General features: G+C 37.4%; 112 protein-coding genes, 1 pseudogene and 1 riboswitch (1 of these 114 running past the window's edge). Of the genes and pseudogenes, 62 read left to right on the top strand and 51 right to left on the bottom strand.

Annotated elements, in window-relative coordinates:
• The 4 genes from BUC06_RS16095 to BUC06_RS16080 form a co-directional block, all read left to right on the top strand.
• Positions 1 to 222 carry the final stretch of an isoaspartyl peptidase/L-asparaginase family protein gene (locus BUC06_RS16095; protein WP_073335036.1) on the top strand. The gene continues 771 nt to the left of window position 1, outside the view, so only the last 222 of its 993 coding nucleotides appear in the window; its start codon lies off the left edge, out of view; the stop codon is at positions 220 to 222.
• 32 nt (positions 223 to 254) lie between these two features.
• Entirely contained in the window at positions 255 to 917 is a 663-nt protein-coding gene (locus BUC06_RS16090; protein WP_073335035.1) for a copper homeostasis protein CutC, read from the top strand.
• Between the two features lie 554 nt (positions 918 to 1471).
• Entirely contained in the window at positions 1472 to 1858 is a 387-nt protein-coding gene (locus tag BUC06_RS16085; protein WP_073335034.1) for a GxxExxY protein, read from the top strand.
• Positions 1851 to 4337: a beta-mannosidase gene (locus BUC06_RS16080; protein ID WP_073335033.1), complete on the top strand. Its 2487-nt coding sequence runs from the start codon at positions 1851 to 1853 to the stop codon at positions 4335 to 4337. The genes BUC06_RS16085 and BUC06_RS16080 overlap by 8 nt, the downstream gene beginning before the upstream one ends.
• A gap of 73 nt (positions 4338 to 4410) precedes the next feature.
• Here BUC06_RS16080 and BUC06_RS16075 read toward each other — a convergent pair whose 3' ends face one another.
• Positions 4411 to 5286 (bottom strand): C1 family peptidase, encoded by an 876-nt coding sequence (locus BUC06_RS16075; protein WP_073335032.1) that lies wholly within the window; start codon positions 5284 to 5286, stop codon positions 4411 to 4413.
• A gap of 254 nt (positions 5287 to 5540) precedes the next feature.
• On the opposite strand from BUC06_RS16075, the gene BUC06_RS16070 reads away from it, so the two are divergent.
• The 5 genes from BUC06_RS16070 to BUC06_RS16050 all read left to right on the top strand — a co-directional run bounded on the left by BUC06_RS16070 (position 5541) and on the right by BUC06_RS16050 (position 15224).
• Complete coding sequence (locus BUC06_RS16070; protein ID WP_073335031.1) at positions 5541 to 6449, top strand: AEC family transporter; 909 nt, start codon at positions 5541 to 5543, stop codon at positions 6447 to 6449.
• A 503-nt stretch (positions 6450 to 6952) separates the two neighbouring features.
• Positions 6953 to 9400: a replication restart helicase PriA gene (priA, locus tag BUC06_RS16065; protein ID WP_073335030.1), complete on the top strand. Its 2448-nt coding sequence runs from the start codon at positions 6953 to 6955 to the stop codon at positions 9398 to 9400.
• A gap of 161 nt (positions 9401 to 9561) precedes the next feature.
• Positions 9562 to 11031, top strand: coding sequence for a D-alanyl-D-alanine carboxypeptidase/D-alanyl-D-alanine endopeptidase (gene dacB, locus BUC06_RS16060; protein ID WP_083564102.1), 1470 nt, complete (start codon positions 9562 to 9564; stop codon positions 11029 to 11031).
• 86 nt (positions 11032 to 11117) lie between these two features.
• Positions 11118 to 13040, top strand: a complete 1923-nt coding sequence (locus BUC06_RS16055; RefSeq protein ID WP_073335029.1) for a M1 family metallopeptidase — start codon at positions 11118 to 11120, stop codon at positions 13038 to 13040.
• 252 nt (positions 13041 to 13292) lie between these two features.
• On the top strand, positions 13293 to 15224 hold the full coding sequence (locus tag BUC06_RS16050; protein WP_073335028.1) for a M1 family metallopeptidase: 1932 nt from the start codon (positions 13293 to 13295) through the stop codon (positions 15222 to 15224).
• A 235-nt stretch (positions 15225 to 15459) separates the two neighbouring features.
• On the opposite strand, the gene BUC06_RS16045 is transcribed toward BUC06_RS16050, so the two are convergent.
• Entirely contained in the window at positions 15460 to 16338 is an 879-nt protein-coding gene (locus BUC06_RS16045; RefSeq protein WP_073335027.1) for a cupin-like domain-containing protein, read from the bottom strand.
• Positions 16339 to 16499: 161 nt separating this feature from the next.
• Between BUC06_RS16045 and kbl the strand changes: the two genes are divergently transcribed.
• The 5 genes from kbl to gldG are packed head-to-tail and all read left to right on the top strand — an operon-like array spanning position 16500 to position 21279.
• The gene (kbl, locus tag BUC06_RS16040; protein WP_073335026.1) at positions 16500 to 17696 is read left to right on the top strand and encodes a glycine C-acetyltransferase; all 1197 of its coding nucleotides are present in this window, start codon (positions 16500 to 16502) and stop codon (positions 17694 to 17696) included.
• A gap of 30 nt (positions 17697 to 17726) precedes the next feature.
• The gene (locus BUC06_RS16035; protein ID WP_073335025.1) at positions 17727 to 18248 is read left to right on the top strand and encodes a hypothetical protein; all 522 of its coding nucleotides are present in this window, start codon (positions 17727 to 17729) and stop codon (positions 18246 to 18248) included.
• A gap of 15 nt (positions 18249 to 18263) precedes the next feature.
• Entirely contained in the window at positions 18264 to 18815 is a 552-nt protein-coding gene (locus BUC06_RS16030; RefSeq protein ID WP_073335024.1) for a CopD family protein, read from the top strand.
• A gap of 60 nt (positions 18816 to 18875) precedes the next feature.
• Positions 18876 to 19604 (top strand): ABC transporter permease, encoded by a 729-nt coding sequence (locus BUC06_RS16025; RefSeq protein WP_073335023.1) that lies wholly within the window; start codon positions 18876 to 18878, stop codon positions 19602 to 19604.
• Between the two features lie 4 nt (positions 19605 to 19608).
• Complete coding sequence (gldG, locus tag BUC06_RS16020) at positions 19609 to 21279, top strand: gliding motility-associated ABC transporter substrate-binding protein GldG (protein WP_073335022.1); 1671 nt, start codon at positions 19609 to 19611, stop codon at positions 21277 to 21279.
• A gap of 83 nt (positions 21280 to 21362) precedes the next feature.
• Here the strand turns inward: gldG and BUC06_RS16015 are convergent, their stop codons facing one another.
• The 8 genes and pseudogenes from BUC06_RS16015 to BUC06_RS15980 form a co-directional block, all read right to left on the bottom strand.
• Positions 21363 to 21806 carry a hypothetical protein gene (locus tag BUC06_RS16015; RefSeq protein ID WP_073335021.1) on the bottom strand — a complete coding sequence of 148 codons (444 nt, stop codon included), beginning with the start codon at positions 21804 to 21806 and terminating at the stop codon, positions 21363 to 21365.
• A 102-nt stretch (positions 21807 to 21908) separates the two neighbouring features.
• A complete protein-coding gene (locus BUC06_RS16010; RefSeq protein ID WP_073335020.1) occupies positions 21909 to 22109 on the bottom strand; it encodes a bacteriocin-like protein in 201 nt (66 codons plus the stop codon).
• 357 nt (positions 22110 to 22466) lie between these two features.
• Entirely contained in the window at positions 22467 to 22829 is a 363-nt protein-coding gene (locus tag BUC06_RS16005; protein ID WP_073335019.1) for a helix-turn-helix domain-containing protein, read from the bottom strand.
• A gap of 98 nt (positions 22830 to 22927) precedes the next feature.
• Positions 22928 to 23062 (bottom strand): annotated as a pseudogene (locus BUC06_RS16000) (helix-turn-helix domain-containing protein); the annotation flags it as partial.
• Between the two features lie 91 nt (positions 23063 to 23153).
• Entirely contained in the window at positions 23154 to 23972 is an 819-nt protein-coding gene (locus tag BUC06_RS15995; protein ID WP_073335018.1) for a DUF2314 domain-containing protein, read from the bottom strand.
• A gap of 160 nt (positions 23973 to 24132) precedes the next feature.
• On the bottom strand, positions 24133 to 24771 hold the full coding sequence (locus BUC06_RS15990) for a hypothetical protein (protein WP_073335017.1): 639 nt from the start codon (positions 24769 to 24771) through the stop codon (positions 24133 to 24135).
• Between the two features lie 430 nt (positions 24772 to 25201).
• Positions 25202 to 26059: a hypothetical protein gene (locus BUC06_RS15985; protein WP_073335016.1), complete on the bottom strand. Its 858-nt coding sequence runs from the start codon at positions 26057 to 26059 to the stop codon at positions 25202 to 25204.
• A 60-nt stretch (positions 26060 to 26119) separates the two neighbouring features.
• On the bottom strand, positions 26120 to 26548 hold the full coding sequence (locus BUC06_RS15980; RefSeq protein ID WP_073335015.1) for a DUF4268 domain-containing protein: 429 nt from the start codon (positions 26546 to 26548) through the stop codon (positions 26120 to 26122).
• Positions 26549 to 26690: 142 nt separating this feature from the next.
• Here BUC06_RS15980 and BUC06_RS15975 point away from each other — a divergent pair, with 142 nt between their 5' ends.
• The 3 genes from BUC06_RS15975 (at position 26691) to BUC06_RS15965 (ending at position 28565) form a co-directional block, all read left to right on the top strand.
• On the top strand, positions 26691 to 27098 hold the full coding sequence (locus BUC06_RS15975) for an RrF2 family transcriptional regulator (protein ID WP_073335014.1): 408 nt from the start codon (positions 26691 to 26693) through the stop codon (positions 27096 to 27098).
• A gap of 201 nt (positions 27099 to 27299) precedes the next feature.
• The gene (locus BUC06_RS15970; RefSeq protein WP_073335013.1) at positions 27300 to 28187 is read left to right on the top strand and encodes a sulfite exporter TauE/SafE family protein; all 888 of its coding nucleotides are present in this window, start codon (positions 27300 to 27302) and stop codon (positions 28185 to 28187) included.
• 87 nt (positions 28188 to 28274) lie between these two features.
• The gene (locus BUC06_RS15965; protein ID WP_073335012.1) at positions 28275 to 28565 is read left to right on the top strand and encodes a putative quinol monooxygenase; all 291 of its coding nucleotides are present in this window, start codon (positions 28275 to 28277) and stop codon (positions 28563 to 28565) included.
• Positions 28566 to 28737: 172 nt separating this feature from the next.
• On the opposite strand, the gene BUC06_RS15960 is transcribed toward BUC06_RS15965, so the two are convergent.
• The gene (locus tag BUC06_RS15960) at positions 28738 to 30027 is read right to left on the bottom strand and encodes a T9SS type A sorting domain-containing protein (RefSeq protein ID WP_073335011.1); all 1290 of its coding nucleotides are present in this window, start codon (positions 30025 to 30027) and stop codon (positions 28738 to 28740) included.
• Positions 30028 to 30220: 193 nt separating this feature from the next.
• A complete protein-coding gene (locus BUC06_RS15955) occupies positions 30221 to 31039 on the bottom strand; it encodes a T9SS type A sorting domain-containing protein (protein ID WP_073335010.1) in 819 nt (272 codons plus the stop codon).
• 93 nt (positions 31040 to 31132) lie between these two features.
• Here BUC06_RS15955 and BUC06_RS15950 point away from each other — a divergent pair, with 93 nt between their 5' ends.
• The 9 genes from BUC06_RS15950 (at position 31133) to def (ending at position 40764) form a co-directional block, all read left to right on the top strand.
• Entirely contained in the window at positions 31133 to 33247 is a 2115-nt protein-coding gene (locus tag BUC06_RS15950; protein WP_073335009.1) for a TonB-dependent receptor plug domain-containing protein, read from the top strand.
• Positions 33248 to 33263: 16 nt separating this feature from the next.
• Positions 33264 to 34370, top strand: coding sequence for an HmuY family protein (locus BUC06_RS15945; protein ID WP_073335008.1), 1107 nt, complete (start codon positions 33264 to 33266; stop codon positions 34368 to 34370).
• A 21-nt stretch (positions 34371 to 34391) separates the two neighbouring features.
• Complete coding sequence (locus BUC06_RS15940) at positions 34392 to 35270, top strand: heme/hemin ABC transporter substrate-binding protein (protein WP_073335007.1); 879 nt, start codon at positions 34392 to 34394, stop codon at positions 35268 to 35270.
• A complete protein-coding gene (locus BUC06_RS15935; protein ID WP_073335006.1) occupies positions 35254 to 36294 on the top strand; it encodes a FecCD family ABC transporter permease in 1041 nt (346 codons plus the stop codon). Before BUC06_RS15940 ends, BUC06_RS15935 begins: the two co-directional genes overlap by 17 nt.
• Positions 36294 to 37067 (top strand): heme ABC transporter ATP-binding protein, encoded by a 774-nt coding sequence (locus BUC06_RS15930; protein WP_073335005.1) that lies wholly within the window; start codon positions 36294 to 36296, stop codon positions 37065 to 37067. The genes BUC06_RS15935 and BUC06_RS15930 overlap by 1 nt, the downstream gene beginning before the upstream one ends.
• A 2-nt stretch (positions 37068 to 37069) precedes the next feature.
• On the top strand, positions 37070 to 37720 hold the full coding sequence (locus BUC06_RS15925) for a class I SAM-dependent methyltransferase (protein ID WP_073335004.1): 651 nt from the start codon (positions 37070 to 37072) through the stop codon (positions 37718 to 37720).
• A gap of 4 nt (positions 37721 to 37724) precedes the next feature.
• Complete coding sequence (locus tag BUC06_RS15920; RefSeq protein WP_073335003.1) at positions 37725 to 38753, top strand: hemin-degrading factor; 1029 nt, start codon at positions 37725 to 37727, stop codon at positions 38751 to 38753.
• 382 nt (positions 38754 to 39135) lie between these two features.
• On the top strand, positions 39136 to 40008 hold the full coding sequence (locus tag BUC06_RS15915) for a ChaN family lipoprotein (RefSeq protein ID WP_073335002.1): 873 nt from the start codon (positions 39136 to 39138) through the stop codon (positions 40006 to 40008).
• A 126-nt stretch (positions 40009 to 40134) separates the two neighbouring features.
• Positions 40135 to 40764: a peptide deformylase gene (gene def / locus BUC06_RS15910; RefSeq protein WP_073335001.1), complete on the top strand. Its 630-nt coding sequence runs from the start codon at positions 40135 to 40137 to the stop codon at positions 40762 to 40764.
• A 66-nt stretch (positions 40765 to 40830) separates the two neighbouring features.
• Here def and BUC06_RS15905 read toward each other — a convergent pair whose 3' ends face one another.
• The 18 genes from BUC06_RS15905 to BUC06_RS15820 form a co-directional block, all read right to left on the bottom strand.
• Positions 40831 to 41562: an NERD domain-containing protein gene (locus BUC06_RS15905; protein WP_228423780.1), complete on the bottom strand. Its 732-nt coding sequence runs from the start codon at positions 41560 to 41562 to the stop codon at positions 40831 to 40833.
• A gap of 208 nt (positions 41563 to 41770) precedes the next feature.
• Complete coding sequence (locus BUC06_RS15900; RefSeq protein WP_073335000.1) at positions 41771 to 42193, bottom strand: organic hydroperoxide resistance protein; 423 nt, start codon at positions 42191 to 42193, stop codon at positions 41771 to 41773.
• Positions 42194 to 42628: a MarR family winged helix-turn-helix transcriptional regulator gene (locus BUC06_RS15895; RefSeq protein ID WP_073334999.1), complete on the bottom strand. Its 435-nt coding sequence runs from the start codon at positions 42626 to 42628 to the stop codon at positions 42194 to 42196.
• Between the two features lie 32 nt (positions 42629 to 42660).
• Complete coding sequence (locus tag BUC06_RS15890; protein ID WP_073334998.1) at positions 42661 to 43293, bottom strand: NAD(P)H-dependent oxidoreductase; 633 nt, start codon at positions 43291 to 43293, stop codon at positions 42661 to 42663.
• Positions 43294 to 43607: 314 nt separating this feature from the next.
• The gene (locus tag BUC06_RS15885; protein ID WP_073334997.1) at positions 43608 to 43892 is read right to left on the bottom strand and encodes a hypothetical protein; all 285 of its coding nucleotides are present in this window, start codon (positions 43890 to 43892) and stop codon (positions 43608 to 43610) included.
• Between the two features lie 106 nt (positions 43893 to 43998).
• Positions 43999 to 44952 carry a protein-glutamine glutaminase gene (locus BUC06_RS15880; protein WP_139263380.1) on the bottom strand — a complete coding sequence of 318 codons (954 nt, stop codon included), beginning with the start codon at positions 44950 to 44952 and terminating at the stop codon, positions 43999 to 44001.
• Between the two features lie 304 nt (positions 44953 to 45256).
• On the bottom strand, positions 45257 to 46306 hold the full coding sequence (locus BUC06_RS15875; RefSeq protein ID WP_073334995.1) for a serine hydrolase domain-containing protein: 1050 nt from the start codon (positions 46304 to 46306) through the stop codon (positions 45257 to 45259).
• Between the two features lie 187 nt (positions 46307 to 46493).
• On the bottom strand, positions 46494 to 47222 hold the full coding sequence (gene lipB, locus BUC06_RS15870) for a lipoyl(octanoyl) transferase LipB (RefSeq protein WP_073334994.1): 729 nt from the start codon (positions 47220 to 47222) through the stop codon (positions 46494 to 46496).
• Between the two features lie 79 nt (positions 47223 to 47301).
• Positions 47302 to 48036, bottom strand: a complete 735-nt coding sequence (gene trpA, locus BUC06_RS15865) for a tryptophan synthase subunit alpha (protein ID WP_073334993.1) — start codon at positions 48034 to 48036, stop codon at positions 47302 to 47304.
• Between the two features lie 92 nt (positions 48037 to 48128).
• Complete coding sequence (trpB, locus tag BUC06_RS15860) at positions 48129 to 49307, bottom strand: tryptophan synthase subunit beta (RefSeq protein WP_073334992.1); 1179 nt, start codon at positions 49305 to 49307, stop codon at positions 48129 to 48131.
• Positions 49308 to 49423: 116 nt separating this feature from the next.
• Positions 49424 to 49948: a hypothetical protein gene (locus tag BUC06_RS15855; RefSeq protein WP_139263379.1), complete on the bottom strand. Its 525-nt coding sequence runs from the start codon at positions 49946 to 49948 to the stop codon at positions 49424 to 49426.
• A gap of 168 nt (positions 49949 to 50116) precedes the next feature.
• Positions 50117 to 50815, bottom strand: coding sequence for a phosphoribosylanthranilate isomerase (locus BUC06_RS15850; RefSeq protein ID WP_073335088.1), 699 nt, complete (start codon positions 50813 to 50815; stop codon positions 50117 to 50119).
• Between the two features lie 73 nt (positions 50816 to 50888).
• Positions 50889 to 51668 (bottom strand): indole-3-glycerol phosphate synthase TrpC, encoded by a 780-nt coding sequence (gene trpC, locus BUC06_RS15845; RefSeq protein WP_073334990.1) that lies wholly within the window; start codon positions 51666 to 51668, stop codon positions 50889 to 50891.
• A gap of 73 nt (positions 51669 to 51741) precedes the next feature.
• Positions 51742 to 52731, bottom strand: a complete 990-nt coding sequence (gene trpD / locus BUC06_RS15840) for an anthranilate phosphoribosyltransferase (protein ID WP_073335087.1) — start codon at positions 52729 to 52731, stop codon at positions 51742 to 51744.
• Between the two features lie 132 nt (positions 52732 to 52863).
• Positions 52864 to 53472 carry an anthranilate synthase component II gene (locus BUC06_RS15835; protein WP_073334989.1) on the bottom strand — a complete coding sequence of 203 codons (609 nt, stop codon included), beginning with the start codon at positions 53470 to 53472 and terminating at the stop codon, positions 52864 to 52866.
• Between the two features lie 53 nt (positions 53473 to 53525).
• The gene (locus BUC06_RS15830) at positions 53526 to 54950 is read right to left on the bottom strand and encodes an anthranilate synthase component I family protein (RefSeq protein WP_073334988.1); all 1425 of its coding nucleotides are present in this window, start codon (positions 54948 to 54950) and stop codon (positions 53526 to 53528) included.
• A gap of 253 nt (positions 54951 to 55203) precedes the next feature.
• Positions 55204 to 55845, bottom strand: a complete 642-nt coding sequence (locus BUC06_RS15825; protein WP_073334987.1) for a hypothetical protein — start codon at positions 55843 to 55845, stop codon at positions 55204 to 55206.
• 74 nt (positions 55846 to 55919) lie between these two features.
• Positions 55920 to 56489 (bottom strand): hypothetical protein, encoded by a 570-nt coding sequence (locus BUC06_RS15820; RefSeq protein WP_139263378.1) that lies wholly within the window; start codon positions 56487 to 56489, stop codon positions 55920 to 55922.
• 350 nt (positions 56490 to 56839) lie between these two features.
• Here BUC06_RS15820 and BUC06_RS15815 point away from each other — a divergent pair, with 350 nt between their 5' ends.
• From BUC06_RS15815 to BUC06_RS15795, 5 genes are all read left to right on the top strand, one after another.
• Positions 56840 to 57064 (top strand): hypothetical protein, encoded by a 225-nt coding sequence (locus BUC06_RS15815; protein WP_073335086.1) that lies wholly within the window; start codon positions 56840 to 56842, stop codon positions 57062 to 57064.
• A complete protein-coding gene (locus BUC06_RS15810) occupies positions 57064 to 57438 on the top strand; it encodes a c-type cytochrome (RefSeq protein WP_073334985.1) in 375 nt (124 codons plus the stop codon). Before BUC06_RS15815 ends, BUC06_RS15810 begins: the two co-directional genes overlap by 1 nt.
• Positions 57439 to 57440: 2 nt before the next feature.
• Positions 57441 to 58367, top strand: a complete 927-nt coding sequence (gene rlmF, locus BUC06_RS15805) for a 23S rRNA (adenine(1618)-N(6))-methyltransferase RlmF (RefSeq protein WP_073334984.1) — start codon at positions 57441 to 57443, stop codon at positions 58365 to 58367.
• Positions 58368 to 58585: 218 nt separating this feature from the next.
• On the top strand, positions 58586 to 60283 hold the full coding sequence (lysS, locus tag BUC06_RS15800) for a lysine--tRNA ligase (protein WP_073334983.1): 1698 nt from the start codon (positions 58586 to 58588) through the stop codon (positions 60281 to 60283).
• A gap of 107 nt (positions 60284 to 60390) precedes the next feature.
• Entirely contained in the window at positions 60391 to 61857 is a 1467-nt protein-coding gene (locus tag BUC06_RS15795; RefSeq protein WP_073334982.1) for a T9SS type A sorting domain-containing protein, read from the top strand.
• A gap of 99 nt (positions 61858 to 61956) precedes the next feature.
• On the opposite strand, the gene BUC06_RS15790 is transcribed toward BUC06_RS15795, so the two are convergent.
• Together BUC06_RS15790 and BUC06_RS15785 are read right to left on the bottom strand one after the other, a co-directional pair.
• The gene (locus BUC06_RS15790; protein WP_073334981.1) at positions 61957 to 62961 is read right to left on the bottom strand and encodes a cytochrome d ubiquinol oxidase subunit II; all 1005 of its coding nucleotides are present in this window, start codon (positions 62959 to 62961) and stop codon (positions 61957 to 61959) included.
• The gene (locus tag BUC06_RS15785; RefSeq protein ID WP_073335085.1) at positions 62958 to 64301 is read right to left on the bottom strand and encodes a cytochrome ubiquinol oxidase subunit I; all 1344 of its coding nucleotides are present in this window, start codon (positions 64299 to 64301) and stop codon (positions 62958 to 62960) included. The genes BUC06_RS15790 and BUC06_RS15785 overlap by 4 nt, the downstream gene beginning before the upstream one ends.
• A 258-nt stretch (positions 64302 to 64559) precedes the next feature.
• On the opposite strand from BUC06_RS15785, the gene BUC06_RS15780 reads away from it, so the two are divergent.
• From BUC06_RS15780 to BUC06_RS15750, 7 genes are all read left to right on the top strand, one after another.
• Complete coding sequence (locus BUC06_RS15780; protein ID WP_073334980.1) at positions 64560 to 64991, top strand: helix-turn-helix transcriptional regulator; 432 nt, start codon at positions 64560 to 64562, stop codon at positions 64989 to 64991.
• Between the two features lie 207 nt (positions 64992 to 65198).
• Positions 65199 to 67133, top strand: coding sequence for a DNA topoisomerase (ATP-hydrolyzing) subunit B (gyrB, locus tag BUC06_RS15775; RefSeq protein WP_073334979.1), 1935 nt, complete (start codon positions 65199 to 65201; stop codon positions 67131 to 67133).
• 113 nt (positions 67134 to 67246) lie between these two features.
• On the top strand, positions 67247 to 67627 hold the full coding sequence (locus tag BUC06_RS15770; protein WP_073334978.1) for a DUF5684 domain-containing protein: 381 nt from the start codon (positions 67247 to 67249) through the stop codon (positions 67625 to 67627).
• Between the two features lie 262 nt (positions 67628 to 67889).
• Complete coding sequence (locus tag BUC06_RS15765; protein ID WP_073334977.1) at positions 67890 to 69782, top strand: DUF3857 domain-containing protein; 1893 nt, start codon at positions 67890 to 67892, stop codon at positions 69780 to 69782.
• A gap of 8 nt (positions 69783 to 69790) precedes the next feature.
• The gene (locus BUC06_RS15760) at positions 69791 to 71728 is read left to right on the top strand and encodes a transglutaminase-like domain-containing protein (RefSeq protein WP_073334976.1); all 1938 of its coding nucleotides are present in this window, start codon (positions 69791 to 69793) and stop codon (positions 71726 to 71728) included.
• A gap of 89 nt (positions 71729 to 71817) precedes the next feature.
• A complete protein-coding gene (locus tag BUC06_RS15755; protein ID WP_073335084.1) occupies positions 71818 to 72642 on the top strand; it encodes an RsiV family protein in 825 nt (274 codons plus the stop codon).
• A gap of 43 nt (positions 72643 to 72685) precedes the next feature.
• Entirely contained in the window at positions 72686 to 73537 is an 852-nt protein-coding gene (locus tag BUC06_RS15750; protein WP_073335083.1) for a diacylglycerol/lipid kinase family protein, read from the top strand.
• Between the two features lie 192 nt (positions 73538 to 73729).
• Here the strand turns inward: BUC06_RS15750 and BUC06_RS15745 are convergent, their stop codons facing one another.
• Together BUC06_RS15745 and ggt are read right to left on the bottom strand one after the other, a co-directional pair.
• The gene (locus BUC06_RS15745; protein WP_073334975.1) at positions 73730 to 75010 is read right to left on the bottom strand and encodes a dicarboxylate/amino acid:cation symporter; all 1281 of its coding nucleotides are present in this window, start codon (positions 75008 to 75010) and stop codon (positions 73730 to 73732) included.
• Between the two features lie 314 nt (positions 75011 to 75324).
• Positions 75325 to 77013 carry a gamma-glutamyltransferase gene (gene ggt / locus BUC06_RS15740; protein WP_073334974.1) on the bottom strand — a complete coding sequence of 563 codons (1689 nt, stop codon included), beginning with the start codon at positions 77011 to 77013 and terminating at the stop codon, positions 75325 to 75327.
• A gap of 275 nt (positions 77014 to 77288) precedes the next feature.
• Between ggt and BUC06_RS15735 the strand changes: the two genes are divergently transcribed.
• Positions 77289 to 78254: an NAD-dependent epimerase/dehydratase family protein gene (locus BUC06_RS15735; RefSeq protein WP_073334973.1), complete on the top strand. Its 966-nt coding sequence runs from the start codon at positions 77289 to 77291 to the stop codon at positions 78252 to 78254.
• An 84-nt stretch (positions 78255 to 78338) separates the two neighbouring features.
• Positions 78339 to 79091, top strand: a complete 753-nt coding sequence (locus BUC06_RS15730; RefSeq protein ID WP_073334972.1) for a polysaccharide deacetylase family protein — start codon at positions 78339 to 78341, stop codon at positions 79089 to 79091.
• Between the two features lie 289 nt (positions 79092 to 79380).
• On the opposite strand, the gene BUC06_RS15725 is transcribed toward BUC06_RS15730, so the two are convergent.
• Together BUC06_RS15725 and BUC06_RS15720 are read right to left on the bottom strand one after the other, a co-directional pair.
• Complete coding sequence (locus BUC06_RS15725) at positions 79381 to 80586, bottom strand: metallophosphoesterase (protein ID WP_073334971.1); 1206 nt, start codon at positions 80584 to 80586, stop codon at positions 79381 to 79383.
• A 67-nt stretch (positions 80587 to 80653) separates the two neighbouring features.
• Complete coding sequence (locus BUC06_RS15720; protein ID WP_073334970.1) at positions 80654 to 81721, bottom strand: 3-oxoacyl-ACP synthase III family protein; 1068 nt, start codon at positions 81719 to 81721, stop codon at positions 80654 to 80656.
• Positions 81722 to 81822: 101 nt separating this feature from the next.
• Here BUC06_RS15720 and BUC06_RS15715 point away from each other — a divergent pair, with 101 nt between their 5' ends.
• The 9 genes from BUC06_RS15715 (at position 81823) to BUC06_RS15675 (ending at position 88610) form a co-directional block, all read left to right on the top strand.
• A complete protein-coding gene (locus BUC06_RS15715) occupies positions 81823 to 82392 on the top strand; it encodes a hypothetical protein (protein ID WP_073334969.1) in 570 nt (189 codons plus the stop codon).
• A 3-nt stretch (positions 82393 to 82395) separates the two neighbouring features.
• Positions 82396 to 83127: a bifunctional demethylmenaquinone methyltransferase/2-methoxy-6-polyprenyl-1,4-benzoquinol methylase UbiE gene (gene ubiE, locus BUC06_RS15710; protein WP_034743381.1), complete on the top strand. Its 732-nt coding sequence runs from the start codon at positions 82396 to 82398 to the stop codon at positions 83125 to 83127.
• 3 nt (positions 83128 to 83130) lie between these two features.
• Positions 83131 to 83913 carry a type IX secretion/gliding motility protein PorT/SprT gene (gene porT / locus BUC06_RS15705; RefSeq protein ID WP_073334968.1) on the top strand — a complete coding sequence of 261 codons (783 nt, stop codon included), beginning with the start codon at positions 83131 to 83133 and terminating at the stop codon, positions 83911 to 83913.
• A 138-nt stretch (positions 83914 to 84051) separates the two neighbouring features.
• On the top strand, positions 84052 to 84354 hold the full coding sequence (locus tag BUC06_RS15700) for a hypothetical protein (RefSeq protein WP_073334967.1): 303 nt from the start codon (positions 84052 to 84054) through the stop codon (positions 84352 to 84354).
• Positions 84354 to 84641, top strand: coding sequence for a cell division protein ZapA (locus BUC06_RS15695; protein WP_034743389.1), 288 nt, complete (start codon positions 84354 to 84356; stop codon positions 84639 to 84641). The genes BUC06_RS15700 and BUC06_RS15695 overlap by 1 nt, the downstream gene beginning before the upstream one ends.
• Before the next feature lie 227 nt (positions 84642 to 84868).
• Complete coding sequence (gene rny, locus BUC06_RS15690) at positions 84869 to 86437, top strand: ribonuclease Y (protein ID WP_073334966.1); 1569 nt, start codon at positions 84869 to 84871, stop codon at positions 86435 to 86437.
• A gap of 73 nt (positions 86438 to 86510) precedes the next feature.
• A complete protein-coding gene (locus BUC06_RS15685; protein ID WP_073334965.1) occupies positions 86511 to 87752 on the top strand; it encodes an MFS transporter in 1242 nt (413 codons plus the stop codon).
• 145 nt (positions 87753 to 87897) lie between these two features.
• Entirely contained in the window at positions 87898 to 88083 is a 186-nt protein-coding gene (locus tag BUC06_RS15680; protein ID WP_073334964.1) for a hypothetical protein, read from the top strand.
• A 320-nt stretch (positions 88084 to 88403) separates the two neighbouring features.
• Positions 88404 to 88610: a hypothetical protein gene (locus tag BUC06_RS15675; RefSeq protein WP_073334963.1), complete on the top strand. Its 207-nt coding sequence runs from the start codon at positions 88404 to 88406 to the stop codon at positions 88608 to 88610.
• Between the two features lie 81 nt (positions 88611 to 88691).
• On the opposite strand, the gene BUC06_RS15670 is transcribed toward BUC06_RS15675, so the two are convergent.
• The 4 genes from BUC06_RS15670 to BUC06_RS15655 all read right to left on the bottom strand — a co-directional run bounded on the left by BUC06_RS15670 (position 88692) and on the right by BUC06_RS15655 (position 92981).
• A complete protein-coding gene (locus BUC06_RS15670; RefSeq protein WP_073334962.1) occupies positions 88692 to 89627 on the bottom strand; it encodes a YeiH family protein in 936 nt (311 codons plus the stop codon).
• A gap of 377 nt (positions 89628 to 90004) precedes the next feature.
• The gene (locus BUC06_RS15665; RefSeq protein WP_073334961.1) at positions 90005 to 90883 is read right to left on the bottom strand and encodes a LysR family transcriptional regulator; all 879 of its coding nucleotides are present in this window, start codon (positions 90881 to 90883) and stop codon (positions 90005 to 90007) included.
• 178 nt (positions 90884 to 91061) lie between these two features.
• Positions 91062 to 92366, bottom strand: coding sequence for a voltage-gated chloride channel family protein (locus BUC06_RS15660; protein WP_185116984.1), 1305 nt, complete (start codon positions 92364 to 92366; stop codon positions 91062 to 91064).
• 31 nt (positions 92367 to 92397) lie between these two features.
• Positions 92398 to 92465: riboswitch (Fluoride riboswitch) on the bottom strand.
• Between the two features lie 48 nt (positions 92466 to 92513).
• A complete protein-coding gene (locus BUC06_RS15655) occupies positions 92514 to 92981 on the bottom strand; it encodes an acyl-CoA thioesterase (RefSeq protein ID WP_073334960.1) in 468 nt (155 codons plus the stop codon).
• 122 nt (positions 92982 to 93103) lie between these two features.
• Between BUC06_RS15655 and BUC06_RS15650 the strand changes: the two genes are divergently transcribed.
• The 3 genes from BUC06_RS15650 (at position 93104) to BUC06_RS15640 (ending at position 94074) form a co-directional block, all read left to right on the top strand.
• Positions 93104 to 93460, top strand: a complete 357-nt coding sequence (locus BUC06_RS15650) for an arsenate reductase family protein (protein ID WP_073334959.1) — start codon at positions 93104 to 93106, stop codon at positions 93458 to 93460.
• A complete protein-coding gene (locus tag BUC06_RS15645; RefSeq protein WP_073334958.1) occupies positions 93457 to 93801 on the top strand; it encodes a hypothetical protein in 345 nt (114 codons plus the stop codon). Before BUC06_RS15650 ends, BUC06_RS15645 begins: the two co-directional genes overlap by 4 nt.
• Before the next feature lie 84 nt (positions 93802 to 93885).
• Complete coding sequence (locus BUC06_RS15640) at positions 93886 to 94074, top strand: hypothetical protein (RefSeq protein ID WP_073334957.1); 189 nt, start codon at positions 93886 to 93888, stop codon at positions 94072 to 94074.
• A 61-nt stretch (positions 94075 to 94135) separates the two neighbouring features.
• Here the strand turns inward: BUC06_RS15640 and gcvT are convergent, their stop codons facing one another.
• The 3 genes from gcvT to idi are packed head-to-tail and all read right to left on the bottom strand — an operon-like array spanning position 94136 to position 96211.
• A complete protein-coding gene (gcvT, locus tag BUC06_RS15635; protein ID WP_073334956.1) occupies positions 94136 to 95212 on the bottom strand; it encodes a glycine cleavage system aminomethyltransferase GcvT in 1077 nt (358 codons plus the stop codon).
• A 9-nt stretch (positions 95213 to 95221) separates the two neighbouring features.
• The gene (locus BUC06_RS15630) at positions 95222 to 95692 is read right to left on the bottom strand and encodes a hypothetical protein (RefSeq protein ID WP_228423778.1); all 471 of its coding nucleotides are present in this window, start codon (positions 95690 to 95692) and stop codon (positions 95222 to 95224) included.
• Positions 95693 to 95695: 3 nt separating this feature from the next.
• The gene (gene idi, locus BUC06_RS15625; RefSeq protein ID WP_073334954.1) at positions 95696 to 96211 is read right to left on the bottom strand and encodes an isopentenyl-diphosphate Delta-isomerase; all 516 of its coding nucleotides are present in this window, start codon (positions 96209 to 96211) and stop codon (positions 95696 to 95698) included.
• A gap of 550 nt (positions 96212 to 96761) precedes the next feature.
• On the opposite strand from idi, the gene BUC06_RS15620 reads away from it, so the two are divergent.
• Positions 96762 to 97166, top strand: a complete 405-nt coding sequence (locus tag BUC06_RS15620) for an LNS2 domain-containing protein (protein ID WP_073335081.1) — start codon at positions 96762 to 96764, stop codon at positions 97164 to 97166.
• A gap of 100 nt (positions 97167 to 97266) precedes the next feature.
• Positions 97267 to 98226 carry a D-2-hydroxyacid dehydrogenase gene (locus tag BUC06_RS15615; protein WP_073334953.1) on the top strand — a complete coding sequence of 320 codons (960 nt, stop codon included), beginning with the start codon at positions 97267 to 97269 and terminating at the stop codon, positions 98224 to 98226.
• A 52-nt stretch (positions 98227 to 98278) separates the two neighbouring features.
• Here the strand turns inward: BUC06_RS15615 and mscL are convergent, their stop codons facing one another.
• Positions 98279 to 98659 (bottom strand): large conductance mechanosensitive channel protein MscL, encoded by a 381-nt coding sequence (mscL, locus tag BUC06_RS15610; protein WP_073334952.1) that lies wholly within the window; start codon positions 98657 to 98659, stop codon positions 98279 to 98281.
• Between the two features lie 246 nt (positions 98660 to 98905).
• On the opposite strand from mscL, the gene BUC06_RS15605 reads away from it, so the two are divergent.
• On the top strand, positions 98906 to 100423 hold the full coding sequence (locus BUC06_RS15605) for a bifunctional ADP-dependent NAD(P)H-hydrate dehydratase/NAD(P)H-hydrate epimerase (RefSeq protein WP_073334951.1): 1518 nt from the start codon (positions 98906 to 98908) through the stop codon (positions 100421 to 100423).
• A 98-nt stretch (positions 100424 to 100521) separates the two neighbouring features.
• Here the strand turns inward: BUC06_RS15605 and lgt are convergent, their stop codons facing one another.
• Together lgt and yidD are read right to left on the bottom strand one after the other, a co-directional pair.
• The gene (lgt, locus tag BUC06_RS15600) at positions 100522 to 101388 is read right to left on the bottom strand and encodes a prolipoprotein diacylglyceryl transferase (protein WP_073335080.1); all 867 of its coding nucleotides are present in this window, start codon (positions 101386 to 101388) and stop codon (positions 100522 to 100524) included.
• A gap of 423 nt (positions 101389 to 101811) precedes the next feature.
• The gene (gene yidD, locus BUC06_RS15595; protein ID WP_394363683.1) at positions 101812 to 102018 is read right to left on the bottom strand and encodes a membrane protein insertion efficiency factor YidD; all 207 of its coding nucleotides are present in this window, start codon (positions 102016 to 102018) and stop codon (positions 101812 to 101814) included.
• Between the two features lie 146 nt (positions 102019 to 102164).
• Between yidD and BUC06_RS15590 the strand changes: the two genes are divergently transcribed.
• Positions 102165 to 103442 carry a replication-associated recombination protein A gene (locus tag BUC06_RS15590; RefSeq protein ID WP_073334949.1) on the top strand — a complete coding sequence of 426 codons (1278 nt, stop codon included), beginning with the start codon at positions 102165 to 102167 and terminating at the stop codon, positions 103440 to 103442.
• Positions 103443 to 103497: 55 nt separating this feature from the next.
• Here the strand turns inward: BUC06_RS15590 and BUC06_RS15585 are convergent, their stop codons facing one another.
• The 5 genes from BUC06_RS15585 to BUC06_RS15565 all read right to left on the bottom strand — a co-directional run bounded on the left by BUC06_RS15585 (position 103498) and on the right by BUC06_RS15565 (position 108939).
• Complete coding sequence (locus BUC06_RS15585; RefSeq protein ID WP_073334948.1) at positions 103498 to 103938, bottom strand: hypothetical protein; 441 nt, start codon at positions 103936 to 103938, stop codon at positions 103498 to 103500.
• 159 nt (positions 103939 to 104097) lie between these two features.
• Positions 104098 to 106317 carry a DUF2339 domain-containing protein gene (locus BUC06_RS15580; RefSeq protein WP_073334947.1) on the bottom strand — a complete coding sequence of 740 codons (2220 nt, stop codon included), beginning with the start codon at positions 106315 to 106317 and terminating at the stop codon, positions 104098 to 104100.
• A 113-nt stretch (positions 106318 to 106430) separates the two neighbouring features.
• Positions 106431 to 107153, bottom strand: coding sequence for a hypothetical protein (locus tag BUC06_RS15575; RefSeq protein ID WP_073334946.1), 723 nt, complete (start codon positions 107151 to 107153; stop codon positions 106431 to 106433).
• A 373-nt stretch (positions 107154 to 107526) separates the two neighbouring features.
• On the bottom strand, positions 107527 to 108375 hold the full coding sequence (gene pheA / locus BUC06_RS15570; RefSeq protein WP_073334945.1) for a prephenate dehydratase: 849 nt from the start codon (positions 108373 to 108375) through the stop codon (positions 107527 to 107529).
• Positions 108376 to 108504: 129 nt separating this feature from the next.
• On the bottom strand, positions 108505 to 108939 hold the full coding sequence (locus tag BUC06_RS15565) for an acyl-CoA thioesterase (RefSeq protein WP_073334944.1): 435 nt from the start codon (positions 108937 to 108939) through the stop codon (positions 108505 to 108507).
• 135 nt (positions 108940 to 109074) lie between these two features.
• Between BUC06_RS15565 and dnaA the strand changes: the two genes are divergently transcribed.
• The 6 genes from dnaA to BUC06_RS15535 all read left to right on the top strand — a co-directional run bounded on the left by dnaA (position 109075) and on the right by BUC06_RS15535 (position 115212).
• Positions 109075 to 110529, top strand: coding sequence for a chromosomal replication initiator protein DnaA (gene dnaA / locus BUC06_RS15560; RefSeq protein WP_073334943.1), 1455 nt, complete (start codon positions 109075 to 109077; stop codon positions 110527 to 110529).
• Positions 110530 to 110665: 136 nt separating this feature from the next.
• Positions 110666 to 111115: a low molecular weight protein-tyrosine-phosphatase gene (locus BUC06_RS15555; protein ID WP_073334942.1), complete on the top strand. Its 450-nt coding sequence runs from the start codon at positions 110666 to 110668 to the stop codon at positions 111113 to 111115.
• The gene (locus tag BUC06_RS15550) at positions 111116 to 111622 is read left to right on the top strand and encodes a hypothetical protein (protein ID WP_073334941.1); all 507 of its coding nucleotides are present in this window, start codon (positions 111116 to 111118) and stop codon (positions 111620 to 111622) included.
• 1 nt (position 111623) lies between these two features.
• Positions 111624 to 112322 carry an SAM-dependent methyltransferase gene (locus tag BUC06_RS15545; protein WP_073334940.1) on the top strand — a complete coding sequence of 233 codons (699 nt, stop codon included), beginning with the start codon at positions 111624 to 111626 and terminating at the stop codon, positions 112320 to 112322.
• Positions 112323 to 112833: 511 nt separating this feature from the next.
• A complete protein-coding gene (locus BUC06_RS15540) occupies positions 112834 to 114639 on the top strand; it encodes a lytic polysaccharide monooxygenase (protein WP_073334939.1) in 1806 nt (601 codons plus the stop codon).
• Between the two features lie 195 nt (positions 114640 to 114834).
• Complete coding sequence (locus tag BUC06_RS15535; RefSeq protein ID WP_073334938.1) at positions 114835 to 115212, top strand: hypothetical protein; 378 nt, start codon at positions 114835 to 114837, stop codon at positions 115210 to 115212.
• Positions 115213 to 115343 lie beyond the last annotated feature (131 nt).

The following is a 115343-nucleotide window of genomic DNA, read 5'->3' as shown; positions in this document are numbered from 1 at the left end:
AGACAGGGTAGAAATCCTCAACAGGCCTGTAAAGAAGCCGTAGAAAGAATTGTCAATATTACTAAGAGAAGAAATAAAAATTTAAAAGATATCCAGGTTGGCTTTATCGCTTTGAATAAAAAAGGGGAGTACGGTTCTTACTGTATTCAGGACGGATTTAATTTTGCCGTTCATGATCAGAAGGGAAACCGTCTTGAAAAGCCGGAATTTGCCTTGAAATAAAAATATTTTTCTTACCATTCAATAAACAATAAATGTCAAAAATAGAAATAGCGTGTTTCAATCCTGAATCTGCAATCATAGCTTTTGAAAACGGAGCAGACCGAATAGAATTATGTGACGGATTAAGCGAAGGCGGAACAACTCCGGATTTTGAAACCTTAAAAGATCTCAGAGCAAAAATTAATATCCCAATTTTTGTAATGATAAGACCCAGAGGCGGTGATTTTACTTATTCAGATGCTGAGTTTGAACAAATGAAAACGGATTTGATCTATTTAAAATCGTTAGGGATTGACGGTTTCGTTTTTGGTATTCTCGACGGAAATGATGAGGTAAACCTTGTGCAGAATAAAACATTAGTAGAATTGGCAAATCCTCTTCCATGTACCTTTCACCGGGCTTTTGACAGAGCTAAGGATCTTGAAAACGCTCTGGAAAAGGTAATCGGATGTGGTTTTAAAACCATTCTTACTTCAGGTCAGAAACCCAATGTTTCAGAAGGTAAAGAAAACCTGAAAAAACTCGTTGAACTTTCTGCGGGAAGGATCGGGATTCTGGTTGGAGGCGGACTTCGTTCATCCAATATTAAAGAGATCCGCGAATTCACCAATGCAGACTATTTTCATTCATCAGCGATTACAGATGGTGGCGCTTTTGCGAGCGCGGATGAGGTGGTTGCCTTGAAAAATAAATAAATTCGTTTTTTAAACGCAAAGTTTTTACGTAGATAACGGTGAGTTTTAAGGAAGACAAAGAATGCGACTTGGTCGCTGATGAAGTTGAATGGAGCGTCCTCTTAATCGAATCAATGCTAATTGATTCTTTCTTGGCAGGCTTAAAGTATGCCGTTTTAAAATTAATCTTTGTTATATTTTAAACGCAAAGTTTTTACGTAGATAACGGTGAATTTTAAGGAAGGCAAAGAATGCGACTTTGTCGCTGATGAAGTTGAATGGAGCGTTCGCTTAATCGAATCAATGCTAATTGATTCTTTCTTTGCAGGTTTAAAGTATGCCGTTTTAAAATTAATCTTTGTTATATTTTAAACGCAAAGTTTTTACGTAGATAACGGTGAATTTTAAGGAAGGCAAAGAATGCGACTCTGTCGCTGATGAAGTTGAATGCATGAGCGTCCGCTTAATCGAATCAATGCTAATTGATTCTTTCTTGGCAGGCTTAAAGTATGCAGTAGTAAAATAAGCCTTTGCGTCAAAAAATAATAAGAAACAAAATATAAAAACACAAATGAATGATAGAAAACGAATTGTCCTACAAGATAATAGGAGCCGCTATAGAAGTCCATAGAAATCTTGGTGTCGGATTATTGGAAAATGCCTATGAAGCAGCTCTTGCGTACGAATTGAAACAACAAGGAATGGATGTACAGCAACAGAAAGCTTTGTCTTTAAAGTATAAAGAAATTACAGTAGAAAATGCCTGTAAAATTGATTTAATCGTGGAAAATAAGGTGATCATTGAAGTAAAAGCTGTTCTTGAACTGAATCCTGTTTTTTACTCACAGGTTTTGACCTATCTTAAACTGACTAATATCAGACTGGGACTTCTTATCAATTTCAACAGTGAACTTATCAAATACGGTATTCACAGAATTGTAAATAAACTTATTAATGAATAAATCGATCCTGCTAGCTTTCCTTTTGATCCAAACCATGATAACTGCACAAATGACAGAAAGAAGTTTGTCTTCAGAGAAATGGCAGTTCAAAAATACAAAAGAGCAGAAATGGTTGCCTGCAAAAATTCCGGGTACCGTTCATCTTGATCTGATGGACAATAAAATCATTCCCGATCCTTTCAAAGATGAAAACGAAAAAAAAGTACAGTGGATAGAAAATGAAGACTGGGAATATCAAACAACCTTTAAAGTTTCAGCAAATGAACTAAAAAATGATCATATTGATTTGATTTTTAATGGTCTCGATACCTTTTCCGAGATCTACCTGAACGGAAAACTGTTGAAGAAAACAGACAATATGTTCAGGAAATGGAATGTTCCTGTGAAAGAATTCCTGAAACAAGGGGACAATGACTTACAGATTAAATTCAAATCGGCCGTGAAACAAGGCAAGGAATTGGCGAAAAAAGTTCCGTTTGCTATACCGGAATCACCCCGCAGCTTTGTAAGAAAGGCCCAATATCAGTTTGGTTGGGATTGGGGACCCAGACTGGTGACCGCAGGAATCTGGAAAGAGATACAATTGGAACTCTGGAATTTCGCGAAAATTGAGAACGTTAAATACCATCAGAACTTTTCAAATGAAGTTTTGGATTTTAATTTTGAAATTGAAATTAATGCCCAGGAAGCCGGGGATTATCGTTTGAATATTAATCAATTGAACAAAACCATTGCTCTCAAAAAAGGAATCAATACAATTCGTGTTCCTTATAATGTGAGCGGTTTCAAACTCTGGCAACCCAACGGATGGGGAGAAGCCAATCTTCATGATTTTAAAATTGAACTTTCCAAAAATAGTAAAGCGTTAGATCAAAAGAATATAAAAGTTGGTCTTAGAACGGTAGAACTCGTTCAGGAAAAGGATGCTGCTGGAAAATCCTTCTACTTTAAAGTCAATGGCCAGCCATTGTATGCTAAAGGAACCAACTGGATTCCTGCTGATAGTTTTTCACCCAGAATAACCAAAGAAAAATACCGGAAGCTCATCAAAGATGCCAAAGACGCCCATATGAATATGATCCGTATCTGGGGCGGTGGAATCTATGAAGATGATGAATTTTATAAAGCCTGTGACGAAAACGGCATTTTAGTCTGGCAGGATTTCATGTTTGCCGGAAGCTTTTATCCGGCTGATGAAGCTTTTTTAAACAACGTAAAAGAAGAAGTAAAAGATCAGGTTAACCGACTGCAGAATCATCCCTCGATTGCTTTGTGGTGTGGAAATAATGAAATTGATGAAGCGATTGTCAACTGGGGATATCAGAAGCAGTTCAAATACTCAAAAGATGACTCCCTTCAGGTCTGGAAAGACTATAAAAAATTGTTCCATGAAGTGATTCCCAATGCATTGAAGGAGAATCTTACTCCCGATAAAAATAGATACTGGCCGAGTTCGCCATCCATTGGATGGGGACATAAAGAAAGCCTTACAGAAGGAGACTCCCATTATTGGGGCGTTTGGTGGGGAGAACAGCCATTTGAGATCTATAACGAAAAGGTGGGCCGCTTCATGTCCGAATATGGTTTTCAGGGGATGCCAGGTCTTGAAGCTGTAAAATCCATGTTTTCGGGAACTCCTGATCTGAATCTTCAAAATCCAACGATTAAAGCTCATGAAAAACATAGCAGAGGCTGGGAGATCATCAATGAATATATCAAAAGAGATTATCCGCTTCCCATAGATTTTGTAAAATACAATTACATTTCCCAATTGCTTCAGGCAAGAGGGATGAGAATCGCTGTAGAGGCCCATCGTCGTGCAAAACCTTATAATATGGGAACTTTATACTGGCAGCTGAACGACTGCTGGCCTGTTGTTTCATGGTCTTCCATTGATTATTCAGGAAACTGGAAGGCGCTTCAATATCAGATGAAGAGAAGTTTTGAACAGCAGGTTATTCTGACGGAAGAAAAAGAAGGAATGTTAAACTTTTATGCGGTTAATGATGGACTGAATGATCTCAGTGGGGTCAGTTTGGAAATCGAAGTTTTAAATTTTGAGGGAAAGGTTTTAAAAGAAATCATAGGCGTTTCAAGAGAGCAAACATTGGGAAGTATTCTGAAATTTGATCCGGTTGAAATTAAAAATTTACTGAATGAATCCGATAGAAATACAATCTTTTTACAACTTACCCTGAAAGATAACGGTGGAAAAGTCATTGCGGCCAATCAGCATTTCTTTGTCAGGCCTAAAGATTTACAACTTTCAAAACCTGCCATTAAGATGAAAAGAGTGGCAGCAGATGAGATTGAAATTTCTACAGATGTTTTGGCAAAAGAGGTCTATCTGATGGGAGATACGCATTATAGTGATAACTTCTTCGACCTCCTTCCCAATACGTCAAAAAAGATCAAACTTTCAAAACCTTTACAAAACATTGAAGTCATGAGTCTTTGGGATACGATGCAACATCAATAATGCGTCTGAAAAAGAAAAGCCTTCCACAACTATGGAAGGCTTCTTTTATATAAAATAATGTGGTGCTGTATGATTATTGAACATAGGCTACATAACTCTCATTAATGGCTCCATTAGAGGTTTTTGCAAAGAATGAATAGTCGATCCAGAAATGTCCGCTGCTTCCCCATGACAGCCCCCATGAATTCTGAACCTTAAACGCCTGCTTGCTGTCGTCATACCCGACAACACAAATGGCATGTCCGCCATAATTCTGTCCCGAATGGGCTTTCCAGATCCATCCTGTACTTCCCATATTGTAAAAACTGTCATCCACGCTTACTGCAATAATGACAGGAAGATTCATGCTTAGTAAATTTTTTACCCCTGTGATATCCGTTTTATTGACGGTTCCCCAGCTCGTAAACTTATGCGTACTTGCTGCAGCCTTCTGTGTTGCATTAGGTTGTGTGGAACATCCGGCATCCGTATAAGGCATTTCATTCCAGCTGCAGACTCCCTGATTTTTTATCAGATTAAGTCCCGCAGTAACATAGGCCCCCTGAGCACATGTTCCCACTTTGATCTGGTTGTAAACATACTCAGGACTTCTGCTTTGAGTAACCCCTTTAAAGTTGCGTTCAATTGAACTTGCCGCCGCGTACGCTGTGGCCCATGCAACGCAAGAACCTTCGGAGCCCTGATTTCCCACTGCTGAACTGGGAATCGTGTAGCTGCCTGGAAGAGCAACTTTAGCAGCATCCAGACTTTTTCCTTTAAATTTCAGTGTCAATGCCTCTATATCTGCTTTTTGATAAGAGTTAAACGTCTGCTCATCTACAAGTTTTGCTCCCAATGCATATTGCTTTTGGGGAGTAGGCTCAGGATTTGAAGTGGTGATGTCCTCATTGGAATTGCAGGAGGACAGGAATAGCACGCTTAGTGCTAAAGACATTAATTTACTTTTCATATTAAATATATTTTGTGGTTAGTAAATGTAATAATTTATTCAATATTTTGTGATTTATTTAGTAAAAAATATTAAAATTTAACATAAGTTCTTTAGTTTATTTCGTGATTAAAGGAGAATTAAATAGTATTAAAGTATTATGTTTATTGAATTATATGGATGATATTCTCTCTGAAATTATTTTAAATAAAAATTGTTTTTTGAGTCTGTAAATAAAAAATCAACCGTAACTTCGTATGATATTTTAAAATAACATGGTCAATTTTGTTCTGATTGCAGTATGCATTATAGCCGGAATGGTATTCAAAGCAACAAAATCTATCCATCCCGATGCTCATAAAGGCATCAATACCTGGATTCTCTATCTTGCGCTGCCCGCAGTGTCATTTAAATACCTGCCCAAAGTAAAATGGACCACAGAAATGCTGTTTCCGATTGCAGCTACCTTCCTGATTTCCGTTTTCTGTTTCTTCTTTATGCTATTTTACAGTAAAAGCAAAGGCTATTCGAGGCGTTCAAGAAGTACATTGGAATTAACAAGTGGTTATAGTAACACTTCCTTTATAGGATTTCCGCTGATCAGTGCTTTTTACGGAGAAAGCCTTTTAAGTATTGCTATTATTTGTGATCAGACCATGTTTTTTGCCCTTTCTACCTTAGGAATCATTGCCGCAGTAAAAGGAGGAAGCAGATCCGGAAAAGTAAGTGCTCTGTTTATTCTTAAAAGACTGATTACCTTTCCGCCACTGGTAGGCTGTATCGCAGCACTGACATTATCTCAGTTTATTGATTTTACAGCGGCTGAACCTTTTTTTGATAAACTGGCTGCCACGGTAAGTCCATTGGCATTATTCTCTGTAGGACTTCAGTTGAAATTCAACGGATGGAAAAAACTGATCCCGCAGATGTCTGCTTCCATGTTGTATAAATTGATCTTAGCTCCGGCAATCGTTTTAGGATTGGCACTGCTTCTCAATATAAAAGGAGATGTAGCGAAAATTACCGTGTTTGAAGCCGCTATGCCTACCGTGGTCACCTCAAGCATTATTGCAGAACAGTTCAGACTCAATACCAAGCTTACCAATCTCATCATTGGTTTCAGCATTATAGTGGGATTCCTCACTTCAGCAGGTTGGTATCACATCACCGAATGGCTTTTCTAAAATCAAAATTTAGCCATATACTTGTCATTCAGAGCAAAGCGAAAGAATCTCAAAAGGAAAATTGCTTTTTCGATGCCAGGATTAATTTTAAGACCTTGTTTTTAGTTAAACAAAGAGTCAAACTAATGAGCCCTGATTTGATTAAGCCAACGTTTTATCAATAAAGCTTCATCAACAGTGCAGCCGGACGCATTGCTTTCCTTAAAATTAAAAGCTTTCAACATCATACTTTGCGTTTGAAAAACTACATCGTATTACATTTTGAAATAACCTCCCGCAGATTGCATAGATCTTGCAGAGATACACATTATTTTTAATCTGCTTAATTTGCTAAATCTGCGAGAAACAGAAAGCCTTCTGGTGCCATTTAAAATACGAGAAAAAGATTTTTTACTTTATTTAAGTTAACCTCACTACACCTCCTTACAATGACAGCATACAATCTCAATAAAAAATTGCAGTTCTCTAAAGAAAAATCTAATTTTACACTTTAAAAATTTCCCTTGCAGTACGCTCAAATCGTTTTACCACTTAATTTAAAAGGATCTTTCACGTATAAAGTTCCGGAAGAACTAATAACTGATATCCAGCCGGGAATGCGGGTATTGGTACCGTTTGGAGGGAAGAAAATCTATACAGGAATTGTTTTTGAACTTCACGACAACACACCTGAGAATTTTGTGGCTAAAGAAGTGATCAGTATTTTGGATGATCAACCCATCGTGCCTGAAGAGCAAATCAATTTCTGGAACTGGCTTTCAGATTACTATCTGTGCAAATTGGGTGAGATCTACCGTTTTGCCTTTCCCTCCTCTTTAAAACTGGAAAGTGAAACCTATCTGAAGTTAAAGCCCGGGATTACGGTTGATTTTGAAAATCTAGATGTCAATGAAATGTATTTGATCCAGGCGTTGGAAGTACGCCAGTTGATCAACCTTACCGATATCGAAGCCTTTGTTCCTAAAAAAGATATTATTAAAACCATCAATTCACTGATCGATTTGCAGTATATTGAAATTGATGAAAAAATTGATGAAAAATATAAAGCAAAAGAAGTAGCCTACGTAAAAATCAAAGATGAGGTTTTAGTCAACCAGAACCTTACTGAAATTCTTCTGAAACTGAACAAGGCACCCAAGCAGAAAGACCTTTTTCTGGCGATTTTGGAAAAGCAGACGGAACATCCTGATATTCCTATAAAAAAGGCTGAACTTTTTGAGGATGGATATTTCGGCAGCTCCCATTTTAAACCGCTTACCGATAAAAATCTTGTCGAGGAATATTACATGCAGAAAGACAGGATCGAAAGTTACGAAGGTGAAATTGAAGCGCTGGAAGAACTTTCCGAACAACAGAAGGAGGCCAAAGTTGAAATCGATGAAGCCTTTGAGGAAGGTAAAAATGTATTGTTGCATGGCGTGACTTCCTCTGGAAAAACCCATATTTATTTAGAAAAAATAGAAGAATGTATTGAAGAAGGGAAAAATGTTCTCTTCCTGCTTCCTGAAATTTCGCTTACCAAACAGATTACCCAAAGATTAGAAAAGAAATATGGAAGACAGCTTGGTTTCTATCACCAGAAACTCACCGATTTTGAACGCGTAGAAGTCTGGAGGAGAATTAAGCAGAATGATATCAAAATCCTTATCGGAACACGGAATGCGTTGTTTCTGCCTTATCACAATCTCGGATTGATCGTGGTGGATGAGGAACATGATTCCGCTTACAGACCCAGAGAAGCTTCACCCAATTTTAGCGCAAAAGATGCAGCCCTGGTTTTGGGAAATCTTTACGGTGCCGGAGTCATTCTGGGATCAGCCACTCCCTCTGTAGAAAGTTATTATAACGCCAGAAAAGACAAAATAAAATATATTTTCCTCAATGAAAGATTCGGGAATGTAGATCTACCTGAATACGAACTGATCAATTTTAAAGAAGCCCAGGAATCTAAAAAAGTTTCCGGTAATTTTTCTTTACAACTTATTGATGAAATCAAAAAAACACTTGATGAAAAAAATCAGGCCATCGTACTTCACAACCGTCGTGGCTATGCCAATGTAATCGAGTGTGAAAGTTGTGGCTACGTTAATTACTGTTCGAACTGCGATGTCGTGATGACCTATCACAAAGCGGCCAATGAAATGAAATGCCACTATTGCGGGCAGAGAGCATCAAAGCCCAAAAGCTGCCCGAAATGTCAGTCGGAAAAGCTGAATGAAAGAGGAGTAGGCGTAGAACAGATTCACGAGGAAGTTTCCAAACTTTTCCCCGACAATGAAGTAGACCGGATGGATGTAGATTCCATGCGTAAGAAGTTTGCCTACGAAAAGCTCTACGAAAAGATAGAAGAAGGCGAAACAGATATTATCGTGGGAACACAGATGATTTCTAAGGGCCTTGATTTTGACCATATCGAACTGGTTACCATTCCCAAAGCTGATTCCTTACTGTACGTACAGGATTTCAGGGCTGAAGAAAGAGCGTACCAGCTCATCACTCAGGTTTCTGGACGAGCGGGAAGGGTTTCGGGAAAAGGGAAAATTTTAATTCAAACCTATAATCCTGAGCATTCTGTTTTTCAGCTGATCAAGATGAATAATCCTGCCAAAATCTATAAATATATTCTTACGGAACGTCAGAAATTCCATTATCCGCCATTCACAAAACTTATCATGATCGAGCTTAAGCACAGAAAAGAGGATAAGGTGAACCGTGCTTCCCAGTTTTTGGGGTCTATTTTAAGAAAATATCTGCCGGAAGAATGTGTTTTGGGACCGGAAAGGGCTCAGATTGCAAGGCTTAATAATCTCTACCAGTTTCAGATTATGCTCAAACTTCCGCGGGGGAAAAACTATGATCCGTTCAAGAAAATGGTTTTGTTAAGTTTGAATGAATTTGATGAAATTACTGCTTATCAAAGTATTAAAAAAGATGTTATTGTAGATTTTTAACAATTTTTAACAAACTTTACGGTCTTTTATAAGACCTCGGTACCCCTTTATATGACAATAATTTCTACTTTTGGTCGTTGATTAAGTGTTTGGCTCTTTAATTGGATGATTTAACTTATCCTTTTTTACGGTGTCAAACTATTGAAACAAAAAAAAGATCGATGGTAAATTACAGAAAATATATTTCAAGTGTAGCGGTATTGGCTTCTGGTTTTTTCCTTGCTCAATCTACCGTTTCTACAGTTCTTTACTCACATGCCTACGACAATCAAAGGAGTACTTTGAATTTGCCTTCTCCCGTTACTTCGGTAGCAGAGAAAACATTTTTGTCGGCCAAAGAGCTTGTAGACATTAATGTAAACACAATGATGACGGATCCTGTGCTGAAAAATGCAACCTGGGGATTCGTAGTGTATGATCCCAAAACGAAGAAGATCATCTCTTCGTACAACGAAAATACTCCTTTAGTTCCGGCTTCTACCACCAAATTATTAACAACAGAAACAGCGATGAACCTTTTAGGGGAGAACTACCGTTGGATGACGCAGCTGGAATATTCAGGGACTATTGATGAAAATGGAGTTTTAAATGGAAATCTGTATCTGATCGGCAGTGGTGATCCTTCCTTAGGAACCAATAAAGCCGGAGCATGGTCTTACAGAGACATTATTTCAGACTTCATGGGCGGACTTTCCCGCGAAGGTATCAAAAAGGTAAATGGTGATATTATCATTCAGACAGCGCTTTTCAAAGGCAATATTGCAATGCTTCCGGAAAATGTTGTATGGCTTGAAAACAATAATTACTATCTGCCCGTAGGAACTACCCGCGAGATCAATCCAGCCAACGAAAAACTGATCGTCAAAAAATCAGGTTTTACTTCTGATAAAAAGTATTTCTATGTTTCTCCTTACGTAAAACAGATGGTATATGCTGAAAAGTATGAAGGAAACGGAACTTTAACAACCAAACTTCCAGATGCTCCGGCATATCTTGCCAATACTTTAAGAACGACACTGGTAAAGAGCGGAATTGGAGTGACAGGAAAAGTAACCCCTAAAATGACGGATGCTACCCCTGAAACCAGAAAACTTGTTTCAGCATATAAATCTCCAACATTAGGTGATATTATATTTTATACCAACCAGCACAGTGACAACTCTTTGGCAGAAGCGCTCCTGAAAACGGTAGGCTTCCAGAAAATGGGAGATCAGACTTCAGAATCAGGAAGAGTAGTGGTAACAGAGCATCTTAAGAATGAAAGTTTCGACATGATCGGGCTGAATTATATGGATGGTAGCGGACTTTCAAGAAGTAATAATGTGACCCCGATTTCTCAAGTGAAGTTTTTGACCTCATTAATGGATGAGAAATATTATAAAACGTATTTAACATCACTTCCTGTAGGAGGGCAATCCGGAACATTGAAAAGAATGTTCATCGGAACCGGAAACGGACAGGTTTTTGCTAAAACAGGAACTTTAAATAAAGTAAAAACATTAGCAGGATATCTGAAAACCAATTCAGGAAAGACACTGGTGTTTTCTTTAATGGTCAACAACTACGCAGGATCTGTAGACATGGTAAAGAAAAGAATGGAAAAAATTCTTGAGCCGGCTCTGGATCTTTAAAAAATAATAATTTCAACAGTATAAAAACCTTTTAATCCATGATTAGAAGGTTTTTTTTATCTTTGATTAAATCTAATATCCTGAATATGAGAAAATTTTATCTTTTAATTCTGGGGCTTTTCCTTTCCCAGCAGTTCTCCGGCCAGATACAGGAAAATATTGAAATGAAAGGACTCATTGCGAAAGAAATGAATACTTTTTCGAAGAAAATGATTGCCTACAACATCAATCCCAACACCTTAAACTATGATCTTCAGTATCAGAGAATGAATCTGAATCTTGATCCTGCAGTATATTATGTTTCAGGTTCAGTGACTTCTCATTTTAAACCCAATCAGAATATGAGCAGCATTTACTTTGATCTGTCCAATGTTCTGGTAGTTTCACAGGTGCAGTATCATGGAGTTGATCTTACATTCCAACAGCTGGCGACCAAAGAAATCAAAATAGATTTTCCGGCCTCGATTCCTGCCAATACACTGGATTCATTAACGATCCATTACTCAGGAGCTCCTGTAACTGGAAATGGCTTCAATACGACCACCCAAAGCGGAATTCCTATCCTCTGTACTTTGAATGAGCCTTACTGGGCACAGGACTGGTTTCCCACCAAACAGAGTATGAATGACAAAATTGAAAGATTTGATTTCAAGATCACCACTCCTTCACAATATAATGTGGCAGCCAACGGAAAGCTGATGTCTGAAACTGCTCTTCCCGGCAGTCAGAAACTTACGTTCTGGAGAACAGCGTATCCTACCACAGCCTATCTGATCGCACTCTCCATTACCAACTTTGTTAAGCTAAATGACACCATAGGCAATCCGCCATTTCCCTTTGTCAATTATGTATATCCCTCCACCAATGCCAATGCAACAAGCATGGCGAATATAGAATGGACCAAACAGGTCATGAATACTTTCGAGACCTATTTTGGTCCGTATCCTTTCCGTAATGAAAAATACGGGCATATGGAATTCAAATTCGGAGGTGGTATGGAGCATCAGACCATGTCGTCCATGGGAAGCTGGAGCAAAGGTCTTATTGCTCATGAGCTGGCCCATCAGTGGTTCGGCGATAAAGTGACATGCGGGGCATGGAATGATATCTGGCTGAATGAGGGGTTTGCCACGTTCGGAGCTACCCTCGCAAATGAAAAATTACTCATGACCAGTGCTGAATTTAAGAATTTTCTGCTGGGAGAGATCAATAATATCACTTCTGCTCCGGATGGACCTACCTACGTTCCGGATACTGAACTTTCCAATGTAAGCAGGATATTCAGCAACAGACTGACGTATGCAAAAGGGGCTTATATTTTAAGGATGATCAAGTGGATTCTTGGTGATACCGCTTTCTACCAGGCTTTAAAAGACTATCATGGCAGACCCGCTTTAGCCTATAACTATGTAAGAACGGTAGATTTCAATGCGTCACTGCTGCAGTCTACAGGAAAAGATTTTACAGGATTTTTTAATGATTGGCTGTATGGAGAAGGTTATCCGACTTATGCGACAAGATGGAGACAGACAGGAAATCAGATCCTTTTTAAGGTTTCACAGACGCAGAGCAGTCCTTCCGTAAGCTTTTTTGAAATGCCATTACCGATCAAGGTGAACGGAACGGGAGGACAGACTGCCAGTTTTGTGTTGAATCATACCGCTAATAATCAGAGTTTCGTGGAAACGGTTTCTTTCCCGGTCGCCAGTATTGAATTCAATGATGAATACCAGATCCTGGAGAAAAACTCTACGGTTGTTCAGGATAATACATTAAGTGTGTCCTCTGTGGAAAAAGAAGGCTTTGCGTTGTATCCGAATCCTGCAAAAAATGAATTATATCTGAAGGGAGTTTTGAAATCTGCTGAGTATTCAATTCATGCTCTGGACGGCCAATTAGTAATGAAAAATAAGTACCAGCCCGGGAAAGCCATAAGCATTTCAGAACTTGTTCCGGGAACTTATATTTTGAGTATTCAAGATCAGCAGATCAAATTTATAAAATATTAAAAAATTACAATAATATAGGAATTATGTTTAATAATATCTAACTTACTGTTATTATTTGTTAATTTAAATGTAGAGTTTCTGTAATTTTTGATTTAAAAAATTATGTATTATTGATAATATGATGAAATAAATATTATTATCATTATAAACTTTCATTGTTTTTTATATAAATATCTATATTTGCGAAAAATTAACCTTTTAATCATTGATTGAAAGGTTTTTATCTATATTTAGCGCATAATTTTATCGGATATGAAAACACTTTATCTTTTGATTCTGAGCCTCTTGCTTCCGCAGTTATTCTACAGCCAGAATAAACATGATCACAATATTGAAAAAAAAGGATTGGTTGCCAGGGAAATGAAATCCTTTTCTCAAAAAATGACGACCTATAATATAAGCCCCAATACTTTAAATTATGATCTTCAGTATCAGAGAATGGATATTGCGTTGGATCCTGCAGTGTATAATATTTCGGGTTCCGTAACCTCTCACTTTAAGCCCAATCAGAATATGAGCAGCATCTATTTTGATCTTACGGATGCTCTTACGGTTTCTCAGGTGAAATACCACGGCGCTAATTTAACGTTTCAGCAGCTTCCAACAGATGAAGTGAAAATAGATTTTCCTGCTTCTATTCCTGCCAATACACTTGATTCTCTGACGATTACTTATGCAGGAGCTCCTCCTACCGGGTACAATGCTTTTTTTAATGGCACTCAGGGCGGATCGGCTGTTCTTTCTACGTTAAGTGAACCTTACGGCGCACAGGACTGGTTTCCTACCAAGCAAAGTCTTAATGATAAAATTGAAAGATTCGATTTTAAAATCACAACACCTTCACAATATAACGTTGCAGCGAATGGTAAACTGATGTCTGAAACGATACTTCCCGGTTCAAAGAAACTTACTTTCTGGAGAACGGCTTATCCTACAGCAGCTTATCTGATTACCCTTTCCGTTACCAATTATACAAAAATCACCAGCACCATCGGAAATCCTCCTTTTCCGTTTGTGAATTATGTATTCCCGTCCACCAATTCCAATACAACAAGAATGGCTAATATTGAATGGACTAAACAAATCATGAATACGTTTGAAACCTATTTTGGACCCTACCCATTCCGTAATGAAAAATACGGACATCTGGAATTTCAGTGGGGTGGTGGCATGGAACACCAGACGATGTCTTCTATGGGGAGCTGGAGTAAGGATATTATTGCTCATGAGCTTGCTCATCAGTGGTTTGGCGACAAAGTTACCTGTGCCACGTGGAATGACATCTGGCTGAATGAAGGTTTTGCGACTTTCGGGGAACATGTAGCCAACGAAAAACTTCTGATGACGAATGCTGACTTTATGAATTATCTTGTGGGTCAGAAAAACTTAATTACAAGCAGTACAGGTGGTAGTACCTATGTTTCAGATGGAGAACTTTCCAATTCCAACCGTATCTTCAGCAGCAGGCTTTCCTATGCGAAGGGTGGATATATCGTAAGAATGATCAAATGGATATTGGGAGACGACGCTTTCTACCAGGCAGTGAAAGACTATCATGCAAGACCGAATTTAGCGTACGGCTATGCCAGTACTGCGGATTTTAAAGCTTCATTTCTTCAGTCTACCGGAAAAGATTTTACAGAGTTTTTTAATGACTGGTTATATGGACAAGGGTATCCTACGTATTCCATTAAATGGAGACAGACCGGAAATCAGATTTTGTTCAAAGCAGGACAGACTCAGAGCAATGCTTCTGTAAGCTTTTTTGAAATGCCGCTTCCGATCAAAGTAAACGGAACAGGAGGACAAACCGCTTATTTTGTTTTAAATCATACTTCTAATAATCAGGGATTCCTGGAAACAGTACCTTTTACGGTTGCCAGCGTTCAGTTTAATTATGAAAATCAGATTCTGGATAAAAACTCTACCGTGGTTCAGGATAATACATTGAGTGTCTCTTCTGTAGAGAAGGAAGACTTTGCCCTCTATCCAAACCCTGCAAAGAATGAAATGTACCTGAAAGGACTTGACAAGCCGGCTGATTATTCCATTCACTCTATCGATGGAAGACTGATCAGAAAAGAGGCATATCAACCTGGAAAAGCAATTGGAATTGCAGAGCTTGTTCCGGGCACTTACATCTTTACCGTTCAGGAGAAAAATATAAAGTTTATCAAACATTAAAAATACTTCCACTTAAACAGCAAAAACGGACCTAAGGACCGTTTTTGCTGTTTTCGGGCAAGAGCCGGATAAAAATTTGATTGGTAAAAACCAAATTGGATGAAGATGCTCACAAGCCAGAACAAGGCAAAAAAATTGGATAACAGAAATAGTGAGAACGTTCAGAGCATGTTATGGCATACAATAATTCCATCGTTAAAATAATTTATTGATTAAACATCTATTGAGGACGCTTTCAGATGATAAAGCTTTTTTGTTTTCTGGTAGCCCGTACAGCTCTTTTTCTGGCGGTTTTTACTTTGTACCTGAACCATTTTTCCTTAAAGATTTTGCGCATGATGTTGTCAAAATTCCTTGTCACCACCATGTTTTTGAAACCACGCCACTTCTCCAGAAGACTGGAAGGAAGAGCTCTTACAGAAACTGAATAGCCTTCGGTTTCGTATTGAATGTAATGCCACCATCCGGAAGGAATATAAAGAGTTTCGCCCGGATTCAGGACTGTTTCATAGCCGTCTAAATAAAGCAGTGCGGGAAATTCTCTGTAATCGGGATCTTTGATATTAGGCAAACTGTGGAAATTATAGGGAAGTTTGTACATCAGATCCGACTGCTCCCATGGGAAAAGCCAGATTCTTTTAATACCGTGAAACTGGGTAATAAACACATGGGACATATCGATATCAATATGATTTCTGGTGATCGAACCTTCACCACCAAAGAACATAAAAGGCAACCATTTGATGAGTTTGCCGTTGGTGACATCGTTGTAGTGAAGATCATCTTTAAGCTCGGGTCTGATATTGAGGAGATTAAATAAAAAAAGCCTGTGTTCTGTAGGGGTCGTACTGATCAGATCAAGATATTCTGAAAATGTCGTCTGTCCGATAGGGCTGCTGGCCACTCTGTCCAGAGATTCCAGTTCACTTCCATAGATATTAACCTTGTGATCACCAGCGATTTCTTTGAAATATTCATAACTCCATTTTTTAAAAGCAGGACTTTCCGGATCGATAAAATCTTCCATGACTACAGGTAAGCGCGGCTTCATGTAATGGGTGTTAAAGTTTCTCGTACTTATTTTGCTTAGTTTTTCTATCGGAGTCAGTCTCATATTCCTGAAATTTAAAGGACAAATATAAATATTATCCTACTAAATTAGTAGACTAATAGTGTTAAAACTGAATTTGTATTCTATTTTTAGAATAAAACTCATAAAAGCTGATATTTTACCGCCTTTTTATTAAATTAGCGCATCTAAAAATTTACTAAAAAATGATCTCTGAAAAATATCTTCAACATTTACAGAACGAACTGCAAAACATTGAAAATGACGGTCTTTATAAAAGAGAAAGAATCATCACTTCCCAGCAGAGTGCGGAAATAGAAGCTAACGGAAAAAAGCTTTTGAACTTTTGTGCCAATAATTATCTGGGGTTGTCCAACAATCCGGAGGTGATGAAGGCTTCTCAGGACATGATAGAATCTCACGGTTACGGAATGTCATCTGTACGTTTCATCTGCGGAACCCAGGATATTCACAAACAACTGGAGAAAAAGATTGCTGATTTCTTAGGTCTTGAAGACACCATTTTATATGCTGCATGTTTTGATGCGAACGGAGGGGTTTTTGAACCTTTGTTTACTGAAGAAGATGCAATTATTTCAGATGAGCTGAATCACGCTTCAATCATTGACGGAGTGCGTCTTTGTAAGTCAGCGAGATACCGATATAAAAACAATAATATGGCTGATCTGGAAGCACAGTTGATCGCTGCTTCTGAAAAAGATCACCGTTTCAAAATCATCGTTACAGACGGCGTTTTCTCTATGGATGGAATTGTAGCTGACCTGAAAGGTGTATGTGACCTTGCGGATAAATACAATGCTTTGGTGATGGTAGATGATTCTCACGCGACAGGTTTTATCGGAAAAACAGGCCGTGGAACCCATGAAGCCAATGAAGTAATGGGCAGAGTAGATATCATCACTTCAACTTTAGGGAAAGCGTTAGGAGGTGCTCTGGGAGGATTTACTTCCGGTAAAAAAGAGATCATCGATATGCTGAGACAGCGTTCACGTCCGTATTTATTCTCCAATTCACTGGCGCCGGGTATCGTAGGAGCTGCCCTTAAAGTTTTGGATATGATCTCCGATGATACTTCACTTCGTGACCAGGTTATGGAAAATGCGGAATATTTCAGAACACAAATGGTGGCGAAAGGATTTGATATTCCTGAAGGCGATGCCGCAATCGTTCCCGTGATGTTATATGACGCTCCTCTTGCTCAGAAAATGGCTGAAAAGCTTATGGATGAAGGGATTTATGTCATCGGATTCTTTTATCCTGTCGTACCTAAAGGAAAAGCGAGAATCAGAGTACAGCTTTCTGCAGCGCACACAAGAGCACACCTTGACAAAGCGATTGTTGCTTTTGAAAAAGTAGGAAAAGAACTTGGTGTTATTTCTTAATTGAATATCTAATCATTTAAAACAGGTTTTATGAAAAAATTACTCTTGATCATCGGTTTTGTATGTTTTCAGAGTTTCTCTGCACAGAGCATTATGGATTTCGATCTTAAAAATGTAGAACTGCAGGGGATGAAACCTGCGAGAATAGATAAAGAAATGAAAGATATCGGGATTACAAAGATTCCTTTTGTGACGAGTGATCCCGATATTATTTCAAAAATAGAAGGCCCTGAAACGGCAGCGACCATCAAAAATTTCTACACTTTCACCTATAATAACCCAAAAGGAGATGACGGTGGCGTGATGGTGTATGAGTTTAAAACAAAACCCGATCTGGAGGTCTTTCTTGCCAAAAATTTTGAACAGTCCAACGCCCGGATTTTAGTGAAAGGATTGTTTTGCATTAACATCTGGAGCGACTACAGCCTGTATGTAAAAGGAAAGGAGAGCAGCGAAGATCATCTGAATAAACTGGAGAAATACTACGTCAATCTGGGCGCGAAAAGAGTAAAACTACAGGAAATGCAGCCCATCGACGCTACAGATCAATAATTTTTATATTCACTCATGCTTTATACCATAATCAAAGCACTGCATATCATCTTCATGGTAAGCTATTTTGCGGGAATTTTTTATCTCGTAAGAATTTTCGTTTACTATAAAGATACGGACGAGTTTGCAGAAGAAAAAAAGAAAATCCTCAGAGAGCAGTATACTTTCATGGCCAGAAGGCTGTGGAATATCATTACAGTTCCTGCAGGGATCATTATGGCAGTCTGCGGAATTGTCATGATTTTTCTGAATACAGGGTTGATGAAAATGCCGTGGTTTCATTTGAAGCTGACTTTCCTGCTTGGTCTGGCTGCCTATCACTACTGGTGCTGGAAAAAAGTGCTTCAACTGAAGGAGCTGAACGGAGCAACAATCGAAACACCCAACATCAAACTTAGGCAGGCGAACGAAATCGCTACTTTCATTCTGTTTCTGGTGGTTTTCACAGTGATCCTGAAATCTTCCGTGATTGAATACTGGTGGCAATTAATTACCGGATTTTTCGTTCTTGTATTTCTGATCATGATGACAGTAAAACTCGTTAATAAAAATAAAAAAAACAAATAACTGTTGAAAGTAGAATGGGTACATGAATGCATTTTACTTTTTACATTGTACAGAAAAACTATGATTGCAATTTTAAAAAAGGAACTCTGGAGTTACTTTGGCAACTGGAGCGCGTGGGTCATTATCGGCGCATTCAGTTTGATAACGGCTCTTTTCCTGTTTTTTTTCGAGAATGATTCTAATATTTTCGATATCGGAATGGCTTCTCTGCAAAGCTATTTCGTACTGGTTCCATGGCTGCTGATGTTTATTATCCCAGCACTATCTATGAAAACTTTTGCGGAAGAGCAGCAGACGGGAACGCTGAACTGGCTTTTTTCACAGCCTTTAAAGGTTTCAGATCTGGTAGCAGGAAAATTTCTTTCGGTGTGGATCGTTGGGTTTTTATGTCTTATTCCCTCACTCATTTATCTTTATACCGTCTATGTTTTAGGGGTTCCGGCCGGAAATATTGACCTTGGAATGACCTTCGGAAGCTATATTGGTCTGATTGTTTTAATTGCTGCTTTTTCAGGAGTCGGGATTTTAGCTTCTTCAATTTCGCAGAACCAGATCATGGCTTACCTTTTAGGCGTTTTCATGTGTTTTATCATGTACTTCGGAATAGAGCAGCTGGCGAGCTATAAATTGTTGGGAGGGGCAGATTTTATTCTTCAGAATGTAGGATTTTATCAGCATTTTCTGGGCTTTACCAGAGGGCTTATCGATCTTACGGATGTGGCTTATTTTATTCTGATCATCGGTGCTACACTCTTATTGTCCAACCATTTTATCACAAAAAAGAAGTAGCATTATGAAGAAGTTCAATATCAAATCTCCATTAGGAATTTTCCTTATTGCAGTGGTTCCTTTGGTTATTCTGCTTGCCTATTCGGGAATCAGATTAGACTTAACAAAAGAAAAAAGATACACGCTTTCGGACAGTACGGTAAAAGTACTGGAGTCGGTGAAAAAGCCGCTTACCGTAGATGTTTATCTTGAAGGTGACTTCCCGGCAAGCTTCAAGCAGCTTCAGAGCGAAACCAGATTTATGCTGGAAGAGTTCAGGAAGATCAATCCGAAGATCGATTTCAAATTCATCGATCCTATAAAAACAAAAATGTCTCAGGATACCCTGATGGCGATGGGGATGCAGCCTTCTGTTCTTCCGGATATCAAAGACGGGAAGATTTCACAGATCACGCTTTTCCCTTATGCCGTTATAAAATATGACAAAAGAGGCGTTTCTATTCCGTTGGTGGTACAGCAGGCAGGAATAGATGCAGATCAGCAGCTGACGAGATCTATAGAAGGTCTGGAGTACAGTCTGGTTTCCAATATCAAAAATATCGCAGCAGATAAAAGAAAGAAAGTAGGAATCCTGGTGAATCAGGATGAGCTTGGTCCTGAAGAGTTCCATGGTTTTATGCAATTGGCAATGGAAAATTATGATGCAGGTCCCGTGGTCCCAAAAAATCAGACAGAACTTACACTGGAGGATCTTCCTTTGCTAAAACAGATGAGCGCTCTGGTGATTGCAAAACCCAGAAAAGCATTTACAGATAATGAAAAGGTTATTCTTGACCAGTTTATTATGAATGGCGGGAAAACGCTTTGGATGATTGATGCAGTGAATGCTGAAATGGATACGCTGACAAGATATCAGAAGGTAATGCCTTTCCCGGTAGATATCAATATGACGGATTTCTTTTTCAATTACGGTATCAGGATCAATCCGGCTTTGGTGAAAGATGTAAAGAAATTTGCACTATTGAAACTGGTTACCGGTGAAGTAGGAGGGAACCCTCAGTATACCAGCCTTCCGTGGCCGTATTTCCCACTGGGAATTGCGGAGAATGATAATCCGATCACGAAAAACATCAATCCTGTAAAATTTGAATTCCCGACTTCTATTGATACTTTGGGAGGAAGAAAAAATATTAAAACAAAGGTTCTTTTTGAATCCAGTGAACGAACGCTTCTTAAGCAGGTTCCCAATTATGTGGATCTTAAAGAAATTGCAAGCGTAGACAGCCTTGGCCAGATGGAAAAACCAAGTACGCCTAAAATTTTCGCTGTTGCGCTGGAAGGAAAATTTACTTCCGCCTATGCATCAAGAATTGAAAGAAAAGGATATCCGGGCTTCAAAAGCCAGAGTCCTGAAAATAAAATGATCGTGATTGCTGACGGAGATGTCGGAAGAAATAAAATGCATAAAGGTGAGCCGCTTCCGATGGGAATTGACCGTCTCACGAATCAGGAGTTCGGAAACGAGCAGTTCCTGAGAAATGCTTTAGATTATCTTCTGGACGACAGTAATCTGATGGCGCTCCGAAACAGAAATATTGAAGAAAGGCTTCTGGACAGAAACCGTATCACGGAAGAAAAAGCAAACTGGCAATGGCTGAATTTACTGCTGCCTTTAGTAGTGATTGGCCTGCTGGGAGGCCTGTTCTTCTGGATGAGGAAGAGAAAGTTTGGATAAAAATAAAAAAAGAGAAGCCGTAAGGTTTCTCTTTTTTGTTTATCGGGGAATATCAAATAAGGGTTGAATTTGATACTGATTTTTTACGTATTTGGATATTTAAACGGAAGATGGACGATGTCAATTACTTTTTCGCCACGGTTATTTTTCCCGGCTTCCCATTTAATATTGTACGTGGCTTTTTCAGCTGCTTTTTTTACTTCTGTATTGAATGCTTCATTCCCTCCGTAGGTGGAAACATTCACTACATTGCCTTCTGAATTTACCTTCAGGATGATTTTTGTTTTTAAATCCTTACCAAGAGTTTTTAGAGCGCTGGCATCCAAATTCTTTTTGACATTGTCAATAAATGCCTTGTTACCTTTAGGATACTGAGCGGGAAAAGCGACCATTGGAGGCGGAGGAACAGACAGGTCCTGAGGCTGCCGCGATTCAAATTTATCTTTTACCTTTTCTTCTTTTTTTACTTTTTGCGCATACCCAATTCCGAAGATCAGCATCAGGATGAGTAAGATAATTTTTTTCATAATAATTGTGATTGTTGTGGAAATGACAGAACTCAATAGGGCATTAAAAATAAGAGAAGAATGAATAGCCTTCTGAAAAACTATTCATTCTCATGCTTTTAATTAGCACCAAAATCCACCTCCGCAGGCGTAATTATGGCAGCTTGTTCCTCCTGTTGACGCAGGACACATTCCCCAGCCATAACTGCCGTCATCGTTGGCATGGCATAATTTCCATCCGTCACAAGGTGCTTCGATTGCTGCTGCTACTGCCCCGGATAATGATCTCATTTGGTCTCTTGAAAGTTTTTTTAAGTTTTTCATGGTATTTAGTTTTTTGGTTTTCCTACTCTTTTAAAGCTTTTCGGATTCCGCTTATCTAAATCCTAAGGTAGTGAATTTATGATTCCCTTTTTATTTTTTTACATAATCCATTAAATAAATTCTTATGTAAGGTGTTGTTGTGTAGTGTTTTATCGTGTTGATGGTGTTTTAGGTAGGTAATGATTAATTTGAAAAAAATAAATGAGGCAGCGGAATTTGCTGCTCGTTTTGTAATGATTTTTTGGCAGGAAAAGGTGCAGTTTTTATTGATGAACAGGAGTTTTGTATAGCCTGTAAAAAGAAAAACCACTGCGAAAAAGCAGTGGTTTATTATATATTCTGGTCAAGAGAATTATTTTACCTTTTAGACTTCAATTTCTTATTTTCTTCCTTTAAAGCTTCTATCTGCGCTTTTAAGACCTTGATATAATCCTGCAGATTTTCTACAATATCACCTGGAATATTATTATAGTGATTAAAGTTTCCGGAGTTATCATTATAAATTGGATTTTCATTATTTACAATGCCGGATTTTCTTTCTTCTTTGATCTCCTGTACCGGAACATCAAGTGCTTTGGCCAGCTTTTCCCATTCGTCATCATATATTCTGACATCACCGCTTTCCTTTCTGCAGTAGTTGGAAACATCGGTTGAGATGATTTTAGACATATAATCCTGAGTATATCCTCTTTGTTTTCTTAGATTTCGTAGCTTTTCCATAATGATATTTTATCTGTGTTTTGTACAAATATAAATAAAATGAGTCGAAATTTTTAAGGTTAGGAAATAATAAATTTAGCTTAGCTGAAATGGTTTTCTCAATTAAATAGCTTCCTGAATTCCACGGGCGACTGATTGGTCTTTTGCTTAAATAACTTACTGAAGGATTGCGGATGCTCAAAACCCAGTTCATAAGCAATTTCACTTACCGAGAGGTGGGTGGTGCTGAGGCGTTATTTGGCTCTTCAGATCGTGGATTGGGCATGAAAAAAGAGAAACCGAAGTTTCCCTTTATATACTATCACGCTCCCAATTAAAGAATGGCTAACCTTCTAAAACAGGAATAATATGTTCCCAATTCAGCTGTTTTGCATAATCCAATGCTGTTTTTCCCATTTGAGATTTTATATTTCTGTCGGCTCCGGCATCCAGTATAAGTTTTACAGAGGTCAGGTTTCCGGCAATGGTTTCTTTGTGAAGGAGAGTAAGGCCCTTTTCATCTGCATGCGTAATTTCATCAGGATAGTCCTTAAGAAATTTAATAAATTCCCCTTCCATATTTTTGCTCATCGGATGTTCCACCAGATTTTCCGGTTTCTCTTCTTGGTCATTCACGACAGGGATCTTATTGAAATCTCCGAAATCAAGATGCCATGCATCATCATGCTCTTTTCTTTCATCCTCAGACATGTCAGCACGCATTTTATGAATGGTAAATCCACCATAAGCTCTTGGTATTACCTGTTCGGGAGATGAAAACAGTTTAGATAATCCTTTCGGTTTCTGTACCGCAGGAGTGATGGCAAAAAGCCAGTCACTGATTTCGTTCAGTGGAATTTCAAAATAATCTCCGGGCTGTATATTGGTGAGATTGTTCGGTTCATTCATCAGGAATCCACTCACGGTATCACCATCAAAATCAATTTCATTGATCCACATGTGCTCTACCGTATTCTCTCCTGTTTCAGGATCTTCCTGACTGAATGAGGCTTTTACACAGGCAAGATCCAGCGCAGGTATAATCCTCCTGTTTTCCCAGGACTGCTCCCGCCAGAAATATTTGAACGTTTCTCTTGCTTTTTCATACGCTTCGATCATTTTAGGGTCTGTCCCATCAGTAAATATAAACGAATTCTCTTCCATTGTGATTGGGTTTGGTAAAGTTAGAATTTGATGTTGATAATGATGCCGGATTTAAAAGTGTTCTGTAACGCTTTTAAACCCGGCATTTTTTTTATTTTGACTAAAATACAAAAAAAATATAAACGGACGTTTGGTTTTTTTGGGAAATTTTCAATGTTTTCTATTCTTTATCGACCGTTTTGGGGAGTAGTGCTGCTGTTTTATAATAGCTTATATCGGTGTCTATATGATTCTGAAGATTCTTAAAAGTAGAATATTCATAATGTTCCCATTCAAGGTCATTACCCGGATTGGGAGTTTTGTCTACAGCAAGTTCAAGCTTTCCGTCTTCCTGATAACTAAATTCAATGGCTGCATATTTTTCTCCGTTTTCATCAAGCGTATACCAGCATTTTGTGGTTCTTTCCGGTATGGGTTGTAATGTTTCATTATCAAGAATTTGCGAGCAGATAAAGTTTTCAGGATCATCGTGATAGAAAACAGTTTTTGAAATCAAAGGCTGCTCATCTACCGATAAAGAGTACATCTTGTTGGTGGCAATAATAAAGTCTCCCGCAGATTCTCTTATTTCAATATCGAAAAGGTCAGATTTTTCTTTAAGATAATTGACGATCTGTTCTTCATCTTCATCCGGGCTCATAAAATAATTAATGCTGTATATCTCATCTTCGGTAAGAAATTCGATTTCTTTAAGTACCTCAGAATCTTTGTCATAATAGTATAAATGATAGTCGTCCAATTTCTCAGCTTTCGCTTTTGAAATCACTTCTCCAAAAATGTTTTTATATACTTTTTTCATGTTTAGTGGTTTAATGTAAGGTTGTGTTATCATAGTGTTTGTACCAAAGTAAACTTGGGATGATCTTACCTATACTGAATTCCGCAGTCTTTAGATAAAATTATCATCCTTTGGTTAAAGTTGACTTCAGAAAAATATGCACAGTTTAATGCAGTATTTTTTCAGGATTATTTTCCTGAAGTTGAAAGCCGTTGATATGTACAGTTGTGAGAGAAATTCTTTGATAGTGGATACAATACCTCTATCTTTAGCGAAATCTTCATCCGCTGAAGGTATGATTAACGTTTTATTCTGGTAGTCTGTATAACATACCATTTGTACTTTTTCCCATAAGTATGGATGCTGTCCATCAGTTTAAAATTTTTACCTCTGTAATCAGTTTTCATGGGGTTGTTTTTTTGTGAGTTCAAATATATTTAAAATCAGAGAATTAAGGAATTATATCTGAATTTTTATAATAAGGATTTTTTGCTAAGAAGCCGGGACATAGTAAATCCATCTCAGAAGCATAAATATAGGGAATCTCCGGGTTACGATTTTCAATAGCGGAAAATTCACCTTTTTCATTATATAAAAGGTCAAAATGGTAGGAGATCTGTTCATCAAAATAATACTTCCGTACCACAACGTCGGATCCTCCTTTAAAGTAATTTTCCTCCTTTTCATAGATCATCATTCCATTTTTGTCATAAAGGCAGGTAATATAGAATTCATCAGACTTTCCCTTTGTGTAGCCTGCACTAAACTCTTTTCTGTATTCTCCGATATTCTCACCTCTGATCAGCGTAAAGTCTATTTCGCTGAATGTTTTTACAAGAGACAAAGCTATTTCCTGTTCAGATTCGTATTCTTTCAGATGATAGCAGAACTCCGCTCGGTCATCTAAAATGGTCCGGTCAAAAGGGGGTGAATGTATAAAATCTTTCCATAGTAAAAGGATTTCTGTGAATTCTGAAAAATGAATTTCCTGAAGATAAGATCTATTCATATCCGTATCTTCAAACACGACAGAAGTATCCGTGTACCTCATGGTAAGAAAATGAAGATAGATTTCTTCGCAGGATCCAGGATCATAGAAACCTTCTGAAATAATACAATCGATCTGGGTAATGATTTCATCGATAGCTTCTTCATCAGGGAAAGAGTTCAGAAAATATCCCAGAAAATCATTTTCAATACGGTGTATCGCTATTTTTTTATTAACCGTTTTGTCACCGGGAAAAGTGAACGGGCGGTTGACAAATAAAAGCTTATATTTCTCTAAAATATTGACATATTGAGTGGTCATACCTTAAAAACATTTAAAATGTATTCTAATTTTCAGTGATCATACAAAGGTAAAAACGGATTAAACGTCCTTGATAAAATCTTCATATTCATAATAAAACCGCTCAAAACCATCCATTTTTTCCCAGAAAAATTCGAAAATTTCCTGCCACGAATTTTTATTGAATATTGAAACATCATGTTTTTCAATCCAGATTTTACTGATTACTTTTCCATTGTCCAGCGTAAAATATTCATCTTTATGAAAATCTCCGATGAAATCCTGAAGAATATCTTCCAGAGACCAGATCTTTTCATAATAAGCATTCCGGAAAATTTCATCCTTCATTTCTATATCCAATGACACTTCCGCCTTTTTATTATCGGCATTAAATTTAAATGAAAAATCCTTGATCTTGGTATCATACAGGAGCCATTTTCTTGGAAAAGACTTTCCAAATGCCGTCCAAAACTCCTTTTTTAACTGCTGTGCTTCTTGTTTACTGAACATATGAACAAACTTAAGGATTTAATGGGAAAAGGGCAAAAAGGCACATACCATACCTGTGAATTTTACTGTTTTTATTTCTTTACCTTCTTTGCCGGTGAAACTACATTGATCTAATTCAAAGTATTTTCTTATTTTTGCTATAATGCTTTCAAAAAAATCTCAATATGCTTTTAAAGCGCTTTCGTACCTTGTAGAGAAAAGGAATGATGGCCCGGTCCTTATTTCCGAAATTGCGGAACATAAGAAGATCCCTTTAAAGTTTTTAGAAAATATTCTGCTGGAATTAAAAAAGGCGGATATCCTTGACAGTAAAAAAGGAAAGGGAGGAGGATACTTTCTTAGGGAAAATCCTGAAAATGTGAAACTTGCAAAAATTATCCGTTTGGTGAACGGGCCTATTGCCATGCTTCCATGCGTAAGCTTAAACTTCTATGAAAAATGCGATGACTGTAATGAAGACCATTGCGGGCTGCATGATGTACTGATAGAAGTCCGGGATGCATCGCTGAATATTCTGGAGAGTAAAACTTTAATGGATCTGGTCGACTGACCTGATCCTTTTTTTTGAATAATTAGTCTACTCATTTGGTAGGATAATATTTTTATTTGATATTTGCAGTGCACCAAATGAAACAATCCCATGAAAAGCTCTTCTCCTGAAGGCTTTTAAAAGGCTCCGACCAACAGATACAGGAAATTATATTATCTGGGAACCGGAATTGTAGCGTAAGGACTGTAATGATATTGTAATATGATAATTTCAAGAAAAATCCAGATAAGACTCAATGTATTCTTTATTACAGCGGCAATACTGCTGATTGCAGTGGTATCCATGTATGAACTAGGTTATATGGATGAGCTGCTGAATATTTTAGCCAAAGACCATTATATTTTTTACTGGATGCTCCTGGTCGGTGTATTTGCAGAAATCGTAGCCGGATCCATGGGAATGGGATATGGGGTGATCTGTACGACCACTCTTTTATTTCTGAATATTCCGCCTCATATCGTCAGTGCCAGTATCCATTCTGCAGAAAGTTTTACCACAGCTGCCGGAAGTTTGAGCCACATCAAACTGAAAAATGTAAGTAAAAGTCTGGTTAAAAAACTGGCCATTCCTGCCGTGATTGGAGCGGTCATCGGGGCATTAAGCCTTACGTATCTGGGAGAGTACTATGCGAAAATCACGAAAACACTTATTGCGTTCTACACTCTTTATCTGGGAATTCAGATCCTTTCCAACGCGTTTAAAAAGAAACAAAACAGGGCCATGAAAAGAAAGACTCATCTGACAAGGCTTGGTTTAATTGGTGGATTTATAGATTCATTTGCCGGAGGAGGCTGGGGACCACTGGTTACCGGAACCCTTATTAAAAATGCATTTACCCCAAGATTTGCAGTCGGCAGTTCTACTGTAGCCAAATTCATACTGACCATAACAGCGGCTGTTACTTTCTTCCTTACTTTGGGAATCCAGCACTGGAACATTATTCTTGGTCTTCTGATAGGCGGGATTATCACCGCTCCATTTTCTGCGATGCTCACGGCAAAGCTTCCTGTGAAGAAAATGTTTCTGGTCATCGGGATCCTTGTTATTGTCATGAGTTCTATAACTATTTATAAATCAGTTTTTAATTAAAACAAATGAAATTCGTGAAAAAATAAAAGCTTCAAAAACATTTTTAGCTTCGAAAATATTTACATTTACATCATTAAATAATAGACAATGAATTTACATGTAATAGCGCTTTTTAAGTTTAACGAAAACTATCTGATGGACGCTGTAGAATTGTTTCAAAATCTTGTAAAAGAGACGAGAAAAGAAGAAGGATGCCTTCAGTACGACCTGATCGAAGACAAAGACAATAAAGGAACTTTTTTTATGGTTGAACTTTGGGAAAGCGTTGAGCATCACAACAGACACAATGGACAGGATCATCTTCTGGATTTCCGTAAAGATGCTTCAAAAATCATGGAAAGTGCTGTAGAAGTGTATAAAGGGTTTAAAATTTATTAATTTTAAAGAGGTAAGCATTTAAAAATTTAAAGAGGCAGGGGTTACAAAAATTGTTATCTTTTAATTCTCTAATCTTTCAATCTTTGAATTAAAAATACCATATAAAAGGCGGTTTCAGAATTCTGAAACCGCCTTTTGATTAGAAAAAATAGAAAGTATTAAAATTTTGAGTTTATTTTACGATAAGTTTCTTTGTTTCCGTACTGCCGCCAAAAGTGATTTTTACCAGATAATTTCCTGCAGTAAGGTGGGATAAGTTAAGATCCTGCTTGTAGAAACCAGCCTGATTGGTCAGTTCTGCAGTATAGACTTTTTTTCCTGTAAGATCATAGACTTCTATGCTTCCTTTGTTGTTGGCTTTTTCTTTAACATCAAAAAGAACAGTTACTTTTTTGTCTGCCGTCGTTGGGTTGGGATAGATCCCGAAAGAAGCTTTTTTGCTTACTTCTGTAATTCCCAAAGTGGCGGTGATCTTTTTGTATTTGAAATACATGTCTCCTGTAGTAGCGCCTCCATTGGTTGTGAAGTACATTCTGTAATAGTCATTCCCTTTTTTCACGTAATACACTACATTGTTGTAAACGTTTCCAATCCCTTTCCATGAATGACCTATCGTGGTAAGATTTGATGAGAAATTGGTGTCAGCAGGAGTCGTAAAAGTCGCTGTTTCCTGGGTTTCAGACTGCACTTTGGCTACTTTTACACTGGGTCCCTGAATAGCCCCGGTAAGAGGGTACATCATCATGTTGTTATAGAAAGTATAATATTTGGTAAACATAAAATCCCAGCCGCTTTTAGAAGGTTCCATGTTAGGAACTTTTGCTCCTGTCGTGAAGGAGAAGTAGTTAAAGTAAGCATCATCCGATCCGTTGGCAAGGGTTCTGGTTTCAGTAGGGCCCCATGCTGTTCCGTTCCATTTTGAATATTTAAAAGTGTATCCTGCAAAAGCATCTTCAATAGCAAATTTTACGTAGGTATTGGAGGTAGTATATTTCAAAACAAAAATTGCTTTCCCTTCAATGTGGTGATTCAAGCTGTTATATACTCCCCAGCCTGTTGATGGAAGAGTAGGATGGGTAACAGGCCCTTGTTCAAAAGCTCCCTGGCTTATATCTGTCGCCTGATCGGGATTGTATAAAGGCTCACCCCAGCTTCCTATATTGCTGATGTTGATATTATCCCAATCTGCCATGTTGGTAGAAGCAGTATATACCTCGATACTCATCGCATCATTCACTCTTGAACCAAATGCAAAGTTGGAATTTCTGTAAAAAGCAACATCCCACGTATTGGCTGGCTGAGAAACCATATTACCGTTGGCAAGGTTAAAAAACACACGATTCTGGTAGGAAGGTCCCATCGTCATATTTGCCTGCGTATATCCTAATGCATCAGTTTGTGCTAAAACAGTCTGTTGAACAGAAAGAGCAAGAACTGAAGCCAATAATAGTTTTGTTTTCATAACTGATTTTTTAAATTCTTATTTAGAATGATTCTACAAAATTATATAATTATTTTTAATCAGTCTAAATAAAAACATGACATTTGTCTTGTTTCATAATAATCGATCGAAAAAATAATTGTGTTCAGTACAAAAAAAGCCGGCTGGAAATCTTCCGGCCGGCTTTGTAAAGGGATATACAGTCTGATAAATCTTATTTTTTAATGAACTTAGATTGAACTGCCGATCCTTCAGCGGTTTCCACAAGCATATAATAAACTCCTTTCTGAAGAGTACTGATGTCAAATTTCTGTCCTTTTAATTTTCCTTCAGCTACTTTTTGTCCTGCTGCAGAGTAAATCTCAATATTTTTAGGTTCTGTTCTGGCGATAAATTCTAAAGCAGTATTGTCAGAATTTACAGCAAATTTAAAGTTCTCTTTTATTTTAGAAGTATCATTGACTGCCAATGAGGTACTTGGCTTATAGGCTACATCATCAATCTGGATAGCGACGTGCGTAGCCGTTGGAGTAAATTTAAAAACAATATAAGAACCTGTAGTCGAAGGAATATTAACACTGATGTTCTGAATAACTCCAATGGTCGTTACATTGATAGGAGTTCCTACCCCCACAAAAGTAGACATATCGCTAGGGCTTGTTGCTAATCCTATCTGAATCGTTCCGGGCCCTGGAGATGGAGATACCAACGTAGCGGTAAATGTCAAAACCTTATTTCCTGTTAGATTTTCAATCAGAGGAGTAACAAGATAAGAAGGAGTGGTCGCGTTATTACCCGCATAAGATTGGATAAATCTCTGTGTATTATCATTTTCCAGAGCAGCTACAATCATTCTTGGGGGTGCCGGTGGAAATGCACCTGTAATAGGAGCTACTACTGCGGACCAGCCTCCCTGAGGAAAAGTAGTCGTTCCGGTAGTAAAGTTGTTGAAATTTTCATTAAGCGTCGCTACTTGTGCATTCGCTGTAAAAGCCGTCAGCATTAATGTTCCTAAAAGTAGTTTTAATTTCATAACGTTATTTTTATTTAGAATTATTCTACAAAAATAAGTATTTATTTTTAACTATTCTAAATAAAGCATTATATTTGCCAAAATTTTTACTCTATGAAGAAGAAGGTGCTTTCCGTTCTGTCACTATCCATTGCCTTTTGGATGAACGCACAAGAAAAAGATTCTCTTACTAAAAATAAAATAGAGGAAGTTGTCATTACCGGGCAGTATACCCAGCAGTCCATCAACAAATCAATATATAAAGTTGATGTCATCGATGCCCAACAGATCAAAAATATGGCGGCAACCAATGTGGCAGATGTTCTTAATCAAAGTCTTAATATCCAGATTACGCCAGACACCCGTTCGGGTAATTCTACAGCCAATATGATGGGACTTGATGGAAATTATGTAAAAATATTAATTGATAATATTCCGGTAGTTGGAGATACAGGACTTGGAAGTAACATCGACCTTACCAAACTCTCTCTGAACAATATAGAAAGGATTGAGATTGTCAAGGGAAGCATGGGAGTGGAGTACGGGAATGGAGCAGTAGCAGGAGTAATCAATATTATTACAAGAAAAACAAGTGCAAAAAAGGTTGCAGTAAAAGCATCTCTTCAGGAAGAAACGGTAAGAAATAACTACGACCTTAAGAAAAAAGGAAACGGTAGACATATTCAGAACTTTAACGTAGATTATAATATAGATTCCAATTGGTTTGCGAATATCAGTTTCAACCATAATCAATTCATGGGATATGAAGGTGAGAGCAGAGGGTATAAATATTTCGGAACAGATCCTGAAATAAAAAGAGGCTATGAATGGAATCCGAAGGATCAATATGATGCTTCAGCATTGGTAAGATACACCAAAAACAAAACTTCATTCTACTATAAGCTTTCTTATCTGAACGAAAAATTTAATTTTTACAATCCGGAAATGAGTAGAATTCCTCTGAACGACGGGCTGGGAGGCGTGGTGTATCAGAGCAGGGATAGAGAATACAATACCAACCGATGGATTCATCAGTTCAACATCCAGGCAAATTTAGGAAACATCCGCTATATGGGAGACTTTTCTTACCAGACGCAGGATAGAAAATACTTTGATTACAACTACGATATTCCTAACAGATCGGTTACAAGTAAGGATGAAAAAAGATCTTATTATCAAACCGATATCGTCTATTCAAGAGGAATGTTCAGTAATTTCCTGAACAATAAAACCTTTGATTTTCAGCTTGGTTATGAATTAGATTATACGAACGGTCAGGCAGCCCTTATTGCAGGACAGTTTTTTGGGGATTCTGTGAAAAGAAATATCTTCACTTACTCCACATTCGTTTCAGGAGAATGGAACATTTCAGATCAATTCTCAGTAAGACCGGGAGCCCGACTTTCGGTCAGTGATAGGTTTGATAATCAATTTAATTACGCTCTTTCTGCAAGACTTAAAACCTCTGAGAATTCAAATCTGAGAGCTGTTGCCGGTACGGCCAACCGTTTTCCTACCTACGACGAGCTGTTTACCTACTTTGTGAATATTAATCATGACCTTCAGGGAAATCCTGATCTGAATCCTGAAAAAGGTTTTTCAGCGGGTCTTTTCTGGGATCAGAATTTTTCGGCGGGTAACGATTGGAAAATAGCGTATGGCGTTAATGCACTTTACCTTGACGTACAGGACAGAATAGAAATGGTGATGGTGAAAAAACCTTCCACCTATAAATATATGAACCTCAATACTTATAGAAACATGCTTCTATCTGCTAACGTAGATTTTAGAAAAGACCAGTTAGCATTTTCTTTAAGAGGTTCGGTTAATGGGACTTCAGTATCAATGAATGAATTGGAGCACACTTCTCCTACAGATTTCCAATATCTTGTACAGGCAGGAGCATCGGCCAACTACAAACTGAAAAATTCAGGGACAGGCTTTTCATTGTATTATAAATATACAGGGCCTGGAAGAAATTATGTGCTGGAAAGTGATTCCGAAGGCTTCAGACTGGGTAAAACAGATGGTTTTCATATGATGGACTTCATTGTCAGTCAGCCTTTCTGGAAAGATCACATGGAAGTTTCGGTGGGGGTTAAAAACATCTTTGATGTTACCAGTCTGAATTCTACAGCCAATGCAGGATCGGCTCACACTGCCGGGGCAGACCGTATTAATTTATATTACGGAAGAAGCTATTTTGCAAGATTAATCTATCAATTTTAAAACATAAGCGATCATTATGAACTATTTAAAAATTCTATCCCTTCTTTCTATTGTTGCTTTGCAGTCATGCCTTGCAGCAGATGAAGATCCGGTGCCGGTGGCTCCCCTTACAGGATCAATAGTAGATGTTGCCGTTGGAGGACCTACAGAACCTAATCAGGTGTGGATTGATTTAAGTGATTACCAGAATGCTGCCACCAATACCAGAACCAGCTGGGATCTTGGGTTTTACACAGGAGATGCATTCCGTGTAGTGATCAATGGATCTATAGCGATGACCGTTGCCAAAATTCCGAATGCTACAGATATCAATCTCGTAAAGGAATCAGACGTTACTGCATTGAAAGCAGAAGCTCAGGTTGGAACATTCAGTGTAGCCAATATGCAGTATGTTGATAATCCAATTGGAAATTTCCTGACCCAAACCACAGGAATTGATGCCATTAAAGAAAATGATACAGAGAACCCAATCTATCTCGTCAACTTAGGAAGAGATATTCCACCTTCAAGTAACATCGGAGCCGGATCTGTCAGTTTATCCGGAGCTTCAAGAGGCTGGAAGAAAATTCAGATTTTACGTGCCCTGAACGGCTATAAAATAAGGTATGCTGATGTATCAGCAACGACTTATCAGGAATATGTTATTCCAAAAGATACCGAATATAATTTTAGCTATTTCAATCTTAAAACAGGTACTCCTGCTAAGGTACAGCCGAAAAAGAAAAAATGGGATCTGGCCTTTACAACGTTTACCAACGAAGTATTCTCTGCCCCCACTACAAGCGCTGGAAGCTATTTCTACGCTGATTTTATTATCACCAATACTTTAGACGGAGTTGGAGTATATCAGATCAATGCAGGAGGTAATCTTGAACAGGCTTATAATGCATTCAAATTAAGCGATGTAGATCAGTCTAAATTTATTTTTAATGATCAGCGTGCGCTTGGAGATAAATGGAGAACCACTACAGGAACGCCCGATATACCACAACCCTTTGTATACTCAGACCGTTTCTTTGTCTTAAAAGATGCAGAAGGATTTTATTTCAAACTGAGATTCAATGCCATGAAAGACAAAAATGGAAACAGAGGTTCTTCCAATTTCGAATTTGACCCTTTATAATCAATCTAATAATAGTATATCATGAAAAAAATTATCCTTGCAGCTTCCATTCTGATGGCAGTCTATTCATGCAAAAAAGAAGAAGGTGCTAAAAAAGAAAATACAACAGAAACATCTGCTAAAGCTCCGAAAAGCAACAACAAGATCGTTACATTGAGCGGTGGAGTTACAGAAATTGTAAGTGCACTGGGCCATGAAAAAGAAATTGTTGGAACAGATGTTACCAGTACGTATCCTGAAACATTAAAAACTACAGCCAAAGATCTTGGTCATGTAAGATCTATGACGATCGAGCCGATCATGGCGGTGAGTCCCACTTTAATTTTAGCCTCAGAAAAAGATATCAATCCTGAATTAATGGCTAAAATCAAGTCTTCAGGGATTAAAACTGAGGTTTTCAAGCAGGAATTTACGGTAGAAGGAACCAAAAAGCTTATTGCCGATGTAGCCAAAGCAGTGGGAAATACAGATTATCAGAAATTGAATGATAAAATCGATGCAGATTTAAAACAGGTTCAGCCCATTGCTAAAAAACCAAAAGTATTGTTCATCTACGCAAGAGGAAACATGCTGATGGTTTCAGGAACAAAAACTCCAATGGACGCTCTCATCACTCTTGCGGGTGGACAAAATGCTGTAACTGATTTCGAAGATTTCAAACCTTTGACACCGGAAGCAGTAGTAAAAGCTAATCCTGATGTTTTATTCTTCTTCTCAACAGGACTTCAGGGTGCCGGTGGAAATGAAGGAGCCCTTAAAATGCCGGGGGTAGCTCAGACGAACGCAGGTAAAAATAAGAAGATCATCGCAATGGACGGAGGATTGGTTTCAGGTTTCGGACCCAGACTAGGAGAAGCAGCAGTAGGATTAAACAAACTTTTAATTGAGAACACAAAGTAAATTATACTTTTATCTGACTATAGGTGCCGTACTGCTTGCGATCATAGCAGTACTGGCACTTAATACGGGAGTCTACGACTTTGGAGGAACATCACCCTTCAAAGTTTTATGGCAATACATAAAAGGTGATCCGGGCTTATCTTTAAGCGATCAATATGTAATTTGGGAGGTAAGAGCATCCAGAATTGTCATGGCTATTTTAATAGGAAGCATGCTCGCAGTTTCAGGGACGAGTCTGCAGGGATTATTTAAAAATCCTTTGGCAACCGGTGAGGCAATAGGTCTAACTTCCGGGGCAACATTACTTGCGGCAATTGCCATTGTTTTAGGAGGACATTTCAAACAATATCTTCCTGAAGTAGTACAGTTTTCACTCGTAGGTATATCTGCTTTTGCAGGCGCCTTACTAGCCATGATGCTGGTATACAGGATTTCTACAAGCGCAGGGAAAACCAATGTTGTCATGATGCTGTTAAGCGGTGTCGCCATCACATCCATCGGCTTTTCGATTACAGGCTTTTTGATTTATATTTCAAAAGATGAACAGTTAAGAGACCTTACGTTCTGGAATATGGGAAGTCTTGCTGCAGCTACCTGGACAAAAAATATAATTTTGGCGGTAGTGATCGTTATTTCTTATGCGATCTTACTTCCGAAAGGAAAGGCACTGAACGCTATGATGTTAGGAGAAAGAGATGCTCAGCATTTAGGAATAAACGTTGAGAAACTGAAAAGGCAGATTGTGATTATCACCTCTTTGATGGTAGGAACCTGTGTGGCATTTTCAGGAACGATTGGTTTTGTTGGTCTTATTGTTCCTTATATTTTAAGGCTTTTATTTAAATCAAATTATGTGTTTATTTTACCATTATCCGCAGTTTTAGGAAGTATTTTACTGTTGATCGCCGATACCTTCAGCCGAAGTATTGTGGCACCATCAGAATTGCCGATCGGTATTTTGACTTCATTAATCGGAGGACCTGTTTTTATTGCTATTTTAATTAAATTTAAAAAATCACTCTAATGATAAAAGCACATCAGATCAATTATCTTCACAAGGATTTCCATATTCTTGAGGGCGTTGATGTCTCTTTATGCTATGGAGAATTTTTAGCGATTGTTGGACCCAACGGAGCCGGAAAGTCAAGTCTGCTCAGTATTTTGGCTAATGAAATAAAACAGGGAAAACAGGAAATTTTATTCAAAGACCAGTTGATTGCAGAATGGGATGTGAAAGAATTATCTAAGCATAAGTCTAAATTTTCCCAGCACAATTCCAACGAGATTCCTCTCGACGTAAAAGACGTAGTCATGATGGGGCGTTATCCGTACTTTGATTCACAGCCCCGTAAAGAAGATTTTGAGGCGATGAATACAATGATGAACGAAACAGATGTTGAGCATCTTAAAAACAGAGAATACAATACACTGTCCGGCGGTGAAAAACAACGGGTTCATCTTTCAAGAGTAATGGCCCAGCTGGAAAATAAAATCGCCCATAAACTGGTATTTCTGGATGAACCTCTGAATAATTTAGATGTAAAACATCAGTATAAAGCTTTGGAGATTATTAAAAACTTCACCAGGAAAGGCAACAGCGCGATCGTTGTGCTTCATGATCTTAATCTTGCAGCGCAGTTTGCAGATAAAATTTTATTAATGAAATCAGGAAAGGTATCTGCTTACGGAACACCGCAGGAAGTCTTTACCGCTGAAACAATCAGTGAGGCGTACAATTTTCCCTGCACCATTTGCGGACACCCTATTACCAATAACCCAATGATCATTTTTGGATAACCATGGAAAAAGATGAATTAAAAATCCTCGCGCAGAATCTCGCCAATCCACAGGGAGAAAAAGGAATAGAGATCGGTGAGATGATGAATGCCACCAACATCAGCATGACCTTAGAAAGCATCAAAACGCTTTTGATAGAAGATGATGAGTACATCCTTGAAATAGGACACGGAAATGTCGGACACCTTAAAAATATTTTAAGCAGAGCTCAAAATCTGAAATATACAGGCGTTGATATTTCTCAAACCATGCATGATGAAGCTAAAAGGCTGAATGAAGATTTTAAAAGCCAAGCTGATTTTGTATTGTATGAAGGAAAAGAACTTCCCTTTGAAGACCAAACTTTTGACAAAATATTTACGGTCAACACAGTCTATTTCTGGGAAAATCCGGTTGAGTTTCTCAATGAAATCCATAGAGTTTTAAAGAAGGACGGCATCTTCGTTCTTACTTTCGGACAGAGACAATTCATGGAAACACTACCGTTTACGGAATACAATTTCACTCTATACAGCAACTCTGAAATGGAAGAGCTGGTTTCTGAAAGCCACTTCAAGAGAATGAAAATTTCCGAGAAAGAAGAAGATATACAAAGCAAGTCAGGAAAAGAAACCATCCATAGAATTTATACAGTTTTAACCATAAAAAAATAAAATAATGAGCACGTTAGTGAATGATCTAAAGGAAAAATGGGAGGCTCTGAAGGCAGAAAATCCACATATCAGAATACGAAATGCAGCAGTACAGTTAGGCGTAAGCGAAGCTGAATTATTAGCCACCAGCATAGGAGAAGGCGTAACCGTTTTAAACCCTGAATTTCCGGCTATCCTTACCGAGGCAGAGAAACTAGGAAAGGTGATGGCGCTTACCCGTAATGACGAATGCGTGCACGAAAGAAAAGGAATTTATCAGAATGGAGACTTCAGCAGCCCGCATGCACAGCTTTTTGTAGGCGAAGATATTGACCTCAGAATATTCCTGAACCACTGGAAATCTGCATTCGCAGTAGTGGAAGGAGACAAAAAAAGCCTTCAGTTTTTCGGAAAAGACGGTCTGGCGCTTCATAAGATCTATCTGACAAAAAACAGTAACGAAGCCGCTTTTGATGCGATTGTAGAACAATTCAAAGCAGAAAATCAAAACGATGCTCTAGCAGTTGAGGTAGTAGCTCCAAAAGCACCGGAAGAGGCAGACTCTGAAATTGATGCTGAAGGATTCAAAAAAGCATGGACAGAATTAAAAGATACCCACGATTTCTTTATGATGACAAGAAAATTCGGGGTGAGCAGAACTCAGGCTTTAAGATTAGCACCGGAAGGATTTGCTCAAAAGATCGACAATGCCAAAGTGGTGAATGTTCTTGAAGATGCTTCAGAAAAGAATATTCCGATCATGGTATTCGTTGGAAACAGAGGAATTATCCAGATTCACACAGGAAACGTAAAAAAAACACTTTGGCACCAGCAGTGGTTCAATGTCATGGATCCTGACTTCAACTTACATTTAGATGTTACCAAAATTGCTGAAGCATGGATCGTAAAGAAACCTACTGAAGACGGAGAAGTTACAGCTATTGAAGTTTTCAACAAAGAAGGAGATTTTATCGTTCAGTTCTTTGGGAAGAGAAAACCGGGAATTCCTGAGCTGCAGGAGTGGAAAGATCTTGTAGCAGAATTAGAAAAGTAATAATTAGATGATTTTGAATGGGCCGTTTTGTTTTTTTTATTCAAGGCGGTCTTTTTGTTTTGATGCAGATCGCTGGATTTGCTGAAGAATAAATCAATTGTAATTTTTTTAAACCACTAAAGTCACAAAAGCTAATTAAACACTTTAGTTATTTTTAAAGGTAATACATTGCGCATACGAAGTACACTTAAGTTCTGTGAAAATCTTTGATTTTCAGCTTATGTGCTCTTATTATTTTCAGGATGGTAAAACTTTTAAAACTAAAGTGTTCTAAAGTGTTCAAATAAAAAAAAATCGTGACTTTTGTGGTTTAGAATCAACATAAAAATTGGTGATATTTGTAAAAAATCATTTGTGTAATTTGTGTTTAAATAAAATAAAAATGAAAAATATTTTCATAGCCGTTTTACTGGCTGGATTCTGTTCATTAAGCGGACAGGATTTTAAAGCTTACCAGTTTTATGACAAAAAAGGAAAAGGAGTAAAAACAGACCAGCTGATTAAAGAACTGGCGGAATACGATGTCGTTTTCTTTGGTGAAAATCACAACAGCTCTATCAATCACTGGCTTCAGCTGAAACTGACAGAAGGTTTGTTTGAAAAGAAAAACGGACAGATCATTCTGGGGGCGGAAATGTTTGAGAGAGACAATCAGGATCAGCTGAATCAATATTTAGAAGGAAAATTGGATGCTAAGACATTCAAAGATTCAGCCCGTTTATGGAATAATTATGCGACGGATTATAAACCATTGGTAGATTTCGCTAAAGACAAAAAAGTGAAATTCATTGCCACCAATATTCCAAGGAGATATGCTTCCCAAACCGCAAAAGAGGGGCTGCAATCTCTGAATGCATTAAGCGATAAAGAGAAAACCTATATTGCTCAGCTTCCTATTAAAGTAACTTTGGAAACTCCGGGTTATCAGGAAATGAAAGCGATGATGGGAGACCATGCGGAAGGAACAAAAGTGATGAATTTCATTTCAGCACAGGCTACAAAAGACGCTACCATGGCCGAATCTATCCTGAAGAGTATACAAACAGGAAAAACATTTATTCACTATAACGGAAACTATCACAGCAAAGAATTTGGTGGAATCTATTGGTATATTAAGCAGCAGAATCCGAATCTGAAAATGGCGGTGATCTCTGTTTTTGAATCTGAAGATCCGGAACTGAAAGTACCGGCTAAAGACTATATCCCTACAGATTTCAATCTAATCATTCCGACTGATATGACGAAAACATTTTAAAATTCAATAGAAACGGGCTTAGGTCCGTTTTTTTGTTTAAAATATCCTGGCGAGTTGTATAAAACTTCTATTCCACTTATCTGTTTAAAGGGACATTATCTATCTTTGTAACTCCAAATAATAAAAATGAAAAAAATACCTTTTCTGTTCATCCTTTTTATCGGTTTTATCAATGCGCAGAAACTGACTTCCCATGAGATTTCTCTGATCAACAACGGAGATGTCAATACGGCACTTCCTATTTATCAGACTACAGACGCCAATCAGCATAACACATTATTAAGCTTATCTTCAGAGATTAATCCTGTTGATCCGAATACCGCAGTTTTAGTGAAAAGAATGAAAGAATCCCTTTTGTCTACAGACGGTGGAGTAGGCATTGCAGCCCCTCAGGTAGGAATCAACCGCAAAATCATCTGGGTACAGCGTTTTGATAAAGAGGGAAATCCTCTGGAATACTTCATCAATCCTGTCATTGTCTGGAGATCAGAATTGCAGAATCTTGGCCCTGAAGGAGACTTATCCATTCCCGAGTTCAGAGATCAGTTTTACAGAAGTAAAGTGATTCAGTTAGAATATGTGGATCTGAAAGGGCAGAAGTACTCCGAGCTTGTAGAAGGCTTTACGGCAGTGATCTTTCAGCATGAGATAGACCATCTTTTCGGAATCTTAATTTCAGATAAAAAGGAAAAAGAGAAAAATGATTCTTATAAAAAAGTGGATGCTTTTAAAAGGAGTGATTCTGCAACGAGATAATGGTTTTGTCTGAATATCACTTCAATCTTTCGTTGCGTTTTTTATCCTGCTTTTTGAGTAGATTGGTTACTTTTTATTTCTTGTATACTTACATCTTGGAAAATTTATACATCCCAAGAAAACGCCATACTGACCTCTTCTCTCCATAAGATGTCCACCACAGTTGGGGCATGAAATATTTTTATTCGTGTTGGAATTAGCTCGTAGTGCTTTATCTTTATTTCGACGGTTTATTTTTGCAGCCAGAATTTTTGCGACAATTTCTTGCTTAGTGTATTCGTTAATGTGATCGTGATCATACTTTTTAATTGTTTTGACCAACTTATTGATATAAACAACATCTGTATAGGTTTTGGTTTTAAGCGTTGCTCTTTTTGTAAAGGTAATGATGGAATAATACCTCAGATATTGATAATTTTTCAATACGTGTTTTAAAGCATAAATATGCCCTTGATTCTGTAAAATAGGGTTATAAAACTTACGTCTGTATTGATAAATAGCCTGAATCCAGGATTTATCTTTTTCATACCCTAAAATCCAACCTTTGTAATTCTTGGTTTCAATAACAAATATTCCATAATTTGAAACAATAATATGATCGATCTGTGAAGAGGAACCTTTAATCTTCAACTCAATATTATTCAGAACAGTATATTTTTCAGTATTCAGCCTTTTGAGAGCCTTTGAAGCTTTATTCTCACCAATATATCCTTTTATTTTTGGACTATAGTATTTAATTGCCAAGAATACAATCACTAAAAGACAAATAAGTAAAAAACTATGATCCATGATATTCATATCCTATTTCTGTTGATGTTTTTTGGTTTTATACTTGGATGAATGGAAAGTTGTTAGATGGATGTCATTAAGTTGATCAGGAAATTTCAGTCCTGTTTGCTCCGGTTATGATTTATAATATAAAATAAGGCCTGTTTTTTTGTTTTCCATAAGTAAAGAAAAAATCTGTCTCCAAAGAAACAGATTTTTTATTAAAAAGCAATTGATCTTAGTTATTCGTTACTGCAAGCTTCACTTCAATATTACCTCTTGTTGCATTAGAATAAGGGCAGATCTGGTGAGCCTGGTCTGTTAATGCCTGCGCTTCTTCAATAGATACGCCCGGAATATTAACATCCAATTCTACGGCTAATCCGAAACCTCCGTTGTCAAGTTGTCCGATGCTTACCTGAGCAATGACCGTTGTTTCTCCTGTTTTTGCTTTAGATAAACTGATTACTCGGTTAAGAGCACTGTCAAAACAAGCTGAATATCCTGCTGCAAAAAGCATTTCAGGATTCGCAAAGTCATCATTACCACCACCAAGGGCTTTAGGCATTCTTACTTCAACATCCAAAACTCCGTTTTCACTTTTTACGTGTCCGTTTCTTCCTCCTTGTGCTGTTACTTTTGTTGTGTATAACGTTTTCATTTATTTTTCTATTTTGTTTAATATTTTTAAGATGGTTTCTTTAAGGTGTAGCAGATCTTCTGTTTCTATACCTATTTTAGTTTGAATTTTTCCCGGAATTTCACAGGCTTTCTGTTGAAGTTGTCTTCCTGACTCCGTTAGAAATACTTCGACCACTCTTTCGTCCTCTTTTTTTCTTTTTCTGTCGATGATTCCTTTAGCCTCAAGCCTTTTCAGAAGAGGCGTTAAAGTTCCACTGTCCAGAAAAAGCTTTTCACCAATATGGTTCACTGCAAGACCGTCATTTTCCCATAACACCATCATCACAAGATATTGTGGATAGGTAATATCAATTTCATCCAGGAACGGACGGTAAAGTCCGGTAATCTCTTTCGCAATCACATAAAGCGGAAAGCAGATCTGGTTTGATAATTGTAACGATTTTGAATTTTCCATAAGATTGAAGATGAAAGAATAGAATGAGTATATTATTTTTTAATGATGAATTCCTCCATAGGAACTCTTACTTTCTTCATGGTAGAAAGCCAGTCATTCGCTGCATCTCTGTAACCAAGATATAACAGGCTTACACTTTTTAATCCTAAGTCTTTAAGATTAAGAATTTCGTCAACTACTGCATTGCTGAAACCTTCTGCCGGTGTACTGTCGATTTTTAATTCTGCAGCCTGAGCCATTGCTAAACCTAATGCGATATAAGTCTGACGGGCCGTGTGAGCAAAATGCTCTTCAGGAGTCTGAGCACCATACATTTCCTTGATCTTATCAGTATAACTGCTGAAACGTCCTCTCGGTAAGTCTCTTACATCGGTATGATGATCATATACTTTATCAATTTTTTCATTAGAATAACTGTCCCATGCAGCAAATACCAAAACATGTGAACTGTCTCTCATCACTTCGGGATTAAGGGCTCCCTGTACCATTTTTTCTTTTAATTCCTGGTTTTCTACCACCACAACTCTGAATGGCTGAAGCCCGGACGAAGTGGGAGCAAGTCTTGCAGCTTCCAGAATAGTGTTAAGATCTTGTTCTGATACTTTTTTTGAAGGATCATATGCTTTTACAGCATGTCTCCATTGTAGGTCTTCTATTAATGACATTTCTTTTATTTTAGATTATATTTATCTGTGTTTATCATTTCCGAAATTAAGTTCGCTCTAAATGACAACACAAATGTAGACTTATTTATATTGTGCACAATTTAATTTTGATAGATTTAATTGATGGCAATAGTAGAGATTAACTAAATAATAAATATATAACTGATAATCAGTGTGTTGTTTACATTTTCTTTTTCTTTTACAGAGCTGAATTAAAAATCCCCATTATAAAAGCATAATGGGGATTTTAATGAGGTTCATCTGATTATTTTAGTCAGTTTTTTTCAGTGCAGTATTTTTGAGCAAAAAAGAAACTATTTAGTTGAAGGAATTTCATTAATTTGCTTAATAATATTGGTGTTTTTTTCAATACCTATATGGTATGCTTTTCCTTTTTTATGGCTCTGACTTGTTTTTTCAAGAAGAGTTTTATAATCATCTGCTTTTTTAGACAGATAAAAAATCTGAGGACTTATGCCAATAGATACCCGAGTGAATTCTTCCGGTTTTTCCGGATCTTCTGCTACATTGGTGATAACTGAATGATTATACCAGGTCAGGTTCTGAGAACTTGAACTGCCGGAACAGGATGTGATCATAAATAAGATTAATAGGAGATAAGTCCAGACTTTCATAGAAAAAATATTTGATAAACAGTCCCTGCAGCTTTTGATGATAAAAAAATACAGGAGCTGTATAAGTTAGTTAGAATCCGCAGCCTCCAACGTTTGGAGCTGGTGAAGGAGAGCATCCTGAAAGTGATGAGAAGATATTCAGTACACAATTGGTGTTCACTAAATTGTTATCATACAGATAAGAGGCAGTAGGGCTTCTGTAATAGACATTTCCTGCTGTATTGGCATAAGAGGATACAGAGGCAGATCCGCAGCTTGTATTGATGCATGCATTTCTCCATGCGGTATCTGTAACAGGTCCGCTAGGGAAGAGTGAAGGATCAATAATTCTTTTTTCAGTAACTCCTGATGCATTTTTGTAGCTTACCAGAATCGCAACGTGATAGCTCCAGGCTACACAGCAAGTTCCTGTGGATGCTTTCAGGTTTCCGTAGACAAACTGTTTCTCACAGTCGTAGCCATTGTTGATCAGGATTTGTCTCATTTTGTGAGCTCTTGCATAGCATCCGTCTACAGGATATCTGAAGGTGATGCATGGTGAAGACGCCGTTGAAGTACCGCAAGCCTGGTTTTTAATCAGCGTAAACATGCTGTTGAGGGTAGCGATGTTAGGAAGAACGCTTGTTAATTTATTGGCTTCATTTTTAGCTTCTTTTGTAAAAGTAGATTTGAAATACCGGATATCATCCTCGCTTCCTTTTTCTACTTTTGCAATTTCATGCGTGTTAGGCTTGATAAAAACCTGGATAGGAGATTCGTTTTTCAGCGCTTCTCTGATCAGGCTGATGTACTTTTCATTCTCTTTGGTAGGGGTAATTGTATAAAACTGTGCAGTAACAATAAATGATACTTTCAAAGTTCCATTTTCATCTTCTATCCCTACCGGAACTGTTTTCCCAAGATCCGTAAGATTTTTGCTGATGGTTTCATTCTGACTCATTTGCTGTTCCGCGTTTGAATCATTACAGGCATTAAATGACAGGGCTGCCACAAATACCATCATTGATAACAGAAATTTTCTCATAATTTTCATAGTTTGGTGGTTAATAATAAAATATATTAAGTTTTTGGTGTGTTTTGCATTATTTTCACTGAAATACAGGGTGAAATAGTTCACTTTAATGTGATATTAAAAGTAAACAAAAATAAAATACCAACAAATTATTTTATGATAAAAAAATAAAAATTTTAACATATACTTAAACAAAACCAATGTTTTAGGGCTTTACAGTATGGGTTCGTTACCGATAGGTTAATAAAATTTCAGTAATGATAAAAAAAAATACCGCCATTTATTTGTGACAGAATATTTTTATAGTAGGAGCAAACTATCGATCAGTCTTTGCCCAATCGCTTCTTAAAATGAATTCTTTGATCAGAGTTTCATAATAATAGAATAGACGGCTGTCTTCACTCATCTGATTTTCAAGAACAATAACACTTACATCCGAACCGGGAATGTACATGTTCAAAGAAGCGAAACCATCACCCAAACCGGTGTGTCCCAGATAAGAAATACCCTGGTCTTTAACGATCCGAATATTGTAACCATATCCCATCTTATCTTTTCCAAATACATCATGTTGTGACAGGATAGAAGAAGTCGTCATGAGCTGGTACGTTGTAGAATTTAAAATTTTTCCTTTATGAAGAAGGGAATTCCATAATGCCATATCTTCAGCGGTCGAAATTACACCGTCAGCAGGCATATTTTCATCATTGATAAATGAATTTTCTACGGGAGTGAAAACATGATCTTTATTCATATGGCCGGAAACCAGGTTTCTCCGTTTATTTTTTGAATAGCAGAAAGTATTGTTCAAATGAAGTTCTTTAAACAGATCGGTTGCCAATTGGATATAAGATTTACCTGAAACCTGTTCAATGATCTTTCCTAAAAGGATATTTGATAAATTACCATACTTAAATTCTGTACCGGGTTTAAAGAGCAATGGTTTTTCTGTATCCACAATTCCGTGGCTATGATTGAGTAGCTGGTGAACCGTGACGGAATCTGCCCATGACTGTGTCAGAGAAGAAAGATATTTTTTGATTGGAGCCTGAAGATTCACATTGCCTTTCTCAAACTGTTTTAGCAATAATACAGAAGTGATCTGTTTGGTATTGGACATGATTTCAAACTGATCCTTCATTTTTAAAGGGACTTTTGTTCTGCTGTCTTCAAAACCATAGGCTTTGGAGTATTTTATTTTTCCGTTTTGGGTAATCAGAACCACTCCGTTGAAAGGTCTTGGAGACGCAGGAGATTCTATTAAACTGTCGATCCGGCTTTTATAATCGTTTTTACTTTGGGCGCATGATTGAGTTGCCGTGAAAAGCATTCCCGCAGTGAAGAGAATTCTGATAAATGATTTCATTTGGTTTTTTAACTTAAAAATTACAGGTGATATAAAAAATTATAGAAGCATCAAAAATAAGTTTTAAAATAATACATTGAATGAAAATTTTGAATTTTAAGCGGTCACTTATAACTCGTCTATTGTTACAAATGAAAAAGACCGGCTGTAGAATCACGGCCGGTCTTTATTTCTATTGTGGAGGTACTTATTTCTGAATAAGCTCAGCTCCGAAAACATCTGCAAAATGCCTTCTGATATTTGCTTTAAGATCTTCCACTTCCCCGGTGGTCAGTTCTCTTTCAAGTTCTCTTTTTACAGAAGTCACCTGTTTGTCTTTGATCCCGCAAGGAATAATGTATTCAAAATATCGCATATCGGTATTCACATTCAAAGCGAAACCGTGAAGAGTTACCCATCGTGAAGCTTTTACCCCCATCGCACAGATTTTTCTGGCGTAAGGTTTTCCCACATCCAGCCATACTCCGGTTTCTCCCGGTGAACGTTCCCCTTTAAGACCAAAATCACCAATCGCTCTGATGATCACTTCTTCCAGATTTCTCATATACAAATGAATATCCGTAAAAAAGTTTTCAAGGTCTAGAATAGGGTAGCCCACAATCTGTCCGAAACCATGATACGTGATATCACCACCACGGTTAACTTTCACGAAAGTAGCATCAATCTCTTTCAGTTTGTCGATCCCGGCAAGCATATTTTCTTCGTGACCGCTTTTTCCTAAGGTATAAACATGAGGATGTTCTACTAATAAAAAATGATTAGGCGTTGTGATATGCTCTTCTGCAGGTAAATCACGGTTTTTTATTTTAGTATCAATGATATTTTTCATCAGACTCTCCTGATAATCCCAGGCGGGCTGATATTCTTTGATACCCAGATCTTCAAATTCTACCGATTTATTTTGATTTGTATTCATACGTTGCTGTCTGTTTTCTTAATGGACCAATGGAATTGCCATTTCCTGCCATTTTTTGGACATACAAATTTAGTGAATTTTAAGCTTTTATAGAATGGATAAAATCTATGGCAGCATTCTTCCAGTCTTTATGGTTTAACAGCGTATGAACGAAGGCTGTTCCTATAATTCCTCCGTCTGCTTTTTCGGTAACATTCTCAAAATCTTCTTTTGATTTAATTCCAAAACCAATCATCACAGGATTCTTAACAGGAAGGGAAGCAAGTCTTGAAAGGTAGTTTTCATTTTTAAGAACGGCATTTTCATTTCCTGTGGTGGATGAAGAACTTACCGCATACAAAAACCCGGAACTTAAAGAATCCAGATACAGAATTCTTTCATCTGAAGTTTCAGGGGTCACCAGAAACGTAAAATTAAGGTTATACTTTTTTAAAATCGGCTGATAATTGCTTTCAAATTCAATTGGAGGAAGATCCGGAATGATCAGTCCTGAAACTCCACTTTCCGAACATTCACGACAAAATTCTTCAAATCCGAAACTGAGCACAGGATTGATATATCCCATCAGAATTATGGGAATCTGTATTTTGTCTTTAACGGTTTTCAGCTGGGAAAAAAGTTTTTCAATCGTCATTCCGTTTTGTAAAGCCTGTTCATGAGCCTGCTGGATCACCGGACCATCTGCTACGGGATCTGAATAAGGCATTCCGATTTCCATCATATCGGCACCGGATTGCTGGATCAGTTGTATAATATCAGCGGTATCTTCCAGTTGCGGAATTCCTGCTGTGAAGTATATGTTGAGTTTTTTCATTTTTTATTGTATTAATGTATAGAGTCAAAAGTACAAAGTATAATGTACAAAGTAATAGGTAGAGATACATGGTACATTTTACATCCGACATTTTACAGATTCTTTAAATACGTTTCCATATCCTTATCTCCACGTCCGCTCAGGCAGATCACGACAATATCATTTTCATTGAATTTCTTTTTATCTAAAACTGCCAGGGCGTGAGAACTTTCCAGCGCTGGAATAATTCCTTCCAGTTTCGTTAATTCAAAAGCAGATTGTAAGGCTTCCTCATCATTAATACTGAAAAATTCAGCTCTTTTTTCCTTAAATAAATGCGCATGAAATGGCCCGATTCCAGGATAATCAAGTCCTGCCGAAATAGAGTGGGGTTCAATCACCTGTCCGTCTCCGGTTTGCATCACAAGACTTTTGCTTCCATGCAGAACGCCTAAAGTACCAAGGAAGGTTGTAGCTGCGGATTTTCCGGAATTAACCCCCAGTCCACCGGCTTCTGCTGCAATTATTTTCACGTCTTTTTCTTCTACGAAATGGTAAAAAGTTCCTGCAGCATTACTTCCTCCTCCCACACAGGCAATAACATAATCAGGATTTTCTCTCCCGATTTTCTCTTTCAATTGTTCTCTGATCTCCTTTGAGATGATGCTTTGAAATCTGGCTACCAAATCAGGAAAAGGATGAGGCCCCACCACACTTCCGATGACGTAATGCGTCGTTACAGGATTATTGATCCAGTCTCTAAGCGCTTCGTTTACTGCATCTTTTAAAGTTTTGGAACCTGAGGTAGCAGGAATCACTTCTGCGCCAAGCATTTTCATTCTTGCTACATTCGGCGCCTGTCGCTGAATGTCTATTTCACCCATGTAAACAATGCATTCCAGCCCCAGTAATGCGCAGGCTGTAGCAGTGGCTACACCATGTTGTCCGGCTCCTGTTTCTGCAATAATTCTTGTCTTGCCGAGGCGTTTGGCCAACAGCACCTGCCCTAAAGCGTTATTGATTTTATGGGCTCCGGTATGGTTGAGGTCTTCTCTTTTTAAATAAATCTGAGTATTGTACTTTTGACTTAAATTCCTTGCAAAGTAAAGCGGGGTAGCACGTCCTACATAGTTTTTAAGCAGGTCCTGATACTCATTCTGAAACTCTTCAGATTCTATGATCTGAAGATAGTTTTTCTGCAGTTCATCTACATTGGGATAAAGCATTTCAGGGATAAAAGCGCCTCCGAATTCACCGTAATATCCGTGTTCATCAGGGTTTTTATAATTCATTTTTTATTCTTTATTAATTAAATAAGCTTTTTTTTCAAAAAATGGGAAGGGTTCTTTGTACTTCCCAAAGGTTTAGAGTATGTTCTGTTTCGTGATCTGTCAGTTCATCTGGTTTTTTAATTTGATATTTCATCGGTCAGACTGCTGATAAATTGAATATTATAATTTCGTTGCTGTCTTGTGATCAGTTTTTTATGATGCATGAATTCAATTTTACTGATCAGATCAATTAATGTCGCCGTATCTATTTTCGAGTCATACATGGTAACAGCAATTTCCAGATTGTCAATTAAAAAATAAGGATCTGAAACTTCATAAAGCAAAAATATCTTAGCATAAATCTTTCCAAGATCATATTTAACATGCTCTCGCACATGACTGTCCAAAAATTTGTCAGAAATAATGACCAGATAATAGCTGTTCCAGAGATTGATCCTTTCAAAGAAATACTGAATATCATTTTCATCAAAGCTTTTGATGATTCTAATGAATTCCTTTAGCGGTCCGTCCAGAGTCCAGTATTCCGTATCACTGTCATTTTGAGAAACAAAATTATACAGCGACTGGATTTTTTTATTTCCAAACTTGGGCGGAAATAAGGTTTTATAAAATGTTTTTTTTAACAGATGGATGTTCATCATCTTTATATGTGTAATTTTTTTTAAGAGAGTCCCAAAGGGACGATCTAACCTTCAGTAAAGGATTTTATCCTTATTCTTATCATTCTGCATCAAATTCAGTCCCAGATCTATTTTTCATTATATTCAACATCATGTTTTTTTGTGTTTTTGTTTTTAATGAGACTTGTTTCAATTTTTTGTTAAATCGTCCCTTTGGGATTCTTTCGAAATGAATTTTTTTATTTTTTCAAGGTCTTTATCTCCTGGTTTCAGTTCAAATTTTGAGTTGATATCGATAGCAAATGGCTGTTGGTTCAAAAGACAGATATTGTCAATGTTTTCCTCTGAAATTCCACCGCTCAGAAAATAGGGAAGTGGGATTTTGAATTCATTCAATAAGGTCCAGTCGAACTGTTTTCCGGTTCCTCCAAATGCTTTTCCGTCTGTGTCGAAGAGGAAATAATTGACCAATGAACGGTAAGAATTGAGCGTGCATTTTATTTTCTCCCGGGTTTCATCGTCATTGTTCCCAATTCTGATCACCTTTATAAGAGTAACGTCCGGCTGCAGTTTTTGTTTTAATTCAATCAGAAAATCTTCACTTTCATCGCCATGTAACTGAATGAATTTCAATCCCGCCTTTTCTGTGATATCCGTAATCTTCTCAATTCCTTCATTGACAAAAACCCCTGTTTTTCCCGGATGACCGATCTTCAAAATTTCCTCTAAACTCAATCTGTCCAGAACGTATCTTGGTGATTTTTCATAGAAGATGAAACCAAGAAAATCTGCTTTCATGGAGATCAGTTCCTGGATTTGGTCTGGTTTTGTCAAACCGCAGACCTTGAGTTTAGGTGGCAGATTGTAGTTTACTGGTTGCAGGTTCATGTTGATAAGGGTATTTACTGATTGGCACTTGTCCATTTACTTTCGTCTTTTTACAAATGATGGCTTCACTATTTCATTTTTGAATTTGTAAAGTAAATTCTTCAAATGCTTTCGTGGGGTTCTGATCTCTCATGAAATATTCTCCCATCAGAAATCCGTCAAATCCTTTTTCCTTTAAATATTTAAAATCATCGATATGATAAATGCCGCTTTCTGCTACAGATAAAACCTCTTTTGGAAGCTGGTCTTTTAAAAGAACCGAATGCTGAAGATCAACTTTGAAATCTTTTAAATTTCTATTATTAATCCCTACAAGGTCAATTCTAGTATTGAAATGCTTCAGTTCTTCTTCTGTATGGATTTCCAGCAGAACCTCCATATCCAAATCATGCGCCAATTCTGTGAATTCCTGAACCTGATCAGGAGAAAGGCAGGCTGCAATCAGTAAAACAGCATCTGCACCTATACTTTTAGCTTCATAAAACTGGTATTCATCTACCATAAAATCTTTTCTAAGAATCGGAATATTGATGTGCTTTCTTACATTCAGAATATCATCAAAACTTCCTCCAAAAAAATCACGGTCGGTAAGGATTGAAATTCCTGATGCCCCAAAATTTTCGTAGGCAGAAGCCACTTCCAAAGGCTGAACCCGATCATTGATAATCCCTTTTGAAGGAGATTGTCTTTTAAACTCAGCAATAATTCCGCTTTTATTTTTTAGAGATTCTTTCAGAGAAAAACTTTTTCTTCCAAAAAACTCAGAATTTTTTAGATTTTCAATTGAAATTTCTGCTTTTGAAATTGCAATCTCTTCTCTTTTTCTTTTAATAATTGTATCAAGTATTGTCATTTTTTTAAACTAGAAGTTAGATTGTAGACGTTAGAAATCAGAGGTGTTGGGAAATAGTTTAAATATCACAATATCAATTGTTTATCAATAATTCAAGGCTTCTTAATGCTTTTCCACTCTCAAGACTTTCTTTGGCTGCTAAAACACAATCTTCGTAGCTTCCGAATTTTTTGGTATGGAACAGAGCTGTTGAGGCATTGGCAAGAACTACAGAATTTTGCTGTAATGAGCCATTTCCTTCGAGAATATTTCTGAATATTTTTGCAGACTCCTGCGGGGTTTCGCCTCCTAGTATACTTTCCGGATTTACCGAGTCAAATCCAAGATCTTCTGCTGAATAAATCTCTTCCCCGATTTTCGTAATGATCTTGCTGTCCTGAGTAAGGCTTATTTCATCATATCCGTCCAAACCATGAACCAGAATAAACTCCCGTTCTTCTTTTTGCAGAAGGTATTGATAGATCCTTGCAATTTCCATGTTATAGACTCCTATGACCGAATATTTTGGTTTGGCAGGATTTACCAATGGGCCCAGAAGATTGAAAAATGTTCTCAACCCCAAAGCCTTCCTTAAGGCACCCACAGACTGAAGGGCAGGATGAAAATAGGGAGCATGCAGAAAACAGATGTTGGCTTTCTCAAGATCCTCATTCAATTGGTCTGAATTATTTTTGAACTGATACCCCAGTTCTTCCATGACATTTGATGATCCTGTAGTAGCAGATGCTCCGTAATTTCCGTGTTTGGCAACTTTCTGACCAGCTCCGGCAACTACAAAGCTTGCCAGTGTTGAGATATTGATGGTGTTTTTCCCATCCCCTCCGGTACCAACAATATCCAAGGTATCTTCAGAGTTAAGATGTACAGGAACCGCCATCTGTAATAGAGCTTCCCTGAAGCCTTCCAATTCTTTTAAAGTAATATTCCGCATCAGAAAGACACTGATGAAAGCAGTAACCTCGGCAGTATTAAATTTATTCTGAGCAATCTCGATCATCGTTGCTTTTGCCTCAGATTTGGACAAAGTGTGGTGATTGAACAGGTATTGTAGTATTTCTTTCATTTGTGGCGTTTTTATGGTTGTCGGGTAATCGTTTTCTATTGGTTTCATAACTGATGGTCAACAAATTGAATTAAAGCTTCGGTGCTCAACTGAAATTGAGTTTCTCTTAATCTTTCGCTTGCCAGCTTTATTTTAATTAAGCAAAAAATTTCTGATAATCACTTCTCCATCAGGAGTTAAAATGCTTTCCGGGTGAAACTGAACTCCGTGTACATCATAAGTTTTGTGTTGCAGGGCCATGATCATTCCGTCCTTATCCACCGCTGTGATTTCAAGCTCTTCCGGGAAACCTTCCGGATTAACTGCCCAGCTGTGATATCTTCCTACTTGCATTCCTGAAGTCAGATTTTTGAAAATTTTAGTGTTTTCTTTAACCAATTCAGCAGAAGTGGCTACACCATGGAAAATTTCTGAAAGATTGATCAGGTTTCCTCCGAAAGCTTCTGCAATAGCCTGTTGTCCGAGACATACGCCCAGAATACTTTTAGTAGGAGCATATTCTTTGATCAGTTCCAGTAATATTCCAGCTTCTTCTGGAATTCCAGGACCTGGAGAAAGGATAATTTTGTCATATTTCCCGATCTCTTCCAACGTGATCTGATCATTTCTTACGACATCTACTTTTTGATTTAAAATTCTTTCAATGATTTGAACCAGATTATATGTAAAGCTGTCGTAGTTATCAAAGACCAGAACTTTAAGTTGAATAGATGTTGATGGTTGGTTTATATTGTTGCTCATTTTTTGTTTTTTTAATTGTTGGATAGTAATTGTTAATTGATCAGTTATTACTTTTAACTCATCACTATTTTGCCTGCTTTGTCTACCGCTTTTTTCAGTGCATTCAATTTGTTATTCACTTCCTGTAATTCATTTTCAGGGATAGATTTTGCCACTAATCCTGCTCCCGCCTGATAATAAAGGGTATTGTTTCTGCTTAGAAAGGTACGGATCATAATCGCCTGGTTGCACGTTCCGTTTAATCCGATCATCCCGATACATCCGCCATAATACCCGCGGGAATCTTTTTCATATTGATCGATAAGTTGAAGAGCTTTGTGCTTAGGTGCACCGCTTAGAGTTCCCTGAGGAAAAGTTGCAGACACCATGTCAAGAGGATTGATGTTTTCCGGAAGGTCAGCGGTCACTTCACTTACCATATGAATGACGTGGGAAAAGAGTTGGATCTCTTTAAGTTTGGTAACGGTTACATTTTTGCCTAATTTTCCAAGATCATTTCTGGCAAGGTCTACCAACATCGTGTGTTCCGCATTTTCTTTTGGATCATTTTTTAATGCTTCAATCGATTCAAGGTCAGTTTCCAGATGCCCGGTTCTTTTGAATGTTCCTGCAATAGGGTGGATGATTGCTTTATGATCTTTAATAATTAACTGGCTTTCAGGACTTGATCCGAATAATTTGTAGTTCCCATAATCAAAAAAGAAAAGATAAGGGGAAGGATTGATATTTCTAAGCGCGCGGTACACATTGAATTCGTCTCCTTTGAATTTCTGTTCAAATCGTCTGCTTAGGACCAGTTGGAAAACATCACCCCGCATACAGTGTTTCTGAGCAGTTTTTACCAGCTCAATATATTCTTCATCTGTAAGATTAGAAGTTTCATCGCCTGTTTTCTCGAAAGGGTAGACCGGAGTGTTTTGATTTCTGATCAGATTTTCAAGCAGATAAAGTTCGGACTTTAAACCGGGGATTTGATTTTCAATAATATGCATTTCATCATTGTAATGATTAATAGCAATAACATATTGGTATAATCTGTAACGGAGAATAGGAATTTCTACTTCAGGACTCTGTGGTTTTAAATGGATGTTTTCAAAGAACTGTACCGCTTCAAAACTAGTGTATCCAAAAAGGCTCTGAGCCGTCTGTTCAATAGGATCGTGAGTAGTTTCACATTCGAAAACACTTTGGAAATCATCAAAAATATCAGCAATATTACGTTCTCCGATCAGTTGTTTCACAGGATCTGAACCCGGGAGCTTGATTTCAAACTCGCTAAGGTTCTTCACTTCAATTCCTGCAACGGCATTCACGGCAATAAATGAAAAGTTATTGTCAATATTTTTAGAATCTGAACTTTCCAAAAGAATCGTATCCCGGAATCTGTCTCTGATCTGAAGATAGATATTCATCGGAGTATAAAGGTCTCCCAATGTTTTTTTAGAATCTGTCTTTATTTTAATTTTTTGAATGGACATCTTACTTGTATTTTTTTGTTTTGGATTAAATAAAAAAAAGGCTTCAACGGAATCCGTCAAAGCCTATATATTGTGTATTTTAATTATTCTGCTCTATCTTTAGCAACATGAAAATACCTCCAGACCCGACGAAGAGTTTGAAAGCCACCACCAAATATTGTTGCTCATATTAAACATGGGACAAATGTAGAAATTTTTTTATTATTAAAACAAGAAAAATATAGAAAATTAAAAAACTTAAAACGAAAATCCGTTATTTAAGGTGTTTCAGCTCTGCTTTTAATTCTTTAATTTTTACTTTGTACTGTTCATTGTCATATTTTTTTACATAATCTTTAAGGGCGGCAATATATTCTTCAATAAATTCTTTATTCTTGAGATCTGCTTCATACTTAATTTTTGCAGAATTCACTGGAGCTAGTTTTTCATATTCTAATAAAATTTTCCCCTCTATAGATTGGTCATAAAGCATGACTATGTTTTTTTCATATCCGGGAATATATTTTACAGGAAGATCCTTTTGACTAGGGATTCTGATTGAATTTCTGATAGGGTAAATCGTCGCAGTAGTAGTGGAAAAAAAAGTTGTCGTGTATTTTCCATCCTGTTTCTTTACAATGGCTTCATAATCATGAATATACATGTTATTCAATGTGGAATTTGTTTCTACATCAGAAGTGATAATAGCGGTACTTTCAACGCCGTATTTGTTTAAAAACCAAGCGTTAAGGTATTGTCCTGCAAAACCATTCAGAATAGCTAAAGGGATGATAGGAGCAAGAAACCATGCTTTTTTGGTGACAAAAGAAAGCAGCCCGAAAAATATAAACAATAAGATCACCGTGTAAAAACCGTGATGGCTGGTGAAAAACAGAATTTTAGAGATGAAAATCATGGGAATCCGTAATTGTTTTTTACTAAATTAAACAATTTCAGCGGATAAAAACAGATTGAGCAAATGTAATCTGCTTATCGAAAATTTGTATTATAGTATTTTACTCCTTTTATTCCTACAAACAGCATCAACAGTCCGAATCCACCAAAAAATACAATCGCTAAATAATTATTGTCCCGATGTTCTTTATTGTAATTATTTAAAGATAAATATTCAGTGTTTTTGTTATGGATTTCTACAATGCCTATATTATCTTTGTATAAATAGTTTTCTGGGAACGGAATTTTTTCAGACTTTAATATCTTCCTTTTATACTCCTTATTTTCAATAAAAAGAACAATTGAATCACCTGATTTATTTTCATTCATGAATTCTTGGAGGTATGTTTGTTTTATGGCTATAGTGCCAATCATAAAATTGATTTCAGGATACTCATTTAATTTAATTGTTAAGCTTTTACTTCCTCTTCTTCCTTTATTGATTTCAGTTTCCTTTAAAATACCTTTGATTTCAGTTATGCTCTTTGTGCTTGGCAGTTTAAATAATGAATATTTAACTGAAAGAAACAGGAGTATAAAACTTAAAATGAACAAAACCAAAATAAGCCGCCTGTTTGATCGTTCGTCTATACTATTATTATTCATTTGTGAGCTGTTGAATAAACTAATTTAAAAAAAATGATGGGAAAATAAGTCTGTTTTTTAATTCAGATTTAAATTTTACAATATAGTCTCAACAGGAATATTACCAGTGCAGGAAAAATTTCTATTTGCACTATACTGTTTTAGATTAGTATGTTAGGATTATTAAGATATTGTTATTCAATTGTTTATTTGGTATTTTGTAAGGCCGGTATCTGAAAATAATATCTTTTATCGATAGTCCCGATGAGCTTTGGATGATTTTAATGTAGGGAAATATAATGAAGTGGGGAAATATCATTAATTCCAAAGTTTATTTTTTATATTTTTGTCTAAATTTTATAGAAAAAATAATGAGAAAAGTATTAGCAATTGCATTCATTGGAAGTTTATTAGTCGTAAACTGTTCTAAGAAACCAGATCATACATTACAGGATAGCAACACGATGCTTGAAGAGCCTGAAACTACCACTGTAGTAGACTCAACAGCGAAGAAAGCTGCTCCGGCTGCTGCAACAACTCCTGCACCAGCTACTCCTGAAGCGGCTAAAACAGATTCTACTGCAGCAAAAAAATAATGAAAAAACTCCTTTTGGCAGGAGCTGTGGGATTGTTAATCCTTTCCTGTTCTAAAAAAGAAAATACGGAGGCACAAGATGTACCCTCTGAAACATCCGCTGTTTCGGAACCGGTAAAGACTAATCTTTCAGGTGATCAGATCATTGAAACATTAGACTGTTCAGGGTGCCATGCCGTCAATGAGAGAATGATAGGACCTTCTTACAAAGAGATTGCAGAAAAATATTCTGATAAGGATATTGAAATGCTGGCCTCGAAGATTATAGAAGGCGGAAGCGGAGTTTGGGGAGGCGTTCCGATGGCTCCTCATCCACAGGTGTCTAAAGAAGATGCTAAAAAAATGGTAGAATATATTTTGAGTCAGAAAAAATAAATATGACTACTGAAAAATCAAGTCTGCACACAAGAAATCTGCATCGCAATCCCTATGATTTTGATCAGCTTATTTCTTGTGTGCCAGAACTGAAACACTATGTTTTTGTTAATGCTTACCAAACGGCTACCATTAATTTTAGCCTTCCGAAAGCGGTTAAGCTTCTTAATCAGGCATTACTCTTACATTTTTATAACATTAAAAACTGGGATATCCCCGAAGCCAATCTTTGTCCTCCTATTCCGGGACGCGCAGATTATGTGCACTATATTGCAGATCTTTTAACAGAACATCAGAATAAAATCCCTACCGGAGCTTCTATATCAGGTTTGGATATCGGAACAGGGGCAAATCTTGTATATCCTTTACTGGCTCAAAGATCTTATGGCTGGAAAATGCTGGGAACAGATATCAATCAGTCTTCTTTGGAAAATGCACAACGTATTTTAGATCACAATACGGATTTATTGCCTTTTATTCAATTAAAACAGCAGCCTGATCCCAATCATATCTTCAAAAATATTATTGAGGATGGAGACCGTTTTGCCTTTTCAATGTGTAATCCTCCTTTCCATGATTCCGAAGAATCTGCTCTGAAAGGAAACCTTAGAAAGACAAAGAATATTAATAAATCAAAGGCTAAAAAGCCTTTACTTAATTTTGGCGGGCAACGGTCTGAATTGTGGTGTGAAGGCGGTGAAATTGCTTTTATCACAAAAATGATTCAGGAAAGCGCACAGTACTCCTCACAGGTCCTTTGGTTTACCTGTTTAGTATCTAAAAAAGATAGCCTATACAAACTCACCACACTTTTAAAGAAAGTCAAAGCCTTAGAGATCAAAACCATTGATATGGCTCAGGGCCAAAAAGTAAGCAGAATGCTGGCATGGTCGTTTATTCCTCAACGGGACCTGAAAGATTGGCTTTAAAATTCAATGATGAATTAAAAAAAAATCACGGCGAAGCATATTCACAATTGACCATTCACTTTTAACCTGCTAAGAAATAGACCGCATAGCAAATTCCCAATTCACGTTTCATCCGGTAGTAATATCCGCTAAACCATTCACTGCGAAGCAAATTCACAAATCATCATTGACAAATCACCAAAAATGCCTAAATTTGTACGCTTTTAGAAAAATAAGAAATGCAATTATCAGAACAAGAAATCATTAGAAGAGAAAAGCTGAATAAGCTTACTGAAATGGGAATTAACGCATTCCCTGCGGAAGAGTATACCATTACAGATACTACAGAATCTATAAAACAGGATTTTTCTGAGAATAAACAGGTGAAGATCGCTGGTAGATTGATGTCCCGCAGAATTCAGGGAAAGGCTTCTTTTGCTGAATTGCAGGACTCTAAGGGTAAGATCCAGGTTTATTTCAATAGAGACGAGATCTGTCCTGGTGATGATAAAGAATTGTACAATGAAGTGTATAAGCACCTTTTGGACATCGGGGATATTATTGGTATTGAAGGAACTTTATTCACTACTCAGGTAGGAGAAATGACGATTTTAGTAAAGAACTTTACGCTTCTTACTAAAGCGCTTCGTCCGCTTCCTCAGGCTAAAACTGATGAAAATGGAGTAGTACACGACGGATTTACAGATCCTGAACTGAGATACAGACAGCGATATGTAGATTTAACGGTGAATCCGCAGGTGAAAGAGATCTTCGTAAAAAGAACAAAAATGTTCAATGCGATGAGAACTTTCTTCAATGATGCGGGATATTTTGAGGTAGAAACCCCTATTTTGCAATCGATTCCAGGAGGAGCGGCAGCAAAACCGTTTATCACACACCATAATGCTTTAGATATTCCATTATATTTAAGAATCGCTAACGAACTATATCTGAAAAGACTGATCGTTGGAGGTTTTGACGGAGTTTATGAGTTCTCTAAAAACTTCAGAAATGAAGGGATGGACAGAACCCACAATCCTGAATTTACAGCGATGGAGATTTATGTAGCGTACAAAGACTACAACTGGATGATGGATTTCACGGAAAAACTTCTTGAATTCTGTGCGAATCAGGTGAATGGAAGTTCAGAATCTACTTTTGGAGAACATACCATCAACTGGAAAGCGCCTTATCCAAGAGTTTCCATGACAGAAGCCATTCAAAAATATACAGGTTTCGATATCACCAGGAAAACTGAACAGGAACTGTTTGATTTTGCTAAATCTATCGGAATTGACGTGAACGAAACAATGGGGAAAGGAAAATTAATTGATGAGATCTTCGGTGAAAAGTGTGAAGGAAACTTCATCCAGCCGACATTCATTACAGATTATCCGATCGAAATGTCTCCATTGACAAAGAAACACAGGAGCAAGGAAGGCTTAACAGAGCGTTTTGAATTAATGGTTTGCGGAAAGGAGATTGCCAACGCATATTCCGAGTTAAATGACCCTATTGATCAGAGAGAACGTTTTGAATCCCAAATGGCTTTATCTGAAAGAGGAGATGACGAAGCAATGTTCATCGACCAGGATTTCTTAAGAGCATTGGAATACGGTATGCCTCCAACTTCCGGATTAGGAATCGGGATGGACAGACTGATCATGTTCCTTACAAACAATGCATCGATCCAGGAAGTTTTATTCTTCCCTCAGATGAGACCGGAAAAAACGGTTCCTCAGATTGAATTGGGTGAAGATGAAAAAGTAATCCTTGAGATCCTTAATTCTCAGGAAGAGCCATTTACATTAGCTGAAGTAAAAGAAAGAAGCCAGTTATCCGGTAAAAAATGGGATAAAGCATCAAAGACTTTGACTAAAAATAATTTGGTAAAAGTGGATAAGATTGAGGATGTCCTTATGATTAAACTGGCTTAAAATAAAAAATATTTTAAGTTTAGAAAAGTGAACGTAAGTTCGCTTTTTTTTGTTCCCAACATAAAGAATTAATCTATATTTGCATTCAAAAAAAAACACAAATTTTGATGAAAAAAATTACTACAACAGGCTTCGCCTTTTTTTGTGCATTATGTTCCGCACAAATTACTCTTACAAAAGATGTAAGTTTCGGGAATAACGGGACTGTACAATTAGGAACAACCGATATTTCCAGTTACCATTTGTCTCATTACAATGCGCCTATATTTCAAGGTAATAAACTGTTTGTTAATCAACCAATTTATGATGCTTCTGGAAGTTTGGTTGGTCGAAAATTTTACAGACTTAACCATAATGGGAGCTTAGATGCAACATTTGGAACTAACGGAGAGGTTACCGTCCCAACAACAAATTATAATTCTAATAACTTCTATGCAGACACGAATAAATTTTACTTAGATTCCGGAGAAAAATATTTTTCTAACGGATTGCAAGATACAGGATTTGGAAATGTTAATACTCCTTTAGCTAACAATGATTTATCGCACTATAAAATAGTTCTTCCAGATGGTAAAATAATTGCAAGAAATCCGCAAAATATAAAAAAATATTTATCAACAGGAGCTCCAGATACAACTTATGGAAATAATGGAGTTGTAGCTCTTGATTCATCATTAGAGTTCACTTTAAACAATCCTGGTGGTCTTAAATATTTTGATCAAAATTTTTTGTATGAAGTTGTGTTAGATGTTGATAATCTACCTGCATACATTAGAAAAATAAATATCACGACAGGTAATTTAGACTTGTCTTATGGGCAAAATGGGAATTCATATTTTTATGGCACTTTAACCTCTCCTATTTATTCTCTTGGAAGTGCATACGTGCCTCAAAGTAATGCCTTATTTATACATAATACCGACGGTACAATGAGTGGAGTTGGAATGGCTGGACAGCTTACTCGTACCAACGCTGCTGGTATTTTGGATACTAGTTTTGGTGTAAATGGAGTAATAAATTATCCTTCTTTTCATACATTTAATGGAGACGATTATATAGTTACAGTAAATGATCCTATATTATATCAAAATTATATTTTTATACTTTTTTCTAGTTTTGATAATGCAACTGGAGATCAAAAATTTGAACTTATGAGTTACGATTATTCAGGGAATCCAACTACAATTAATAATAATCTTCACCATATATTTCAAATTTTTTATAATACTAATAATTTTTATAAAAATTTGGTTTTAAAAGTTAAAGATAATTATTTATATGCCTTTGCTGAGAACAAGATTTCTAGATATATCATTTCCAATGCAACGCTTTCTACTTCAGAAAATATAGAAACAAAAGAATCGCTTCAGTTTATCAACCCTTTCCAAAACGAACTTAATTTCAACTCGAAAGAAAAAATAAAATCTATAGAGATTTACGACGAAACTGGACGTCTGGTTTTGGAAGGTAAAAATTCTACATTAGATACTTCTGCTTTAGAAAGGGGTGTTTACATGATTAAAATTACCATGCAATCCAACAAAGTAGTTTCTAAAAAAGGAATTAAAAATTAGGCAATAGGACATAGCTGTAAAAAATAAACCAATACAGAATCATTCTGTATTGGTTTATTTTTTATAATTGGATCGTTTATATCTTACGGTATCAAATACTCATTTTCTCTGCCTGCTAAACGAAGCCATCAGATAAAACAAAAACGGCAGAATAAACAGAGAACCAAGCATTAATGCCCATCCTAATGCATCAATTGTTTTTGGTGGCGCCCTATGTTCTAGTAATGAAAGATGTTGTCCATTTCCTAATAAAATAATATCAGGATTATGTTGATAGGTAGCTGCAACCAGGATCATTACCATCTGAAAGCCGGCCAGTGCTCTTACAGGAAGCAGTTTTCGCTGATGGAGGGCACGGAGAATCAATGCTAAAGCTACTGTCGCAAAGGAAATTGCCATGACCCCTAATGGTTTGGAAAATACCCACATCACAAGAGGAATGTCGGAGATATAAGCTGTAAAAAATACCAGCACCCCTGTGATCACTACAAAAACCATTGTCTGTCTCGATTTTTTGATCATCAATGTAAGGTCAGCTTTGTCACGGGTTTCTCTTAATGAAAAGATAGAGGCAAGGTAAGCGCATAGCGCCACAGTAAACAGTCCAACCGAAACACCAAACCAGTTTAACCAGCTGAAAATATATAAGTCTACAAATCCTACAGCATCAGGATTGATGGAATGAGAAACCGTAGCGGCTGCAATCAATCCTAAGAAAAATGGAGTAAGCAGGCTTGCGTAGTAAAATATCTGTGTGTACACGACCTGCATATTATCTTTTACGGCATCATAATGCCTAAATGTAAATGCGGTTCCTCTGGCAATAATGCCTAAAAGCATCAACACCAGGGGAATATGAAGGTAGGTGGACATTGTTGTGTAGATCTCCGGAAATCCCACAAAAAGAATTACGATCGCAATAATCAGCCACATATGATTAGCTTCCCATACAGGCGCTATCGATTCATACATAAGCTCCTGGGTTTTGTGACGCGCTTTTTTATGCGTGAAAAGTTCTACTATTCCGGCTCCGAAATCAGCGCCGCCCAGAATAATATACAGGCAGATAGAAAGCCATAGAAAACCTATAACAACGTAGATCATGATTTTTTGTTTTTATCGTTAAACTGAGCGTCTGTAGGATCGTAAAGTTTCGGTACCATCTGAATCTGTCTCCTTAGAAGAAAGATAATAATCAGTGATAATGACACGAAAATAGCGGTGAAAAAGTAAAAAGAGTACTGAATTCCTGGCATAGGCGTCACCGCATCAATTGTTCTCATGACTCCATAGATGATCCATGGTTGTCTTCCCACCTCGGTCACCGTCCATCCTGCTTCCAGGGCAATATATCCAAAAGGCGTTGCAATCAGAAAGGTTTTTAAAAGCCAGTTTTTATTCAGCCATTCCTTTTTGAAGAAGAAAGAATAGAGATAGATACTTCCAATACAGATCATCACAACCCCGAAGAAGATCATGATCTGGAAAGCATAATGAACAACCGCTACCGGAGGCCATTCGTCTCTTGGGAAATCATTTAATCCCTTGACTTCATGATTGAAATCGTTGCTCACTAAAAAGCTTAATACTTTTGGAATTTTAATGGCATATTTCACTTCTCCTTTTTCCTCATCAGGAATCCCTCCGATAATAAAAGGTGCTCCTTTCTCCGTTTCAAAGTGGGCTTCCATTGCGGCAAGTTTAATCGGCTGTCTCTCTGCAACAGATTTTGCAGCAACATCACCACTTAATGGTGCTCCAAACGCCCCGATTAAGGCAAATCCGGCCGCAATCCTGAACGCTTTCGTATGGAATTCCACATTCTTTTTCTTCATGATTAAAAAAGCGTGAACCCCTGCAACAACAAATCCTGTAGCGCAGAATGCCGCCACCGTCATATGAAGCGCCTGAGGAAACCAAGCATCGTTGAACATTGCTTTAATAGGATCTATATTGACATATTGTCCGTTGATATAATCAAATCCTGCAGGTGAATTCATCCACGCATTGGCAGCTACCACGAGAATACCCGAAGCCAGGCCGCTTAATCCCACAAGAAATCCGCAGAACCAATGGAACCATTTATTAAATTTATCCCAACCGTATAAAAAGAACCCGATGGCAATCGCTTCAATAAAAAATGCAGTTCCCTCTAAAGAAAACGGCATTCCGAAGATCGGTCCTGCATGTTTCATAAATCCCGGCCACAGAAGCCCAAGTTCGAACGAAAGCATCGTTCCTGAAACCGCACCGGTAGCAAAGAGGATCGCTACGCCTTTACTCCATGCCTTAGTAAGGCCTTTATATACTTCATTATTGGTTTTAAGATATTTCCAGTGGGCAAAGGCCATTAAGAAGGGCATTACCATTCCCACACAGGCGAAAATGATATGAAAGCCCAGCGACAGGGCCATCTGCGCGCGGGCTGCAATAAAATCATCCATATTATCAACTTTTGAGTAAATAAATTTAAGCATAAAATACGGATGTATAATATGATTTAATACAGTTGACGTTTAAGAAATAGATCATAACTTTAAACCTTTTTGTGTGTTAGAAGTTCTTTATTTCTACTTTGAAATGGATTATTTTTAATGTCTTGCTGCAAAGGATATTTTACTTAAAATAAAGGATGTTTTAGAATATAATTTATTTTGAAGAGGAGTTTTATTTTTCTGCCCTAAAACTTTATATTTGTTATTATGATTGACACAGATATGCAAAATAAAAAAATACATCAGGGACGAAATATCAAGCGTTTCAGAGAAATGCTCGGCATTAAGCAGGAAGCACTGGCTTTTGAACTTGGGGAGGACTGGAACCAGAAGAAGATTTCACTCCTTGAGCAGAAGGAAACTGTAGAAGCCGATATTGTAGCAAAAGTTGCGGGTATTCTCAAAGTTCCTGCTGAAGCTATTGAGAATTTTGATGAAGAGCAAGCAATCAGTATAATTTCAAATACAGCCTCTTTTGATAATTGTCAGCAACCAGCTTTTTTTAATTTTCAGCCTACATTCAATCCTATTGATAAAATTGTGGAATTATATGATGAAAAAATTGCTTTGTACGAAAGAATGCTGAAGGAGAAGGATGATATGTTCGGGAGACTTGAAAAATTGATCGAAAAGAAGTAAAGGTCACGATGATCATTTAAAATGATAAAAAATTGATCCTGAAAAACATAAAGTTCGTTGGTACAGGAACCATCAAAAATAGAGCAGGCCAAGGTCTGCTTTTTTATATTGAAAACAATCCTTTTTTGACATATTTTAACTTTCATAAGTCGAAAAAAATCACGATATTTGTAGGTCTTTGCATTAGGCAAAATTTATTAATTTTATATGAGTCAAAAACAATATACAGCTAGTAGTATCCAAGCCTTAGAAGGGATGGAACACGTTCGACTAAGACCATCAATGTACATTGGAGATGTAGGAGTAAGAGGTCTTCATCATTTGGTTTATGAAGTAGTAGATAACTCTATTGATGAGGCTTTGGCAGGGTATTGCGATACCATTCTGGTAACCATCCACGAAGGAGAAAGCATCTCTGTAAAAGATAACGGTAGAGGGATTCCTGTAGATTTTCACGAAAAAGAACAAAAATCGGCTCTAGAGGTTGTCATGACTAAAATTGGAGCAGGAGGAAAATTTGATAAAGATTCTTACAAAGTATCCGGAGGTCTTCACGGAGTGGGGGTATCGTGTGTGAACGCGCTTTCCACTTTATTGGTGGCTACAGTAAGCCTTAACGGTAAATTATATCAACAAAAATATTCAGAAGGTAAAGCCCTTGCAGATGTTGCGGAAATTGGAACTACCGACGAAAGAGGAACAGAAGTTTTCTTTCAGCCGGATGCTACCATTTTTCAGGAAACGGTTTATAACTATGATACGCTTGCCACCAGATTACGTGAACTGGCTTTCCTTAACAAAGGAATTACGATTACGCTAATTGATGAAAGAACGCCTAACGATGACGGATCATTCCCAACGGAAGTTTTCCATTCTGAAGGTGGTTTGAAGGAATTTGTTGAATTTATCGACGGAAACAGAGAATCGATCATGGAGAATGTAATCTTCATGGAAGCAGAAAGAGATGATATTCCGGTAGAAGTTGCCATGCGTTACAACACGTCATTCAGCGAGAACCTTCACTCTTATGTAAACAATATCAACACGCATGAAGGGGGAACTCACCTTGCGGGTTTCAGACGTGCTTTGACAAGAACATTGAAAAAGTATGCTGATGATTTAGGAATTCCACAAAAAGAAAAGGTAGAAATTACAGGAGATGACTTCCGTGAAGGATTAACAGCTGTGATTTCTGTAAAAGTAATGGAGCCTCAGTTTGAAGGACAGACCAAGACCAAATTAGGAAACTCTGAAGTTTCAGGGGCTGTAGATAAAATTGTAGGGGAAATGCTTTCTAATTTCTTAGAAGAAAACCCTAATGAAGCGAAAATTATTGTTCAAAAAGTAGTTTTAGCAGCAAAAGCAAGACAGGCAGCGAAGAAAGCCCGTGAAATGGTTCAGAGAAAATCTCCAATGGGAGGTTCCGGACTTCCGGGGAAACTATCTGACTGTTCATCCAAAGATCCGGCAGAATCTGAATTGTTCTTGGTAGAGGGAGATTCCGCAGGTGGTACGGCTAAGCAGGGTAGAGACAGACATTTCCAGGCTATTTTACCATTGAGAGGTAAAATTCTGAACGTTGAAAAATCAATGCTTCATAAAGTATATGACAACGAGGAAATTAAAAATATCTACACCGCTCTTGGAGTTTCTGTAGGAACTGAAGAAGACAGTAAGGCCCTGAATATGGCTAAACTGAGATATCATAAAGTAGTGATCATGACCGATGCCGATATTGACGGATCTCACATTTCGACTCTGATTCTTACGTTCTTCTTCAGATTTATGAAAGAACTTATTGAGAACGGATATATCTATATTGCTCAACCTCCTTTATATCTATTGAAGAAAGGAAACAAAAAAGTATATGCTTATAACGAAAAAGAGCGTGAAGAATTTACTTTAGAAATGGCTCCGGACGGAAAAGGAGTAGAGGTTCAGCGTTATAAGGGTCTTGGGGAAATGAATCCTGAACAGCTTTGGGAAACAACTCTAAATCCTGAACACAGAATCCTGAAACAGGTAACGATTGACAATGCCGTAGAGGCGGACAGTATATTCTCAATGTTGATGGGAGATGAGGTTCCACCAAGGAGAGAGTTTATCGAGAAAAATGCAAAATATGCTAAGATTGATGCATAATTGTTATTAAAAATATATTGAGAAAAGCTTCTATTTATTAGAAGCTTTTTTTTATATTTGGTGCAAACCAATAAAAAATAATACAAACAATCCCTTATGAAGGGGTTGATGCAATGTCTGGTGCCGCTGCTGCAAGACTGGGAATGGGCTCTATGATCTTCGGATTGCTCATCTATTTATTTTATGGATACTGTATGTATAAAATATTTCAGAAAGCGGGAAGAGAAGATGCATGGGCAGCTTTTGTTCCGATCTATCATATCATTGTACTGCTGGATATTGTTAAAAAGCCGATCTGGTGGTTCATCTTATTCCTAATCCCTTTCGTTAACCTTTATGCCTCATGGGTGGTTAATGACAGATTAGCAAAAGCTTTTGGAAAAGATACCCCGGTTTATACCATTCTTTTGTTTTTCTTCGGCTTTATTTTCGTCCCGGTTCTTGGTTTCAGTAACGATAAATACGATAGTAGCAGAATCCCAAATGATCAGTAAGTAATAAAAATAATACAAGACTTCAGCAATGGAGTCTTTTTTTTGTGTTTTACTCTGTAGTTGAAAATAATTAATATCGTAATTCTGAAAAATGAATTTTGCGAAAAAATTACAAAAAATCCTTATTTAGAGAGATATTATAGTAAAAATGTATTTAAAAATATTGTATTGGTGAAGCTTTTTCTGTGTCATAAGTATTTATATTAAAATAAAAAATTAACATTTATTAAGATTTTATTATTTTTGCTCAATTTTAATAACCATGATGAAAATTTTAGTTATAGGTGCTCTGTCTACTGCCTCTATATATTTCGCACAAACCTATCCGGTTTCTGCCATCCCAGAAAACTTAAAGAAAAATGCTGATGTTGTGGTCAGAAAGGACTTTACAACAGTTCTAATCAATAAAATCGATGAAATTAAATACCAATACAATACAGTAACGACAGTTTTAAATAAAGATGGTGATTCTAAAGCACTCATTTATATCCCCTACAAAAAAGGAGATAACATTTCTGATGTGAAAGTTACTGTTTATGATGAATCCGGGAAAAAAGTAAAAAGTTTTTCAAAATCTGATTTTGGAGACTTTGCTAATAATGCTCAAGGCGTTTTTTATTCAGATAACAGGATTTTAGCATTGTCTTATACTTCCGCCTATTATCCGTACACCGTTGATTTTTCTTACCAAAGAACAGATGAGAATACCATTTTCATTCCTGATTTTGTGCCTTTTTCTTCTCCAAACGAATCTTTGGAAGAAGCCCAGTTTAAAATAATCAATAAATCCGGGATTGACCTCAGAACCAAAACCTATCCGTCAAAATATAATTACACCTCAGTTTCTATTGCAGATAATGGGAATGAAAAGACCTATTCCTACAAGAATGTTCCGGCTATTGATGATGTCCTTATGCTACCTAAGCCTGAAAAAATATTACCGAAAGTAAGTTTTGCTCTGTCTAAATTCAATCTGGAAGGTAAGCAGGGAACTCTGAACAACTGGACAGATTTTGGAACCTGGTATTATACTAATCTTGTGGAGCCGGTTTCTGCATCTACTCCTGCAATTAAAGCTGAGGTAGCTGCCTTGAAACTCGCAGGGTCAACAGAGGATAAAGTAAAGAAACTATATCAGTATATGCAGTCGAAAACCAGGTATATATTTGTAGGGCTGGGAATAGGAGGGTGGCTTCCTATGTTTCCTGAGGAAGTACAAAAAAAAGGGTATGGAGACTGTAAAGGACTGACCAATTATATGAAAACCTTGCTGAATGAGGCAGGAATTCCATCGCATTATTGTGTCATCAATTCAAGCTCATCCCAGATTTCCTTTGATCCGGACTTTCCATCGATGGGAGGAAATCATGCGATTCTGATGGTGCCCACTGAAAAAGGAAATATCTGGCTGGAAAATACGTCACAGCAGACTGCCTTTAACCATTTAGATTACTCGACTACGGATAGAAATGTTCTTGCTGTAACCAAAAAAGGAATTGAACTTATCAATACTCCAACATACACAGCCGAGCAAAATAGAGAAAAACAGATCTTAAAAATTAATCTTACGGAAGACAACAGCATCAATGGAGAAATTCAGTTTGCTTACACCGGAAGCCAGTACGATAATAATCTGCCTTATACTTATCTGTCGCCAAAAGAAAGAATTGAAGCAATGAAAAAGAGGTTTGATGTCCTGAATTTTGAAAAAGTGGAAATGAAAGACTTTGTCAACGATAAAGACCATGCAGTAGTAAAATTCACTATGGATTTTAAAGCAAATAATTATTCTAAAACAACAGGGGAGAATTTGATTTTTAGAGCAGTTCCCATTTTTACCAATAATTATTATAAATCAGATGAGAACAGGGAGTTGCCTTTTGAAGTGGGGCAATCCTTTGAAGATGAATATGAAATCGACTTTATCATTCCTAAGAACTATAAAATTGATGAGGTTCCGGAAAATGTGACCGTCAATTCTGAATTTGGAACCTATAAGCTTAGTGTTTTGAAAAACGGAGAATCATTAAAAGTAACCCGATTCATTAAAGTAAACAAAGGAATATTTCCAAAAGAAAAGTATAACGACTATGTCAGCTTCAGAAAAAAGACCTTAAACGGTGATAACTCTAAAATCTTATTGACTAAAATTTAAGCATAATTATGAAAAAAATATTTTTAACAGCCTTCTTTTCAGGAGTTTTGATTGGTGTCAACGGTCAGAAACATGAATTTTTGGATCCTCCCAAATTTGACAATGCTGATTTGACGAAAACAAAGTCCTCTCTTGATGAGAATGCACCTGCAGAAATCATTTATAAATCTGTACATTTTGCGATTGATAATTCAACGGGAGATCTTCGCAAAAATGTTTTTTACAGAGTAAAGATTTATGATAAAGATAAAGCAGAAGACTGGTTGAATCTTGAGATTCCATTGCATAAAAACTCCGCTGGTGATGAAGAGCTTCTGAATAAGATGAAGGCTTTTGTATATAATCTTGAAAATGGTGCTGCAGCAGCAACAAAGGTTGATAAAAGCTCAAAATATAAGAGTAAAGAAAGCAAATATACAACCATAACGAAATTTGCTTTTCCTAATGTAAAAAACGGTTCCGTCATAGAATATCAATATGAAGTTTTATCTCCGTTTTTATATTCAATACCGCAGATTGTCATAGAATCTGATACCCCTTCAAAATATGTGGAATATATTCTGGATTCCCCTTCCTACGTGGCTTACAATGTAAATTATACAGGTTCATTAACTCCAAAATACAGGATGGTAGAGGACAAGACAATGTATGGAACCTTGTTTAAAACGTATAGATTCGCCTACGAAAACCTGAAAGGATTCAAAACGGAAAAATTTGTAAAGAATGACAGGAATTACCGTACAAAAATAAGTGCAGAACTTCATTCTTCCAATTTTGGACAGTTGAAGATGCATTCTTCTTCATGGGAGGAAATCAAAGAAAAACTCTATAAAGACGAAGATTTTGGCGACGAACTCAAAAAAACAAAACTGGCTAAAGAAAATATGCCTGCGACAGTTTCTGGGTTGAAATCTGACGCAGAAAAAGCAGACGCTATCTTTAATTATGTGAAAAATACATTCACCTGGAACAAAGACCGGGGAATCTATACCGAAAACGGAATCAAAAAACTATTAGAAACCAAAACAGGAAATGCTGCTGAAATCAACCTTTTCCTCATCATGATGCTCAGAGAAGCCGGATTGAAAGCAGAGCCGCTTCTTATTTCTACAACAGACAACGGTTTGATCAACCTGGTTTCTCCAAGTATTGTAGGAATGAATTTTGTGATTGCAGCCGTTAAAATAAAGGAAGGATTCAACCTCTATGATGCCACCTCAAAACAGTCTTCTATGAATAATCTTCCCCCTAGAGACTGGAATCAGTACGGTGTGCTCGTCGCTAAAGATAAAGCATTGTTAATGCAGATGGGAAATGCCACAACCAGTTTCAATTACCTTACCACAGAAGCAAAGATCAACGATGACGGCAGTATTTCCGGAACCTATTCAGATAAAGATACCGGTTCATACGCAATGGCTGTCAAAGAAAGTTATGATGAAAATGCTGAAAAATATAAGAAACAGTACAAAGAAAATTATTCAATAGATTTTACAGGAATTGATTCTAAAATTTTGGAAAACGGAGATTTTGAAAGCACCATGAAATTTTCCTCAGACAATCTGATTGATAAAGTAGGAAAGAAAATGATCATCAATCCTATGCTGTTTTTAAGCAAAAGTTCCAACGAATTTGATCAGGCAGATGAAAGAAAATATCCCATCGATTTTATTTCTTCATTTACTAAAGTGAAAAAAGTAATTTTGGAAATACCGGAAGGCTATGTGATAGAAACGATGCCTAAAAATAAAAAAATTGTTACAGATGATAAAGAAATTGAATACAGTTATGTTGCTGAGCAGAAAGGCAACAAACTTGAAGTCATCTCCACTATAAAAACGGCTAGTCCGGATTATCCTAAAGAATATTATCCTGCATTCAAACAGATTTGGGGAACCGCTTCAAAAAGTGAAAATCAGGTCATAAGTCTGGTTAGAAAATCATAAAAATCATTTAGAATTTCATATTAAAAAGAAAATTTGCAAAACCATTCATTTTTTGAATGGTTTTTGCATTACTATCAAAAATTAAAATTATGAAAAATACAATTGCCGTTCTGGCAGTTTCTTCTCTTATTGCTTTATCAGCATGTAAAAAAGGTGAAAATACTGCTGCTGCTGATAAAACAGAAGCCTTGCAGCCTGAAAAACTTGTGGTAGATTCCGTTAAAGTCAATGACTCTGTAAAAATAGCAGATTCTCTCACTGTACGTTTCACTTCCAGAATGCTCGTTTTTCCAACCCTTAAGGACAAGACTCTGCTCGACAGTATTTATTTTCATCATCAGGGAATCAAAGATTTTTCTAAAAAAGGAATCGAAGCTTATCTTGATAAGGATAAAAACGAATATTTCAAGTCCGTTAAAACAGACAGTAAAGACTGGCTTTCAGATATTTCATATGCCCAGAGCTGGTATGCAAATTCTCAAATGAATCTGGTCTCCACTGATCATGATTTTATGCACATCGAATATGTATCCAGTGCCTATCAAGGTGGAGCACATGATAATTTTGGATTTTCAGAAAGGGTTTTTGACCTTAAAAATAATAGAAAACTGGAGCTCAAAGACATCACTTCAATGCCAAAAGACAAACTTGAAGCTTTGTTGATGAAGAATCTCAATAAAGAAAATAGCGGAACAACAGACAGTGACGGGGATGTAAACAATTCTGAAATGCTTTTGGTAGACGTCATTCCGGCCACAAATAATTTTTATTTTGATCAGAAAAACCTGTATTTCCATTACAGTCCTTATGAGATCGCTGCTTTTGCTGCCGGAGATATTGTGATTCCGGTTTCGTGGGACGAACTGAAGGGCACACTGAAAGAAGAATTTAAAGAAAGAATGAAAATAAAGTAAATTAATGCTTCCGGATCAGGAAGCATTTTCTATTTTTGCGGTAATGGAAAAAGCAGCTTTTATCATTAATCCCTTTTCGGCCAAAAAAAATTATCAGCCGTTTCTTGACGAACTTAAAAAAAAGGTTGACAATCCTTTGTATTATATCTCTGAATCTATTCCGGGGACAGATGATTTTATTAAGGAACATTTTGACAAGGTAGATATCTTTGTGGCCATCGGTGGTGACGGAACGATCTCTACCGTAGCCAGGAAACTGATTAATACCGATAAAATTCTGGCCATATTTCCTGCGGGATCAGGGAATGGTTTTTCCAATGAAACTAAATTTAATAAGAATTTAGATGAGCTTCTGGAAAAGATTAAAGCCAAAGCATACAGAAAGATTGATACTTTTACCGTTAATGGGAGACTGTCGATCAACGTTTCAGGAACCGGATTTGATGGAAAAGTAGTCAAAGAGTTTGAAAAAACGAGCCGCGGATTCAAAAATTACATCAAAGTGTCCTTAAAGACATTCTTTAATTATAAACCCATCAAAGTTCAGTTTTTAGATGAAGCTTACCAGCAGTATAACGGAAGATATCTGATGTTGAATATTGCCAATACACGCCAGTTTGGAAATAATGCCTACATTGCTCCCAATGCAAGTAAAAGCGACGGGCTGGTAGATATGGTTCTGGTGAAAAAATTTCCGCTGACCTATTCAGCGCTTTTTGCTTTCAGGATGTTCACCAAAAGATTGAAGGATGATGAATATGTGACCTATCTTCCCGTTTCAGAAATTTCTTTTAAAGTAACCACCAAAAACTGGCATCTTGACGGTGAGTTTAATACAATAGAATCACCTGTGCATGTGAAAGTCTTGCCTGCCAGTCTGAATATTTTAGTGTAGACTAAGGTCATTGCGAGGAGCAAAGCTCCGAAGCAATCTCAAAAAAAGGGAATCATTTTTATTAAAATAACAATTCCCATTCGGTTTTCTTTTGCCTTAAAATAAACTCTTTTTACGAGAAAACTTGAGCCTTTACGCTTAACCAAAGCTAAAATCAACCTTTAGATTTTCGGGAGAATTCTTCCAAAAGTATCAGACCTCCAGTTTCTTCTCAATTTCAGCAGGATGATCAAGACAATACTGTAACTGCTTTTTATCCAGTTGTTTTTCCCAGTTCGCTACGACTACCGTCGCTACAGAATTCCCGATCACATTGGTTAAAGCTCTGCATTCACTCATGAATTTATCGATTCCCAGAATCAAAGTCATCCCCGCGATCGGGATTTCAGGAACAACGGCTAATGTTGCTGCCAATGTCACGAATCCTGCTCCTGTAACTCCTGCGGCACCTTTTGAACTTAACATGGCGACCAAAAGCAGCATCAATTGTTTATCAAGAGGCAAATGGATATTCAGAGCCTGAGCGATAAATAAAGAAGCCAGAGTCATATAAATATTGGTACCGTCCAGATTAAATGAGTATCCGGTAGGAACTACAAGCCCTACAATAGCTCTTGAACAACCCGCTTTTTCAAGCTTTTCCATAATTCCCGGAAGTGCTGATTCTGATGAGCTTGTTCCTAAAACCAATAAAAGTTCCTCTTTCAGATAAAACATCAGCTTAAAAATACTGAATCCATTATACCAAGCTACCGATCCTAAAACGATGACCACAAACAGAATAGAAGTAATATAAAATGTTCCTACCAAAAAGATAAGATTCAATACCGAATGCAGACCATATTTACCGATAGTGAATGCCATCGCACCAAATGCGCCGATCGGTGCCAGCTTCATCAGCATATGAACAATTTTAAAAATCGGTGTAGAAAGATCCTGCAGGAAATCAGTTACTTTCTGGCTTTTTTCTTTGGTTAAAACCAGAGCAACACCCATAAGTATCGCAACCAGAAGAACCTGAAGTATATTTTCACCCACTAGTGGACTGAATAACGTTTCAGGAATGATATTCATGATAAAACCTGTCAGGGTAGTATCATGAGCTTTTTGCTGGTATTGCGAAACATCGCCGGATAGGGTAGCAGGGTCTACATTCAAGCCATGTCCGGGCTGTAAAAGGTTTCCTACAATCAATCCGATAATCAGAGCCAGAGTGGAAAACGTAAAGAAATAAATCATTGCCTTTACTGCGATACGACCTACTTTTTTAAGGTCAGTCATATGAGCAATTCCTAAGGTTAGGGTAATAAAGATCACCGGAGCAATGATCATTTTCACCAATTTAATGAATCCGTCGCCCAGTGGCTTCATTTTTTCACCCAGTTCAGGATAAAACCGTCCTAATAATATACCCGCTGTTATCGCAATAATCACCTGAAAATAAAGCTGCTGGTAGATTGTTTTCGTTTTCAATTTTTTTTAATTTTAAAGACAGGAAATTAAGAATTTTTATCTTAACTCATGGTGAATGTCAGTTTAATTGAAGATTTTAGCAAAGAAAATGATAATAGTAAAAAGAGTTGTTAAAGTAGATTTTGTTATTTTTTAAGGTGTATAATTGATATTTATAGTTTTTATGGGTGATGTGTAGAAATTTTTCCTGTAAAAATTAATTTTAGCTTAATTAATGAAAAATGCTTCGACTTGGCTCAACATGGCAACTTTGATAGTAAGGTGTATTATGATGAGCGAAGTCGAAGCGCAGGTGTTAGAGTTTTATATCTCAATTACTCGACTGCAACAGAATCATCGCCACGGCCATCGGCCACCGCATGGATATTTCCATTGTCGTCCATCAGGATCAGTTCTGTTTTTCCGATGTATTTTATTTTTTCAATCACATAGTTTTTATTTTTAAGCGCTGTGATCGTACTTTCAGGAAAATTATTTTCTACCGTAATCTTTTCCGGAAGCCACTGATGGTGAAATTTTGGTGCATTGACGGAGATATTCGCATTCAGTTTAAAATCTACCACATTGACGATAGACTGGTAAACAGAAGTTGGAATCGTGGTTCCACCCGGTGTTCCAACGACCATATACGGTTTGCCGTTTTTAAGCAGGATCGTTGGAGTCATCGAAGAAAGCATTCTTTTATTAGGCCTGATAGAATTGGCTTCTCCGCCTACAGCTCCAAACATGTTGGGAACTCCAGGTTTAATGGAAAAATCATCCATCTCATTATTAAGAAAGAATCCGGCTCCTGAAACCACCACTTTACTTCCGTAATATCCGTTGAGAGTAGTTGTTACAGAAGCGGTATTTCCATCTTTGTCTATCACAGAAATATGAGTAGTCTGTGTTGATTCATTCGGCTGCGAGATAATTTTTCCAACTTCAGAACTTGGCGTTGCTTTGCTGAAGCTGAAACTTTTCCATCTGTTTTTTAAATAAGCGTCAGAAGTAAGGTAAGCAGTTTTGTCTTCAATGAAGTCGGGGTCACCCATGTATTCTGCCCTGTCTGCAAACGCTCTTCTTTCAGCTTCAGTCATGATCTGTACAGCCTCCGTTGAATTCTGCTGGTATTTTTCAAGGTTTTCATAACCCGCCATTGTCAGCATTTGGGCAAGTAATACTCCTCCGCTTGATGGAAGAGGCATGGTAACCACACGGTTTCCTTTATAATCAAATTCCAGCGGTTTCCTTTCTGCGGTCTTATAATTTTTAAGGTCATCCAGGGTAATGATTCCGTTGCCTTTTTTCATCTCAGAAACCATCAGATTGGCCGTTTTTCCTTCATAAAAACCCTTTTCTCCCTGTTTCTGAATTAATCTTAGCGTTTCAGCCAGTTCTTTCTGAACTAAAATATCGCCGGCTTTCCATGGGGTATCTTTTACAAAAGCGATGGAAGAGGTATTGTTTTTAAGGAATTTCTCTTTATGGGTATTCAGCATTTCGGCTTCCATTTCAGTGATGGCAAATCCTTTTTCCGCCAAATCAATCGCTGGCTGAATGATTTTGTCCATCGGAAGTTTACAATATTTCAGAGTGGCAAAAAAACCGGAAATACTTCCCGGAATACCTACAGCCAGTCTTCCATATTGAGAAAGATCCGTGTTCGCCTTTCCGTTTTTATCTACATACATATCCCGGGACGCCTTTTTCGGAGCTGTTTCCCTGTAGTCGAGTGTAAATTTTTCACCATTATTTTTAACCCCTACCAAAAAACCACCGCCACCGATATTTCCAGCCTGAGGATACACTACAGCGAGAGCGTACTGTGTAGCAACAACAGCATCGTAGGCATTTCCTCCCATTTTCATAATCTGTGTTCCGGCTTCGCTGGCAAGTGGATGGGCAGATACGACCACACCTTTATTTTTTACTTTTACTTCTTTTACAATATTGAAAGCCGTAAACTGAGCCCAGTAGGCATTACCTGCCAACAGAACTGCCGCAATGAAAAACTTCTTCATAAGATTTTGTTTAACACAAAAATAGCTAATTTTTTAATGTAAACAGTTGCAGATTAATCGGGTGGAATATTTACGTCTGATAGTATTAATAGAGAAATAAAAGGTAAGGCAAGGTATGATTGAGAAGTTTTTATGGAATGATCATTATCATTGATTTCTTGTAAATAATACTTCTTTTCTGGCTGATGTGAATACCTGTTTTTTTAGCGCACCTTTTTTATTATGATAAGCTTGATTTTTTTACTTTTGTACAACTCTAAAAAAAATATCTAAAAATGGAATCCTATACGGAAAGAATACTGATTACAGGTGCTCTGGGACAGATCGGCACCGAGTTAACGAACAGACTTGTTGAAATTCACGGAGCTGACAATGTTGTAGCATCAGGACTGGACAGATGGCAGAAGGGAATTACGGCTGCAGGACATTATGAAAGAATGGATGTTATCAACACCCAGCTGGTAAGACAGGTTATTAAAGATTATGAGATCACCACAGTGTATCATTTGGCTTCTCTTTTATCAGGGACTTCGGAAAAACAGCCTGTTTTCGCGTGGAAACTTAATCTTGAGCCTCTTCTTCATTTTTGTGAAATGGCAAAGGAAGGGCTTCTTAAAAAGATCTTCTGGCCAAGTTCTATCGCTGTATTTGGGAAAGGAATTCCGAAACAAAATGTAGCGCAGGATGTTGTTTTAAATCCTACCACAGTGTATGGGATTTCTAAAATGGCTGGAGAAAAATGGTGTGAGTACTATTTCGATAAATATGGAGTAGATGTAAGAAGCATCAGATATCCCGGACTTATTTCATGGAAGACACCCGCAGGAGGTGGAACTACAGATTACGCCGTTGAGATTTTTTATGAAGCGATAGAGGAGGGGAAATATACAAGTTTCATTTCTGAAGATACAGGAATGCCGATGCTTTACATGGATGATGCCATCAATGCAACATTGAAATTAATGGAAGCTCCGAAGGAAAGTCTTACCGTACGTTCGTCTTATAATTTGGGAGGAATGTCATTTACTCCGAAAGAACTCGCAGAAGAAATCAAGAAAGAAATACCGGAATTTACGATCGATTATAAACCTGATTTCAGACAGGCGATTGCAGATTCATGGCCGGCTTCAATTGATGATTCTGTAGCAAAAAAAGACTGGGGACTCACCTACGATTTCGGAATTTCTGAAATGTCAAAAGACATGATCAAGAATCTTAAAGTGAAACTGAATAAAAACTAATTACTTAAAGTTTAAGTTTAGATGTATTTTATTTTAACATATGATTTTTAATTAATTAAATCTATTATCTAAAATTTAATTTAAATGATTTTACTAACTTTTAACATCGTTAATATTGAGGCTGAAGCCAAAAAAAGCCTACAGATTTCTGATGAAGAGAGACTGAAAGTCACCGAGGGCAATACCAAAGCCATTCTTCGGATTTTAGATATTCACGACATAAAAGCAAGTTTTTTTGTAGAGATTTCCATTGCAGAAAAACTTCAGAATTTAATAAAAGCAATTTCATCCAAAGGGCATGAAATTGCTTTTTATAATTTGAATTCAGATCTTCAGGATATTGAAGAAGTCAAAAAAAATATTCAGAGTCTTCTTGAAAAACAGGTAAGAGGAATCAGGCAAAAAGATTTCAAACTCGCTCCGGAAAATTTGAAATTGCTTGAGTTCAATTATGTGTCCAATATCGATCATGCAGATCTCCTTTTTCCATTCAAAAGACTGAAAAGAGATACAGAGATCAACGAACAAAATGGACTGAGTATTGTGCCTGAAAGTATCTCTCCTTATTTTCAATTACCGTATAATGATTTTATGTTTCAGATCTTACCCATGAAATATTATAAGAATATGGTATTTGAAACATTGAAGAATGACGACTTTGTATTAATCTATATTAATTCCTGGCAGTTCACAGATTTTAAGAAATATCAGTTTGACGTGCCCTACTACAGAAGCTTGTTTTCGGGCAAAAAAATGGAGGACAAACTAGATGCCCTCCTTAGCTGGATCAACGAGAATGACATGGCCACTTCGCGTATGAAAGATTATATTTTTTAGCTTGCAGGTGATAGCTTGCAGATCATAGAGATTGCGACGCAGTTTGAAGCGCTGTCTTTTGATTGGGGATTCAGACGTTATTGATGTTGTTACTGGTGTTAATGGTGAATTTTGCTTCGCAAGTGAAAGATGAATTTTTAAGAATAAAGAATAAAGAATAAAGAATCTACTTGACTACTTGTAGCTTTTTAACGAAAAAAAACATTATCTTCAACAGTGATCAGCATTTATCTATTTCATTCTCAAACTTTAAACCCCTAAAACTCATTCTGTGCCAAGCAATTCGTAATTAGCTCAACTCAAAGAGCGTGATTTCAGGCAATACGCCTACTCTTCCCGGATAGCCCAGAACTCCAAAACCTCTGTTGACATACAACATCTTTCCTTCACTCTCATAAAGATCTGCCCATTTTGGATAACGGTACTGTACCGGAGACCATTTGATGTTTTTCAGATCCAAACCGAACTGCATTCCATGGGTGTGTCCCGAAAGGGTAAGATGAATGTTTCCAGGATGTTTTTTGACTACATAATCAAAATGGGTAGGGTCATGACTCATCAGGATTTTAGGAGCAGATTCCGGCACTCCTTTTAAAGCATCATCGATTTTTCCAAATTGAGGGAATGGTTTCAGTCCCCAGTTTTCGACACCGAGAATGTAGAGTTTTTCCCCATTTCTTTCGATGACTCTGTTTTCATTTCTTAGCATATCAAATCCGGCCTGTTTTTCATATTCGATCAGCGTATCCAGGTTTTTCTTCTTAGCATCCGGTGAGGTCCATGTTACGTAATCACCATAATCATGATTTCCCAGGACTGCCAATTTGCCGTCTTTCGCTTTGATTTTTGAAAATAAAGGGATGAAAGGTTTGAATTCGTCCGATACATTATTCACCATGTCCCCGGTGAAAAGCACAAGGTCCGGATTTTGTTCATTAATCAAATCAATAGCGTGCTGAAGCTTGCTTGGATCTGAAAAACTACCGCTGTGAACATCGGAAATCTGGATCACTTTATATCCTTCAAAGCTTTTCGAAAGGCCTGGAATCTTTACTTTTATTCTTCTTACCGTGTGCCTGTACTTTCCAAACGTAATCCCGTCAATAAAAAGAGCAGAAAGAACACCGCCGAGGCCCAATCCTACAATACTCAGGAATTTTCTTCGCTCAGGGAAAAAGTTTTCTTTCGGTTGGGTAAATCCTATTAAATACCCTCCGGTTCTGAAAATATCATCAATTAATAAAAACAGAACTACGAAAATTTTAGGAAGAATGAAGATCAGAAACAACGAGATCATGATTTGAGCCCTCATGGTGCTCCTGTCTGATCGCTGGAAATGAGTTACTTCATAGGCGAAGATTCCGTAAACAGTCAAAGACAGCACCCAGTATCCGAGTCTTACCCAGAAGTTGTCGGTTAATGTTTTGATAGCCTGGTAGATATACATCTCTAGAAAGAGGAAGATAGCGGCAATGATTAAAAAATTTCTCTGCATGATGAATCTAAAAAAAGCACAAAGAATATGTTTCCCTGTGCTTTATATTTTTTATTTATTAAATATTTTAAGGAAATCTGTAAACGATAGCATTGATGTTCATTCCGGCACCTACCGAAGTCATCACAATGTTACCTTTATCTTTAAACGTTTGACCCTCCATTTTTCCTTTAATGATTAAATCATACATTGTAGGAATGGTTGCTACAGAGGTATTTCCAAGGTTCTGAATGGTCATAGGAGAAATGGCATGGTCGTAATCTTTCACATCATAAAGCTTGTGAAGTCTTTCAATCATGGCATAATCCATTTTTGCATTGGCCTGGTGAATCAGGATCTTGTCAATGTCTTCCAGAGAAAGTTGGGCATCTTCAATGGTTTCCTTGATGGCTGAAGGAACATTTTTAAGCGCATATTCATAGATTTTTCGCCCCTGCATTCTTACATAAAGACGTCTCTGATCTACGTTGGCGTTAATAGAAGGTGCATTTTCAAGGTAATTGAGCTCAGGACCGTTATCACAGATCGTATTGCGGGAAATAATCCCTACATTTTCCTGGTCGGTAGCCTGTACAACAACTGCGCCGGCGCCGTCAGCAAAGATCATTCTGTTTCTGTCATGCGGGTCCGTAACACGGCTTAACGTTTCTGCTCCTACCACAAGAATGGTTTTGGCAGCTTTTGCTTTGATCAGATTGTCTGCAAGGATCATGGCTTCCACCCATCCCGGACATCCGAAGATCATATCATAAGTAATGCATTTTCTGTTTTTAATGCCCAGCTTATTTTTTACTCTCGCTGCCATATTCGGCATGAAATTCACATATCCGTCTACAGTAACTTCTCCAAAGTTGCTTGCGTAAATGATATAATCCAGTTCTTCGCCGTCTACTTTTGCATCCTCTAGGGCCGCTTTGGCAGCTTTAGAACCGATCTGTGAATTGGAAAGATCGTCTTCTATAAATCTTCTGTTTTCTATTTCTGTGATTTCTACAAACTTAGCGATGGTTTCTTCAGCAGGTTTTTCAATCTTAACTCCGTCTTCAGTGTAGAATTCAGAATCCATGAAATAATCTCTACCAATAACTCTGTTAGGAATATAGGATCCGGAACCTATAATGATCGTATTCGGCATTCGTTTAAATGATTTTTTAGAGATGCAAAGTTAATAATTAATATTAATAACGAAGAATTAAAAATATTATTAAATTTGCAAAAATTGTACTTTACAAGCGTATGAAAAACAACTCGTCCTTAAAAGGCTTACTTATTGCAGCTGTGGTGTTTATCGTTGCCTTTGGGGTCTACTTCTTTTTCTTAGCCAAGAAAAACTATTTTGTCGTAGACAATCCTACCCCCAATACTTATTATTTTAAGATCAATAACGGTTCCGAAGGAATTATATCAGCAGGACAGTACGTTCATGTAGATGTGAAAAAGGGCAAAAATTCGATCAAGGTTTTCGACCAGAATAAAAAAATGCTCTATGATTCTGCCTTTGAAGTGAATAAGATTCGTGGGCTGATTAACATCGCTCATCAGGATTATTATATTAATGATCAATATTATGGGTACAATCTTAAAAAAGATTCATTACTTTTGGCCCTGGACAAAATCACCATTGACGGAAAAGATTATTTCGGAGGCGCAAAACGCTTCAACAAGCTTTATACTGAGGATTTTTATTACAATGTAGATGAAGATTACGACAAAGTGATCAAAAACATCCAGCAGGTAGAATCAAGATCAAAGATCTTCAGAAAGCAGGATTTCCTAAATTATTACAAAGAATATTACAAGTTTTAAGTTTTGACAAAAGATATTACCAAAGTTACTCCCTATAATTCCGAGGCTACAAAGAAGAGCCAGGTAGAGGATATGTTCGACAATATTGCACCGAAGTATGACCTTCTGAATCATGTTTTATCTATGAAAATTGATGTTTTATGGAGAAATACATTGGTGAAAATGATGAAAAAAGACAACCCGCAGGAAGTGCTTGATGTGGCTACAGGAACGGGAGATTTGGCCATCACCATTGAAAAAGGAACCGATGCGAAAGTAATTGGTTTAGATTTATCACAACAAATGCTGAATGTTGGCGTTATTAAAATAAAAAAACTTAAATTAGACGGCAAAATTTCCATGCAAAAAGGAGATGCAGAAAATTTACCTTTCGAGGACAATAGATTCGATGCTGTTTCCGTTGCATTTGGAGTGAGGAATTTTGAAAACCTTACCAAAGGTTTGGCAGAATTAAGAAGAGTAGTTAAAGATAACAAGAGTGTTTATATACTGGAGTTTTCAAAGGTTGAGGGGTTCTTAGGTCCATTTTATATGTTTTATTTCAGAAACATATTACCTGCCATCGGCAGACTGGTTTCCAAAGATAATAGGGCGTATACATACCTTCCGGATTCTGTAAATGCTTTTCCTTTCGGGGAAAAGATGAAGCAAATTCTTTTAGATACAGGATTTAAGAAAGTAGAATATAAAAAGCTAAGTTTAGGTATAGCCACAATTTATAAAGCAACAAAGTAACCTATGAATAAATTTCTATTAAGAGCACTGGTTTTAGCCTCAGTTAATATTGCAGTTTTTGCAGATGCACAATTCAGAACCCGAAACAGAATGGATAAGTTGGAAGACTTTGACGAGCAGAAATTCAGTTGGGGTTTTTATCTGAACGGCAACAGGCTAGACTACCGTATCGTCCTTCATCCAAGATATGGTGCGGAAGGTAATCAGAATCTTGTTAAATCTAGAGAAAGCTACAGCTTCGGAGCGGGATTGATCGCCAAATGGAGACTGAATGACTATCTTGATTTAAGATTGGAGCCAGGCTTGCAATTTGCTCAAAGGCAGTTGACTTTTAATACCCAGTCTAATGACCAGTACGCTGCTGGAACATTGACTAATCCACCTTTCCTTCCTATTCCTTTAACGGAAAAAGACAAAGTAAGAGAGATCAAATCTACCCTGGTAGATGTTCCTGTTTTGCTGGAACTTCACGGCCAGAGATGGTACAATTCCAGACCTTACATTGCAGCAGGGGTGAATTATATCGTGAACCTTCAGTCCAATTCAGATTCGGAAGATGATAACTTGCAGCAGGTATTCAGATCTACGACGCATAACTTTGCATGGTCTGCTGAATTAGGAATCCAGTTTTATTTCAATAAATTCAAACTTACGCCAGCGGTAAGAGGAACATTCTTCATGAATAACGAGAAAGTAGCAGATAATGCCAACACTCCTCCTTACTGGGCCACAGCAATGTCTACTCTTCAGACCAGAGCGGTCATGTTTGTTTTGAAATTTGAATAACAAATCACAGTAAAAATACAAAAGGAGGTGCTTATGCATCTCCTTTTTGCATACCTGATCAAAATATAGAGACTTTTATTTTTGTTACTGTTATTATTTTTTTACTTTTGCTATTAGTTAGAATATAGAAAACCTGAAATGCTTCAAGATTTAGAAAACAATTTTTCAGAATTAGAAAAAAAGATTTTGATTTTACAAAAGAATTATAAAAATCTTACTGAAAGATTATCAGAATTAAATAATGAGCATGAAGAACTGAAAACGAAATATGATGAGGAAAGAAGAAGAAATCAGGTATTAGCAGAAGAACAAAAAAATATAAAACTTTATTCAGCAATATCAGGGAATCCTGAACACAACAGATTAATGAAAAACCACATCAACCGATTGGTAAAAGAAATTGATTTCTGTATTGCACAGCTTCAAAACAGTGGATTATAATGGATGTAAGAAGAATAACCATCAACATTGCAGGAAGGGTATATCCGCTGAACGTACCGGCCGCAGAGGAAGAAACTCTGCGTAAAGTAGGAAAGCAGATTGAAAATATGATTAAAGATTTTGAACAGAACTTCGATGTAAGAGACAAGCAAGATGCTTTGGCCATGTGCGCCCTGAAACTGGGAACCAATGCTGAAGTAGTTTCTCTCAACTACGAAAAAAATATAAATTCTACCAACGAAAGATTAGTGAAGATTAATCAGTCGCTGAATGAAATTGGGAAATAGATTTTTTTCCCGAAAAACTGCCTACAATAATTCTAACACATTTAAGGTAAACTCAACGCTAAACAATTACCGAGCAAATGTCCGCTGAATGGCGTGCCGGGTCTCCCGGATTACAGACAGTGGAAATCAGTTCAAATCGTGTTGATTAGGAGTTTACTCTCAATCCCTGAATTGTTGTAGGTTTTTTTATTTAATAAGTGTAAGACAATTAAAACTCAATATATATTATGACAACAGCCATTATAGTCGGCGTTATTTGCTTAGTTGTAGGGGCGGTAATAGGGATACTTTTCTCTAAGAGCTCACTCAATACTAAGGCAAAATTTATTGTAGATGATGCAAAGAAAAATGCCGAAAACCTTATAGAAAAAGCGAATGTTCAAGCTGAATCCATAAAGAAAGAAAAGAACCTACAAGCCAAAGAAAAATTTTTGGAGCTGAAATCTCAGCATGATGCAGATATTCAATCCCGTGAGAGAAAAATGCAGGAGATCGAAAAAAGAACCAAAGATAAAGAACACAAGCTTAACGATGAGCTTAGCAAGACCGGAAAACTTGAAAAGGATCTTGACAAACAGATTGCAGATTACGCTAAGAAAAATGAAATCTTAGACAGAAAGCAGCAGGAACTGGAAGTGGCTACCACTAAAAAAGTGGAGATTTTGGAAAAAATCGCTAATTACACTGCAGAAGAAGCTAAAGCAGAATTGGTAGAAACCATGAAAGCAGAAGCTAAAACAAGAGCTCAGGCACACGTGCAGAGTATTATGGAAGAAGCCCAGTTGAATGCTAAGAACGAAGCCAGAAAAATCGTTGTTCAGACCATCCAGAGAATCGGGACAGAACAGGCTATCGAAAATTCAGTATCTGTTTTCAACATTGAATCTGACGAAGTAAAAGGAAGAATCATCGGTAGAGAAGGTAGAAATATCCGTGCGTTAGAAGCGATGACAGGGGTGGAAATTATCGTTGATGATACTCCTGAAGCTATTCTTCTTTCATGTTTCGATCCGGTAAGAAGAGAAATTGCAAGACTATCCCTTCACAGATTGGTAACGGACGGAAGAATCCACCCGGCAAGAATCGAAGAAGTTGTAGAAAAAACAAAAAAACAAATCGAAGAAGAAATCATTGAAGTAGGTAAAAGAACGATCATTGATTTAGGAATCCACGGATTACACCCGGAACTGATCAAGATTGTCGGAAGAATGAAATACCGTTCTTCTTACGGACAAAACCTGTTACAGCACTCAAGAGAAGTAGCCAATATCGCTGCAACAATGGCTGCTGAATTAGGGTTAAACGTAAAATTAGCGAAAAGAGCAGGTCTGTTACACGATATCGGTAAAGTTCCTGAGCAGGAGTCTGAACTTCCTCACGCTTTACTGGGAATGCAGTGGGCTGAAAAATATGGTGAAAACGCAGAAGTTGTTAATGCAATCGGAGCTCACCACGACGAAATTGAAATGAAGTCATTATTATCACCGATCATCCAGGTTGCCGATGCCATCTCAGGAGCAAGACCGGGAGCAAGAAGACAGGTCCTTGAATCCTATATCCAGAGACTGAAAGATCTTGAATCTGCAGCATTAAGTTTCGATGGCGTATCAAGCGCTTATGCGATTCAGGCAGGTAGAGAACTTAGAGTAATGGTAGAAAGTGGAAAGGTAAATGATGAAGTAGCCAACCAGCTATCTTATGACATTTCTGAAAAAATACAGAATGAACTGACGTATCCGGGACAGGTAAAAGTAACGGTTATCAGAGAAACAAGAGCTGTGAATATTGCAAGATAATAACAGAATAAAGATATTGTATAAAAACCTTTCAAGAAATTGAAAGGTTTTTTATTTTTATCAAAACTTAAAAATGCAGGAACTGTCTTTGTCTTCAAAACTGAAGTACATCTTTTCAATCCCCGTTATCATTTCAGCCCTCGGCTATTTTGTAGATATCTATGATCTGCTTTTATTCGGTATCGTAAGAATTCCCAGTTTGAAGGCCTTGGGCCTGAATCCTGATGCAGACGGAACCTTTATTCTGAACTGTCAGATGGTAGGTCTTCTCATCGGAGGAATATTTTGGGGAATCTTTGGAGACAAAAAAGGGAGACTGTCCGTACTTTTCGGTTCCATTCTGGTCTATTCCCTGGCCAATATAGCCTGTGGATTTCTGCCTTATTTCCCAAAAGAGAATCTGGTCTATCAATATGCGGGTTTAAGGTTTATTGCCGGAATAGGACTGGCCGGAGAGCTCGGAGCAGGAATTACGCTGGTTTCTGAAAGTCTGCCAAAGAGTCTGAGGGCGATAGGAACTTCCGTAGTAGCCGGTTTTGGGCTTATGGGTGCTGTTGTAGCCCAATTGACTGTTGAATTGGCTGGCGGATGGAATATTTCCTATATCATCGGAGGAATTATGGGGGTGATGCTTCTCCTGCTCAGAATAAGCGTATCCGAATCAGGTATTTATAAAAATATAGTCCATAAAAATGTTTCCAAAGGAAATTTTCTTTCCTTTTTTACCAATAAAGAACGTCTGGTCCGGTATCTCAAATGTATCGCAGTCGGATTGCCTACATGGTATTGTATAGGGATTCTGGCTGTTTTAGCCAATCAATTTGCTCCTGAATTGGGAATAAAGGATATCAACCCGGGAAAAGCTATTATGTGGGCTTATATAGGTATTTCTGTTGGCGACCTTATGAGTGGTTTTATTTCTCACGCACTGAAATCCCGTAAAATGGCAATTTTTTATATGTTGCTGTTTACCATTGTGGGAGTCGCTATTATGCTTTTCGGAAATACCGATACTGAAACAAAATACTATATGTTCTGTGTCTGGCTCGGCTTAGGAACAGGCTATTGGGCCATGTTTGTGACGCTGGCCGCCGAACAGTTCGGAACCAATATCAGAAATACAGCAACCACTACAGTTCCCAATATGGTAAGAGGTCTTGTACCCGTAATGATTCTGGCCTTTGATCTTTTGAAAAATAATTTTACGGTCATCATCAGTGCAGCCATTGTAGGTATTGTGGTGTTTGGGCTCGCTTTTTATTCATCGCTCACCATTTCGGAAACGCATGACAAAGATCTTGAATTTACTGAGTAATACAACGGTTTGACAGGTGTTGATATTTTCTTAAGCATAAGTAAATGAATAAATTAACATTTTATTGTGCTTTGAATAATTAGTAATTGTTTACTTTTGAAAGTAAAGGAATCTGATTCTATTGTTTAATTAAAATCAAAACATCATGTCACAGGAAATTTTAAAAAGAGCAAAAAAGTTAAAGAAAGATGACCTTAAAAACATTGTTGGGGGAATCTCAGGAGTAACCACTCCGGATCTTTCAAAATGTGGCTGTAGCTGTACAGGAGCAGTGACGGGCCCGTCATATTGTGTAAAATACAAAAAATGTCTGCAGGTAATAACCTGTTAGCGAAAACATTTAAGTAAAACCTTTCGAGTCATTGAAAGGTTTTTTTTAAATTAAAACTTAAAGGTCCCGGAAACACTTCACAGCCTCTTTCAAGAGATCTGTTGTCATCCTCCCCGACGCTGGTTTACATAGCAGTTAAAAAATACCAGGTAATAAAACTGTTTAAGAAATACGATGTTCATCTATTGCGTTATGCTGCAATAAAAGCAATGAAACAGGACTATTATTAAAATTTTAATTAATTATGTTGCGAATAATTAATATTTGTTTAACTTTGGAAGGTAACTAAACGCTATTGTTTAATCTCAAAACTATAACACATGAACATTATGAAAAATGCTAAAAAACTAAAAAAAGCTGATCTTAAAAACATCTCAGGAGGAGGTTTAAATACTTCCGGGACGATCGAAAATCCGAATTTGTCTCTTTGCGGATGTAGCTGCTCAGGTTCCGTTACAGGACCATGGTACTGTGCACAGTACATTGCTTGCCCACAAGTGTATACTTGCAATCAGTCAGCAGTTTAAGAACTATTTCAGTCAGAAGAATAAACATTTCCACATTTAATACGCAAAAGCCTTTTGGACCTTCCAAAAGGTTTTTGTCATTTAACTGATGATATAAATAAGACTTCCTACGCTGATCGTAATCCATAAAATAACAGCAACAGCCAGAGGTTTAACACCTATCGTTTTTAAAGTCTGAACCGACAGAGTAGATCCTATAAAAAATAAAGTAAGATGGAGTCCGGATTTTGCCAAACCAGTCACATAATTGCTCAGATCATCAAAAACAGGACAATAAGTATTGACAAGAATAGCGAGAATAAACCATCCTATAAACCAAGGAATTTTGATTTTCGATTCCTTATTTTTAAAAATAAACATCGTGATCACAGAAACCGGAATGATCCATAAAGCACGGGCCAGTTTTACCGTTGTCGCTATCTTTAGCGCTTCATTTCCGTATTTTCCGGCAGCACCTACTACAGAACTCGTATCATGAATGCCTACCGCGCACCAAAGCCCAAACTGCTCCTGAGACAAATGGAGAACATGTCCGATCGCTGGATAAATAAACAGCGCAATGGAATTTAAGATAAAAATAATAGCAAGTCCCAGTGAAATTTCCTTTGTACTCGGTTTTATAATAGGAGAGATGGCGGCTATAGCACTTCCTCCGCAGATCGCTGTTCCTGCAGAGATCAGATACGCTAATTTATTCTCCAGCTTAAATATTTTCCCTAAAATCGTACCCAGAACCATGACGGTCAATATACTGGCAACCGTTAAAAAGAAGCCCGTTTTTCCTGCCGTTAACGCTTCGTTCAGCTTAAGTCCGAAACCCAGCCCTACAATTGAAATCTGCAGCAGCAGGTGGATATATTGGTGAAGATTTTTTTCAAAAGGGTTACCTATCAAAACAGCCAGGCCAAAGCCCATAATCAGGGCAACCGGAGAAGAAATGAATGAAGTAAGACATACCAGCGCAAGTATTATAAAAATAGTTTTCCGTATCGTTTCATTTTGGAGAAAGCCTGTCATATAATCAATTTTAGACTCCAAAATTCCGAAAAATAGTATTACGAAGTATATCGTATTTTATTATGATGGATAACTTTTAGTTATGGTTTAAGACCTGTAAGTTGCTGTTTTATCATAGGAGAATTTGAGTTTCTAAAGTTTTAGAGTAGATAAGTTTGGATTGGCCAGTTGCTAGTAGAAAATAATACTTTCTTTCGGTAAAAAGCTGTAAATAGTTCAGTAGTATCTTCACTCTTCATTTTTCACTCTTTACTCTTTTTTCTCCACTCTCAAAAATTCACGATTTACTTGCGAAGCAAAATTCACGATGTACATCAATCCTTTCTAAATTCCCGATCAAAAGACAGAATCTCAACCTGCGATCTGCAAACTCATCTCTAACTCCTCACAAATCTCAGAAAAAGCTTAATCATCTCCGATTGTTCTCCCTTTGGAAGAATAAAATGAAAATCTCTTTCAATACTGAAGTTTTTGATATCTACGATGGTAAGGGTATTGTTTTTTAATTCATTCAAAATGCTACTGATCGACAAAAAAGCCATACAATCTGAATGTAGGAGATAATTTTTAATGCTTTCACTGCTTCCCAGCTGCATGACCGTATTCAGTTCTGCAATATTGATCCCTTTTTCCTTTAAACGGTTTTGGATGAATTCCAGAGTTCCCGAGCCTTGTTCACGGAAGATCAGGTGTAAACCATAGAGATCTTTTAAACTTAATGTTTTATGAGCTAGTGGATGATCAGCCTTGGCTGCAAGAACGATTTCATCAGCTTTGAAAATTTTATAGTCAAAAAACGAAGACTGTGATTCTCCCTCAATAATTCCAAGGTCGATCTTTCCTTCCTTGAGCAATTCGGAAATAATTTCTGTATTGTGGGTGATCAGTTCGATCTTAATATCTTTATAATAGCTATTGAATTTGGCCAGTATCTCAGGTAAAACATATTGGGCGACACTGGTACTGGCTCCAATGATCAGTTTCCCCTTATGCTGTTCATTGATCTGGCTGATCTCAAATTCCAGATCCCGGTAGAGATGACGGATCTTTTCTGCATATTCATATAGAACCCGTCCGCTCTGGGTAAGCTGAACAGAAGTGCCTTTTCGGTCAAACAATTTTGTACCAAGTTGACTTTCAATCTCTTTGATGTGTTTGGTTACGGCCGGCTGTGAAATATGCAATTCCTCAGAAGCTTTGGTAAAACTCAGTCTCGATGCAGCCGTATGGAAAACTTTTAATCTGTAGTCAAACATGGAAATAACTTATGATAAACAAACTTAATGAAATTATGTGGGACGTGTTTTAGAATTTGAGAGTAGAGGATCGGTAAATTTAGTGGAGTGGAGTTTAGGGTAAAAAGAACATCCTAAAATTTCATTAACCTATAGCGCTTTGTTTCTCAAATTTTCAGACTTTATAGCCCTCAGACCCTCACAGATCCGAAATAGAGCTGTCCCGGTCACGTTCAAATCTTCTGTTTTTAGCTTCTCCTATCTTTTGTTTCGTGTAAATACTGGTATGGCCGGAAAGTAAATACGAAACTACGCAGGCAATCGCGATATACACCCCGGATTCAGCTCCGAATAATTCTATTCCCATCAGCAAACAGGCCAGCGGAGTATTGGTAGCTCCGGCAAAAACGGCTACAAAACCCATTCCGGCGAGCAGTCCGAATGGTAATGGAATAAAGAGCGATAAAGAACTCCCAAGAGTCGCTCCAATAAAAAATAAAGGAGTTACTTCACCACCTTTGAATCCTGCAGAAAGGGTAACGATGGTAAAAATCATTTTTAGAGCAAAATCATACAAGGGAAGCTGCTTCTCAAAAGATTCTACAATCACCGGAATTCCCAATCCGATATATCTTGTAGTTCCCATCGCAAAAACTGCCAGAGCAACGATAATTCCACCCACTACAGGACGGAATGGAGGATATTTGATTTTAGATTTAAAGACAGAACCTGTCCAGTGAATGATTCTACTGAAACCTGCCGCACAGATCCCGAAAGCAATTCCGGCCAGAATACTGTATAAAACTGGCAGAAATTCTATTTTGGGAACAAAATCGATAGAGTAGTGGGTATGTTTAACCTTCCAAAGGTTAGTGACCCAATCTGCAAAAATTGCCGAGGCAAATGCCGGAAAAATAGCATTATACCGTATTCTTCCGATCAGAAAAACCTCCAGTCCGAAAACAGCACCCGCCAAAGGTGTCCCGAAAATAGATCCAAAACCTGCTGCAATGGCGGCAATGAGTAGAATTCTTCTTTCATTCTTGTCAAGTTGCAGTGGTTTGCTAAGCTGATCTGCAATAGCTCCCGCCATCTGAAGTGCGGTTCCCTCACGTCCTGCAGAACCTCCAAAGAAATGCGTAATCATCGTACCCAGATAAACAAAGGGCGCCATTTTTAAGGGAATGATCTCTTTCGGGTCATGAATACTCTCAATCAGTACATTGTTTCCTGCCTCTACATCTTTTCCGTAGTAATAATACAAAAGACCAATAAAAAACCCGGCAACAGGGAGCAAGGCAATCAGCCAGATATGACTTTCCCTGAACTGAGTGGCCCATTCCAGAGACTGTAGAAATCCGGCAGAAGCCGTTCCTACCAAACCACCAATGATTATGCTGATGCACAACCATTTTAAAATATAGGGCAGAGCAGGGTACTTTCTAAAGAATATCTTAGTGTGAAATGTTGTTTTTCTGCGAAGTGTCCATTGTTTTTTTGACATAATAATCCTGATCAGTTATTGGTTAATAATCTCTTAATCAGGCGTCATCAGCTTCTGTAAAGCGGTTGGGTAAGGAAGAGCACCATTTCCTTTGTATCGCAAATATAATTATTCTTTATGAATTTTAAACGAAAAAGTATTTCTGTTTTATAAAAACGGTTTCATTTCATCCTCAATCTGCGTTCTTAAGTCCATCAGACGTTTTGCGTAACGTTCCTGTTGTTTTTCCTCTTCAGTCTCAGGGACCCATACAGGGACCGGTAGTTTTTTGCCATTTTCATCTACCGCTACAAAAACAATAATACAGTGCGTCTTTTTGTCGAAAGTAGGTTGCTTCAGATTTCTTGAAAAAACATTGATCGAAATATGCATGCTTGATTTTCCGGTATAGATCACCTGCGCATCTACCCGTACAACTTCCCCGATCTTGATCGGTTCATAAAAACGGATTCCACCCACATACACCGTGACGGAGTAATTTCCGCTCCATGTGGTGGCACATGCATAACCCGCCTGGTCGATCCATTTCATGACGCTTCCTCCATGTACATTTCCTCCATAATTCACGTCTGAAGGCTCCGAAATAAACTGAAAAGTAATAGGCTTATTCTGCATCTTTATAAAATTTTAATAAAGTTATTTAATTATTTCCGGAATTTTGGATTAAATCCTACTTTTGAAAGACCAAACTTCAATGAAGAAGAAAATTTAACGAACAACAGATTTAAAAAATAACAATGAAGAAAGTATTTTATCTTAATACATGTGATACCTGCAGAAAAATTTTAGCTCAATTTGATCTTAAAGACTGGGAACTTCGTGAGATTAAAAAAGAACCGGTTACGAGTGAGGAACTGGAAGCAATGTATAAAAAAACAAAGTCATACGAAGCTTTGTTCAGTAAGAAATCAACACAGATCAAATTAAGAGGTTTGGACGTGAAAACTCTTCAGGAGAAAGACTTTAAAGACCTTTTGCTGGATCATTACACTTTTCTGAAACGTCCGGTTTTTATTACCGACAAAGAAATATTTGTAGGAAATGATAAAAATAATGTGGAGGCTTTAAGAGAATTCTTTGGAGTCAATGAATGAAATACCTGATTTCTATACTGCTTTTCACGTCGGTCAGTCTCTTGGGGCAGACGGTTTACAGAACTCCATCGGGTGCAAAATACCACAGGTCATCATGCAGAATGGTGAAAAATGTTTCCTCTGGTCTTGACGTCAATGAAGCAGTGAAAATCGGTCTTCAACCCTGCAAAATATGCAATCCTCCCAAAACATCAGTGTACGGAATGGTTTCCAGCCCTAAAAAGGTAAACGGTGTCAATAAGGGTAACCAATGTCTGGGAAGAACAAAAGCAGGAACAAGATGTAAGCACTATACCCGTATTGGAAATGACTATTGTTTTCAGCATGTGCCGAAATCATAAATCCTTGTGGTCAATATTTTGTGATTTATTTTTAATGGATTCATTATTAAATACTTATCTTTATAATAGCCAAAAAATAATATCATGAAAAAAGACTTTTTAAAAACAAAGAATCTTAAAAGATCAGCATTAAAAGAAATTACGGGAGCAGGTAAAGTTCCGGTTGTCAATTGCTTCACACTTTGCGGACCCGGAGGCGGAGTTATTTCCAACAGACCTGGAATAGGGGATGCCTGCAATCCGGACAGATCTGTATGCTGTATTTGTTATTAACCACAAAAAATAGGCTGTAAAAAATTACAGCCTATTTTATTTGTATATCTTTTTTGAACGATTATACGAAAGGAGCTTTCACTACTTTTGCTGGAATGTTCTTGTTTCTTACCTGAATAAAGATTTCAGAACCCAGTTTGAAGTGAGGTTGGTCTACATAAGCCAGACCTAAACCGATCTTTTTCATTGGAGACTGTGTTCCAGAAGTTACTTTTCCAATCACATTTCCTTCTGCATCTACTACCGGATAATCATGTCTTGGAACCCCTTTATCCTGAAGCTCAAAACCTACCAGCTTTCTCGTAATGCCTTCCTCTTTTTGCTTCGCGAAGGTATCTTTCGAAACAAAATCTTTATCAAATTTCGTGATCCATCCCAATCCGGCTTCAATAGGAGAGGTCGTATCATCGATATCGTTTCCGTATAGACAGAATCCTTTTTCCAGTCTTAAAGTATCTCTTGCAGCAAGTCCGGCAGGAACAATTCCTTCCGCTTCACCTGCATTGATAATCGCATCCCAAAGCTGTTCAGCATTCTCATTGTTGAAGTAGATCTCAAATCCACCGCTTCCGGTGTAGCCTGTGTTTGAAATAATCACATTATTGACACCGGCAACGCTTCCCAATGCAAAATGATAGTAAGGAATCTCAGAAAGATTGGTTTCTGTAAGCTTCTGAAGGATTTCCGTAGCTCTTGGTCCCTGGATTGCCAATAATGACATTTCATCAGACGCATTCGTCATTTGAGCTCCGAAAGTGTTGTATTTTGAAATATGATTCCAGTCTTTTTCGATATTGGATGCATTGACCACAACGAAATATTTATCATCTTCCATTTTGTAAACAATAAGGTCATCCACAATTCCTCCGTTCTCATTAGGAAGGCAAGAATATTGAGCTTTTCCGTTTTCCAGAGCATCTACATTGTTTGTCGTAACAAACTGTAAAAGATCTTTAGATCCCGGTCCTTCAATAAAAAACTGTCCCATGTGTGACACATCAAACAATCCTGCTTTCTCTCTTACTGCAAAATGCTCTTCCGTTACACCAGAATACTGTACAGGCATTTCAAAACCTGCAAAAGGTACGATTTTAGCGCCCAAAGAAACGTGTTTATCGTATAAGGCTGTTTTCTTCATATTTAATTTTTATTTCTTTATTTTAAAGCTGTTGAAAGTTTCGTTAAATAGGTTCATATAATTTCCGTTCCAGAACTTTTGGCCACAGTTGATGGAGACAAGATACAGATCTTTGTCTTTCTGAAATGCCCTGGTGATCCAGAACAGTTTTTCTTTTTCATCAAAATACTCGTAGAAATACTCTGTGTAGCCTTTTTTACCTTTGCTTTCCTTTATTTTATTCTCAGGTTCCTGGGACTGGTAAAGGGCAAGGATAAATTTTTTCATTTCTGCTTTCGGAAGTTCCAGACCATGGTATTCAGAAATGGTAATGGCTCCCACCTCGTTGGCAGGGAAAATATTGACAATCTCACTGTCGTTGGTAGATCTCCATCCTTCCGGAACCTGAATAGAGTAGCCGGGACTGTCATATATTTTTGCTTTTTGGGCAAAAAATAAACTTGCCGATAAAAAAGCGGATACAAGCAGTATTTTTTTCATCAATTAAAAATGGTGTTTATATTCTTCAAGGATAATTTTGAACCATTCCGTAAAATTTCCTGGATTTTCAGCAATTTCCTGATCAAGATCCTGCATGGAAATAAATCGAACTTCTTCCACTTCTTCCTTATTCAGATTGAAATCAGATTCATATTCATAGTGCCCTACAAATACGTGGTCGAGTTCGTGCTCCCAAAGACCGCCTCCTACATCTGCTTTATAGATAAAATTGAATTTTTCCGAAAGTTCAGATTGAATTCCCAGTTCTTCACGAAGCCTGCGTTGAGCACCTTCAAGATAAGTTTCCCCATCTTTTGGGTGAGAGCATACAGCATTGGTCCATTGATTAGGGGAATGGTATTTTCCTGATGCTCTTTTCTGAAGAAGCATCTCACCTTTGCTGTTGAACAAAAATACAGAAAATGCACGGTGCAGAAGACCGTTGATATGAGCCTGCTGCTTTTCCATAAGGCCTAAAACGTCATCTTCAGGATTTACTAAAACTACAAATTCTTCCATTTCTACAAATGTAAGCCTAATAAATGTATTTTGAAAATTTTTGGATAAACATCATAGGATATGCAATCACGGTGCAAAAAACAGATAGAGCCGTCGTAAGCAGAAAGACGGAAGCCTGAAGGTAGAGTATTGGGCTATGATCGTTGATTAAAAAACAATAAAATCGTATAACTTTGACCCTTAGGGGCTCGTAGCCTACTTTTTCAAGCCTTAGACTTCCTTACCTGTTTGCATAACTGAAATTTTCTCCTCTCTTACAGCAGATGATGTTACCCCAAAATGCTTTTTCAGAGATTTCAAAGAAAACAGTAGGATCAGCTTGGGAGATCAATTTTAAAAACATCATCTTAAAGCCTTCATTTTTTGTTAAACAGATAACATTAGAATTAACATATAAAACGGAATAAAATTAACCATATCTGCATTAATGATAAAGTATTGTTGATTTTATTCGTTAAACAGTATTTTTTATAGCGTATTTTTAATATAAACTAAATTTGATATGGAGGTTCAATCTAAAAATTGTAACTTTGCCATTCAAATTTTAATGATGGAGTTAGAATATAAAGAGCATATAAGTCCGATTCTTAAGGACGGGGTGAAAAATTACTTAATAGACATCGACGGTACCATTACAGAGGACGTTCCGAACGAAGAGCCAGAAAGAATGGTCACCTGTGAGCCTTACCCGGATGCACTTGAAACAGTCAACAAATGGTATGACGAAGGGCATCAGATCTGTTTCTTCACATCAAGAACAGAAAACCTGAAACAGATTACGATCGACTGGCTGGATAAGCACGGCTTCAAATACCACAGCGTACTCTGCGGAAAACCTAGAGGAGGTAACTATCACTGGATAGACAACCACTTGGTAAGAGCTACAAGGTACAAAGGCAGATTTACAGACCTTGTAGAAAAGCAGGTAACCATTGAAGTTTTCAAAGAAGATTAAGAAAACATATACGAAGATTTAAAAATTGAACAATGAAAGTGTACGCACTGAAAATTCTTTAATTTTTAAATCTTTTCACTTTTTAATATCAATTGTATTTATGAAAGTTTTAGCAAATGACGGTCTGGATCAATCTGGAATTGATGCCCTGACTGAGAAAGGGTTTGAAGTGATCACTGCAAAAGTTCCGCAGGAGTTTTTGGTAGATTACATTAATGAGCATAAGATCCGCACACTCTTGGTGAGAAGTGCCACGCAGGTAAGAAAAGATATTATTGACGGATGCCCTTCGCTTGGGATTATTGGACGTGGTGGTGTAGGAATGGATAATATTGACGTGGACTATGCAAGAGAAAAAGGAATTCATGTGATCAATACACCCTCAGCTTCTTCAGAATCAGTTGCTGAACTTGTTTTTGCCCATTTATTTTCAGGAGCAAGATTTCTTCAGGATTCCAACAGAAAAATGCCGTTGGTAGGAGATACAGAATTCGCAGGTCTTAAAAAGGCCTATACTGCAGGTATCGAACTAAGAGGAAAAACCATTGGTATTGTTGGAATGGGAAGAATAGGACAGGAGGTTGCCAGAATTGCTCTGGGATTGGGAATGAGAGTGGTTGCTGCAGATAATAATGTGGGAAAGGCAAGCATCAAAGTAAAATTCTATAATAACCAGTTCATCAATGTGGATATTGAAACTGAACCGCTTCAGGAAGTATTGAAACATTCAGATTTTATTACCCTGCACGTTCCGGCTCAGAAAGAAGGATATATGATCGGAAAAAATGAATTTGACATCATGAAAGACGGTGTTGCCGTAGTGAATTGTTCAAGAGGTGGAGTTATCGATGAGTCTGCCCTGATCGAAGCATTGGATTCAGGCAAAGTAAAATTTGCAGGATTAGATGTTTTCATCAATGAGCCTACCCCTTCCAAAGCTATATTGAACCATTCAAAGATCTCTCTGACTCCTCACACAGGAGCCTCTACTTTAGAAGCTCAGGACAGAATCGGACTTTCTCTGGCAGAACAGATTTCAAGTATTTTACAGATTCAGTAATCACTGAAACGGATAAAAATAATGAAGCACCTCAATTTGAGGTGCTTTTGTGTTATATATTATTTTTGCTTTTTAGAAGATCTCTGATTTCAGTCAGCAACTGTTGATCTGCAGTAGGTCCTGCCGGAGCTGCCTCATCTTTTTTAATGATTTTATTGGCTCCTTTAATAATCCAGAAAAGGACCAAAGCGATACACAGAAAACTGATCAAAGCAGAAAGGAAATTACCGTAAGTGACTCCATTCCATGAAAGTTTTGAAATGTTTTCTGCACCTGCTGCTTTCAATGCCGGATTCAGCAAAAGTGGAGTGATGACATCTTCTACCAATGAGGAAACAATTTTTCCAAAAGCCCCACCGATAATGACACCGACAGCCAGATCAAGTACATTACCCTTAAAAGCAAAGGCTTTAAATTCATTAACAAATCCCATAATTTATATTTTTTTTAATTAGTATACACACAAAAATATAATTAAAAAATGTAAAAAACGTTACTTTTTAGAGTTTTTTTATTCCATAATTATTGAATTATGGACTGTAATTAAGAGTTTTTTTAAGTAGAGTTAATATTTTTAATTAAATATTTATCATAGTAATAATTTGCATGCATTTGTATAACTAAGAATAGACCGTCAAAGAAATCTTTCGTAATTTGGTTAAAAGTTTCACACTATCTTATGAAAATATTTACCGCAGAACAAATACGCCGCTGGGACAGTTTTACGATTTCGCAAGAACCTGTTTCTTCAATACAGCTTATGGAGAGGGCTTCCGAGACTTTAGCAGGCTGGATTTCCGAAAACTGTAAAAACCATAAAAAAATTGCTATCTTCTGTGGTACCGGAAACAATGGCGGTGATGGACTTGCCGTGGCGAGAATCCTTTATACCAAAGGTTTCGATGTAGATATTTTTATAAAAAACATCAGAGGTAAATTATCAGATCAGGCGTCGGTCAATTTAAAAAGGCTCAGGGATTTTTCTGGAATTTCTATTAGAGAGTTTAAAGAAGCAGAACACTATAATTTTGATGCCAGGACCATTGTTATTGATGCTCTTTTTGGGACGGGGCTTTCACGACCCTTAGAAGGTATTTATACAGAATTGGTCGAACTGCTGAACGAGCAGGATTGTATTAAAATTGCAGTCGATATTCCTTCCGGTCTGCCTGCTGATAATATATTTGAAGATCATCCGGTTATTTTTCAGGCTCATTACACCCTGAGTTTTCAATCCTGGAAAAAGAGTTTTCTTCATCCTGAAACAGGGCCATATGTAGGAACTGTCATTATTCTCGATATAGGGCTTCATACGGGATACCTGGAAACAGAGAAGGCTGAAGATTTTACAGTTGATGACAAACTTATCGATCGTATTTTTAAACCAAGAAAAGACTTCTCTCATAAAGGAACTTATGGAAAAGTAACTATTGCAGGAGGAAGTTATGGTAAGATAGGAGCAGCAGTACTGGCTACAAAATCGGCTTTAAAAGTCGGAGCAGGACTTACTTTTACTTTGGCACCAGCGTGTGGGTATGAAATTCTGCAGATCTCATGTCCTGAAGCAATGTTTATAGAAAGCGGAACAAGATTTATAGAAAATTTCAAATCGGAAGACCATACAGTATATGGTATCGGACCCGGTTTGGGCACTCATCGAGAGACAGAAAAAGGCCTGCTGGATTTCTTAAAAGAATACACCCATCCTGTGGTCCTGGATGCTGATGCATTGAATATTCTTTCAAAAGATAGTAAAAATCTGAAACTGATTCCTCAACAGTCTGTCATAACGCCGCATCCTAAGGAATTTGAACGATTATTCGGAAGCACTGAAAATTCATTTGAAAGACTGGCGCTTGCCCGTGAAAAAGCTGCAGAATTTAATGTCTATATCGTTTTAAAAGACCATCACACCCAAATTGTGACTCCGGAAGGAAATGTATTTTACAATATTACCGGAAATTCCGGACTTGCCAAAGGTGGGAGCGGAGATATCCTTACGGGTATTCTTACTTCATTAATAGCGCAGGGATATACTCAGGAAGAGGCTTGTATTTTGGGAGTCTGGCTTCATGGCCGGGCAGCTGATTTAGCTGCTGAGAAATACTCTAAAGAATCGATGCTTCCTACAGATGTGATCAATGAATTTGGAGCTGTTTTCGAGGAATTGACCAAAAGAACCGCAATGAAATTATGATAAAGTAAAAAAAGACATATTAGACGGTCCAATTTATAAAAAGAAAAAGGGCAAATTCGCTTCTCCGCAAATTTGCCCTTTTATTTTATCATCTGTTATTACTCAGGCTTTTCATTTTCTGCCTGCGTAATCTTGAATTTTTTAGAAATAATCATGATAACCACACCTGCAATCATAAACGGAATAGAAAGTACCTGTCCCGTATTCAGTCCTCCGATACGGATAAACTCATCGCCCTGAGGTTCTTTCAGGAATTCAACAAAGAATCTTACCGCCCAAAGGATAATGAAGAATAATCCAAAAAGCCATCCCTGTTGATATTTTTTGTTTGTTTTTCTGTACAATATCCATAACAATACGAACAATAGAAAATAGCCCGCAGCCTCAAGAAGCTGACCAGGGTAGCGGGGAACTGTAGGACCATATTCGCTGCTCTGCTGTGGGAAAAGAATGGCAAACGGAGAATTGGGATCCACTGCTTTTCCTACAATCTCTGAATTGAAAAAATTACCGATTCTTACAAAGGCACCTCCTAAAGCAACCACAATTCCGATCCTGTCATACACCCAGAATGGATTTTTTTTAATAATCTTAAATGAATAATATAAAGTGGTAAAAATAAGTGCTATTGTTGCTCCATGACTGGCCAACCCGGAGAATCCTGTAAATTTCAATCCGTTTTTAGTGCTTATCGGCAAAAATACACTCCAGAAATCTTCTTTAAAAAGCTCCGGCTGATAAAAGATAACATGCCCTAATCTGGCTCCTAAAATAGTTCCGATCAGCGTCCATGTGAAAAGAGGTTCCAGATATTTCTGATTAACATTATCGATTTTAAAGATTCTCAACATTAAAACGTAACCAAAACCAAAAGCAAAAACAAACATTAAGCTATAGAAATGTAATGTAACCGGCCCTAGCTGAATCCCTTTTGAAGGATCCCATATTTTGAAAGGTGTTTCCAGTGCAACATTGTCAGACTCTGTAATGGGTTTTGCTGATTTTACTGCATATTTAAAAGCTGTAATATTGTCCTGAGTAATTGGGCTGTCAATCAGTTTAAAATGTTTATCGAAAAACTGATATTTGAAAGTCTTGTATTTCGTTAGGATGAGCGTCCCTGAATCAAAGTGTGCCGGTTCAAAATTGGAATCATTGAAGATAACCAGAACATTATTGTTAGTGGTCTTTTCCGGAAAAGCGCTGAGATCAATGATCTCGGTAGTAGAATAGATTTTTACCGGAATTCCCGCTCCGTTTACTTTCAGAGTCCCGTCAGATAAACCTCCGGGATATTCCTGGGAAAAGGCAAACTGCGTGATCAATGCAAATACGACGAGATAAATTCTGAAAAATAAGTTACTCATTTCTATTGATTTAATACTTTGTTACTGATTTATTTTTTTTGGAGGAACAGGGTCATAGCCACTGCCTCCCCATGGATGACATTTTGAAATTCTTTTGATTCCCATCCACAATCCTTTGAAAATACCATGCACCTGAAGAGCTTCCACCATATAATGAGAGCAGGTAGGTTCGTAACGGCAGTTTTTAGGAAGTAGGGGCGAAATAAACCATTGGTAAAATTTTATCAAAATTACCAAGGGAAAACTAATGATTTTATTGAATGTATGTTCCAAAACAATGCAAAAATAGGGTAAAAAAATTAAAATTAGTTTAATTTTGTTAGAAGTTTCAGAGATCAAAAAACTGAATCTGTTTACCGAAAAAATAAATTATCTTGAGCCAAAATACTCCATTAGCCGAAAAATTAAGACCCAAAACCCTGGATGAAGTTCTTGGACAGGAACATCTTACCGGAGAAAAAGGCACGATCAGAAAGATGATCGAAAATAATGCCCTGAACTCACTCATCCTTTGGGGACCTCCAGGTACAGGAAAAACAACATTAGCAGAAATTATTTCTGAAAAATCAGGCAGGAAGTTTTATAAACTCTCAGCAGTTTCTTCAGGGGTAAAAGATGTGCGTGACGTGATTGAAGATGCTAAAAAACAAAACCTGTTTTCAGGTAAATCTCCTATTTTATTCATCGATGAGATTCACCGTTTCAATAAATCCCAACAGGATTCCCTGCTTCATGCGGTTGAGAAGGGCTGGATAGTTTTAATAGGGGCTACCACAGAAAACCCCAGCTTTGAAGTTGTATCTGCCCTTTTATCAAGAAGTCAGGTGTATATTTTGAAAGCACTCAGCTATGAAAAGCTAGAAGAATTGATTGATACTGCTTTTCAACGATACAATAAAGATGAAGGGACTCATTTTAAAGTTGCAGAAAAGGAAGCATTGATCCAATATTCTGGAGGAGATGCAAGAAAGTTGATCAATTCTGTTGAATTGGTGCTTAACCAGTACATGAATTCAAATAAAGAAGAGATCAGCAACGCAGACGTTCTTGATATTTTGCAGGAAACAATGGCGCTCTATGATAAAAATGGAGAGCAGCATTATGATATTATTTCTGCCTTCATCAAATCTATGCGGGGCGGCGATCCGAATGGTGCGGTTTACTGGCTGGCAAGAATGATTGCAGGAGGGGAGGATATCAAGTTTATTGCCCGGAGAATGCTTATTCTGGCAGCAGAAGACATAGGCCTTGCTAATCCTAATGCTTTGGTGATCGCCAATAACTGTTTCCAGGCCATCAATGTGATTGGTAATCCGGAATCAAGAATAATTTTAAGTGAAACTGCAGTTTATCTGGCCGTTTCACCTAAGAGTAATTCAACCTATATGGCAATTAATGATGCCCTGGCTCTGGTAAAGCAGACCGGAAACCTTCCAGTGCCCCTGCATTTGAGGAATGCGCCTACCAAACTGATGAAAGATCTGGATTATGGTAAGGAGTATAAATATGCTCATTCGTACGAAGGAAACTTTGTAGATCAGGATTTTCTGCCTGAAGAAATTAAGCATGCGAAACTTTATCAGCCTGGCAACAATGCTACGGAAAAGAAAATTTACGAAGAGCTTAAGAAAAAATGGAATAACAGATATTAAAGACAAAAGGATACTTTTTAAAGTATCCTTTTATTATAATGTAATTCTCTGTAATTTACTTTAGGTTGCTTGAAGTCATGAATACGGTCTTTTTTCCGTTATAATCCTTCACTTCAACGTTGCCCATCATATCGCCGTAGATTTTCATATCGGTATCCGGAAACTCGTAGCCTTCAATAATTACAGGAGTGTTTTCAGGAAGTCCGTATTGTTCATTCAGCTGAGCAAGAGAGATTCTGTCCAAACCTTCATAACCACTTTTGATTTTAAATTCCGTAAGGCCTTTTTCGGCTATAAAACCGTATTTTTTTAAACCCTGAGGCAGCCCGGCAGCACTTTTATAGGTGTTTGAGCTTTGAACGATCGCTTTTCTGGCACTGAACATGCCTACCGTCCCCACAATATCATTGGCAACAGCAAACTTGACAGAAGGATTCTTCTGGGCAGATAATGCTGCAGATGATACTATTAAAAAAGAATAAAGTATTTTTTTCATAACCGGAATATGTAACTGTTAAAAACTGGATAAATATAATTAATTTTTATAAAATGTGAATGAATTTTTATGATATTTTAAATATTGATTAGAAATAAAAGGTTTTGTTGAAGTTTTTTAATTTTATAATAACATGGTTAACTATTTAATCATGCTTCCTTAGTTTTTCTTCTCCTCTTCCTTTTTATCAACCATATTTTTAATAATATTCTTCAGTCTCTGGAATGTAAATGAGCTGAGTAATAAAATCACTCCGAGGATAATAAATGCAGTGATTCTTGAGATATTATCCATCTGCCAAACATCATAGCTGTACAATTTGAGCACCATAATTCCAATCAGGATAAAACCTATTCTGCTGTATTCGGGAATATTTTTCTTTAAACTTACATAAATGAAAATGCTTGCCAGAACAGTCCAGATGATAGGAAGGTAAAGAATGGTAAAATGTTCTTTTATTTTGTAGATACTGGAAATATCAGTTGAAGAACTTAAGATATAGGTATTGTAGAATCCGTAGCTTATTCCAATAACAAGGGAAACGGAAATCGCCAGGTAAGAGGTCTTTGTTTTATAAAAGTCCTTCATAACAGCGGCATTCCATAAAATATAGACAAAAGGAATCCATTGCAGCAGGTGGATCGTATAGAAACCGAAGGTGAGTTGTTTACGTAAGACGACCGTCACAACTTCAGATGCTGCCAAGGAAGAATTGAAAGCAATCAGGATAACAAACAGATAAATAAGACCGGTTTGGATCCTTCCGTCAATATCCAGCTTTTTCCTCAATAAAATTAATATAAATAGATAGTAGATGCTAAACAGGAGTCCGATGCTCAACATCGCTGCCCATGGCATATCCGAGATATGATAAATGATCTCCAGCAGTAACGCAATATAGATAACCCCATAACTTACAACAGCGAAAACATTTTCGAAAAAATGATCGTCCTTTTTTCCTGGCTCACTGGTTTTTTTTAATAAAAAGAGATTAAGGACCGTGGTAGAAACAGTCACAAGACTCGTTAAAAAGACAGGATTAAAAATAATACCCATATGCTCTTTATGAAAATATTCTGTCCACGTCATCATTTGTGCAATAATCACCAGTGGAAACAAAACGTAAAAACAGGTCTTGAAAATGGGGTGTCCGCTTTTTTTCCAGAAATAAACAAGAAGGGATGCTTCTATAGCCCAAACGCTTGTAATAAGATGAGTTTTGAACTGAAACGCTACTGCAACGGTGACGAGACTGATCGTGAGCGCTGCAAAAATGGAATAACTGAAACCAAAACTTTTCTTCCCATATTCTCTTAATAAAAGCACACCGTTGCCTGCGGCGAAAACAAGCGGAAAAATAATAACCGGTTCATAGCTTAATGTTTTAAATGTATAAACGAGCCCGATAATACTTGAAAAATTAATTAAAACAAGCATTAAAGTATCCGAAGTTGAAAGTGTATTCTTTTTGATATAGTCCTGAAGCGCAAAAATGTAGAAAATAATATAACTGATGATATAAAAGACGATGCTCAGCAGCTCCGGCTTTTCAGAAGTCCAGTAAAAAAGATACATACTTGTGAAAATGTAAGCTGTCCACCCCACACTTTTCCAGTGTTTCAGGAACGAGGTAGCAAGCATCCCAATATTTAACAGCGTCAGATAGGTAAACAGGAAAAGATAGTTGCTTTGTCCCGTGCTGATCATCAAGGGAGCAAGAAAACCTCCAAGCATCGCAAAAATAATTAAGATCTCACTTTTATAATAATGCGCAAGGGCGATAGAAACAATGGTAATCAAAGTCGTAATCACAAAAGCTGTATTCTGGGTAAACAAATGATATTCCTGAAACCCAATTGTAGTGGTGAAATATAAAACTGAAATTCCGCCACCGGTGATGATCGAGGCAAAAACAGCATAGTTTTTTCGTAAAAAATGTCCCAGCAGCATAATTCCCGTTCCCGCAACAAAACCTATTCCCGCCCTGGAAGTTTCTCCTATCCAGTTTTTGTCAATTGCATATTTTACAAAATAGCCCAAACCGAGAACAAGCGTGAAAATACCGACGATCGTAAGAATGTTTTGTTTCAAAAAGTCAAACACAGGTTCCAGCCAGTCTTTTTGTGGTGGTGAAGGTCTATTGTCTGCAAGGATTTTCTCATGCACATCAGGTTGTTGTGCTGTATTTTGAGTTTTGATTTCCTCTACAGGTTTTTGCTCATGTTGTAAAATTTGAATTTCTCTGTCTTGTTGAGGTTGATTAATTTTAGTGGTAAGATCAGATACTTCCTTCTCCAGTCTTCTGATCTTGTTATTTAGATGATTGAAGATAAAAAAGATGATGGCTATGATGAACAGGACCAATAGAATTTCACTCATTCTCTAGTTTTTATCAAATATAAAATAAATGTTTGTAACACTTGCACTACAAAAAATTAATCCACCACATATTCTGTGATGGATTAATTGTGCAGAGTGATTAATTGTATCTTTTAATTAGAAACTTTATAAATGTAGAAAGAACCGATACTTGTTCCCAATAATCCGACATCAAGAGCAGAAGATCCGGTAAGTCCAAATGAGATTTTGTCTCCGGCCTGGAACGAGTACAGTGAATTTAGGGTGCTTTCTGAAATGGTTAAACTTAAAACCAGCGGAACAGTCAGACCACTGAATACACGGCTGTCAATAAGCGTTGCCACTCCTCCTCTGGTTCGCAGAATGCCAATCCCTGGGGTATTGGTCAGGATCGCGGCCTGAAGACCTGCTCCATAACGGAAAGTAAATCCTACCTGGTAAACTCCGTTGGAAGGTATAGTAAAAGTGTTGTCAGTATCGGAGAATAATGCAGCAGATCCAACTGATCTCTCAGCGGCTAAAAAGTTAACGGCTCTAAACCCTGTCGGAAAAAGACCTAAACTCAAAAGAGTGATTCCTGTAGTTTTCTTAGCAGCATACACAGAAGTATTGGTTCCAGATGCGGCGGTTGCAGCATCAATAATAACCTGTGGGTCTACTTTAGCAACCTGAAATGTGCCGTCATTCACTGCCATAATGGTGTATCCTGGCAAGGCCGGCGTCATAGGCGTGTCACGAATCTTTAATGTTCCGTTGACGTCCAATGTGGCGGTCGGGTTAGGTGTATTAATACCAACTTGGGAAAATGCGCTAACCGTAGATAAGGCTAGAATTAGGGTGTAGATTTTAGTTTTCATGTGTAAGTTTTTTAATTAGTTTTCAAGATTTATAATGCAAAAACTATGCCTTATTTGTGATATATTTAACTAAATATTAATAATATTATGAATAATTTAAACAGATGTTTATTTTTTATTATTGATTATTTCGTAATATAGTTATGGGTCTTTATTTCGCAAATTAACTCTTGGGTGAAATTAAACAAAATATTTTTATATTTCCCAATTTTATGAATAATTAATATGCAAAGATTAGCATATTAATGTCATTAAATGCGCCACATTGAATGTAAATTCTGTCCGAAATTCTTAAGGAGTGTTGAATGTAGGGTTGTAAATAAAAAAAACACTGCTTTTTAGGGCAGTGTCATGAGGGTAAGATGAATATTTTTTAACTTTCCAGAAGGAATTCTTTGTAGTTTCCAAGAAAATCTACTCCGGCATTGATTGATTCAAGTTCCAGAATGGCATTGCCATGCAGGACATCTTCCCATTTTCCTACTACATTGATGAAGAAGAAATAGTTGCCAAGACCTGTTTTCAGCGTTCTGGATTCAATTTTGCTGAGGTTCATTTTTCGCCATGCAAAAACCGAAAGAACCTGGTGGAGTCCTCCCGCGTGATCTTCCGGAAGATTGATCAGCATACCTGATTTTTCTCCTAAAACTTCAAGATGGTCATTTTCGTATTTTGTTTGATTTTTAGAGATCACAATAAAACGGGTATGATTCTGTTCAAAATCCTGAATATTTCTGTTGACGATTTGAAGTCCGTATAAGTTAGCTGCAAACTGATTGGCGACGGCAGCAATCTTCAGATCCTTATTTTCAGAAACATATTTGGCAGCAGCGGCTGTGGATGAAAAATCCTGTCTTCCTACCTCTTTATAAGTGGTATCCAGAAAATGGAAGCTTTGCGCCAGTGCCTGAGGATGTGAATATATTTTTTCAATATCCTCCATGTGGTTTTCCGGATGGATCATCAGATGGTGGGCGATAGGCATTACTCCTTCTGCTTCTATTTTGATTGAGGGTGTTTTGTATAAATAGTCCAGCGTCATCGAAACTGTTCCTTCAATGGAGTTTTCCAGGGGTACCACTGCCTTTTCAGCTTCTCCGGTATCAACAGCATTAAAACAATCTAAAATATTTGCCTGCGGCAAAAGTTCTTCCCCCGGGAAAAGTTGGGTGGCCGCCAGCTGGGTGAAGCTTGCATGAGGCCCTAAAAATGCGATCTTCATACGTATTATATATATAGGTAGATAATATTGACAATTATTTAAAGTGCAAAGATGCAAATTAGTTTAAAAACAAACCTTTTTAATTGGATATATCGTTCCTTTACCATTTATTTGCCTGCAAACTGCTCGCTATAAACTCTTGCCTAAAATTTCCCCCTTGTTCCAGTTCTCTTCAATGAGCTTCATCAGAAAATCCGGACACTTGATAATTTTATTGGTTTTTGCATCCAGAAAAAATAGAGTAGTGGATGCTTCCGTGATCTTTTCTCCTTTTTCATTATAAATTTCGTAGTCAAATTCAATTCTTACCCCGGGAATTTTTTTTACATAGGTATGGATTTCCAGTTTTTGGTCATACAGGGCCGGGCGGATGTATTTAATTTTGTATTCCGAAACCGGAAGCCAAATTCCTTGGTTTTCAATTTCATCGTATGACATTCCGATGTTTCGGAAGAGTTCTACTCTGCCAATTTCCAGGTACTCTGCATAGTTCCCATAGTACACATATTTCATAGGGTCTGTTTCTCCGTAACGCACTCGTAATGAGTTAGTTGAGTGTATCATTTTTAGTCTATATTTATGCATACAAATATATTTTTAAATAATCAATACCTGCAATATTTTTTTTTGAAAAGAAAAAATTGGACCTTTGTCTTCCTTCTACAAAAAGTACTAACAAAGAATAATCGGGGCATAAATATGGATGAAAATTTAATGATGATATGGCAGAAGTGCCTTCAGTTCATGCGGGATAATTTGAACGCAGCTGAAGATAATTCTGATCTTAAGAAGCTTGAAAAATCCTTCGACATGCTATTCGATAAGGTACAACCACTTTCTTTGGTTGCGAATAACCTTACGCTTATAGTGCCGAGCGATTTTTACAAGGAATATATTGAGGATAATTACCTGTCCCTGCTTTCTGCTGCCCTGAAGAAAAATCTTGGAAAAGGAGTTAAATTGTGGTACTCAGTAATGGAAAACAGGCCTACCGGAGAGGAAAAGCCAGTGACAATGAATATGAAGGGAAAAAGCGTTCCTACACCAAAAATGCAGGAAACAATGCCGCAGGGATTCTCTGCGAATATCGTCAACCCCTTTGTAGTTCCGGGAATAAGAAAAGTAAACATAGATTCGAACCTTAAGTCTGATTATTCTTTTGATAATTATATAGAAGGAGAGAGTAATAAATTCGCTGCTACCGTAGCAAGATCTATTGCTAAAAGACCGGGAGCAACAGCTTTCAACCCATTGTTCCTTCACGGAGGATACGGAGTGGGAAAGACTCACTTGGGACAGGCTGTAGGGCTGGAAGTAAAAAGCCAGTTTCCGGATAAAGTCGTTCTTTATCTGTCTTCTGAGAAGTTTATCCAGCAGTTTATTTCTGCTGCAAAAGCGCACAAGCAGACAGAGTTTGCCAACTTTTACCAGATGGTGGATGTATTGATCATTGATGATATTCAGTTCCTGTCAGGTAAATCTGCTACACAGGACAGTTTCTTCCACATATTTGATCATCTTCACCAGAACGGAAAACAGATCATCCTTACATCAGATAAGGCGCCTGCAGATATTATGGATATTCAGGAAAGGATTGTTTCCCGTTTCAAATGGGGACTTTCTGCCGAAATCAAATCTCCGGATCTTTCTACAAGAAGACAGATCATCGTAGATAAACTAAGCAGAGACGGAATTGTTCTTCCAGGAGATATGCTTGATTTCCTTGCCGCTGAAGCTAAAACCAACGTAAGAGAGCTTATCGGAGTTATTAACTCTGTAATCGCTTACTCTACCGTTTATAAAACAGACTTAAGTCTTGAATTACTGAAAGATACCATCAACAAGATTGCAGCAAACCAGAAGAAAGTCATCAATATTCCTTACATCCAGGAAGTGGTATGCGATTATTTTGGAATCAAAAAAGAACAGCTTCTTTCTAAAACCAGAAAAAGAGAAATTGCCCTTCCAAGACAATTAGCGATGTATTTTTCAAAAGAGCTGACCAATGCTACTTTTACAAAGATCGGTGAAGAAATGGGCGGAAAAGACCATTCAACGGTAATGTACGCTTGTGATACCATCAAAGATGTGTCAAAAATCGATAAAGAAGTTAAGAAGTACGTTAAAGATCTTGCGGAAAGAATTAAAAAATAAAAATAATTTAATCTGAATAAATTGAAATGGAGAATAGTTTTATTCTTCATTTTTTTATTTAGTTTTGTTGCTTAGGAAAGCGATTGAAATCTGATAATAAGTACATCATTTAACCTTTCAATGATAATAAACGGATATGAAAATATTGATGGTCTGTCTCGGTAATATTTGCAGAAGTCCTTTAGCAGAAGGAATTATGAAGACAAAGCTTCCCGAAAATTTCTTTGTGGATTCAGCAGGAACAATTTCTATGCATGAAGGAAAACACCCGGATAAAAGAGCGATAAAAACAGCGTCAAACCATCATATTGATATTTCAAATCAAAAATCAAGACCGATTACCAAAGCTGATTTTGAAACGTTCGACAAAATCTACTGCATGGATGTTGATGTTTACGGGGATGTCATCTCGATGACACGAAATGAAGATCAACGCCGGAAAGTATCATTATTTCTGGAGGCAGCGGGCAATCAGAAAAATGCTGAAGTTCCGGACCTTTACTGGGGCGATTTGAATGATTTTGAGAATGTTTTCCAGTTACTTGACAAAGGCTGTGATGCTATAAAGAATCAAATTCTATCATAAGTGAAGTCACTCATTTTTTTGCTTCTCCTAAGCTTTAATCTCTCTCTTGCTCAGACTCAGGATGAAATTAATCTTCGTCGCCTTGCCAATGAATATACCTCTTTATTGAATTCTGCAGGAAAAGAAGAGCAGCTTTATAAAATGTTCTGCGGAGACGTTCAGGTAAGTGGTATTTTTACACAGAGAAGTTTTGCTAAACGCAGAGAGCGAATACCGGATGTTTCTCAAATCTATACTCAGGACTATAAGACTTTTATTTCTGGGTTTAAAAAATACCAGTCTGAAAATAAAACAGACCACGTTAAAATAATGACAGATGGAGAGATTGCCTCTGTAGTTTCAGATTACAGTTGTTTTTATAAAGACGTCATGGAACATTGGGGTAAAGAAATTCTTACCTTTGTTAAAATAAACGATGAATGGAAAATTTCAGCCATTACATTCTCCGTTGAACTAGCTCATCATTTCAAACAACCCTCTTTGCAAGAAAGAACTAAAAAACAATAAAATGCTTTTTTTACTCCCAGCCTATTTATCTGAAAACACTTCTATTACTCATTTTTCACCCGTTCTGAAAGAATATATTATGCAGACGGACTACTTCTTTGTTGAAAATGAAAAAACAGCCAGAAAGGTTGTTAAATTCTTTGCTCCCGAAAAAAAACAGTCCGATCTTAAATTGTTCTTACTGGACAAATACACTGAAAATGCAGACATCAAAGAAGCTCAGAATCTGATGCTGCAGGGACAGGATTTTGGATTGCTTTCTGAAGCTGGTCTGCCATGTATCGCAGATCCCGGAAACCTGATCGTGAAATGGTGTCATGAAAAAAATATCAGAGTAATCCCTGTTTCAGGGCCTTCGTCTATTATCCTGGCTTTAATTTCCAGTGGATTCAATGGTCAGGAATTTACCTTCCATGGTTATCTTCCGATTGATAAGGGAGAAAAGAAAAAACAGATTCAGCGCCTCGAAAGCCTGGTACAGCAAACCGGATATTCCCAGATCTTTATGGAAACGCCCTACAGGAATAATCCGCTTTTTGAAGACCTGACGAAGTTCCTGTCTCCGAATACAAAACTCTGTATTGCAGCCAATATCAACGATCCTGAACACGAATTCATCCAGACCAAAACCATCAATGACTGGAAAAAAGCAAAACCTGAACTTCATAAAATTCCTGCTGTGTTTGTTCTTGGTAAATAAGCAGGGAAGTGCAGTATGGTAACACCAACAGTCAAATCGGTAACATTCACCCTTTTTGTACGCTGGCTTGTAACTTACCCCAAATATTATCACGATCAATATCAATAAAGTATATAAGGCAAAAGGCGAATTCGTCCTTTTGCCTTTCTCTTTTGTGCCTTTATTATACCCATTGACATCACAATAATGTTTACAATGCTGAATTTAATTCATTTTCAGGGATGAAAATTATTCTCTTAAAACATTTAAAATGAGAGAATGTGTAAATATTTGTGGTTATGTTGTTGAATATTTAACATAATTGTTATTATTTAAATGAATTTTTTATTTAAGGAAGTTTTTTTAAGAGGTTTTTATTAATTTGGACACTGATCTGAGACGTTAAAATAAAATATGCACAAGTGTATATATGAACTAAATAGACTGGGATTCCCCAATAGCTTCAGGCACCTGATTAGATTTTTCCGGCAGATTGAGCAGAGAATAAACCAAACATCTTAAATAATTACATATGATTAAACTTAGAAATTTTTTCTCAGCAGTACTTTTTTTATGTACTCTGGTCTTTTCTTCAACTCATCTCTCAGCCCATGGTTATGTGATAAGTCCTGCCTCGAGAGGCTATCTGGGGAGTCTGGATAAGACTACACTCGGGTATAACACCGCATTGGGATTGTATGGCACTGTTATTAATGAGCCGGGATCTCTGGAAGCTAAAAAAGGATTTCCGGCACTCGGTCCGGCAGACGGAATGATCGCTTCTGCTAATGGAAGCATAGGAGGGAACACGATTCTGGATCTTCAAACCGCTGACCGATGGAAGAAAACCAATATCACAACCGGTGTGAATACCTTTATCTGGAAGTATCTGGCTTATCACGCTACGGCAAAATGGCATTATTATATGACCAAACCAGGCTGGAATCCCAATCAGCCACTTGCCCGTCAGGATCTGGAGCTTATTGGTGAGGTTGTTCACAATGGTACACCTCCCCAAGATAATACACCGCATCACATCACCATTCCTGCTAATCGTCAGGGGTATCATGTTATTCTTGCCGTTTGGGACGTTGCAGATACGGCCAATGCATTTTATAATGTCATCGATGTGAACGTACAGTCCTCGGTAACCCCTACACAACCTTCGATACCAACAGGATTAGCCAAAATAAGCGTAACGAGCTCTTCTGCAAAAATCGGATGGGCAGCTCAGGCTGACGCGGCGTCTTATAATGTTTTCCGTAACGGACAAGCGCTACAGAACGTAAGTGTTCCGGAATTTCAAGATCAGGGTCTGGCCGCCAATACCAGTTATACTTACGAAATACAGGCGAAGGGCTCTACAGGTCTCACTTCACAAAAAAGTGCACCCCTTATTGTAAAAACAGATGACCAAAATACTCCTGAAAAACCTGTAGCGCCGTCCAATCTCCACTCGATGGGAGCCACTGAAAACTCTGTTTCACTGATGTGGATGCCTTCAACTCATACACAGGGCATCAAAAATTATCAGGTCTTTGAAAATGGAGCCCAGGTTGCAGAAACGACACAAACGAGTTTCGTACGCTCAGGTTTAATCCATGATACTGAATACCGTTACACCGTGAAAGCTGTTGCCCAGAACGATCAAATCTCCGATGCCAGTAACGAATTGACAATCAGAACTAAAAAAATAGAAGGAGGAAATGGACAAACGTACTGCGGAGCACAGCAATATAATCCCGCAAATGCCTATCCAACAGCTCAGACAACAGTATTTTATAACTGTAAAATCTGGAAAAACAAATGGTATGCAAATCCCAATGAAATTCCCGGAGCCAATATGGTTTGGGAAGAGATTAGCGCGTGTACTGAAGGGCCGGGTTGTCAGTCAGGCGGTCCTGTTACCTATTGCGGCTCAACGCTGTATAACCCTGCAAAGGCATATACTGCAGCCGGTACAAAAGTTTTTTATGCCTGCAAAATTTGGGAAAACAAATGGTACGCTAATCCGGGAGAAACTCCTGGAGATAATGAGGTATGGAAAGTGGTAAGCCATTGCAATGAAGGTCCCGGTTGTACAGTTGGTGCAGCACGTAACGGTCAGGAAGACGGTTTATCGGTGATTGTCTCAGACCAACATATTAATTTTGCACCGGAAACCTACTATGGAAAAATCAGTGAAGTGTCTCTGTTTAATACCCATGGACTTCAGGTGTTCTCTTTAAGAAATCCTGCCAGGAACACTATAAATATAGGTTCTCTTCAGCCGGGAATTTATTTTGTGAAAATCGATTACAAAGATGGTGGAAACGTAACTAAAACGATCAGGAAATAGTCAGGTATTGAAACTTGAATAAAAAATAATCAACAGAAGCCGTCTTCATAGTAAGGCGGCTTTGTTGATGCTAATCGATCAGTCAGCAGATTCAAAGAAGATGTTTTTTCAATTCTTTTAAACATTTAACAGCCCTTAACATCTGCTTTGCACCATTATTGATCTACATGGTTCATAACACCAAAAAAATAAATTATGTCAGACAAGAAATTAGCAGGACTTTGGATCGATACAGAAAAAGCAATAGTAGTAAAAAATCATGATGCTCAGAATGCATTTAAGTTTTTTCTTTGCAGCCCTGTAAAAGCCGAAATACAGCATGGGAATTCAAGTGAAAATGCAGCCAATAATGCAGAACGAACCAATAGGGTGAAATTCTTCAAAGAGATAGAACACCTATTAACAAATTCTCAGGAGGTTTATATTACAGGACCCGGAACGATTCAGGAAGAGCTAAAAAAATATCTCCATGATACAGCTCAGTTTAAAAATCTAACGATAACCTTAGATACTGCACAGAAAATGTCGGATGAGCAGGTTCTCGAAACTGTAAAAGATTATTTCAATGCTTAAATTATAGATAATGCAGTAAAAATCCGGATATCACTGTAGACTGCACCCCAAAGTTTAGACAAAATTAAACAATATTATTATATGAAAGAGTTCGGTACTGTACCGGACTCTTTCCTTTTAGATTAAGTCTT

Source organism: Chryseobacterium carnipullorum (assembly GCF_900142785.1).
Lineage (GTDB): Bacteria > Bacteroidota > Bacteroidia > Flavobacteriales > Weeksellaceae > Chryseobacterium > Chryseobacterium carnipullorum.
This window is presented reverse-complemented; position numbering and strand designations above follow the sequence as displayed.

What these genes read in the sequence shown, in the direction of transcription:
- BUC06_RS16090 (WP_073335035.1), top strand. Translation starts at nt 255, where the DNA reads ATGTCAAAAATAGAAATAGCGTGTTTCAATCCTGAATCTGCAATCATA.
- BUC06_RS16085 (WP_073335034.1), top strand. Translation starts at nt 1,472, where the DNA reads ATGATAGAAAACGAATTGTCCTACAAGATAATAGGAGCCGCTATAGAA.
- BUC06_RS16080 (WP_073335033.1), top strand. Translation starts at nt 1,851, where the DNA reads ATGAATAAATCGATCCTGCTAGCTTTCCTTTTGATCCAAACCATGATA.
- BUC06_RS16075 (WP_073335032.1), bottom strand. Translation starts at nt 5,286, where the DNA reads ATGAAAAGTAAATTAATGTCTTTAGCACTAAGCGTGCTATTCCTGTCC.
- BUC06_RS16070 (WP_073335031.1), top strand. Translation starts at nt 5,541, where the DNA reads ATGGTCAATTTTGTTCTGATTGCAGTATGCATTATAGCCGGAATGGTA.
- dacB (WP_083564102.1), top strand. Translation starts at nt 9,562, where the DNA reads ATGGTAAATTACAGAAAATATATTTCAAGTGTAGCGGTATTGGCTTCT.
- BUC06_RS16055 (WP_073335029.1), top strand. Translation starts at nt 11,118, where the DNA reads ATGAGAAAATTTTATCTTTTAATTCTGGGGCTTTTCCTTTCCCAGCAG.
- BUC06_RS16050 (WP_073335028.1), top strand. Translation starts at nt 13,293, where the DNA reads ATGAAAACACTTTATCTTTTGATTCTGAGCCTCTTGCTTCCGCAGTTA.
- BUC06_RS16045 (WP_073335027.1), bottom strand. Translation starts at nt 16,338, where the DNA reads ATGAGACTGACTCCGATAGAAAAACTAAGCAAAATAAGTACGAGAAAC.
- kbl (WP_073335026.1), top strand. Translation starts at nt 16,500, where the DNA reads ATGATCTCTGAAAAATATCTTCAACATTTACAGAACGAACTGCAAAAC.
- BUC06_RS16035 (WP_073335025.1), top strand. Translation starts at nt 17,727, where the DNA reads ATGAAAAAATTACTCTTGATCATCGGTTTTGTATGTTTTCAGAGTTTC.
- BUC06_RS16030 (WP_073335024.1), top strand. Translation starts at nt 18,264, where the DNA reads ATGCTTTATACCATAATCAAAGCACTGCATATCATCTTCATGGTAAGC.
- BUC06_RS16025 (WP_073335023.1), top strand. Translation starts at nt 18,876, where the DNA reads ATGATTGCAATTTTAAAAAAGGAACTCTGGAGTTACTTTGGCAACTGG.
- gldG (WP_073335022.1), top strand. Translation starts at nt 19,609, where the DNA reads ATGAAGAAGTTCAATATCAAATCTCCATTAGGAATTTTCCTTATTGCA.
- BUC06_RS16015 (WP_073335021.1), bottom strand. Translation starts at nt 21,806, where the DNA reads ATGAAAAAAATTATCTTACTCATCCTGATGCTGATCTTCGGAATTGGG.
- BUC06_RS16010 (WP_073335020.1), bottom strand. Translation starts at nt 22,109, where the DNA reads ATGAAAAACTTAAAAAAACTTTCAAGAGACCAAATGAGATCATTATCC.
- BUC06_RS16005 (WP_073335019.1), bottom strand. Translation starts at nt 22,829, where the DNA reads ATGGAAAAGCTACGAAATCTAAGAAAACAAAGAGGATATACTCAGGAT.
- BUC06_RS15995 (WP_073335018.1), bottom strand. Translation starts at nt 23,972, where the DNA reads ATGGAAGAGAATTCGTTTATATTTACTGATGGGACAGACCCTAAAATG.
- BUC06_RS15990 (WP_073335017.1), bottom strand. Translation starts at nt 24,771, where the DNA reads ATGAAAAAAGTATATAAAAACATTTTTGGAGAAGTGATTTCAAAAGCG.
- BUC06_RS15985 (WP_073335016.1), bottom strand. Translation starts at nt 26,059, where the DNA reads ATGACCACTCAATATGTCAATATTTTAGAGAAATATAAGCTTTTATTT.
- BUC06_RS15980 (WP_073335015.1), bottom strand. Translation starts at nt 26,548, where the DNA reads ATGTTCAGTAAACAAGAAGCACAGCAGTTAAAAAAGGAGTTTTGGACG.
- BUC06_RS15975 (WP_073335014.1), top strand. Translation starts at nt 26,691, where the DNA reads ATGCTTTCAAAAAAATCTCAATATGCTTTTAAAGCGCTTTCGTACCTT.
- BUC06_RS15970 (WP_073335013.1), top strand. Translation starts at nt 27,300, where the DNA reads ATGATAATTTCAAGAAAAATCCAGATAAGACTCAATGTATTCTTTATT.
- BUC06_RS15965 (WP_073335012.1), top strand. Translation starts at nt 28,275, where the DNA reads ATGAATTTACATGTAATAGCGCTTTTTAAGTTTAACGAAAACTATCTG.
- BUC06_RS15960 (WP_073335011.1), bottom strand. Translation starts at nt 30,027, where the DNA reads ATGAAAACAAAACTATTATTGGCTTCAGTTCTTGCTCTTTCTGTTCAA.
- BUC06_RS15955 (WP_073335010.1), bottom strand. Translation starts at nt 31,039, where the DNA reads ATGAAATTAAAACTACTTTTAGGAACATTAATGCTGACGGCTTTTACA.
- BUC06_RS15950 (WP_073335009.1), top strand. Translation starts at nt 31,133, where the DNA reads ATGAAGAAGAAGGTGCTTTCCGTTCTGTCACTATCCATTGCCTTTTGG.
- BUC06_RS15945 (WP_073335008.1), top strand. Translation starts at nt 33,264, where the DNA reads ATGAACTATTTAAAAATTCTATCCCTTCTTTCTATTGTTGCTTTGCAG.
- BUC06_RS15940 (WP_073335007.1), top strand. Translation starts at nt 34,392, where the DNA reads ATGAAAAAAATTATCCTTGCAGCTTCCATTCTGATGGCAGTCTATTCA.
- BUC06_RS15930 (WP_073335005.1), top strand. Translation starts at nt 36,294, where the DNA reads ATGATAAAAGCACATCAGATCAATTATCTTCACAAGGATTTCCATATT.
- BUC06_RS15925 (WP_073335004.1), top strand. Translation starts at nt 37,070, where the DNA reads ATGGAAAAAGATGAATTAAAAATCCTCGCGCAGAATCTCGCCAATCCA.
- BUC06_RS15920 (WP_073335003.1), top strand. Translation starts at nt 37,725, where the DNA reads ATGAGCACGTTAGTGAATGATCTAAAGGAAAAATGGGAGGCTCTGAAG.
- BUC06_RS15915 (WP_073335002.1), top strand. Translation starts at nt 39,136, where the DNA reads ATGAAAAATATTTTCATAGCCGTTTTACTGGCTGGATTCTGTTCATTA.
- def (WP_073335001.1), top strand. Translation starts at nt 40,135, where the DNA reads ATGAAAAAAATACCTTTTCTGTTCATCCTTTTTATCGGTTTTATCAAT.
- BUC06_RS15905 (WP_228423780.1), bottom strand. Translation starts at nt 41,562, where the DNA reads ATGAATATCATGGATCATAGTTTTTTACTTATTTGTCTTTTAGTGATT.
- BUC06_RS15900 (WP_073335000.1), bottom strand. Translation starts at nt 42,193, where the DNA reads ATGAAAACGTTATACACAACAAAAGTAACAGCACAAGGAGGAAGAAAC.
- BUC06_RS15895 (WP_073334999.1), bottom strand. Translation starts at nt 42,628, where the DNA reads ATGGAAAATTCAAAATCGTTACAATTATCAAACCAGATCTGCTTTCCG.
- BUC06_RS15890 (WP_073334998.1), bottom strand. Translation starts at nt 43,293, where the DNA reads ATGTCATTAATAGAAGACCTACAATGGAGACATGCTGTAAAAGCATAT.
- BUC06_RS15885 (WP_073334997.1), bottom strand. Translation starts at nt 43,892, where the DNA reads ATGATCACATCCTGTTCCGGCAGTTCAAGTTCTCAGAACCTGACCTGG.
- BUC06_RS15880 (WP_139263380.1), bottom strand. Translation starts at nt 44,952, where the DNA reads ATGAGAAAATTTCTGTTATCAATGATGGTATTTGTGGCAGCCCTGTCA.
- BUC06_RS15875 (WP_073334995.1), bottom strand. Translation starts at nt 46,306, where the DNA reads ATGAAATCATTTATCAGAATTCTCTTCACTGCGGGAATGCTTTTCACG.
- lipB (WP_073334994.1), bottom strand. Translation starts at nt 47,222, where the DNA reads ATGAATACAAATCAAAATAAATCGGTAGAATTTGAAGATCTGGGTATC.
- trpA (WP_073334993.1), bottom strand. Translation starts at nt 48,036, where the DNA reads ATGAAAAAACTCAACATATACTTCACAGCAGGAATTCCGCAACTGGAA.
- trpB (WP_073334992.1), bottom strand. Translation starts at nt 49,307, where the DNA reads ATGAATTATAAAAACCCTGATGAACACGGATATTACGGTGAATTCGGA.
- BUC06_RS15855 (WP_139263379.1), bottom strand. Translation starts at nt 49,948, where the DNA reads ATGATGAACATCCATCTGTTAAAAAAAACATTTTATAAAACCTTATTT.
- BUC06_RS15850 (WP_073335088.1), bottom strand. Translation starts at nt 50,815, where the DNA reads ATGAACCTGCAACCAGTAAACTACAATCTGCCACCTAAACTCAAGGTC.
- trpC (WP_073334990.1), bottom strand. Translation starts at nt 51,668, where the DNA reads ATGACAATACTTGATACAATTATTAAAAGAAAAAGAGAAGAGATTGCA.
- trpD (WP_073335087.1), bottom strand. Translation starts at nt 52,731, where the DNA reads ATGAAAGAAATACTACAATACCTGTTCAATCACCACACTTTGTCCAAA.
- BUC06_RS15835 (WP_073334989.1), bottom strand. Translation starts at nt 53,472, where the DNA reads ATGAGCAACAATATAAACCAACCATCAACATCTATTCAACTTAAAGTT.
- BUC06_RS15830 (WP_073334988.1), bottom strand. Translation starts at nt 54,950, where the DNA reads ATGTCCATTCAAAAAATTAAAATAAAGACAGATTCTAAAAAAACATTG.
- BUC06_RS15825 (WP_073334987.1), bottom strand. Translation starts at nt 55,845, where the DNA reads ATGATTTTCATCTCTAAAATTCTGTTTTTCACCAGCCATCACGGTTTT.
- BUC06_RS15820 (WP_139263378.1), bottom strand. Translation starts at nt 56,489, where the DNA reads ATGAATAATAATAGTATAGACGAACGATCAAACAGGCGGCTTATTTTG.
- BUC06_RS15815 (WP_073335086.1), top strand. Translation starts at nt 56,840, where the DNA reads ATGAGAAAAGTATTAGCAATTGCATTCATTGGAAGTTTATTAGTCGTA.
- BUC06_RS15810 (WP_073334985.1), top strand. Translation starts at nt 57,064, where the DNA reads ATGAAAAAACTCCTTTTGGCAGGAGCTGTGGGATTGTTAATCCTTTCC.
- rlmF (WP_073334984.1), top strand. Translation starts at nt 57,441, where the DNA reads ATGACTACTGAAAAATCAAGTCTGCACACAAGAAATCTGCATCGCAAT.
- lysS (WP_073334983.1), top strand. Translation starts at nt 58,586, where the DNA reads ATGCAATTATCAGAACAAGAAATCATTAGAAGAGAAAAGCTGAATAAG.
- BUC06_RS15795 (WP_073334982.1), top strand. Translation starts at nt 60,391, where the DNA reads ATGAAAAAAATTACTACAACAGGCTTCGCCTTTTTTTGTGCATTATGT.
- BUC06_RS15790 (WP_073334981.1), bottom strand. Translation starts at nt 62,961, where the DNA reads ATGATCTACGTTGTTATAGGTTTTCTATGGCTTTCTATCTGCCTGTAT.
- BUC06_RS15785 (WP_073335085.1), bottom strand. Translation starts at nt 64,301, where the DNA reads ATGGATGATTTTATTGCAGCCCGCGCGCAGATGGCCCTGTCGCTGGGC.
- BUC06_RS15780 (WP_073334980.1), top strand. Translation starts at nt 64,560, where the DNA reads ATGATTGACACAGATATGCAAAATAAAAAAATACATCAGGGACGAAAT.
- gyrB (WP_073334979.1), top strand. Translation starts at nt 65,199, where the DNA reads ATGAGTCAAAAACAATATACAGCTAGTAGTATCCAAGCCTTAGAAGGG.
- BUC06_RS15770 (WP_073334978.1), top strand. Translation starts at nt 67,247, where the DNA reads ATGTCTGGTGCCGCTGCTGCAAGACTGGGAATGGGCTCTATGATCTTC.
- BUC06_RS15765 (WP_073334977.1), top strand. Translation starts at nt 67,890, where the DNA reads ATGATGAAAATTTTAGTTATAGGTGCTCTGTCTACTGCCTCTATATAT.
- BUC06_RS15760 (WP_073334976.1), top strand. Translation starts at nt 69,791, where the DNA reads ATGAAAAAAATATTTTTAACAGCCTTCTTTTCAGGAGTTTTGATTGGT.
- BUC06_RS15755 (WP_073335084.1), top strand. Translation starts at nt 71,818, where the DNA reads ATGAAAAATACAATTGCCGTTCTGGCAGTTTCTTCTCTTATTGCTTTA.
- BUC06_RS15750 (WP_073335083.1), top strand. Translation starts at nt 72,686, where the DNA reads ATGGAAAAAGCAGCTTTTATCATTAATCCCTTTTCGGCCAAAAAAAAT.
- ggt (WP_073334974.1), bottom strand. Translation starts at nt 77,013, where the DNA reads ATGAAGAAGTTTTTCATTGCGGCAGTTCTGTTGGCAGGTAATGCCTAC.
- BUC06_RS15735 (WP_073334973.1), top strand. Translation starts at nt 77,289, where the DNA reads ATGGAATCCTATACGGAAAGAATACTGATTACAGGTGCTCTGGGACAG.
- BUC06_RS15730 (WP_073334972.1), top strand. Translation starts at nt 78,339, where the DNA reads ATGATTTTACTAACTTTTAACATCGTTAATATTGAGGCTGAAGCCAAA.
- BUC06_RS15725 (WP_073334971.1), bottom strand. Translation starts at nt 80,586, where the DNA reads ATGCAGAGAAATTTTTTAATCATTGCCGCTATCTTCCTCTTTCTAGAG.
- BUC06_RS15720 (WP_073334970.1), bottom strand. Translation starts at nt 81,721, where the DNA reads ATGCCGAATACGATCATTATAGGTTCCGGATCCTATATTCCTAACAGA.
- BUC06_RS15715 (WP_073334969.1), top strand. Translation starts at nt 81,823, where the DNA reads ATGAAAAACAACTCGTCCTTAAAAGGCTTACTTATTGCAGCTGTGGTG.
- porT (WP_073334968.1), top strand. Translation starts at nt 83,131, where the DNA reads ATGAATAAATTTCTATTAAGAGCACTGGTTTTAGCCTCAGTTAATATT.
- BUC06_RS15700 (WP_073334967.1), top strand. Translation starts at nt 84,052, where the DNA reads ATGCTTCAAGATTTAGAAAACAATTTTTCAGAATTAGAAAAAAAGATT.
- BUC06_RS15695 (WP_034743389.1), top strand. Translation starts at nt 84,354, where the DNA reads ATGGATGTAAGAAGAATAACCATCAACATTGCAGGAAGGGTATATCCG.
- rny (WP_073334966.1), top strand. Translation starts at nt 84,869, where the DNA reads ATGACAACAGCCATTATAGTCGGCGTTATTTGCTTAGTTGTAGGGGCG.
- BUC06_RS15685 (WP_073334965.1), top strand. Translation starts at nt 86,511, where the DNA reads ATGCAGGAACTGTCTTTGTCTTCAAAACTGAAGTACATCTTTTCAATC.
- BUC06_RS15680 (WP_073334964.1), top strand. Translation starts at nt 87,898, where the DNA reads ATGTCACAGGAAATTTTAAAAAGAGCAAAAAAGTTAAAGAAAGATGAC.
- BUC06_RS15675 (WP_073334963.1), top strand. Translation starts at nt 88,404, where the DNA reads ATGAACATTATGAAAAATGCTAAAAAACTAAAAAAAGCTGATCTTAAA.
- BUC06_RS15670 (WP_073334962.1), bottom strand. Translation starts at nt 89,627, where the DNA reads ATGACAGGCTTTCTCCAAAATGAAACGATACGGAAAACTATTTTTATA.
- BUC06_RS15665 (WP_073334961.1), bottom strand. Translation starts at nt 90,883, where the DNA reads ATGTTTGACTACAGATTAAAAGTTTTCCATACGGCTGCATCGAGACTG.
- BUC06_RS15660 (WP_185116984.1), bottom strand. Translation starts at nt 92,366, where the DNA reads ATGTCAAAAAAACAATGGACACTTCGCAGAAAAACAACATTTCACACT.
- BUC06_RS15655 (WP_073334960.1), bottom strand. Translation starts at nt 92,981, where the DNA reads ATGCAGAATAAGCCTATTACTTTTCAGTTTATTTCGGAGCCTTCAGAC.
- BUC06_RS15650 (WP_073334959.1), top strand. Translation starts at nt 93,104, where the DNA reads ATGAAGAAAGTATTTTATCTTAATACATGTGATACCTGCAGAAAAATT.
- BUC06_RS15645 (WP_073334958.1), top strand. Translation starts at nt 93,457, where the DNA reads ATGAAATACCTGATTTCTATACTGCTTTTCACGTCGGTCAGTCTCTTG.
- BUC06_RS15640 (WP_073334957.1), top strand. Translation starts at nt 93,886, where the DNA reads ATGAAAAAAGACTTTTTAAAAACAAAGAATCTTAAAAGATCAGCATTA.
- gcvT (WP_073334956.1), bottom strand. Translation starts at nt 95,212, where the DNA reads ATGAAGAAAACAGCCTTATACGATAAACACGTTTCTTTGGGCGCTAAA.
- BUC06_RS15630 (WP_228423778.1), bottom strand. Translation starts at nt 95,692, where the DNA reads ATGAAAAAAATACTGCTTGTATCCGCTTTTTTATCGGCAAGTTTATTT.
- idi (WP_073334954.1), bottom strand. Translation starts at nt 96,211, where the DNA reads ATGGAAGAATTTGTAGTTTTAGTAAATCCTGAAGATGACGTTTTAGGC.
- BUC06_RS15620 (WP_073335081.1), top strand. Translation starts at nt 96,762, where the DNA reads ATGGAGTTAGAATATAAAGAGCATATAAGTCCGATTCTTAAGGACGGG.
- BUC06_RS15615 (WP_073334953.1), top strand. Translation starts at nt 97,267, where the DNA reads ATGAAAGTTTTAGCAAATGACGGTCTGGATCAATCTGGAATTGATGCC.
- mscL (WP_073334952.1), bottom strand. Translation starts at nt 98,659, where the DNA reads ATGGGATTTGTTAATGAATTTAAAGCCTTTGCTTTTAAGGGTAATGTA.
- BUC06_RS15605 (WP_073334951.1), top strand. Translation starts at nt 98,906, where the DNA reads ATGAAAATATTTACCGCAGAACAAATACGCCGCTGGGACAGTTTTACG.
- BUC06_RS15585 (WP_073334948.1), bottom strand. Translation starts at nt 103,938, where the DNA reads ATGAAAAAAATACTTTATTCTTTTTTAATAGTATCATCTGCAGCATTA.
- BUC06_RS15580 (WP_073334947.1), bottom strand. Translation starts at nt 106,317, where the DNA reads ATGAGTGAAATTCTATTGGTCCTGTTCATCATAGCCATCATCTTTTTT.
- BUC06_RS15575 (WP_073334946.1), bottom strand. Translation starts at nt 107,153, where the DNA reads ATGAAAACTAAAATCTACACCCTAATTCTAGCCTTATCTACGGTTAGC.
- pheA (WP_073334945.1), bottom strand. Translation starts at nt 108,375, where the DNA reads ATGAAGATCGCATTTTTAGGGCCTCATGCAAGCTTCACCCAGCTGGCG.
- BUC06_RS15565 (WP_073334944.1), bottom strand. Translation starts at nt 108,939, where the DNA reads ATGATACACTCAACTAACTCATTACGAGTGCGTTACGGAGAAACAGAC.
- dnaA (WP_073334943.1), top strand. Translation starts at nt 109,075, where the DNA reads ATGGATGAAAATTTAATGATGATATGGCAGAAGTGCCTTCAGTTCATG.
- BUC06_RS15555 (WP_073334942.1), top strand. Translation starts at nt 110,666, where the DNA reads ATGAAAATATTGATGGTCTGTCTCGGTAATATTTGCAGAAGTCCTTTA.
- BUC06_RS15545 (WP_073334940.1), top strand. Translation starts at nt 111,624, where the DNA reads ATGCTTTTTTTACTCCCAGCCTATTTATCTGAAAACACTTCTATTACT.
- BUC06_RS15540 (WP_073334939.1), top strand. Translation starts at nt 112,834, where the DNA reads ATGATTAAACTTAGAAATTTTTTCTCAGCAGTACTTTTTTTATGTACT.
- BUC06_RS15535 (WP_073334938.1), top strand. Translation starts at nt 114,835, where the DNA reads ATGTCAGACAAGAAATTAGCAGGACTTTGGATCGATACAGAAAAAGCA.